The sequence below is a fragment of the Sphingobacterium sp. Mn56C genome, assembly GCF_049319645.1.
Classification (GTDB): Bacteria; Bacteroidota; Bacteroidia; order Sphingobacteriales; family Sphingobacteriaceae; genus Sphingobacterium.
Map to the genome: position 1 here is coordinate 115,343 of NZ_JBMOUC010000006.1, position 88,583 is coordinate 203,925.

83 protein-coding genes (1 of these 83 cut by a window edge) are annotated in these 88,583 nt (G+C 39.2%); 53 read left to right on the forward strand and 30 right to left on the reverse strand.

Annotated elements, in window-relative coordinates; all coding sequences use genetic code 11:
• From ACL9RF_RS14475 to ACL9RF_RS14495, 5 genes are all read right to left on the reverse strand, one after another.
• A protein-coding gene (locus ACL9RF_RS14475) for a carboxypeptidase-like regulatory domain-containing protein (protein ID WP_422801350.1) crosses the window boundary here: on the reverse strand, positions 1–2,614 show its 5' portion. The gene continues 59 nt to the left of window position 1, outside the view; only the first 2,614 of its 2,673 coding nucleotides appear in the window; its start codon is at positions 2,612–2,614; the stop codon falls past the left edge of the window.
• A gap of 1 nt (position 2,615) precedes the next feature.
• Positions 2,616–3,557, reverse strand: coding sequence for a GLPGLI family protein (locus tag ACL9RF_RS14480; RefSeq protein ID WP_422801351.1), 942 nt, complete (start codon positions 3,555–3,557; stop codon positions 2,616–2,618).
• Positions 3,558–3,659: 102 nt separating this feature from the next.
• Positions 3,660–4,562, reverse strand: a complete 903-nt coding sequence (gene miaA, locus ACL9RF_RS14485) for a tRNA (adenosine(37)-N6)-dimethylallyltransferase MiaA (RefSeq protein ID WP_422801352.1) — start codon at positions 4,560–4,562, stop codon at positions 3,660–3,662.
• Complete coding sequence (locus ACL9RF_RS14490) at positions 4,559–5,731, reverse strand: Gfo/Idh/MocA family protein (protein WP_422801353.1); 1,173 nt, start codon at positions 5,729–5,731, stop codon at positions 4,559–4,561. The genes miaA and ACL9RF_RS14490 overlap by 4 nt, the downstream gene beginning before the upstream one ends.
• A 54-nt stretch (positions 5,732–5,785) precedes the next feature.
• Complete coding sequence (locus ACL9RF_RS14495) at positions 5,786–6,529, reverse strand: hypothetical protein (RefSeq protein ID WP_422801354.1); 744 nt, start codon at positions 6,527–6,529, stop codon at positions 5,786–5,788.
• Between the two features lie 75 nt (positions 6,530–6,604).
• Here ACL9RF_RS14495 and def point away from each other — a divergent pair, with 75 nt between their 5' ends.
• Positions 6,605–7,192, forward strand: a complete 588-nt coding sequence (gene def, locus ACL9RF_RS14500; RefSeq protein WP_422801355.1) for a peptide deformylase — start codon at positions 6,605–6,607, stop codon at positions 7,190–7,192.
• Positions 7,193–7,304: 112 nt separating this feature from the next.
• Here the strand turns inward: def and ACL9RF_RS14505 are convergent, their stop codons facing one another.
• A complete protein-coding gene (locus ACL9RF_RS14505; RefSeq protein ID WP_422801356.1) occupies positions 7,305–8,012 on the reverse strand; it encodes a response regulator transcription factor in 708 nt (235 codons plus the stop codon).
• 5 nt (positions 8,013–8,017) lie between these two features.
• Entirely contained in the window at positions 8,018–9,268 is a 1,251-nt protein-coding gene (locus ACL9RF_RS14510; protein ID WP_422801357.1) for a sensor histidine kinase, read from the reverse strand.
• Between the two features lie 303 nt (positions 9,269–9,571).
• Here ACL9RF_RS14510 and ACL9RF_RS14515 point away from each other — a divergent pair, with 303 nt between their 5' ends.
• Positions 9,572–10,981, forward strand: coding sequence for an alpha-L-fucosidase (locus ACL9RF_RS14515; protein ID WP_422801358.1), 1,410 nt, complete (start codon positions 9,572–9,574; stop codon positions 10,979–10,981).
• A 70-nt stretch (positions 10,982–11,051) separates the two neighbouring features.
• Here the strand turns inward: ACL9RF_RS14515 and ACL9RF_RS14520 are convergent, their stop codons facing one another.
• Together ACL9RF_RS14520 and ACL9RF_RS14525 are read right to left on the reverse strand one after the other, a co-directional pair.
• Positions 11,052–12,104, reverse strand: coding sequence for a sugar phosphate isomerase/epimerase family protein (locus tag ACL9RF_RS14520; protein ID WP_422801359.1), 1,053 nt, complete (start codon positions 12,102–12,104; stop codon positions 11,052–11,054).
• Between the two features lie 75 nt (positions 12,105–12,179).
• A complete protein-coding gene (locus ACL9RF_RS14525) occupies positions 12,180–13,403 on the reverse strand; it encodes a glycosyltransferase (protein WP_422801360.1) in 1,224 nt (407 codons plus the stop codon).
• Between the two features lie 74 nt (positions 13,404–13,477).
• Here ACL9RF_RS14525 and ACL9RF_RS14530 point away from each other — a divergent pair, with 74 nt between their 5' ends.
• From ACL9RF_RS14530 to ACL9RF_RS14575, 10 genes are all read left to right on the forward strand, one after another.
• Positions 13,478–15,214, forward strand: coding sequence for a GMC family oxidoreductase (locus ACL9RF_RS14530; RefSeq protein WP_422801361.1), 1,737 nt, complete (start codon positions 13,478–13,480; stop codon positions 15,212–15,214).
• A gap of 3 nt (positions 15,215–15,217) precedes the next feature.
• Complete coding sequence (locus ACL9RF_RS14535) at positions 15,218–15,844, forward strand: gluconate 2-dehydrogenase subunit 3 family protein (RefSeq protein WP_422801362.1); 627 nt, start codon at positions 15,218–15,220, stop codon at positions 15,842–15,844.
• Positions 15,845–16,025: 181 nt separating this feature from the next.
• Positions 16,026–16,607 carry a tRNA-(ms[2]io[6]A)-hydroxylase gene (locus ACL9RF_RS14540; protein WP_422801363.1) on the forward strand — a complete coding sequence of 194 codons (582 nt, stop codon included), beginning with the start codon at positions 16,026–16,028 and terminating at the stop codon, positions 16,605–16,607.
• 73 nt (positions 16,608–16,680) lie between these two features.
• A complete protein-coding gene (locus tag ACL9RF_RS14545; protein WP_422801364.1) occupies positions 16,681–17,712 on the forward strand; it encodes an Atu2307/SP_0267 family LLM class monooxygenase in 1,032 nt (343 codons plus the stop codon).
• A gap of 97 nt (positions 17,713–17,809) precedes the next feature.
• Positions 17,810–18,691, forward strand: a complete 882-nt coding sequence (locus tag ACL9RF_RS14550) for a DUF4349 domain-containing protein (protein WP_422801365.1) — start codon at positions 17,810–17,812, stop codon at positions 18,689–18,691.
• A gap of 74 nt (positions 18,692–18,765) precedes the next feature.
• Positions 18,766–19,152 (forward strand): Co2+/Mg2+ efflux protein ApaG, encoded by a 387-nt coding sequence (gene apaG, locus ACL9RF_RS14555; RefSeq protein WP_422801366.1) that lies wholly within the window; start codon positions 18,766–18,768, stop codon positions 19,150–19,152.
• Between the two features lie 85 nt (positions 19,153–19,237).
• Positions 19,238–19,903 carry an NAD-dependent epimerase/dehydratase family protein gene (locus ACL9RF_RS14560; RefSeq protein ID WP_422801367.1) on the forward strand — a complete coding sequence of 222 codons (666 nt, stop codon included), beginning with the start codon at positions 19,238–19,240 and terminating at the stop codon, positions 19,901–19,903.
• Positions 19,900–21,768, forward strand: coding sequence for an ABC-F family ATP-binding cassette domain-containing protein (locus ACL9RF_RS14565; protein WP_422801368.1), 1,869 nt, complete (start codon positions 19,900–19,902; stop codon positions 21,766–21,768). The genes ACL9RF_RS14560 and ACL9RF_RS14565 overlap by 4 nt, the downstream gene beginning before the upstream one ends.
• 58 nt (positions 21,769–21,826) lie before the next feature.
• A complete protein-coding gene (gene mnmG, locus ACL9RF_RS14570; protein WP_422801369.1) occupies positions 21,827–23,686 on the forward strand; it encodes a tRNA uridine-5-carboxymethylaminomethyl(34) synthesis enzyme MnmG in 1,860 nt (619 codons plus the stop codon).
• Between the two features lie 42 nt (positions 23,687–23,728).
• Positions 23,729–25,402, forward strand: a complete 1,674-nt coding sequence (locus ACL9RF_RS14575) for an Ig-like domain-containing protein (protein ID WP_422801370.1) — start codon at positions 23,729–23,731, stop codon at positions 25,400–25,402.
• Between the two features lie 37 nt (positions 25,403–25,439).
• Here ACL9RF_RS14575 and ACL9RF_RS14580 read toward each other — a convergent pair whose 3' ends face one another.
• Complete coding sequence (locus ACL9RF_RS14580) at positions 25,440–25,949, reverse strand: gamma carbonic anhydrase family protein (protein WP_422801371.1); 510 nt, start codon at positions 25,947–25,949, stop codon at positions 25,440–25,442.
• A gap of 7 nt (positions 25,950–25,956) precedes the next feature.
• Positions 25,957–27,549 carry an L-aspartate oxidase gene (gene nadB / locus ACL9RF_RS14585; protein WP_422801372.1) on the reverse strand — a complete coding sequence of 531 codons (1,593 nt, stop codon included), beginning with the start codon at positions 27,547–27,549 and terminating at the stop codon, positions 25,957–25,959.
• A gap of 474 nt (positions 27,550–28,023) precedes the next feature.
• On the opposite strand from nadB, the gene nadA reads away from it, so the two are divergent.
• From nadA to ACL9RF_RS14600, 3 genes are all read left to right on the forward strand, one after another.
• Entirely contained in the window at positions 28,024–29,022 is a 999-nt protein-coding gene (gene nadA / locus ACL9RF_RS14590; RefSeq protein ID WP_422801373.1) for a quinolinate synthase NadA, read from the forward strand.
• A 45-nt stretch (positions 29,023–29,067) separates the two neighbouring features.
• Entirely contained in the window at positions 29,068–30,108 is a 1,041-nt protein-coding gene (gene thiL / locus ACL9RF_RS14595) for a thiamine-phosphate kinase (protein ID WP_422801374.1), read from the forward strand.
• A 181-nt stretch (positions 30,109–30,289) separates the two neighbouring features.
• Positions 30,290–32,212 (forward strand): acetoacetate--CoA ligase, encoded by a 1,923-nt coding sequence (locus tag ACL9RF_RS14600; RefSeq protein ID WP_422801375.1) that lies wholly within the window; start codon positions 30,290–30,292, stop codon positions 32,210–32,212.
• Positions 32,213–32,292: 80 nt separating this feature from the next.
• On the opposite strand, the gene ACL9RF_RS14605 is transcribed toward ACL9RF_RS14600, so the two are convergent.
• Positions 32,293–33,900: an acyl-CoA carboxylase subunit beta gene (locus ACL9RF_RS14605; protein WP_422801376.1), complete on the reverse strand. Its 1,608-nt coding sequence runs from the start codon at positions 33,898–33,900 to the stop codon at positions 32,293–32,295.
• Positions 33,901–34,038: 138 nt separating this feature from the next.
• Between ACL9RF_RS14605 and ACL9RF_RS14610 the strand changes: the two genes are divergently transcribed.
• The 3 genes from ACL9RF_RS14610 to ACL9RF_RS14620 are packed head-to-tail and all read left to right on the forward strand — an operon-like array spanning position 34,039 to position 36,725.
• Positions 34,039–35,190, forward strand: coding sequence for an acyl-CoA dehydrogenase family protein (locus tag ACL9RF_RS14610; protein ID WP_422801377.1), 1,152 nt, complete (start codon positions 34,039–34,041; stop codon positions 35,188–35,190).
• A complete protein-coding gene (locus ACL9RF_RS14615) occupies positions 35,180–36,037 on the forward strand; it encodes a hydroxymethylglutaryl-CoA lyase (protein ID WP_422801378.1) in 858 nt (285 codons plus the stop codon). The genes ACL9RF_RS14610 and ACL9RF_RS14615 overlap by 11 nt, the downstream gene beginning before the upstream one ends.
• Positions 36,027–36,725: an enoyl-CoA hydratase/isomerase family protein gene (locus tag ACL9RF_RS14620; RefSeq protein ID WP_422801379.1), complete on the forward strand. Its 699-nt coding sequence runs from the start codon at positions 36,027–36,029 to the stop codon at positions 36,723–36,725. Before ACL9RF_RS14615 ends, ACL9RF_RS14620 begins: the two co-directional genes overlap by 11 nt.
• Positions 36,726–37,207: 482 nt before the next feature.
• Here ACL9RF_RS14620 and ACL9RF_RS14625 read toward each other — a convergent pair whose 3' ends face one another.
• Positions 37,208–37,960, reverse strand: coding sequence for a segregation and condensation protein A (locus tag ACL9RF_RS14625; protein WP_422801380.1), 753 nt, complete (start codon positions 37,958–37,960; stop codon positions 37,208–37,210).
• Between the two features lie 145 nt (positions 37,961–38,105).
• Between ACL9RF_RS14625 and dxs the strand changes: the two genes are divergently transcribed.
• Positions 38,106–40,034, forward strand: coding sequence for a 1-deoxy-D-xylulose-5-phosphate synthase (gene dxs / locus ACL9RF_RS14630; protein ID WP_422801381.1), 1,929 nt, complete (start codon positions 38,106–38,108; stop codon positions 40,032–40,034).
• Between the two features lie 372 nt (positions 40,035–40,406).
• Entirely contained in the window at positions 40,407–41,834 is a 1,428-nt protein-coding gene (gene dnaA / locus ACL9RF_RS14635; protein WP_422801382.1) for a chromosomal replication initiator protein DnaA, read from the forward strand.
• 117 nt (positions 41,835–41,951) lie between these two features.
• On the opposite strand, the gene ACL9RF_RS14640 is transcribed toward dnaA, so the two are convergent.
• The 6 genes from ACL9RF_RS14640 to ACL9RF_RS14665 form a co-directional block, all read right to left on the reverse strand.
• Positions 41,952–42,305 carry a hypothetical protein gene (locus tag ACL9RF_RS14640; RefSeq protein WP_422801383.1) on the reverse strand — a complete coding sequence of 118 codons (354 nt, stop codon included), beginning with the start codon at positions 42,303–42,305 and terminating at the stop codon, positions 41,952–41,954.
• Between the two features lie 244 nt (positions 42,306–42,549).
• Positions 42,550–42,900, reverse strand: a complete 351-nt coding sequence (locus ACL9RF_RS14645) for a hypothetical protein (protein ID WP_422801384.1) — start codon at positions 42,898–42,900, stop codon at positions 42,550–42,552.
• A gap of 93 nt (positions 42,901–42,993) precedes the next feature.
• Positions 42,994–44,034 (reverse strand): tetraacyldisaccharide 4'-kinase, encoded by a 1,041-nt coding sequence (gene lpxK, locus ACL9RF_RS14650; protein ID WP_422801385.1) that lies wholly within the window; start codon positions 44,032–44,034, stop codon positions 42,994–42,996.
• Positions 44,031–44,525 (reverse strand): gliding motility lipoprotein GldH, encoded by a 495-nt coding sequence (locus tag ACL9RF_RS14655; protein WP_422801386.1) that lies wholly within the window; start codon positions 44,523–44,525, stop codon positions 44,031–44,033. The genes lpxK and ACL9RF_RS14655 overlap by 4 nt, the downstream gene beginning before the upstream one ends.
• On the reverse strand, positions 44,515–45,969 hold the full coding sequence (gene ricT / locus ACL9RF_RS14660; protein ID WP_422801387.1) for a regulatory iron-sulfur-containing complex subunit RicT: 1,455 nt from the start codon (positions 45,967–45,969) through the stop codon (positions 44,515–44,517). The genes ACL9RF_RS14655 and ricT overlap by 11 nt, the downstream gene beginning before the upstream one ends.
• A gap of 6 nt (positions 45,970–45,975) precedes the next feature.
• Positions 45,976–47,121 (reverse strand): ATP-binding protein, encoded by a 1,146-nt coding sequence (locus ACL9RF_RS14665; protein ID WP_422801388.1) that lies wholly within the window; start codon positions 47,119–47,121, stop codon positions 45,976–45,978.
• Between the two features lie 123 nt (positions 47,122–47,244).
• Here ACL9RF_RS14665 and dnaN point away from each other — a divergent pair, with 123 nt between their 5' ends.
• From dnaN to ACL9RF_RS14740, 15 genes are all read left to right on the forward strand, one after another.
• Entirely contained in the window at positions 47,245–48,369 is a 1,125-nt protein-coding gene (dnaN, locus tag ACL9RF_RS14670; protein ID WP_422801389.1) for a DNA polymerase III subunit beta, read from the forward strand.
• Between the two features lie 12 nt (positions 48,370–48,381).
• Positions 48,382–49,044, forward strand: a complete 663-nt coding sequence (locus ACL9RF_RS14675; RefSeq protein WP_422801390.1) for a DedA family protein — start codon at positions 48,382–48,384, stop codon at positions 49,042–49,044.
• Positions 49,045–49,131: 87 nt separating this feature from the next.
• Positions 49,132–50,007: a YicC/YloC family endoribonuclease gene (locus tag ACL9RF_RS14680; protein WP_422801391.1), complete on the forward strand. Its 876-nt coding sequence runs from the start codon at positions 49,132–49,134 to the stop codon at positions 50,005–50,007.
• Positions 50,008–50,018: 11 nt separating this feature from the next.
• Positions 50,019–50,588 (forward strand): guanylate kinase, encoded by a 570-nt coding sequence (gene gmk, locus ACL9RF_RS14685; protein WP_422801392.1) that lies wholly within the window; start codon positions 50,019–50,021, stop codon positions 50,586–50,588.
• 67 nt (positions 50,589–50,655) lie between these two features.
• Positions 50,656–51,231, forward strand: a complete 576-nt coding sequence (nadD, locus tag ACL9RF_RS14690) for a nicotinate (nicotinamide) nucleotide adenylyltransferase (protein WP_422801393.1) — start codon at positions 50,656–50,658, stop codon at positions 51,229–51,231.
• Positions 51,232–51,612: 381 nt separating this feature from the next.
• Positions 51,613–51,801, forward strand: coding sequence for a CsbD family protein (locus ACL9RF_RS14695; RefSeq protein ID WP_422801394.1), 189 nt, complete (start codon positions 51,613–51,615; stop codon positions 51,799–51,801).
• 79 nt (positions 51,802–51,880) lie between these two features.
• Positions 51,881–52,657, forward strand: a complete 777-nt coding sequence (gene surE, locus ACL9RF_RS14700) for a 5'/3'-nucleotidase SurE (protein ID WP_422801395.1) — start codon at positions 51,881–51,883, stop codon at positions 52,655–52,657.
• Between the two features lie 9 nt (positions 52,658–52,666).
• On the forward strand, positions 52,667–52,930 hold the full coding sequence (locus tag ACL9RF_RS14705; protein WP_422801396.1) for a hypothetical protein: 264 nt from the start codon (positions 52,667–52,669) through the stop codon (positions 52,928–52,930).
• Positions 52,931–53,024: 94 nt separating this feature from the next.
• The gene (locus tag ACL9RF_RS14710; RefSeq protein WP_422801397.1) at positions 53,025–53,891 is read left to right on the forward strand and encodes a 1,4-dihydroxy-6-naphthoate synthase; all 867 of its coding nucleotides are present in this window, start codon (positions 53,025–53,027) and stop codon (positions 53,889–53,891) included.
• A gap of 209 nt (positions 53,892–54,100) precedes the next feature.
• Positions 54,101–57,298 (forward strand): carboxypeptidase regulatory-like domain-containing protein, encoded by a 3,198-nt coding sequence (locus ACL9RF_RS14715; protein WP_422801398.1) that lies wholly within the window; start codon positions 54,101–54,103, stop codon positions 57,296–57,298.
• Between the two features lie 501 nt (positions 57,299–57,799).
• Positions 57,800–61,102 carry a preprotein translocase subunit SecA gene (gene secA / locus ACL9RF_RS14720; protein WP_422801399.1) on the forward strand — a complete coding sequence of 1,101 codons (3,303 nt, stop codon included), beginning with the start codon at positions 57,800–57,802 and terminating at the stop codon, positions 61,100–61,102.
• A gap of 17 nt (positions 61,103–61,119) precedes the next feature.
• A complete protein-coding gene (locus ACL9RF_RS14725) occupies positions 61,120–61,578 on the forward strand; it encodes an SPOR domain-containing protein (RefSeq protein WP_422801400.1) in 459 nt (152 codons plus the stop codon).
• Positions 61,579–61,592: 14 nt separating this feature from the next.
• Positions 61,593–62,783, forward strand: coding sequence for a M20 metallopeptidase family protein (locus ACL9RF_RS14730; RefSeq protein WP_422801401.1), 1,191 nt, complete (start codon positions 61,593–61,595; stop codon positions 62,781–62,783).
• 9 nt (positions 62,784–62,792) lie between these two features.
• Positions 62,793–63,356 (forward strand): thiamine diphosphokinase, encoded by a 564-nt coding sequence (locus ACL9RF_RS14735; protein WP_422801402.1) that lies wholly within the window; start codon positions 62,793–62,795, stop codon positions 63,354–63,356.
• A 9-nt stretch (positions 63,357–63,365) separates the two neighbouring features.
• Complete coding sequence (locus ACL9RF_RS14740; protein WP_422801403.1) at positions 63,366–63,857, forward strand: GNAT family N-acetyltransferase; 492 nt, start codon at positions 63,366–63,368, stop codon at positions 63,855–63,857.
• Between the two features lies 1 nt (position 63,858).
• Here ACL9RF_RS14740 and ACL9RF_RS14745 read toward each other — a convergent pair whose 3' ends face one another.
• On the reverse strand, positions 63,859–65,154 hold the full coding sequence (locus ACL9RF_RS14745; RefSeq protein ID WP_422801404.1) for a M20/M25/M40 family metallo-hydrolase: 1,296 nt from the start codon (positions 65,152–65,154) through the stop codon (positions 63,859–63,861).
• A gap of 106 nt (positions 65,155–65,260) precedes the next feature.
• On the opposite strand from ACL9RF_RS14745, the gene ACL9RF_RS14750 reads away from it, so the two are divergent.
• From ACL9RF_RS14750 to ACL9RF_RS14765, 4 genes are all read left to right on the forward strand, one after another.
• The gene (locus ACL9RF_RS14750) at positions 65,261–65,575 is read left to right on the forward strand and encodes a rhodanese-like domain-containing protein (protein ID WP_422801405.1); all 315 of its coding nucleotides are present in this window, start codon (positions 65,261–65,263) and stop codon (positions 65,573–65,575) included.
• Between the two features lie 363 nt (positions 65,576–65,938).
• Positions 65,939–67,357, forward strand: a complete 1,419-nt coding sequence (locus ACL9RF_RS14755) for a Glu/Leu/Phe/Val family dehydrogenase (RefSeq protein ID WP_422801406.1) — start codon at positions 65,939–65,941, stop codon at positions 67,355–67,357.
• 46 nt (positions 67,358–67,403) lie between these two features.
• Complete coding sequence (locus ACL9RF_RS14760) at positions 67,404–67,700, forward strand: hypothetical protein (RefSeq protein ID WP_422801407.1); 297 nt, start codon at positions 67,404–67,406, stop codon at positions 67,698–67,700.
• A 2-nt stretch (positions 67,701–67,702) separates the two neighbouring features.
• Positions 67,703–67,951: a DUF6358 family protein gene (locus ACL9RF_RS14765; protein WP_422801408.1), complete on the forward strand. Its 249-nt coding sequence runs from the start codon at positions 67,703–67,705 to the stop codon at positions 67,949–67,951.
• A gap of 73 nt (positions 67,952–68,024) precedes the next feature.
• On the opposite strand, the gene gcvT is transcribed toward ACL9RF_RS14765, so the two are convergent.
• From gcvT to ACL9RF_RS14790, 5 genes are all read right to left on the reverse strand, one after another.
• On the reverse strand, positions 68,025–69,104 hold the full coding sequence (gene gcvT / locus ACL9RF_RS14770) for a glycine cleavage system aminomethyltransferase GcvT (RefSeq protein ID WP_422801409.1): 1,080 nt from the start codon (positions 69,102–69,104) through the stop codon (positions 68,025–68,027).
• Positions 69,105–69,228: 124 nt separating this feature from the next.
• Positions 69,229–69,918, reverse strand: coding sequence for a pseudouridine synthase (locus tag ACL9RF_RS14775; protein ID WP_422801410.1), 690 nt, complete (start codon positions 69,916–69,918; stop codon positions 69,229–69,231).
• Positions 69,918–70,286 carry a hypothetical protein gene (locus tag ACL9RF_RS14780; RefSeq protein WP_422801411.1) on the reverse strand — a complete coding sequence of 123 codons (369 nt, stop codon included), beginning with the start codon at positions 70,284–70,286 and terminating at the stop codon, positions 69,918–69,920. The genes ACL9RF_RS14775 and ACL9RF_RS14780 overlap by 1 nt, the downstream gene beginning before the upstream one ends.
• A 49-nt stretch (positions 70,287–70,335) precedes the next feature.
• Complete coding sequence (locus ACL9RF_RS14785) at positions 70,336–70,803, reverse strand: DUF4112 domain-containing protein (RefSeq protein ID WP_422801412.1); 468 nt, start codon at positions 70,801–70,803, stop codon at positions 70,336–70,338.
• A gap of 28 nt (positions 70,804–70,831) precedes the next feature.
• A complete protein-coding gene (locus ACL9RF_RS14790; RefSeq protein ID WP_422801413.1) occupies positions 70,832–71,545 on the reverse strand; it encodes an SIMPL domain-containing protein in 714 nt (237 codons plus the stop codon).
• A gap of 148 nt (positions 71,546–71,693) precedes the next feature.
• Between ACL9RF_RS14790 and ACL9RF_RS14795 the strand changes: the two genes are divergently transcribed.
• On the forward strand, positions 71,694–71,885 hold the full coding sequence (locus ACL9RF_RS14795; protein ID WP_422801414.1) for a cold-shock protein: 192 nt from the start codon (positions 71,694–71,696) through the stop codon (positions 71,883–71,885).
• A 96-nt stretch (positions 71,886–71,981) separates the two neighbouring features.
• Here ACL9RF_RS14795 and ACL9RF_RS14800 read toward each other — a convergent pair whose 3' ends face one another.
• Both ACL9RF_RS14800 and recO read right to left on the reverse strand, forming a co-directional pair.
• On the reverse strand, positions 71,982–72,452 hold the full coding sequence (locus tag ACL9RF_RS14800; protein WP_422801415.1) for a DUF805 domain-containing protein: 471 nt from the start codon (positions 72,450–72,452) through the stop codon (positions 71,982–71,984).
• A 72-nt stretch (positions 72,453–72,524) separates the two neighbouring features.
• A complete protein-coding gene (recO, locus tag ACL9RF_RS14805) occupies positions 72,525–73,247 on the reverse strand; it encodes a DNA repair protein RecO (protein WP_422801416.1) in 723 nt (240 codons plus the stop codon).
• Positions 73,248–73,573: 326 nt separating this feature from the next.
• Here recO and rpmB point away from each other — a divergent pair, with 326 nt between their 5' ends.
• The 5 genes from rpmB (at position 73,574) to rimO (ending at position 76,820) form a co-directional block, all read left to right on the forward strand.
• Complete coding sequence (gene rpmB / locus ACL9RF_RS14810) at positions 73,574–73,807, forward strand: 50S ribosomal protein L28 (protein WP_021069554.1); 234 nt, start codon at positions 73,574–73,576, stop codon at positions 73,805–73,807.
• Between the two features lie 69 nt (positions 73,808–73,876).
• Complete coding sequence (rpmG, locus tag ACL9RF_RS14815) at positions 73,877–74,059, forward strand: 50S ribosomal protein L33 (protein ID WP_066755820.1); 183 nt, start codon at positions 73,877–73,879, stop codon at positions 74,057–74,059.
• A gap of 45 nt (positions 74,060–74,104) precedes the next feature.
• Positions 74,105–74,266 carry a DUF4295 domain-containing protein gene (locus tag ACL9RF_RS14820; RefSeq protein WP_422801417.1) on the forward strand — a complete coding sequence of 54 codons (162 nt, stop codon included), beginning with the start codon at positions 74,105–74,107 and terminating at the stop codon, positions 74,264–74,266.
• A 141-nt stretch (positions 74,267–74,407) separates the two neighbouring features.
• Complete coding sequence (gene ftsY, locus ACL9RF_RS14825; RefSeq protein WP_422801418.1) at positions 74,408–75,370, forward strand: signal recognition particle-docking protein FtsY; 963 nt, start codon at positions 74,408–74,410, stop codon at positions 75,368–75,370.
• A gap of 115 nt (positions 75,371–75,485) precedes the next feature.
• A complete protein-coding gene (gene rimO, locus ACL9RF_RS14830) occupies positions 75,486–76,820 on the forward strand; it encodes a 30S ribosomal protein S12 methylthiotransferase RimO (RefSeq protein ID WP_422801419.1) in 1,335 nt (444 codons plus the stop codon).
• Between the two features lie 80 nt (positions 76,821–76,900).
• On the opposite strand, the gene ACL9RF_RS14835 is transcribed toward rimO, so the two are convergent.
• Positions 76,901–77,728, reverse strand: a complete 828-nt coding sequence (locus ACL9RF_RS14835) for an N-acetylmuramoyl-L-alanine amidase (protein ID WP_422801420.1) — start codon at positions 77,726–77,728, stop codon at positions 76,901–76,903.
• Positions 77,729–77,805: 77 nt separating this feature from the next.
• Between ACL9RF_RS14835 and rlmN the strand changes: the two genes are divergently transcribed.
• Together rlmN and ACL9RF_RS14845 are read left to right on the forward strand one after the other, a co-directional pair.
• The gene (gene rlmN / locus ACL9RF_RS14840) at positions 77,806–78,900 is read left to right on the forward strand and encodes a 23S rRNA (adenine(2503)-C(2))-methyltransferase RlmN (protein ID WP_422801421.1); all 1,095 of its coding nucleotides are present in this window, start codon (positions 77,806–77,808) and stop codon (positions 78,898–78,900) included.
• Positions 78,901–79,095: 195 nt separating this feature from the next.
• A complete protein-coding gene (locus ACL9RF_RS14845; protein ID WP_422801422.1) occupies positions 79,096–79,629 on the forward strand; it encodes a ComF family protein in 534 nt (177 codons plus the stop codon).
• Here the strand turns inward: ACL9RF_RS14845 and ACL9RF_RS14850 are convergent.
• On the reverse strand, positions 79,626–80,012 hold the full coding sequence (locus ACL9RF_RS14850) for a VanZ family protein (RefSeq protein ID WP_422801423.1): 387 nt from the start codon (positions 80,010–80,012) through the stop codon (positions 79,626–79,628). The two genes, ACL9RF_RS14845 and ACL9RF_RS14850, sit on opposite strands and share 4 nt — an antisense overlap.
• A 167-nt stretch (positions 80,013–80,179) precedes the next feature.
• Here ACL9RF_RS14850 and ACL9RF_RS14855 point away from each other — a divergent pair, with 167 nt between their 5' ends.
• The 6 genes from ACL9RF_RS14855 to ACL9RF_RS14880 all read left to right on the forward strand — a co-directional run bounded on the left by ACL9RF_RS14855 (position 80,180) and on the right by ACL9RF_RS14880 (position 87,579).
• Complete coding sequence (locus ACL9RF_RS14855) at positions 80,180–80,527, forward strand: PadR family transcriptional regulator (protein ID WP_422801424.1); 348 nt, start codon at positions 80,180–80,182, stop codon at positions 80,525–80,527.
• A gap of 14 nt (positions 80,528–80,541) precedes the next feature.
• The gene (locus ACL9RF_RS14860) at positions 80,542–82,188 is read left to right on the forward strand and encodes a PspC domain-containing protein (RefSeq protein ID WP_422801425.1); all 1,647 of its coding nucleotides are present in this window, start codon (positions 80,542–80,544) and stop codon (positions 82,186–82,188) included.
• Between the two features lie 58 nt (positions 82,189–82,246).
• The gene (locus ACL9RF_RS14865; protein WP_422801426.1) at positions 82,247–84,685 is read left to right on the forward strand and encodes a TonB-dependent receptor domain-containing protein; all 2,439 of its coding nucleotides are present in this window, start codon (positions 82,247–82,249) and stop codon (positions 84,683–84,685) included.
• A 142-nt stretch (positions 84,686–84,827) separates the two neighbouring features.
• Positions 84,828–85,406, forward strand: a complete 579-nt coding sequence (locus tag ACL9RF_RS14870) for a TIGR00730 family Rossman fold protein (RefSeq protein ID WP_422801427.1) — start codon at positions 84,828–84,830, stop codon at positions 85,404–85,406.
• Positions 85,407–85,466: 60 nt separating this feature from the next.
• Entirely contained in the window at positions 85,467–86,210 is a 744-nt protein-coding gene (locus ACL9RF_RS14875) for an acyl-[acyl-carrier-protein] thioesterase (RefSeq protein ID WP_422801428.1), read from the forward strand.
• Positions 86,211–86,283: 73 nt separating this feature from the next.
• A complete protein-coding gene (locus ACL9RF_RS14880) occupies positions 86,284–87,579 on the forward strand; it encodes a UDP-N-acetylmuramoyl-tripeptide--D-alanyl-D-alanine ligase (RefSeq protein WP_422801429.1) in 1,296 nt (431 codons plus the stop codon).
• A 97-nt stretch (positions 87,580–87,676) separates the two neighbouring features.
• Here ACL9RF_RS14880 and ACL9RF_RS14885 read toward each other — a convergent pair whose 3' ends face one another.
• The gene (locus ACL9RF_RS14885) at positions 87,677–88,297 is read right to left on the reverse strand and encodes a trimeric intracellular cation channel family protein (RefSeq protein ID WP_422801430.1); all 621 of its coding nucleotides are present in this window, start codon (positions 88,295–88,297) and stop codon (positions 87,677–87,679) included.
• Positions 88,298–88,583: the final 286 nt, after the last annotated feature.

The following is an 88,583-nucleotide window of genomic DNA, read 5'->3' on the forward strand; positions in this document are numbered from 1 at the left end:
TCTGAGCCTGCATATTGGCAGATATGGTATAGGTTTCAAAGGTCTTTATATTGGCCATATTAGTAAGGTTCAACTCGAAATCGGTATTCCATTTTTTGTGCCTGTACCGCACAAAAGAGTCGAAAAATAGGTAGTTAATATCTTTCAACCCCGGTTGATGGGAGAATATATGGCGTGCAGCCATACGCACATGAAGCACTTTAAAAACATAAACCGGAAATGACAGGTGCTGCACTGTATTAAAAGTATTCCTATCTAACCCTGCAGTGCCACCACTTTGGCGCGCACTTGTCCAGGATAGGTTGCTGGTGTAATTTAGGTTTAGGTTGTTTACAATTTTAATATCCATCGACGGACTTAAACCGTAGGTTATGTTTTTAAAAGGCAACAGTTCATGGTTAAAAAGCTGGTTATAATCGACCAGGCTCCAGGAGGCATTTAGTTTAATACTACTCGCTAATGCGAATAGATACTTGTCGAAACCTACCGATGCTGCGTAGGTATTTACCCGGTTATCTTGCTTTAATAGTTCGGTTTCTGTTGTCGTATCGGATACTGTATTGGATACTATATTACTCGATGTAGATTGAACATAACGTATACCGAAATTTAAAAATAACAGCTGTAGGCTGCGCCCGAATTTATAGTTTACATCAAAATTATTATTTACATTTTCGTTTAGCGTTCCGCTATTACGGGCTATTGTTCGGTAGTTTTTAATCAGCAAGCCACGATACAGGTCTGCAATGTTACCAAATGAAGTATTCCGCTGGTACGAAAATGTCCACTCGTCTTCCATACCAACGCGATACTTGGCGTTAAAACTCGGGTTAAAAAGCAGCTTATTGCTCTTTTCGTGCAATTCGTAGCGTTGATCTTTATAGTCGGTATTTTGCAGGGCCAATGGAAGCACTAAGCGCGATGAAAACCGGTTTTTACGCCATTCATACTCCGCGTTAATATGCACTCTATACCGCAACCAGCGCATATCATTTACCGTAGAGTCTACTGCCGGAGATTGCCAAATATCCCCTTTCCGCAAGTCTATCGCGGATTTTAAATGCTGACTTTCCAGCATGGTTTCTACAGCATAGTACTGCCCTATACGACCATTAGGCAAACGGTAGCCCACCTGTCCGCGCGTAAAAAAGCTCGGTACTTCGACCTGTTGTAAACTTTCGTTGTAATTGACATTGTCGTTTAACAGATGCTCAAAAAGCCCGGGCTGCAGTGTCAACGACTGCGGTTTATTGCCATAGTTTACATACCACTTAGCCTGTATAATATGGCCATTAGCAAGTGCTGGCACATAGTCTATACTATTGGAGAAGCCGCGAACGCTATGCCTGCGATTAACCCCTATTACACGGTCGTTACCCTGAATATCCGCGCGAGCCTGTTCATTTTCATACTCCAGGGATAAGGTATTTTTAAAATACTGCTTATCCGCATTGCGCTCCAAATTAATATACCAGGCAGACAACCATTTTATCGCATCAGCGGCCTGCTGTTCATCAAATGAAATACTATTTTTACCGTCGTTATACGTCGTTGTAGTGGCAAAATCACGTTCATTTTTATCAAATACGGCCTGTAGATTCGTTTTTATCTGCCAGTTATTTTTCTTGTTTATAAGGTAGTTTGCAGATAAGGCGCCCGAGTTGTTCCTATAGTAAAGCTGCTTTGGCAGCATGGGTGCCGATACCGTACCTAGGGAGAGCATATTGTCTACAGGCGAAGCGCCCATTTTTGCTAAAATACTCTGACTGTTAAACCCGAAAAAATCGGCACTTAAATCGTGCCCCACATTATTGCCCTGCAAAGCATTGATCATTTTATGCTTCTTATTGAATAAAATACTGTTTACTTCTACATCGTATTGATGCGGTAAACCTGCGCCCAATTTTACCTGCCCTGTAAGGGCGAGTTTAGCCTCATCCTTTAGCACGAGATTTAGCGCTACATCATCGCTGTAGCGTTTGTTCTTCAATACCTTCATATGTTCATGGTTGTTCAATACCTGCACATCCTGAACCATTTTATGTGAAATGGTTTTAGAGCCTATCGTATAACGGTCGTCTAAAAGATCATCACCATCAATGTAAAAGTTCGAAATCGACTTCCCTTGGAACTTTATACGGCCATTTTCCGATACCTCCATCCCTGGCATACGGCGAATTACCTCTGCTATAGAGCGGTCTTCCTCCTTAGCAAAGGCACTTACATTATAAGATAAAGTATCGCCTTGCCTTTGTATAGCCGGTCGACTTTTAATGACGATAGAATCCAGCAGAATAGCCTGCTGTTCCATTTCAATTCGCAGGTCTACCAGCCTGGTCTCCACAGGGAACACCATTTTTTTATAGCCCAAATGATTAATTTCTAAAATAGCCCCTTTAATATCCTTGTCGGTAGTAAGCACAAAGGAGCCATTAGCATCGGTGGTTTTAAAGGCGATAACATGTCCCTCTTCCGATTTAAGCATGACGGTTATGGCTTTTAACTGAACCTTGGAACTCTTATCCAGCACGACGCCATTTATATGCTTTTGCTGTGCAGATATGGGGTTCGTAAATAGCCAAAAGAATAGTAATAGAATAGCCCTATTCCACATACTATTCGTCGATTTCGATTGGGTTGTTTGTCAGCTCAGAAGGTTTATAGCCCTCTTCGTTTTTTATCGTAATGGATGTTAATTTATTCATTTCCATAGCGCCAGCACTACTGCCACTTCTTCCTGTAACGGTAAAGGAATTTCCTCCCGCAGGCGTCCCCGCTGTCGAAGCTGTTCCGGATGAGGATAGAATTACGCTCGCTTTTCCTCCATTCGCAGCAGAGCTTTGCTTTGCCTGTATATAAGCCATAGGATTGGCCTTGAATGCCTTCTCTAGCTTCTCGACCTCTGCTGGGGTAGATTTTATGGCTGCATCCGAGGGGCCAAAAGCAACTTTACTGTCCGCCGAAACCTTATCAAAACCTAAATACGTAAACGACACTTCATTCTTATCATCATGCGCCGAAAGAATCAACCCTGGCAAGCCATGTAATTTCCAAGGGCCAAAGCTAAAGGGCAATTCGGTCGTAAACCAAGCCACGTAATTTCGTCCGCGAAAGTTTGTAGTTGCTTTTTGACAAGTATAACCTCCGATATCTGTGGTTTCGTCCTGAATTTCCCAATCTTGCACTGGATACGTGCTAGCTAAGATAAACTCGTCCCGCGATATACGCACCACTTCCACCAGGCTATGAGCGGCAGGTTCCAATAAATAACTCTCTTTTATAGCATTGGTATTTTTACTAAAAACCACACGCCCCCCAAAATCGGCAGCCTCCATCTGTCGTTTTGTTTCTTCTTGCATCCGCGTGAGCGAATAACTGGTATACCAACTTTGACCATTTTCTAAATAGGTTACAACCTCATCGCGCGTAAACTTTTCCCGCTGCGTGGTATCATTCATGTGCTTAAAGGTATAATGAACCTTGGCTATAGGCCTCTCCTGCCCATATAATCCAATAATCCCTGAAGTAAATAGTAGGGTTAACAAGTATCTTTTCATAGTACATTTGATTAGTAAAACTAAATTACGAAAATTTCGTAGAATACAAATGTTATTTTTGATTTACTAAAAAAAAGCTACAATCCCCCGATAAAAAGATTATTAAAACCAATGAATACGAATACCATCTTTTTCCATTTTCCGGAAATACGTCATTTGGCGTTTTGCATAACGATGAATTTCGGTTTCTAATTTCGCGACAAAATCGGTATAAGATAACCGACGCTGGAGGTAATAAGCCATATACTTATACTCCAAGCCATAATACTCCAACTCCTCAAAGCTTAACCCATTCGCATGCAAGCGTTCAACCTCAGCCAGCATCCCTTGATCTAAACGATTCTTCAGCCTATCGCTAATACGCTGTCTACGTAATGCTAATGGAGGTTGCAAACCAATAACTGTTGCCGAATATGTCGGCAACACCTGCAGCTCTGCCATAGGGTTTGCCTGCAGCCAGCGGCTAATCTCCAAGGCCCGTATCATCCGCTTTCGCGAAGAAAAATCTACTTTGAAGCCTAATGGTAAAACCGCATCCGCCAATACGGATTTGCAGTACTCCTTACCATAGCCCTCGAACTGTGCTCTAAACTGCGGGTCAATGGGCACTTGTGTGTATGGCTTTTCATCCAGTAAGGCCTGTATATAAAAACCCGTACCTCCACAAACAATTACCCGCTTACCCTTGGCTTTAATAGCAGTAAAAGCCTGTTCAAAATCTGTTAAAAAACGCGACACATTATATTGTTCGCCAGGGTCTAAAATATCAATTAAATAATAAGGTATGTCCGCGTACTCGTTTAGGTCCTTTCCGGTACCAATATCCATGTGTCGGTATACCTGCCTAGAATCGGCACTTATAATTTCGGCATCTAACATTTGGGCCAGTTCGACAGCAAGTTTGGTCTTGCCACTAGCAGTTGGGCCCAAAATAATTAACATATCTTCAGACAGGAAAGACGTTTCCGTCTGAAGATATGCATATATGGCTTGGCTGTTTATCACAGCACAAATTTAGTCCATTTTTCGTTACCCTCATTACTTTTTACAACGGTATCGATAAAGGCCATACCACGAACACCATCGTTGACATTCGGGAAATCTAATTCCTCTGCTGTCGGTGTCCTGCCTTCACTCTTTGCCGATACGGTAAAAGCAAAATTCCGGTAGATATTACCAAAAGATTCTAATAACCCCTCTGGATGTCCCGCAGGAATACGGGTATTATGTGTTGCAAAAGAGCTTAACGTATACGGTGCAGCATAGTTATTTCCGGTACGGTAGATCTGACGTGGCTGGTCCAACATCTTAATAATTAAATTATTCGGATCTTCGTTTGCCCATTCTAACCCACCTTTTTCACCATAAACACGAATGCGTACTGCATTCTCTTCACCGGCAGAAATCTGTGATGCCATTAACACACCTTTAGCACCATTTTCAAAACGTAACAATACCGAACCATCATCGTCCATTAAACGCCCTTCTACAAAGGTGGTAAGATCGGCACATAACTCGGTAATACGCTGCCCGGTAACATACTCCGCTAAATGCGCGGCATGCGTACCGATATCGCCCATTACCAACGATTTACCTGACCGCTTAGGGTCTGCACGCCAAGCTGCGCCAGCATTACCCTCGCGCTCCGACAAGCGGCTTAACCATCCTTGTGGATATTCTACCACGACTTTACGGATTTTACCAAAATGCCCTTCTTTCACCATAGCTTTAGCCTGTTTCACCATCGGATATCCCGAATAAGTATGCGTTAAGCATAGTGTACGGCCGGTACGCTCGGCAATCTCCTGCAGCGACAGCGCTTCTTCTAAAGAAACTGTTATAGGCTTTTCTACCACCACGTCAAAGCCATTTTCCATTGCTAATTTCGCTGGAGGGTAGTGCAAAAAGTTGGGCGTAACAATTGTTAAAAAGTCCATACGCTCGCCTTCAGGCAATAGCGCTTCTTTTTCGATCATAGTCTGGTAATCTGGATATACCCTATCCTCGGCAACGAAAAGTTCTCTTCCTGATTCTTTAGAGATCACTGGATCGATACTGAATGCCCCGCACACCAGCTCAATCTTTCCGTCCATGAAGGCCGCAATACGGTGAACGGCGCCAATAAAAGCATCTTTTCCGCCGCCTACCATACCCATACGTAATTTACGTTTCATATAATAGTATAATTAAGTTTATTGTTGATAAGAATCTAAAATACTAAAATTTCATTATAGAAGACGTTTTAATTTTAAACTGCCCTTATTTGAAACATAATAATCTACTATCGCTGGCGCTCGAGACAAAGCAAAACGCTCTCCCTGATAGACGGCAAATTGTTGTGGTCCAATTTCGCCAACAACATGAAAACCAATAGCTTCTAAAGAGGAATCTTTACACCAATCCCTATCGGCATAGGTCATAATATCTTGTGGAGCAAAGTCTTTTATAAATGCATTTAGAAGTTTTGATATCCCTCCTATAACCAATGTATCATTTTTATGGCAGAAACGGATAAGTTCGAAAGAGCGATGTGCAGGCCCTAAATTTCTAAGAATACGCGCCCCGCTAAATACCGCTATCGACACCAGTTCGCCATCCGCAAATAGGCCATACCTATACTTGCCGGGCATCGCCCCTTGCAAGTGATGCGCATCGAGGAAATCCATCGTGACATTTTTATCCAGCCGTGCGACCACCGTTTCGCGCGCATAGATACGCTCGCCTAAACCATGCATACCGCGAAGGCGGTTTATGATTTTAACGGCACTAGAACCTAGTAAATCTACGTCCAAATGGATGGTAGGTACAGTAGAATGATCGGCCTGTCGAGCAGCCGTCGGAGCGTAGATCCATAACCACATTTTCCCTGTATATACGGCAATCTTATCGGGGTAAACCTGCTCATCCTGAAGCCCTACCCTTTGACGCAAAAGCACCATAAATCTGGCTATTCTTTCATCCAATTCTAACATCGCATCAAAATTACAAATTATTCCTGCAGTTCCTTATCGTAAATTATTGGTAACTTTACCGCACAAATTTGCAAGATGAAATTACCTATAGTAGCATATGGCGATCCTGTATTAAGGAAAAAAGCCGAAGAAATTGACGAAAATTACCCCAATTTAAAAGAACTTATCGACGATATGTTCGAAACCATGTATAATGCAAGAGGCGTAGGATTGGCAGCACCGCAGGTTGGCTTACCGATTCGTATGTTTGTGGTAGACGGCTCTCCATTTGGGGAAGATGAGGAGGACGAACCTGGCGACCCTAGTGTTATCGGTTTTAAAAAAGTGTTTATCAATCCGATTATTATCGAAGAAACGGGTGAAAAATGGTCTTTTAACGAGGGCTGTCTTTCTATCCCTGATATTACCGAAGAGGTAATGCGGCCGGCAAATGTATTGATCAATTACTTAGACGAAAACTTCGAAGAGCAGGAGGTTGAATTAACAGGTCTTGCTGCGCGAATCGTACAGCATGAATACGATCATATCGAAGGGAAGCTGTTTGTGGATAAACTGGCTCCGCTAAAAAAAACAATGCTTAGAGGCCGCTTAGACGCTATAACAAAAGGAAATATCCGTGTTTCCTACAAAATGAAATTTCCACAGCAGAAAAAAGGAAGGTAGCTGTTTCCGTATTTCGATGCGGTATATATAAGCCCTATATGGTATAGCAAATTAAGGTTAATTAAACCTACAAGACTGCTATATATGTAGGGCTTATCTTTTCGGTTAGGCATTACGAGACGACAAAAATATAACCTGCACCATAGACACTTTCAATCCTGATTTTATCCGCAGACTGTAGCATTTTTCGCAATCGTGAAACAAAAACCTCCAGACTCTTGCCACTGAAATAGTCGGTATTGCCCCAAAAACGCTGAAGAATATCTTTCTTTTGTAACAATAAATTTTTATTTCGCATAAAAAACTCCAAAATCTCGGCTTCACGAACCGTTAACTTCTGTTGCTTACCATTAGCAAGCTCCAAGATTAACCGGTCCAGGTAAAGCACAACATTACCTATATTTAAAGGCTCCTTCACCGTTTCTTCTAAGGGTTTTTCTACCTGTAATTTTAGCACATTTTTCAACTTCAGCACCAATTCTTCCATTTCAAATGGCTTACCGATATAATCTATAGCGCCAAGCTCCAAACCTAAAAGCTTACTTTTATTTTCCTGCTGCGCCGTTAAGAAAAAGAAGGCTTGGTTCGGCTTTATTCGCTGTAGCTGTTTAGCCAAATCAAAACCATCCATATGAGGTAGCTGTACATCAATTACCACAACTTTAAATGCCGTTGATTTACACTCTTCCAAAGCCTGCTCTGCCGATGGGCTCCATACCACCGAAATCTCCTTGAAACGCAAATATCGCGATAATACAAGCCCCAAATCGGGCTCATCTTCAACAAGTAATATATCTATATTCTGTTTGTCTGTAACCATACATCTTACCCTTTAATTGTAATTGGAATTTTAAGCACAAAACGGGTGCCTTTGTTCAGGTCCGAAAATACTTCAATTTGCCATTTCATTAAATCTAGCGAAGCTTTTACATAATATAAACCTAACCCCAGACCTAACCCTTTACCCAAGTTTGGCGCATTTGACTTACTGCGGTAAAATTTACCGAAAATAGCGTCCAGCTCCTGTGGCGCGATACCGACACCATTATCCTGCACACACAGCGCTATACCGGTAGCATTACGCTCCCAGTAAAAATGAACCGCTGGTTCGCCGCTGGTATTGAATTTATGGGCATTGGAAATTAAGTTATCTAGAATTGTAAAATACACACTTTCATCCAGCCATACCTGCTCATCATTTTCCAACGCGGTATACTGCACTTTTATTAAACCTAAATACCGAATAGAAAGATCTTTAAGCAGCATGGCTGTAACCACAGATATAGCAACATTGGTTTTTTCTAACACCTGATCTTCCAGACGAACAGCATCCATTACCTGCTGCACATATCGGCTTAAACGTAAAGACTGCCTTTCAATAACGGCGCCCATACTACCGATATCTTCTTCATTTAATAGCTTCCTTTCATCTTTCAAACTTTGTGCACATACCAATATGGTCGTAATTGGCGTATTAAATTCATGCCTTATATGGTTTAAAAATTCGGTTTTAAGCTCTGACTCTTTACGCTGATCGACCCAATTTCTATAGGTTAAATAATTGATCATTATCGTGAGGCCTATGCACAACAAGGAAAAAATAAATACCGGTAGCATATCGATCCATATCCGCAGCAAGCGGTTAGGATAATCGACAAAAAGACTATAGGTAAACCGGTATATCGTCGTGCTCCCTGCAGTTACCGAAAGCTGTAAAACTTTGTTATTTGGATTACAAAAGCTTAGTGTTCCTGCAATTTCGCCATTTACAGCAGATTGCCCATTTAAATATAGGGGATAGTATTCGTTACTATGCTCAACATACAATTCTATCTGCTCGAAACGCAGTTTATACACTAAACGGCTATCCAAATTATTCTTGCGGATTATCTGCTGTATAATACTGTCCATAGGCTGCTGTTCCCGCATTTTAGCGAAAAAAGCCTGCAGCACCGAATCTCTTTTCGTTTCATATTGTGCTGAACCGGATAATTTTAATTGCTTTAAATCGGGAAGATTCGGCTCCAGGTACGCAACAAACAGGTTATTTCCGCCCGGAAATAATTTCTCGTTCATTACATAGGTACCGTATGCTTTCTCTATCCTACTGGCTTGAAAATTCTGGAAATTTCGCTCCTTATATTGATAGGTATTAAAGACCAAAAAACCGATTAACAAACATAGCAAAACAGATATGCTTAGTAAAACCCATCTATAATACTTTGGATTATTGCGCCATATCATGCTATAAAGCTATAACAATTCTATAAATACCAAACAGCATTAAGCTTTTGTTAAGCATTTTTTAGGCTTCCGTTAAACACATGTTAATACATTTACTACTAGCTTTGTTAGTGTAATTCAATTATCTATATTTTTATGAAAAAATTATTCTCTTTATTGGCTGCTGCCATTGCCTTGGGTTTAGCGTCGCCTACTCAAACGCAGGCGCAGGTAAAGCCAGAAGCATTACGCAAACAGCAACTAGACTTCGTAAATTTAGGCTTCGGTATGTTTATACACTATGGTATGCCTACATTTATGGATCAGGATTGGTCTGACCCAAATGCGTCATTAAAACTATTCAACTCGCCAAAATTGGATGCTAACCAATGGGCTACAGCTGCGAAATCAGCTAATATGACTTACGGCTGTTTAACAACAAAACACCATAGCGGTTTTCCAATTTGGAACACCAAAACCACAGACTACAATGTTATGAATACGCCTTTTGGTCGTGATGTGGTGAAAGAATTTGCTGATGCATTTCGTAAAAATGGTCTTAAAGTTATGTTGTACTACTCTATTTTAGATACACATCAAGAAATTAGACCTAATAATATTACAAAAAGCCACATTCAATTGATTAAAGATCAATTAACCGAGCTATTGACAAACTATGGAGAAATTCACTCTTTAGTTATCGATGGCTGGGACGCACCATGGTCGCGTATATCGTATGATGATATTCCTTTTGATGATATTTATTACCATATAAAATCCTTACAACCAAACTGCTTGGTTATGGAGTTAAACTCGGCTAAATATCCAGGCGAAGCTCTTTTCTACTCCGATATTAAATCTTATGAACAAGGAGCAGGACAGTTTATCTCTAAAGAGCACAACAAACTTCCGGCGATGGCATGTTTACCGTTGCAGCAGAACTGGTTTTGGAAAAAATCTTTCCCTACAACTGCGGTGAAGGATGTAAAACAATTGGTAAACGAGTTTGTAATCCCTTACAACGATGCTTATTGTAACTTTATGCTTAACGTTGCTCCAAATGCCGATGGTTTAATGGACGAAAATGCATTGGTAGCCTTGAAGGAAATTGGTAAACTATACAAGCAAACACCAAAATACACTCAATTGCCAGCATACGAAGCCCCTATTGTTAGTAGCAATATTGCCAAAAAGGTATATAGCAATAGTAGCTGGAGTGATGATATGAATATTATGGATTTTGCAAATGATGATAACTTCGGGTCAGCCTGGGTATCCAATGCGGCAGCATCAACGGCTCCTTGGTATGAGTTAACTTTTGATCGCACAAAATCTTTTAATACAATTGTTATTACTGAAGGTAAAAATAACCCTGCAACCTACACTGTAGAGTATTTTAAAGACGGTAAATGGTATAACCTAAACGCAGCAGCAAAAGAACAAGGAAGAATTAAGATTTTCCGCTTCGATGCTGTATTGGGATCTAAAATACGTCTAAACATTAAAACGAAAAATGCGGCACAGGCAGTCCTTAACGAGGTTGGTGTGTACAACGAAAGACGCTAATAGAATCATACATTCAGCTTATAGACAATTTTCAAAACAAAGCGGCCGGGTAGATACCCGGCTCTTTGTTTTATAAGCCTAAAATAGATCTATTGAAAGCCGCATCAGCACCTGTAGAAGCAAAGTCATCAAATGCTTTATCGGTAACACGGATAATATGATCTTGAATAAATTTTGCCCCTTCTGTAGCACCGTCGATCTGATTTTTAATGGCACACTCCCACTCCATTACTGCCCAGCCATCAAAGTCATACTGCGTAAGTTTACTGAAAATTGTTTTGAAGTCTACCTGCCCATCACCCGGCGAACGGTACCTGCCAGCGCGGTTTAACCAACTTTGGTAGCCACCAAAAGTCCCCTGCTTACCTGTAGGGTTAAATTCAGAGTCCTTAACATGGAAGGCTTTAATTCTTTCATGGTAGAAATCAATATATTGTATATAGTCCAGCTGCTGTAAAACAAAATGCGATGGGTCGTATAACAAACAAGCACGCGGGTGGTTATCTACTTTTTCTAAAAACATCTCATAGGTAATACCATCAAATAAATCCTCGCCGGGATGTATTTCATAACATACGTCTACACCACATTCATCAAATGTATCTAATATTGGTCTCCAGCGGCGGGCAAGCTCCGTAAATGCTTCATCCACCAACCCTTCCGGGCGCTGTGGCCATGGATGGAAATATTGCCATAATAAAGAACCGCTAAAAGTTGCATGGGCTTTAAGGCCCAAATTTTCAGAGGCTTTTGCTGCATATTTAAGCTGCTGTATTGCCCATTCGGTACGTGCCTTAGGGTTATTTTTAACCTGATCTGGAGCAAACGCATCGAAAAGCTTGTCGTAAGCCGGGTGAACGGCCACCAATTGCCCCTGTAAATGTGTAGATAACTCGGTAATCTCCAAGCCTAACTCCTGAAGTTTGCCTTTATATTCATCCGCATAGGTTTTACTCAATGCAGCTTGCTGTAAATCGAAATACTTCGCATCCCCTGTTGGAATCTGTAGACCTTTAAAGCCTAAAGATTTTGCCCATACAGCGATATTTTCTATCGTGTTAAAGGGCTCTTCTTCCGAAATAAATTGTGCTAAAAAAATGCCTGGTCCTTTAATTGTTTTCATAAAATGATTTAGTGATATCTATAAAGATAGAATTTTATTCCTTGATATGCTATTCATTCCTAGCAAATTATGGCACTAGTTTTCCTTATTTTTGGCTGCAATCCAGAGCGACATATACTTGTTGGCATAATACTGTTGCTGTTGTAACAGCGATCCCCAAAAATTTCGTGCCCTAAATTCGGAAAGATCTAACTGCCTGTCTACAACCCATTTTAACAACTGCTCTCTTGGCGTTGTTGCAGCAAACTGCGCATTAAAAAGGGCAAAACCTGTATCCCTGCAACGTTCCCATAGGCTTTGATTAGCATATAGCTCTACCGCCTTCGTAACAAAATCGGTATAATCGTTACAAACAAAACCATTCCATTGCTCCCCCTTTGCCATGCCTTCTACGCCGACAGACGTGCTTACTGTAGGGGTACCCGCATACATGGAATCTACAAATTTACCTTTTTGCCCTGCCCCAAAAGGAATCGGTGCCAGCATTACCTTATAGTTTGCCAAACATGCGCGTGCATCCTCGGCTCTACCTTTTATAAAAAACTTTTCTGCAGGCTTATGCAACTGCAGTACCTTTTCTGTGGCATAAGCTCCATAAATATGCAGCTCGGCATCGGGAAGCTGCTTTCGCAACAGTGGCCATATGTTGCGTTTCAATACCTCTACGGTGCGCCAATTCGGTTCGTGTATAAAATTGCCTATAAAAACAAAGTGCTTACGCCCATCAAAAGAAGGGCTGTTTTGCTGAAAATCTGCTGTCAGTTTATCTTCTTGAAAGGGGTAATATAATAAACGCTCCGTTTCCATAGAGAACTCCTTTTCCAATAGCGCCATCTCTGCCTCCGAAATAATTAAAGCTACATCTGAGCGCAATATAGCGGGTATTTCTCGCTTCGCAATTTCATTTTTATACGATATTGCCGTTCCCTTTTTATAGGCCTCTTGCCGGGCATGCCTTACAAAATGTAAATCTTCGGTATCTAAAATTCGTAAAGCCTGCGGACAATTTGCGATCACCCGGCCTGCATATTGCTCCTCCACCATAAAACGATCAAAGACTACGACATCAGGAGCTAAGTCACGAATGAAGGTATCAAATGTATCATCATTCAATAATATAGGGTGTTCTTCTACTCCCATAGCGCTAAGGTCATGCGAATGTGCCGATTTACTTGCCGCCGAAGCAAAATGAACCTCGTGCTCTTTCAGAAACAATTGTATCAGCTGCAACATACGCCAACCTGCTGCTGATGAGGTAGGTTCTGGCCAGATAAAACCTATTAGTAATATTTTTAACATAAAGAGACCGCAAATTAGTTTTTTATTATCTTTATCGGTAATCACAAAATTAGACAATTAAATAAACCAAATTGATGACTTCTTTTCAAATTATTGAGGACAGTACCGTATACGATGCAATTGTAGTCGGTTCGGGTGCTGGTGGAGGTATGGCGGGCTATATCCTTGCCAACGCCGGTCTCAAGGTATTGATGTTAGAGGCTGGACCCTTTTTTGATCCTGCCAAAGATGCCTTGCAATTAAGATGGCCTTGGGAATCTCCTCGTCGAGGCGCGAGTACTACACGACCTTTCGGTGATTTCGATGCCGCCTTTGGCGGATGGCAGTTGGAAGGTGAACCGTACCAAACAGTAAAAGGAACCGAATTTGATTGGTTCAGAGCACGTATGTTGGGTGGCCGTACTAACCACTGGGGTCGTATTTCATTGCGTATGGGACCCGATGATTTTAAACCTAAAGATGGGGTCACAGATGCTTGGCCGATTACTTACGATGAAATCAAGCCTTTTTATGACCGTGTTGATAAAATGATTGGTATCTATGGTACCAAAGAAAATTTACATAATGAACCGGATGGTATTTTCCTTAAACCTCCTAAGCCGAAATTAAACGAGCATTATATTATGCGAGGGGCAAAAAAAGCAGGCGTAACGGTTATCCCTGGTCGTGGCTCTGTATTGACTGAAGCACTGCCGGGTAATAAAGACCGTGGTACCTGTTTTTATTGTGGCCAATGCGGGCGGTCGTGTAAGGTTTATGGCGACTTCTCCTCCTCTTCTTGTCTGGTAATTCCTGCCATGAAAACAGGAAACCTTACCGTAATCGATTGGGCTATGGTACGCGAGGTGTTAACCAATGATGAGGGACAGGCTACGGGCGTTTCTTATGTTAATGTTCAAGATAAAAAAGAATATTCTGTAAAAGCTAAAACGATTATTCTTGGTGCCAGCGCTTGCGAAAGTGCCCGCTTGATGCTTAATTCTAAATCTGCAGCTCACCCTTCGGGTATCGGAAATAGCAGCGGTTTAGTAGGTAAATATTTACACGACTCTACCGGTGCCGACTTGGGTGGTTTCTTACCGCAGTTGTTAGACCGTAAGCGGTATAACGAGGATGGTGTAGGCTCGGTACATATTTATTCGCCTTGGTGGTTGGGCGACAAAAAACTAAGTTTTGCGCGTGGCTACCACATCGAGTATTGGGGGGGAATGGGTATGCCGATGTATGGCTCCATGAACGGTACACCGAGTTTAAACAATATGGTACCTCGTACGGATGGCTTACCGCAAGAGAGTGGCGGTTATGGTGCTTCATTAAAAAGAGATTATCGTAGATTTTATGGTTCTGGTGTAGGGATGAGTGGTCGTGGAACGGCAATCGCACGTAAAGAAAACTATTGTGAGATTGACCCTAATGTGGTAGATAAATTCGGGATTCCAACTTTAAAATTTAATTATACTTGGTCGAACGAGGAAATTCAACAGGCCAAACATATGATCGACACTTTCCAGGAAATTATGCACGGCATGGATGCTATTATAACATCAAAAATACCTGGTGCAGATACGTTGTATGGTTTAGCGACGCCTGGAAAAATTATTCATGAAGGGGGTACTACGCGTATGGGCGACGATCCTAAAACTTCAGTTTTAAATAAATGGTGTCAGGCACACGATTGTAAAAACCTTTTTGTCGTGGATGCTGGCCCTTTTGTTCAGCAGGGTGATAAAAACCTTACCTGGACAATACTCGCTTTATCTATGCGTACAGCGGAATATATTTTGGAACAGAAAAATAAACTTAATAGCTAAGCCATGAATAGAAGAGATTCACTAAAAGCCCTAGGTTTGTTGGCCGCTGGTACAACAGCGGTGCTGGCCACAAACTCTTGTGATAGTAAACCCAAGCAAAATACGGCGGCAGACGCCACGGATAAGCTTCCTGGAGTGCAGGAATTTGAATACGAACGTACAAAAAAACTTCAGGAAGAGGTGTTTTTCGATGCGCATGAGATGGCAACCATCACGCTGTTGGTGGATATTATTATCCCTAAAGATGATATCTCCCCGGCAGCATCGGAGGTTGGTGTGCCGGCATTTATCGAATTTATTGTGAAGGATATTCCCGATCACAAACTTCCTATGCGTGGCGGCCTGAAATGGTTGGATATTCATGCACAGAAGAGGTATGGTGATGTTTTTTTAAAGATTAAAAACGATCAGCAGATCGCTATAATAGACGAAATCGCTTACCCTTCAAAGGCCAAACCTGAAGTGGCTCAGGGGGTAAGTTTCTTCAGCAGATTGCGCAACCTGACATCTTCGGGTTTCTATACTACTGAAGCTGGTATTAAAGATATCGGTTATATGGGGAATAGACCCGGCGTTTGGAATGGTGTTCCAGCAGATATTCTGAAGGAACATGGTTTCTTAGATGCGTAATATTAAGGATTAAAAAAAAGGGTTTTTCTTAGCAGAAAAACCCTTTTTTTAGGTATCTGGCCAATAGGGTATGGCATTCGGTAGCCCTTTACAGGCTGATGCCTACTTCTTCGCTTTACATAGGCTGGTTAAAGCGTGTTTAATTTCGTATTTTTGAACTTTCAATACAAAGCTTTTATTTATGTTAGGTTTAAAACTATTAACAGACCCTAGGTGGGCAAATATTGCGGAAACCAATATGGAAGAAATTCTTACAGACCATGCTTGGTGTGAGCAGAAGGCTGCTTCTAATGCGATTATGCTTATTACGCAAAATCCGGAATTTGAAGACCTAGTTCACGAGCTTACCGCAATTGCTTTGGAGGAGATGGAGCATTTTAAGATGGTCATTGAAATTATTAAACAAAGGGGGTATAAACTGGGGCGGGAACGAAAGGATGATTATGTGGGGCAGCTCCTAAAATTCTCTAAAAAAGACGGTTCCCGAAACATGGCTTTTATCGATCGTCTGTTGTTTGCTGCCATGATTGAGGCACGAAGCTGTGAGCGCTTTAGGGTGCTTTCAAAAAATTTGGAAGATCAGGAACTTGCTCAATTTTACCATGATTTGATGGTTTCTGAAGCCAATCATTACACCACATTCTTAAACTTTGCACGTAAATATTCTATCGATGTTGATGTCGATAAACGTTGGAAGGAATGGCTGGAGTTTGAAGGTCAACTTATTCAATCTTATGGTAATAAGGAATATATTCATGGCTAATATTTCTTAAACTATATTAAGTATTTGGTAGCTGTACTGGTTTAACTTTGTTCTTAGAAAAAGGAGATATAAAATGTTAGAACTAGGAATAGGAATGTTTGGGGACTTACAGGTGGACCCTACAACCGGAAAAATACAACCGGCGCAACAACGCCTTAAAGAGATTATTGAAGAGATAAAGCTAATGGATGAGGTTGGCCTGGACTTCTTTGGTATGGGTGAACATCACCGGGCTGATTACGCGGTTGCTTCCCCGGAGATTATTCTGGCGGCAGCATCTACTGTTACTAAAAATATAAAACTGGGTTCTGCAGTGTCTGTTATAAGTTCTACAGACCCCGTTAAATTATTCCAGGATTTTGCTACGGTAGACTTATTGTCTAATGGTCGTGCGGAACTAATGGCTGGACGGGGATCTTTCACCGAATCTTTCCCCCTATTTGGCTACGATTTAAAAGATTATAGCCTGCTTTTTGAAGAAAAGTTGGATTTATTGCTTAAGCTTAAATCTAATGAAACAATTAACTGGACGGGTAAATTCCGTAAGCCTTTAATAAATCAAGAAGTTTATCCACGTCCGACTAAAGATGGTCTTCCCATTTGGGTCGCTGTGGGAGGAACGACTTCCTCTGTGGTACGGGCCGGAAAATTAGGCCTTCCCGTTATGTTTGCGATTATTGGTGGTGCTTGGCAGCAGTTTAAGCCTCTTTTCGAATTGTATAAACAGACGTATTTAGATCATGGCCATGATTTAGAGCAATTCCAAGTTGGGGTACATATGCACGCTTTATTTGGCGATAATAGCCAGGAAATTGCCGACAAACTGTACCCGCTTTATAGTAGACAGATGAATCGTGTTGGTGCTTCAAGGGGCTGGCCTCCTTATCAGAAATCGCAATTTGACTTCGGTAGATCTCCACATGGCCATCTTATTGTGGGTGATGTAAATGAATCTGTTGAAAAAATATTGCATATTAAAGAGGAATTTGGTTTAACGCGTTTCTCGGCTCATATGGATATGGGAAGCCCTGACCATAAGGATATGATGAAGTCTATCGAGGTTTTTGGAACTAAAATTGCTCCGAAAATAAAAAGTTACTCGTAAATACCTAAAATGGCGCTTAAAAAGCGCCATTTCTGTTTAACCTGTGTGCTGTTATGGAAAATCGGTATTATTTGCATCCTTAACCAAACGAGCTACAATGAGAAGATATATTTTAACCTTTGCTATAGCTACAGCCCTCCTGTTTTTAGGCTGTGGCAATCGGAGTGCAGATATGCTGTCGACAGAAAATGTTGCCTTAAGTGATATTCCTGGCGATGCTGCTTTTGCTAAAGTAGATGCATCCCAAAGCCCTGTACCTGCCAACGCGGAAGAGCTAAACAAGGCTGATCTTGAGAACGTCGATCCAAAAACAACGGTTCAGGATAAAAAAATAATTCGTACGGGTAATATTTCGCTGGAAGCGAAGGATATTAAAAATACAAAACGTAGTATAGATGCTATGGTAAAAAAATACCAGGCTTATTACGAACAGGATAATATTTCTGCGGGCAATAGCTATACGAATTATAGCTTAACTGTACGTATTCCTGCTGCTAATTTTGAAGGGTTTTTAAAAGAATTGGAAAATGGTTCGGATAAAATTACCGAGAAATCCATGCAGGCCAATGATGTTTCCATGCAATATTATGATCTATCTTCGAGATCAAAAAGCAAAAGGATTTATCTAGATCGTTACCAAAAGATGGCCGGTAGTGCTAAGTCGGTTAAAGAGCTACTGGAAATCGAAGAGCAAATACGAAAATTACAGGAGGATATTGATAGTAACGAATCGATGTTACGTAACCTCTCCGGACAGGTGTCGTATAGTACGTTAAGTATAAATATTTATTACTCTGTATCGGGCAATATCTCTTCTCCAAATTCATTTGGATCAAAACTCAAAGAAGCTATAGGAAGTGGCGCTGCACTTATCGTCGATATCGTTATAGGCTTACTAAGTATTTGGCCTATTGTTGTGCTGCTTATCACAGGCGCTGTCTTGTTTTTACGTTGGAAGAGAAAAAGATTAAAAAACTAGAATACATAGAGCTAGGCACTAAATATTGGTGCTTAGCTTTTTTAATTTTTACTTTTTAATTTTTATTTTTGAGTATGATAACACAATCCACATCTGGAATTAAGGTATCGGTAGCGTGTATTTATCAGCCCGAATACTCGAATGCTGAAAATATGCATTTTATGTTTGCCTATCGTATTATTATCGAAAATCAATCGGATTATACTGCGCAACTCATCAGCAGACATTGGGATATATTTGATGCTATTGGCGAACATAAACAAATAGATGGCGAAGGTGTAGTCGGCGAACAGCCTATTTTATCTCCTGGCGCTTCGCATCAATATGTATCTGGCTGCAATCTAAAAAGCGAAATTGGCTATATGGAGGGGCATTACACCATGATACGAGAATTCGATAATAAAATCTTCCATGTAGAAATACCTAGGTTTAATCTTATTGCCAACTTTAAGTTAAATTAACAGGTCTTTGTAAAAAACTTGTCCTCCCCTGATTTTTATCCACATACACAATAAATAAATTACTTATTTTTGTGCTTGGATAGCTATGTCTGATAAAAAATATACAGCTTTAATATTAGGTTCCACGGGTTTAATAGGGATGGAATTACTAGTATGCTTATTGAAAAATAAAGCATACAAAACCGTCTATGCTATTACGCGAAGGCCTCTCGGTATACAGCATCCTAAACTAAAAAATACAATAGCCGAAATAAACGATGTAAGTTTACAAATAGCTGATTTACAGGTCGATGTATTTTTTTCTTGTTTAGGTAGTACGAAAGCTAAAACGCCTGATCTGAAAGATTATTATGCCGTAGATCATGACTACCCTATCGAAGTTGCCAGGATTCTAAAAAAGAATGGTTGTAAGGCTATTGCTTTTGTTTCAAGCATCGGCGCTAATGTGCATGCAAAAAACTATTACCTTAAATTAAAAGGTGAAACTGAACGCGATATCGAACGCTTAGGCCTCGATAGTACGTATATATTTCGCCCTTCCCTGCTTATCGGTGACCGAAATGAAAAACGTTTCGGCGAGAAGATAGCCCAGGTTATAAGCCCCTTTCTAGATTTATTGTGCTTCGGTAAATTTAAAGATTATCGTAGTATTCATGCTAAAACAGTAGCTTCAGCCATGCTGAACGTTTCGCTAAAAGGAGAAAAGGGTACACATATTTATCAAACACAGCAAATAAAAAATCTAGCGTGAGTATAATTAGTACAGAACAAGTAGGCCATTCTTTCAACGATAGGTGGCTATTTAAAGACCTTCATTTTGGTGTACAAAAGGGAGACCGTATTGCATTGGTAGGGATAAATGGCACGGGAAAGTCTACCCTATTGAAGTTATTGGCGGAAGTATTCCCTCCACAAGCGGGGAAAATTGTAAAAGAAAAAGGTATCCGAATTGGTTATTTACCGCAGGAGCCTGATTTCACCGGATTAAATACCATCAACGATTTTATTTATAGTGCCGATAATGAGCAGCAACAGCTTATTAAGGAATATGAGGAATTATTGGAACAGGAAGAGGTAGATCAAAATAAATTGGCGCTGATCTCGGATAAGCTTACGGCTTTGGAGGCTTGGGAATATGAAAATAATATTAAAACTATTCTTAACCGTTTGTCTATTTCCAACTTTGATCAGAAAATCGATAGCCTTTCTGGTGGACAGAAAAAACGTTTGTCTCTAGCAAAATTACTGATCGATGAACCGGATGTTTATATCCTCGATGAGCCTACCAACCATTTGGATATTGAAACTATTGAGTGGCTGGAAAAAATCCTTACAACGGGTCAAAAGACTGTAATTATCGTATCGCACGATAGGTATTTCCTGGATAATATTTGTACCGAAATTAGAGAACTCGACAAGTCTAATATTTTTTCCTATAAAGGCAATTATGCCTACTTCCTGGAGAAAAAAGCAGAACGCGAATATAACGATGTATTATCTGCAGAAAAAGCCCGTAACCTACTCCGTAAAGAATTGGAATGGATGCGTAGGCAGCCGCAAGCTCGGGGTACAAAGTCGAAAGCCCGAATAGATGCTTTTTACGAGCTGGAAGAAAAATCTAAAGGCCCGCGCGCGGATGACAAGGTCCAACTTTCGGTTAAGGTTTCTAGACAGGGTTCTAAAATTGCGGAATTGGAAAATGTTGTTAAAGGTTTTAATGGGAAGACTATTATTAAGGACTTTTCCTATACGTTTAAAAAGGGTGACCGTATTGGTCTCGCTGGAAAAAATGGATCGGGTAAAAGTACATTCCTGAATTTAATTACGCAGGAAATCCTACCGGATGCGGGTACCATTGAAATCGGTGAAACGACAAAGTATGGTTACTATAAACAAGGGGGGCTCCAGTTTACCGATGGTGAAAGGGTTTTAGATGTGGTTAAAAATATAGCGGAGTATATTATGATGGCCAATGGCGATAACCTTACGGCTTCACAATTATTAACGCTATTCCTCTTCCCTCCTGAAAAACAATTTGGCCTCGTAAGTAAGCTTTCTGGTGGTGAAAAAAAACGCTTGCAGTTGATGCGTGTATTGATGGCTAACCCAAACTTCTTAATTCTGGATGAGCCTTCCAATGACTTGGACTTGGATACCTTGAATGTGTTGGAAGAGTTTTTGGTGAATTATCCGGGGGTCTTAATCTTAGTTTCTCACGACCGTTACCTTATTGATAAACTTACTGAACAGCTTTTTATTTTTGATGGCGTAGGTAATGTAACGTTGTATAATGGAAATTATGCCGACTTTAAACTTGAACAGGAGTTAAAAATTAAAGAAGAAAAACTTCAGAACAAAGGACAAAAGTCTACTGAAAAGAAAGAGGTTACCCCTATTGAGCCGAAGAAAAAACTAAGTTATAAAGAACAGAAAGAATATGAATCACTAGAATCTGAAATTGTTATTCTGGAAGATCGTATTGCTGAAATGTCAAATTCATTAAATGAATTAACGGATCATACTCGAATCTCAGCATTAGCAGAGGAAATACAAAACCTGCAGTATAGCTTGGATTCGAAATCTGAACGCTGGTTAGAATTAGCAGAATATATATAATGTTTCACGTGAAACACCTACTAAAAACAAATGTTCCACGTGAAACCAATCGAGAAATATGTTTAATAAATATAATGTAATTGTTGTTGGCGCTGGCCATGCGGGTTGTGAAGCCGCTGCTGCTGCCGCTAATTTAGGTTCAAGTACCCTCCTTATCACAATGAATATGGGGGTGATAGCTCAAATGAGTTGCAATCCTGCTATAGGTGGCGTTGCTAAAGGACAGATCGTTCGTGAGATTGACGCCATGGGCGGATATACGGGTATTATTGCCGATAAATCTACCCTACAGTTTCGCATGCTAAATAAGTCTAAGGGGCCTGCCATGTGGAGCCCTCGTACACAAAACGACCGTATGCGTTTTGCCGAAGAATGGCGTTTACAATTGGAGTCTATTCCAAACTTGGACTTATGGCAAGATACCGTAAAGGAAGTTATTGTAGAAAATGGTACCGCTAAAGGTGTAGTTACGGCGATGGGTATTCGTATTGAGGCCGATGCTGTAATTTTAACCAATGGTACTTTTTTAAATGGTGTAATACATATTGGAGAGAAAAAATTTGGCGGCGGAAGAACCGGAGAGAAATCTGCAACCGGACTTACAGAACAGTTGGTGTCCTTAGGTTTTGAATCGGGAAGAATGAAAACAGGAACGCCTCCACGCATTGACGGCCGAAGTTTAAACTATGCTTTAATGGAGGAACAATGGGGCGATACAGAACGTGGACGTTTTTCATTTACGGATGTAGACATCCCTACCGAACAACGTTGTTGCTGGATTACGTATACCAACGATAAGGTTCATGAAGTTTTAAAAACTGGATTCGAGAAATCACCTATGTTCACGGGTCGTATTAAAGGTCTTGGTCCAAGGTATTGCCCTTCTATTGAAGATAAGATAAACCGTTTTGCAGAAAGAGACCGTCATCAAATCTTTGTAGAACCGGAGGGTTTTAAAACAGTAGAAATATATGTAAATGGCTTTTCCACTTCCCTACCTGAGGATGTGCAACAGAAAGCAATTCGCCTGATTCCTGGTTTTGAAAATGCGAAAATGTTCAGACCTGGATATGCCATAGAATATGATTATTTTCCACCAATGCAGCTGGATCTTACCTTAGAGACTTTACGGGTTAAAAATCTATTCTTCGCCGGCCAGATTAATGGTACGACCGGATATGAGGAAGCTGCAGCTCAGGGATTCGTAGCTGGGGTAAATGCGCATCAAAAAATAAACGACCTTCACGAGCTTATTTTAAAACGCTCGGAATCTTATATTGGGGTTCTTATAGATGACTTGGTTACGAAGGGTACAGAAGAACCTTACCGCATGTTTACTTCCCGAGCAGAACATCGTTTGTTATTGCGCCAGGATAATGCAGATATTCGTTTAACACCTATGGCCCATAAAATTGGGTTGGTATCGGATGAACGTTTACAAAAGGTGCAGCAAAAAATTAAAAACGCAGACGATATTGTAAGCTATATGCAACAAAATTCGGTATCTGTAGAAAAAATGAATCCCATTTTGGAACGGGAAAATTCGAGTCCATTAACGCAAAAAGCACGCTTTTTTAATGTATTGAGCAGACCGCAAATTAATATTCAACAACTTGCTGAAGCCGACCAGGATTTTGCAGGTATGCTGTCTACCTTCGATCAAGAGACCATTGAACAAGCGGAAATAAAAGTGAAATACGACAGTTACTTCGAAAAGGAAATGGAGATTGTTAACAAAATGAAAAAAATGGAGGATAAAGAAATTAATCCTAATTTTGACTATTCATCCCTGACTTCCCTATCCATTGAAGCTAGAGAGAAATTGCTAAAGGTAAAACCGAGAACCTTAGGTCAGGCGTCCCGAATATCGGGCGTATCACCTTCGGATATCAGTGTTTTAATGGTACATATGAATTAAAAAATAAAATCCATTTAAGCGATATTAGAACGCCATAAAAATATGATAGAAAATCCTGAATTTAAAAATACCGATACGCATAAAACCTGGAAGGTTATTCCCCAGGTTTTCCTATTAACATTTATATTTTTAATATCGCTTACCCTATTGCGTTGTGCCAATATGCAACGCCCGACGGGTGGTCCTAAAGATTCAATTCCCCCAAAAGTGCTGAATGAATCGCCCACAAACTTTAGTAGAAATTTTAAGGATAAGGAGATCGTTATAACCTTCGACGAGTATATTAAATTGGCTAATCAGTTTAAAGAATTTAGTATCTCTCCGGACCTGGAAAAACAACCGGAGTATAAAATAAAGAAGAAAGATTTACGCATTATTCTTCCTGATTCTTTAGAGGAAAATACAACTTATACGATTAATTTTGGTAAAGGATTGGTGGATTTTAATGAGGGTAACCCCATCGTCAATTACAATTATGTCTTTGCTACTGGCCCGGAAATCGATTCTTTGACGATAAGCGGACAGGTGAAAAATGCTTATACCCAAACTTTCGATTATAAGGATGACAAGGAGGTTCGCGTTTTATTAATCCCTACCCGGCAAGATTCTATATTCGGTAAAAGGAAAGCTAATATTTTTACTTCTGTTGATTCCACGGGAAACTTTACTTTTAGAAATTTAAAAGAGGATACGTATAGAATATATGCACTTAAGGAAACGAATAACGATAGAATTTATAATAGCCCCGAAGAATTATTAGGTTTCTTAAAAGATAGCCTTGTTCTGAGGGAGAATATTAAGGAGGTTAAAATTGAATACTCAAAAGGAAAACCGAAAACTTATAGAACATTAGAAAAAAAGATTGAAAAAAATGGTACCCTTTTATTAACGTTTAACCAACCGCTAGATAGCCCTCAGGTAAATATTATAAGTCCTACAGGACTTAATGCTACAAAAATTGTACGCTATTCGGCACATCAGGATTCCGCATTTGTATTCGTTGAAAAATTAGATTTCGACTCGATAAAATTCCAAATCATGGAAGGTAAGGCGGCAATTGATACTGCGCTGATTCGAAGGGGAAAAAATGATAAATATGAACAGAATATCCTGCCCATACTTAACATTACGAATAAGGTAGACAAAATTAAACATATAACCTTAACCAGCTTCTTCCCTATTACCGCCGTGGACAAGAGTAAGTTGCTTATACATGAAGACTCTGTTTCTAGAAGAAATTTTCAGCTCCAACAGGATTCATTGAATAAAAATTTATACCATATTCGTTTTAATTGGCGGCCTAATAAAAATTACGAGTTAGTCATTCAGGAAAAGGCATTATCCGGACCTTTCGGCGAGTTTAACAAGGAATTTAAAAACAAATTTACCTTGGATGAATCGAATAATTATGGCGATATAAAATTTAAAATTACGGGGCTCGAAAAGGATATTCAGTATGTTGTCGAGCTTATTGATGATAAAAGAACGAAAATATTCGATACCCAAATACTTGAAAATATCGACGAGCTGAACTACTTAAAATTTCCTGGTGGAAAATATACGTTACGCATATTTAAGGACCTAAATCGCAACGGCCGATGGGATGGTGCTGATGTTTATACCTTAACCCAGGCTGAGCCGATATGGTATCTTGAAAAACCATTTACGATACGTGCCAATTGGGAACAAACAGAAAATATAACGGTTAGTTTTTAAATGCATAAAAAAAGGAGTCTTAATCAGACTCCTTTTTTTATGAAAACCAACTGGAATATAATACATAGTTATGGGGTAATTTCTCCAGTAGTTTTACCTGTTCCTCCGTTAAGGGTTTAATTTTTTTTGCTGGAACACCAGCGTATAAAAATCCGGATTCACAAATCATATTTTCCAATACCACAGCACCGGCGGCAATTATTACCTGGGACTCTATAACGGCCCTATCCATTACAATTGCACCCATACCCACCAATACATGATCGTGGATAGTACAACCATGTACAATAGCGTTATGTCCAATATTAACATAGCTGCCAATATCTGTACCATTACGCGCATAGGTGCCGTGTAGCGTTACGTTATCCTGAATATTGGTATAATCACCAATTTTTATATAATTTACATCACCACGCAGCACCGCATTAAACCAAACGGAACAATGTTTTCCAAGCGTAACATCCCCCACAATCGTACAGTTTGGAGCCAAAAATGTATGCGCATCAATAAAAGGAAAACTATCTTTAACAGGAAGTATTGTAGCCATAATATATTTAAACTATAGTATCCATCAAAACATCGGAATGACTGGGGTAATCGGTCGTATAATGAAGACCTCTACTCTCCTTTCGATTCGTAGCAGATTTTACAACCAAATATGCCACTTGTATAACATTCCTAAGCTCGCAAAGTTTGACGGATAATTTTGTACGCTTATAAAAAGATTCGGTTTCTTCATGCAATAAGCCTAACCTACGCCTTGCTCTTTCCAAACGAAAATCAGATCGCACAATACCGACATAGTCACTCATAAATTTTTGTGTTTCTCGTAAATTGTGGGTAACTAAAATATCCTCGTTCAACAGCTTTGTATTGGAATCGTCCCAATCGGGTATCCCCTCTTTAAAGGTTAATTGATCAATGTTCTTAACAGCATCCATAAATATTCTATGCGCATAAACAGCGGCCTCCAAAAGCGAATTAGAGGCGAGACGATTTGCACCATGCAAGCCCGTAAAGGAACATTCGCCGCAGGCATATAAATTCTTAATAGAACTCAATCCATACGCATTCACCACAATACCACCACACAAATAATGTGCTGCCGGCGTAACCGGAATATAATCATTAGCCATATCCAATCCTATGGAAAGGCATTTTTCATAAATATTTGGAAAATGGGCTAGCAAATCGGCCTTAGAACGGTGGGTAATATCCAAATAAACGTAATCTAAACCCGACTTCTTCATTTCTGCATCTATCGCCCGCGCCACAATATCACGTGGTGCCAGGGATGCCCTCTCGTCGTACTCCTCCATAAAAGATTCGCCATTTGCACGCCTCAAAATTCCGCCAAAGCCACGTACAGCTTCGGAAATAAGAAAGGCAGGGTATTCGGATGGATTATACAACGATGTAGGATGAAATTGAATAAATTCCATATTACCCACTTTTCCTTTGGCACGATACACCATTGCAATACCATCGCCTGTAGCAATAGTCGGATTTGTTGTACTCGCGTATACATGACCGGCTCCACCCGTTGCCATAAGCGTAACCTTGGATAAAATCTTCTCCACAACACCGGTATGTGTATTTAGAGCATAAATTCCATAACATTCTATATCGGTAGATTTTTTATCTACGCGCAGCCCCAAATGATGCTGCGTAATCAGGTCTACTGAGAAATAATGAGTAAGTATATCAATGTTCGGATTTTCATGAATTTTGGCCAGTAAAGCACGTTCAATTTCATAACCTGTTATGTCTTTATAGTGCAAGATACGATGCGCAGAGTGGCCACCTTCTTTGGCAAGATCGTACGTACCATTGGATTCCTTATCAAAGGAGGTTCCATAGGCTATTAACTCGGCAATACGGTCCGGACCTTCCTTTACAACGTTTTCCACAACCTGTGGATTACATAATCCATCACCTGCAATCAGGGTGTCTTGTATGTGTTTTTCAAAGCTATCAGCGTGATCGGTAACCACCGCTACCCCACCCTGTGCATATTTTGTATTCGATTCATCCTCATTGGATTTGGTAACTATTAACACTTTTCCACATGCAGCGGCTTTTAGTGCAAAACTTAATCCGGCAATCCCGGAACCAACAACTAAAAAATCAACTTTTCTTCCTGACATATCCTAATTCTAGACGATAAACGTGAAACAAATTAACAAAATATGTGGAAAACGTGTAAATAATAAGTGAATTAAATTTTAAAACTATTTATTATTCCACAATTCACAGTTTATTAACATAACTTTTCAGAATTTACCAAGGTAAAAAGCGATAGATATTAACAAAATGTGAACAGCTATTACTCCACAAAAAAATATGGATAAAATAATCGACCAAAAATTAAGACCCTGATAATCAAAAACAAAATCGTGGAAAACTGTGTATAAATTGTGAATAAACTACTAATATCCCAAAACCAAAATTTAAAACTCCCAGGTTATCCCCATTTTCCACACACTAATAAACAATAAGAAGATCCTTTATTTAAAAAATTATTATTTATTGAAAAAAAGGAATGTGGAATTCGTTTGATTTTCTTTGATTACTTTTGTAGCGTTGATTTACCTCGAGTTATTAACATTAAAGCAGAGAGAATGAGTATAACTTTCCAAAAAGACTTGGAAGCCAAAGGTTTTATTGATGTGCCTATAGATCCAACGGTAGATTTGGTACAAGAAATCAAAAGGCTCAAGCACGAAAAAAATGCGGTTATTCTGGCGCACTATTACCAGGATGCAGAAATTCAAGATTTAGCCGACTATATTGGAGACAGTTTAGGGCTTTCTCAACAAGCCGCCAAAACGGATGCCGACGTTATTGTTTTTGCCGGCGTTCATTTTATGGCTGAAACGGCGAAAATTCTTTCGCCAACAAAGAAGGTTTTATTACCCGATTTGAAAGCGGGCTGTTCCTTATCCGACAGTTGTCCGCCACATTTGTTTGCTAAATTTAAAGAATTATACCCTGATCATCTGGTAATTACCTATGTAAATTGTACGGCCGAGTTGAAAGCTTTATCGGATATTGTCTGTACTTCGAGTAATGCCGTCGAGATTGTCGAAAGTCTGCCTCTAGAGCAAAAAATAATTTTTGGCCCGGATAGAAATTTAGGCGATTACGTTAAGAAAAAAACAGGCCGTGATTTAGTGTTATGGAATGGTGCTTGTATGGTTCATGAAATTTTTTCGCAGGAAAAAATCGATGCGTTACGTGAAACATACCCTGGCGCCAAATTTATTGCCCATCCGGAGTGTGAAGATCATATTTTGGCATCGGCAGATTATATAGGTTCTACATCAGGAATGCTTAAGTATACCATTGAAAACGAGAGTAATACCTTTATTGTAGCCACAGAATCTGGAATTTTACATCAAATGCAGAAGGCTAATCCCGGAAAAACTTTTATTCCGGCTCCGCCAAATAATGCTTGCGCATGTAACGATTGTCCGCATATGAAATTAAACACCTTAGAGAAATTGTATACCTGTTTAAAATATGAATCTCCGGAAATTACACTCCCTGAGGATGTTATAAATAGAGCACAACGTCCTATTGCGCGTATGTTGGAAATATCTGAAAAGCTTGGATTATAGTTTTTTAGCTTTTTTATTTTAAATATTAATCTTTGAATTGAAATTATGTTCGATAATAGGGAAAAAACCGACCTTAATAAGCTCGGAGAATTCGGTTTAATTCAACATCTTACCCAGAGCGTTGAAATATCGCAACCTACAACGGTTAAAGGAATTGGTGATGATGCCGCAGTTTTGGATTTTTCTGGAAAAAAAACACTTATTTCAACAGATTTACTCTTAGAGGGTATTCATTTTGACCTTCGGTATGTACCATTGAAGCATTTAGGATACAAGGCGGTTCAGGTAAATCTGTCTGATATTTACGCGATGAACGGAATTGCCTCACAAATAACGTTTTCCATCGGATTATCTTCAAAATTTCCGCTTGAAGCGGTCGAAGAAATTTATGAAGGTGCATTAATTGCTTGCAAAAAATTCAATGTAGATCTAATTGGTGGCGACACTTCTGCTTCTGCCCAGGGTCTGGTTCTTTCGGTAACCAGTATTGGTTATGCCGATGAACAAAATATTACGTATAGATCTACAGCCCGTGAAGGTGATTTGCTCTGTGTATCAGGAGATTTAGGTGGCGCTTATGTGGGCCTGCAATTGTTGGAACGTGAAAAACAGATTTTTTTAGAAAATCCTAATATTCAGCCTGATTTAGAAGGTAAAGATTATATTGTTGAAAGACAACTTAAACCTGAAGCACGTAAAGATATTATCGAACTTTTGGAAGCGTTGCACGTGAAACCTACCGCCATGATTGATGTTTCGGATGGTTTAGCATCCGAAATTTTACATATTTGTAAAGATTCCAATGTGGGCTGTAAGCTTTATGAAGAGAAAATTCCTATTGATCCGATGACTTACGAAACGGCGCGTGACTTTGGTTTGGATCCTACAGTTTGTGCTTTAAGTGGTGGCGAAGATTATGAATTGTTATTCACTATTCCGCAATCCGATTACGATAAGATAAAAGGTCAACTTGATATTACCGTTATCGGCCATATCACGGAACCGGAGGCGGGGAGACTGATGATTTCAAAATCTGGAAATGTACATGAAATAACGGCACAGGGCTGGAACGCCTTTAAAAAATAGGCGTATAAAACTTTATTAAGTAAAAGTAAAAACTGCAAGGGAAAAAAACTAATTTTGCTTTAGATTATAAATCCCAAAGGAATAGCGACTTGTCAATCGGTTTTAAAATTAAAGTTAACTTTAATTAAACTATAAGTTTATATTTCTTTATTCTTTCATGTTTTTACTTTTACTTAATAGTATGATGAAGCCCTTGTGGATACCTACGGAGGATTATATAAAGTCTTCCCATTTATTTGATTATAAGCGCTTTGTGAACGAAATTTATATTTCTTCTCACGAAACATATGCGCAGCTCCATAAATGGTCTGTAGATCATCTGGATGACTTTTGGTACAGTATACTACGGTATTTTAAGATAAGCTATTCGGGGAGTTTTGAGAACGTTTTAAATTGGAACGAAAAGGAGGCTGATTTTACGCAAACAAAATGGTTTGAGGGTATTTCTCTAAGTTATGCAGAGCATATTTTTAAATCGACTACGACCGACAGGCCTGCAATTAAATATACCAATGAAAAGGAAGCTTACAGGGAGGTATCTTGGTTGGAGCTTTCTGAAATGGTAAGTAAAATACAACAATTTCTAATCGATAAAGGGCTGCAAAAAGGCGATCGTGTCGCAGCTGTATTGAACAATACCGTAGAAACTGTTGCTATATTTTTAGCCGTTAATGCTATAGGTGCCATATGGTCCTGCTGCTCTCCAGATTTTGGTGATGTCAGTATTTTGGACCGCTTTGCTCAGATCGAACCTAAAGTATTGTTTATCGATACGGCTTATCAATATAACAACAAACTATTTTCTAAACAAGATACTTTACACCTTTTAATGCAGGGATTACCTTCCTTAACTACTGTTGTAGAGCTTTTTTCTGCTCCATGGGAACAGATTTTTAACGATTATAAAGCCAAAATAGTAACCTTTGAAAGGGTGCCTTTCTCCCATCCCATTTGGATATTATATTCTTCGGGTACCACCGGGAAACCAAAGGCTATTACACATAGTACCGGCGGTAATCTTCTAGAACACTTTAAAGCTTTGGCTTTACACCAGAACGTCAAAAGCGGGGAAAATTTCCTCTGGTATACAACGACTGGCTGGATGATGTGGAATTATGCCTTATCTGCACTCTTATGTGGTGCAACCTTATGTATTTTCGATGGTATCATCAATCATAATGCGCATCAAACGTTTTGGAATTTCCTCAAATTGGCTAAGGTCGACCACCTGGGCGCTGGTGCTGTATATTTTACCGCTATTAACAATCTTAAAATTGAAAACTATGCTCCTAAGGTAATTGGTTCTACGGGCTCTCCACTGCCTGCTGCAACATTTGAAAATCTACAACAGAAATTCCCAGATGTACATATTATATCCCTCAGTGGTGGTACCGATGTTTGTTCTGCTTTCCTTTCGGGCTCGACTTTGCTACCCGTATATGCAGGTACATTGCAGTGTCGAACTTTAGGTGCTGCAATTGCGGCATATAATGATGCTGGGGTTCCTGTATATCAGGAGCTGGGTGAATTGGTGATTGAAAAACCTATGCCTTCCATGCCTATTTTCTTTTGGAAGGATACCGATAGGGTGAAGTACAAAGAAAGCTACTTCCAAAAATTTCCGGCTGTATGGAGTCATGGGGATTGGATTAGTATACATGATAATGAAAGTGTTACCATTTTCGGGCGTTCTGATGCTACATTAAATCGGGCTGGTGTACGTATTGGCACGGCAGAGATCTATAATGCCGTAAATTCCTTACCTCAAATAGTCGATTCTTTAGTAATTACTAAAGATTATAGCGACGGTACCTCGCAGATGTTGTTATTTGTTAAATTGACTGCTGGAAATAAATTGTCGGAAGATATGATGCAATCCATAAAAAATTCCTTAAGAAAACAATATAGTCCTAGGCATGTGCCTGATTATGTTTTTGCTGTTGATGATATTCCTTACACTTTAAGTGGTAAAAAGCTTGAATTACCGATTAAAAAGTTGTTCGCCGGAACTGCCCTGGAGTTGGTTGTATCGAAGGATATTATGCGTAATCCGGAGGCTTTAGATGGCTTTCGTGAAATTTTTGAATCGAATTGGTCGTCTTAATTTGATTCCATACCATACCCTAATAGGCCATAGGTATAGCAGGGCTATAGTATGGCCTGTTGTGCTGTATATGCGCAAAATTATGTTTGTATCACTCCTACATTATAGCGGGGTATATCTGCATTATTATTGGCCGCAGCTATGCCTAAGCTTATAATTTTTCGGGTCTCCGCAGGATCTATAACTCCATCTACCCATAATCTGCCTGCTGCATAGTACGGGCTTAATTGTGCCGTATATTGGCTTGCTATATCTTTTAGTAAAATTTCTTTTTCTACCTCCGATAGGCTTACGTTTTTGACTTTTAAAGCGGCTTCTTGAATTTGTAATAATGTTTTACCTGCCGATGCCCCACTCATAACAGCCATTTGCGCTGTGGGCCAGGCGTATATTAAACGGGGGTCATAGGCTTTGCCACACATCGCATAATTGCCTGCACCGTAACTATTGCCAATAATAAAGGTAAATTTTGGAACGACCGAATTGGCCATGGCGTTTACCATTTTGGCGCCATCTTTAATAATTCCGCCCTGCTCGGACCTTGATCCTACCATAAAACCGGTCACATCTTGTAAGAATACTAAGGGGATTTTTTGCTGGTTGCAGTTCATAATAAATCGTGCTGCCTTATCTGCAGAATCTGAATAGATTACACCTCCCATCTGCATTTCCTGGGTACCACCGGCCTTCTTGGCTTTTACTACTTCGCGTTGATTGGCCACAATACCGACTGCCCAGCCATCCACCCGCGCTAATGCACAGATTATCGTCTTGCCGTAATCTTTTTTATATTCTTCCATGGACCCTTCGTCGACTATTCCCAACAATATATGGCGCATATTATAGGGGGTTACCCGATCCTCGGGCAGTGTGGTATATAAAGAGGATGCGGGTAGTTGGGGTGCGATGCTCGTTATTCTGGAGAAGCCTGCCTTGGGGGAATCCCCGAATTTGTCAATTATATTTTTAATGGCATCCAGGCAACTGGGGTCGTCGGGATATTTATTATCCGTGACGCCAGATATTTCGGTGTGCGTTGTTGCTCCTCCTAAGGTTTCATTGTCAATAACTTCGCCAATCGAAGATTTTACCAGATAGGAGCCGGCTAAAAATACAGAACCTGTACCTTCTACAATTAACGCATAATCGGACATGATGGGCAGGTACGCACCGCCAGCAACACAAGAGCCCATAATAGCGGCAATTTGTGGAATTCCCAAAGCCGACATTTTTGCATTATTTCTGAAAATACGACCAAAATGTTCTTTATCAGGAAAAATTTCGTCTTGCATAGGCAAATAAACACCCGCCGAATCTACCAGGTAAATTATAGGTAGCCTATTTTCTAGGGCAATTTCTTGTGCACGAAGATTTTTTTTGCCTGTGATGGGAAACCAGGCTCCAGCTTTTACCGTTGCGTCGTTGGATACTACAATGCAAAGACGTTTTTTTACATATCCCATAACGACAACGACACCGCCATTTGGACAGCCTCCGTGTTCCGCATACATACCGTCGCCAGCAAAGATGCCGATTTCTTGGTACGGCATATCTGCATCTAAAAGGTATTTTATACGCTCCCAAGCCGTTAATTTTCCTTTTTCTTTATGTTTTTGAATTTTGGATATCCCACCACCTTGTTGTAATTTTTCGGTTTTCTCTTTTAGAAGTAAAAGCAGCTTTTCCATACGTAGGGATTTATAATTTTAATGTTTATAAAGGTAAAAAAGAATATTTTTTTATAAATATCATAAAATATTATTTGTTTTTTGTAATATTTGTAATAATAATTATAAACTAAAAATAGACTTAAGTAAAATTTCATTATGTATACTGCCATTGAAACCGAAAACATGGCAATGATACGTGCGAGTGCACGTGAATTTGCCCGACTTGAAATAAAACCCTATATAATGGAATGGGATGAGAAACAATATTTTCCGGTAGAGCTCTTTAAAAAAATGGGCAATTATGGATTTATGGGGATTTTAGTGCCCGAAGAATATAAGGGCGCTGGTTTAGGTTACCAGGAATATATTACTATATTGGATGAAATTTCAAAGGTCTGTGGTTCAATAGGATTATCGGTTGCCGCACACAATTCTTTATGTACGAATCATATTCTTTCTTTTGCCAATGAGGCTCAAAAACAGAAATACTTGCCTAAACTGGCTACAGCAGAATGGATAGGTGCTTGGGGACTTACCGAAACGGGGTCTGGGTCGGATGCCGGTGGTTTAGCTACAACCGCTGTTCAGGAGGGCGACTTTTGGATTATTAATGGTAGCAAAACCTTTATAACGCATGCTATTAGTGCTGATGTGTTTGTGGTAATGGTGCGCACGGGTGATAAGGGTGATAAACATGGTGTTACAGCATTTATTGTTGAAAAGGGTACAGCAGGTTTTACTGCTGGCATGAAAATCGATAAATTAGGGATGCGCGCATCTGAAACAGCGAGTTTATTTTTTGATAACTGTAGGCTGCATAAGGATCAGATTATTGGCGATGTAGGTAATGGATTTGTACAGGCATTGAAGCTTTTGGATGGGGGCCGGATTTCTATTGCTGCCTTATCTTTAGGTATTGCCCGTGGGGCATATGAATGTGCCTTGAGATATGCGAATGAACGGGAGCAGTTTAACCAGAAAATATATGATTTTCAGGATGTTTCCTTTACCATAGCAGAAATGGCAACAAAAATTGAGGCCGCAGAATTATTGGTCCGTAAAGCCGGTGATTTAAAAGATAGGCACGAGAAGGTAACGAAAGCTGGCGCTATGGCCAAATTATATGCTTCAGAGGTTGCTGTAGAGGTTTCCAATCAGTCGGTACAGATTCATGGTGGTTATGGATTTACCAAGGATTTTCCAGCTGAGAAATTTTTTAGAGATGCTAAATTATGTACCATTGGCGAAGGCACTTCGGCAATACAAAAAATGGTGATATCCCGTGAAATTAAAAAAGATGTCTTATAACCCTAATATACAGCTGGTAGAATGCCCGAGGGATGCTATACAGGGCATTACACATTTTATTGATACCGAAAAAAAGGTCGCGTATATCAATCAATTGGTACGCAGTAACCTGTTTGAGTATATAGATTGTGGTAGTTTTGTATCGCCAAAAGCGGTACCTCAAATGCAGGATACGGCAGCAGTATTGGCAGATATTGAATTGATAAATGAAACGAGGTTATTAGCTATCGTTGCTAATGAAAGGGGAGCTGAAGCGGGTTTAAAATCAAATAATCTGGCGTTTCTGGGTTATCCTTTTTCCATCTCAGAGACCTTTCAACAGCGGAATGCAAATTCCAATATAACGGAATCTTTTCAACGGGTGAAGCATATACAACAGCTGCTGGCTGGCGGATCCAAAGAATTGATTGTATATATATCCATGGCTTTTGGTAATCCCTATGGCGATATGTGGAGTTTGGAGCTGGTCGTGGATTGGATTAGTAAATTAAGTGCGTTAGGTGTTAAGCGATTTTCTATTGCAGATACTACTGCCGAGGCTATTCCCGAACAGATAAATGAACTTTTTACCGCAATTTACAACATCTTTCCTAGGCTGGATTTTAGTATTCACCTGCATTCGTCCAGACCTATGGCTGCGCTAAAGATTGAAGCGGCATATGCCGCCGGCTGCAGACGTTTCGAAGGTGCTTTTTTAGGCTATGGTGGCTGTCCTTTTGCCAAGGACGAATTGGTAGGTAATATTCCAATGGAGATGCTGATCGATAGATTTCAATCTGCTCCTCCAGCGGCGGTTTTCCCTTTAATGGACGGTTTTCAAAATATGATCACGCCTTATGGAGTATAAGTATATAAAGGTTGCTATTGCTGCTGGGCGAATGAATCTCACCCTGGCACGCCCGGAGAAAAGAAATGCCTTTACCCCTACTATGGTTAATGAAATCGCGCATGCATTAGAGTTTGCGCATAACGAAAACGACGTGCGTGTCGTTGTTTTAAGGGCTGAAGGACCAGTGTTTTGTGCGGGAATGGATTTAAAGGTATTCGAAAATCCGGACCTTGATGACCGCAATCCGGCAATTGAAAATAGGAATATTTCTTTAGGCGAAGTATTCGATAATTTCCATAAGCCGATTTTCGCCATAGTAAAGGGTAATGTTATCGCTGGTGCCTTTTTAATGATTTGTGGCTGTACTTATGTTTATTGTGATAGATCGGTGCAATTTAAACTACCGGAATTGGCATTAGGGATTTTTCCTTTTCAGGTATTAGCCAGTTTGTTAAAAATACTTCCCGAAAAAAAAGTATTGCAGTTATGTTTGGAAACAGATTATTTTGATGCGCAAAAGGCTAAAGATCTTAGTATTGTCGATGGCTTTTTGGAGGATACGGATGTGGAGGCTAAAATTCAAAGCTTGGTTACATCTAATCCAATAGCGCTAATGGCGGGTATACAGGCTTTGCGTAAGCTGTCTGCTGTTCCTAGGGATAAACAGTACGAATACTTAAAAACCGTATTGGATACTTTGCGTTAGTTTATGGCAGTGTTCGCAATGTTTGACCACTATTTAATGGGGTTATTTTTGTGTTACAATAGCCTTATGTCTTGTTTTTTTTCTTATGAAGGGTTTTTATTGTTTTTAAATTGCCCTATTATTTCTTTATAAATGGTGTTTTTTATTAAAAATTAAAAAACTACCAAAATCAAATATTGCTATTTTTTGATTTTCAATAAATTTAAGAGCTGGATTTCTTAATTTTCTACGGTGCATAAGCATGCAGCAGTATACAATAACCTAGGCTTTTTTGGGACTATACGGGTCGCTAAAGCACAGATATTTTGTTTTTTTGGAATGAAGATTTAGTAGGCTTTATCGTAATCAATAGGGTGTAGCATGGGAATGCCACATCTTGATTGCGGATGCAGGTATAGCTTTCTAAAAATACGAGGTAGCTGGTATATGTTGGGAAATTAAGGGCTAATTACATTAAATAGCTGAAAACTACGGTATTCAAATTATGCTGTATATGGATTTGATTTTTCGATCGCAAAATTATTATAACCCATACCGACTTCAATTTCTAATAATTTCTGCTGTAACATTTCTAAAATTGCCAAGAAATTAAATACAAATTGTACCTTATTTTCAGAATGTCGAAGTATGTGTTGGAAATCTAACTTCTTATTTAACGCAATAAGCTCTGTTATTGCTTTTTTCTGTTGCTCAATGGTGTATGGATATTTTACAACGGTATGTTTTACGGGTAAAACACGGTGTGTAAAGTGGTACATCATCTTCTCGTAGACAATCATAAGTTTATAGAGGTCAAACGACGCAAGCTCTTCTTCGGTGAATTGTCTTTTGGTATGTTTTAGATCGTAGGCAATATTAGCTCGATGGTGTAATTTCTCCCTGTTATCTTCAAAAACTTTTAATTTTTCGCAGACATCTTTAAACTGCTTGTAGAGGATAAGTTTTTGTACAAGCTGCTCCTTTAGATCTATTTCATTTTCGTTTTCATCCAATTCCGGACGCGGTAATAGCATCTTGGCTTTTATACGCATTAGCGTTGAAGCGACAAATATAAACTCCGAAGCCAATTCAATGTTTAAGGATTGCATTTGCTGTATATAGGATAGGAAATCATCCGTAATTTTGGAAATCGGAATATCGTGGATATTTAATTCGTCTCGCTCTATAAAGAACAATAATAAATCAAATGGTCCTTCGAATTGCTCGAGCTTAATTTCGTAATTTGTTGCTTCCATAAACTAATTCAAAAGTAGAAATTTAAAAGGAAAAAATGACAAGTCTATCTTTTTTAGGTGTTTTCCATATTTTATTTGGAGATATATAGTTATAGTTTATAGAATTAATTGTTACTTTGTATCTTATTTCTAAACTTTTTTAGGTATGCAAATAGAAGCTGAGGCACTTTTGAAGAATATACAATTTCCTTCGGATTTAAGGAAATTAAAAGAGTCTGATTTAGAGGAAGTTTGTAGAGATCTTAGGCAATATATTATCGATGTTGTATCGGTGCATGGGGGCCATTTTGCAGCAAGCTTAGGTGTGGTGGAACTAACGGTAGCCTTGCATTATGCATTGAATACACCCTACGATCAAATTATTTTTGATGTAGGCCATCAAGCTTATGGGCATAAGATTTTAACGGGGCGTAGAGCGCAGTTTCATACGAATCGGATTTTTGGCGGTATATCGGGTTTTCCAAAGCGCGATGAGAGTGAATATGATGCCTTCGGTGTAGGGCACTCCTCTACTTCTATTTCTGCTGCATTAGGTATGGCCGTTGCTTCTGCTTATAAGGGGGAAACGGACCGTCAACATGTTGCTATTATTGGCGACGGGGCTTTGACCGGAGGTATGGCATTTGAAGCCTTAAATCATGCGGGGATCGAAAAATCCAATCTCCTGGTAATATTAAACGATAACTGTATGTCTATCGACCCTAATGTTGGGGCAATGAAGGAATACTTAACCAGTATAACGACATCAAAAAGTTATAATAAATTTCGGGATGAATTAATTGCCGTATTGGCGAAAATATCTAAAAATGGCCCGGACGCTTACGGTTGGGCAAAAAAATTAGAGCAGAGCATTAAAGGAACACTGCTAAAGAATGCCAACCTATTCGAATCTTTAAATTTCCGCTATTTCGGCCCTGTGGATGGGCACGACGTCAATAAATTGACTAAAACATTAGAGCATTTAAAAGACCTTCCTGGTCCTAAATTATTGCATGTAGTAACCGTAAAAGGTAAAGGTTATGCCTTAGCAGAGAAAGATCAAACAAAATGGCATGCGCCTGGCTTATTTGATAAAATTACAGGCGAAATAAAAAAATCTACTTACGATAAACCGCAACCTCCAAAATATCAGGATGTTTTTGGCCATACTTTGGTAGAGCTGGCGGAAACGAACCCTAATATAATGGGTATAACCCCGGCTATGCCGAGCGGTTCGTCGATGAATATTATGATGAAGGCCATGCCAGATCGTGCCTTCGATGTGGGTATTGCGGAGCAGCATGCTGTAACGTTTAGTGCTGGTTTAGCAACTCAGGGCTTAATACCTTTCTGTAATATTTACTCTACTTTTATGCAAAGGGCCTATGATCAGGTGATTCATGATGTGGCTTTGCAGAAATTAAACGTTGTATTTTGCCTCGATAGGGCTGGCTTGGTGGGTGCTGATGGGCCTACGCATCACGGTGCTTATGATATCGCTTATATGCGCTGCATTCCGAACCTTACTATTGCTGCGCCTATGAACGAGGAGGAGTTGCGTAATATGATGTACACGGCACAGTTAGCAAATAAAGGTGCTTTTGTTATACGTTACCCTAGAGGTAATGGCGTGATGCCCGACTGGAAAAGGCCGTTTAAAGAGTTGCCTATTGGTAAAGGCCGTAAATTGGTAGATGGTGATCAGGTGGCTATCTTAAGTCTAGGCCATACCGGAAATGAGGTGGCTAAAGCGCTTACAACATTAAATTCTGAGGGTATATATCCGGCACATTACGATATTCGCTTCGTGAAACCATTAGATGAAAATTTACTGCATGAGGTATTTAAAAAATTCGATCGTGTAATAACGATTGAAGATGGTTGTCTGCCGGGTGGTTTTGGTGCGGCAGTATTGGAATTTATGGCCGATAATGGCTATAATGCTCAGGTTGTACGTCTGGGTATCCCGGATGTTATTGTTGAACATGGTGAACAGGATGAGCTGTGGCGTGTTTGTCATTACGATGCCGAGGCTGTAATAACAGAGTGTAGAAAATTAGCCAATTCGCAACCTACGCATACTATGGTAGGTTAAAAGCTACGCCAAGAAAAAATAGTAAATGCCACAAGAAATTGTGGCTTTTTTTTTGTGCTATACTTATCCGTTATGCATAACCGTATTTCCGTTTTTAAGTTTTCCACAGCAGCATCTAAACACCGGGGTTTTCCGTAGAAAAATGAAAAGAAATGAACGCTTCTGGGGCTTTGTGGAAAAGTATTATTGGGGGGTGATTTTTTAAATTAAAAGACGTTAAAAATTGAATTAAATCGCTGACTTACTGCAAGTTGTCTTTTTTTTGGCTTTTCATTTTTTTAGCTCAAAAAAAATTGTCATCTTCGTTGTGAGCGAAAGTTATAAACAATTAATGTGTCATTAATTGGTTTTCAAGTTATTAACAATTTTAGAATGGAAAAAACGCATTTAGGCGTATGGAATAATTGTCTTCAAATCATAAAAGATAATATTCCAGCGCAAAGTTTTAAGACATGGTTTGAGCCGGTGAAAGCGGTTCGTCTGGAGGGAAACGTTTTAACTATTCAGGTACCAAGTTTATTTTTTTACGAATGGTTGGAGGAGCATTACGTAGGTATACTCCGCAAGACTGTGAAGAAGTTTTTAGGCGAACAAGGCCGGTTAGAGTATAATATTGTTGTAGAGAAGTCGTCCGCAAATACGCCTTATACAACAAATTTGCCTTCTAATGGTAATGGAGCGGAAGCAAAAAAACAATCTATTCCTGTTCCGGTTGCGTTAAATAAAAACATAAAAAATCCATTTGTTATTCCTGGATTGAAAAAGTTGCAGGTTGACCCTCAATTAAATCAAAATTACACGTTCGACAATTTTGTGGAAGGTGAATGTAATCGTTTGGCACGTTCAGCGGGTTATGCGGTAGCCAATAAACCGGGGGGTACTTCCTTTAACCCTTTAATGTTGTATGGTGATGTGGGTTTAGGGAAAACGCATTTAGCACAAGCTATCGGTAATGAAATTAAGAAAAACTTGTCCGATAAGTTGGTGATTTATGTGTCTTGTGAAAAATTCTGCCAGCAATTTGTTGACTCTTTAAAAAATAATACAATCAATGACTTCGTAAATTTTTACCAAGCTATGGATGTTATTATTATGGATGATGTACACAATTTTGCTGGAAAAGAGAAAACACAGGATATTTTCTTCCATATCTTTAATCACTTACACCAATCGGGGAAACAGATTATTTTAACATCAGATAAAGCGCCTAAAGACTTGTCGGGTTTAGAAGAACGTCTGTTGAGTAGATTTAAGTGGGGCTTATCTGCTGATATTCAAATTCCAGATTTGGAAACTAGAATGGCCATCTTAAAGAAAAAAATGTATTCCGATGGTATTGAGCTTCCAGAAAATGTGGTGGAGTATGTGGCTACGCAGATTGATAATAGTGTGCGCGAACTGGAAGGGGCTATGGTTTCTTTATTGGCCCAATCTACGTTGAATAAAAAAGAAATCGATTTAAACTTAGCAAAATCAATGTTAAAGAATTTTGTTAAGAATACGCATAAAGAAATTTCTATGGAATATATTCAGAAATTAGTATGCGAATATTTCGAAGTACCTGTAGAAATGGTAAAGTCTAAAGTGCGGAAACGTGAGATTGTGCAAGCCCGCCAGATCTCGATGTACCTAGCTAAGAACCATACCAAATCATCATTAAAGTCTATTGGTAGCTTCTTTGGTGGTAGAGACCACTCTACCGTAATTTATGCCTGTCAAACTGTTGAAGATCTTATTGAAACAGATAAGAAATTTAAAACCTATGTTCAGGATATTCAAAAGAAATTAAAAGCTTCTTAAATAATCTTAAGGCTATATTATAGCATAGCCTAAGTTATTTTTTTGTCTTAAGAAATAATAAAAAAGGCTGTTCAAACTATTTGAACAGCCTTTTGTTAAAGATCTAATACCAGCCAATTACTTAACTTTAGCAGCTTCTTTTTCTTCCAGGTATTTTATGAAAAGTGCTTTTTGCTCATCTGTTAAGTTTTCAGAAATTTTGGAGTTAGCTGTAACTTTAACACCCCTAATCTGTTCCTTTTTAGTTGTGTCATCCAAGTCTGCATTCGCTTTGATCGCTTGAACAGCCGTAATTTTTTCTAGTTCAATGGCGTATATCACCTTTTGCTGCTCCTCTTTAAGGGTAAGCTTTTGTGTTAGCTCCGTAACAATTTCTTGGGCTTTCGTCTCGGGGTTTACTTGTTGTCCTTGTGCAAATGTCAATGTTATTGCAAATAAGAAACTCAATCCAGTTAAAATTAATTTTTTCATACTATTTAAATTTTAGTGTCCAACATGAATTTATAAACGATTTACACGATAATAACTCCGATTGTACTCCTTTTATTGCCTTTTTGTATCTTTAATGTTACAATTTAACATCACTTAACATTTTACATTTTTTCATTTTATTAAAAAATTACCTTTCTTGTATAGTGGCAAGATCTTATTAAATAAACAGATAAGGCGCTTTTTAAGCGTGTCTTACCTGTTTATTTATGACCTAGCGGATACTTTATTTGCGTCTATTTGTTTGTTGTTGCAGCAGCTCGTCGTACTTTACTGCTTGCTCCTTTGTTAAGAATGATTTAATTTTTTGATTTTGCTTATCAAATATTTCACGCCATTTACCTGGGTCTTGATTTCCACCTTTTCCTTTAAAATCTTGTTGGATTTTTAATACCGATTTATAAATAGAGTCCTGCTGTGGTTTATCTAGTCCTAGAGATTGTGTTAAACGTTCTGTTTGCACTTTTGCAATTTCTTCAGGGCTTCTTTTTTGTTCAGACCTGGGACCACGTTCCTGTGCAGTTGATACCGCAATGCTAAGTATAGCTGCAAAAATAAAGGCTGTTAAATTTTTCATAAAATCTATATTTTTTTGTAATAGATTAAATGTCAGGAATTTATTTTAGTTAAACGAGCAGGGAAAGTAAAGTTTAGGGAAGTTTAACCTTCCTTAATACTCCTTAACACTTTTAAGGTAGTTTTCGATGAAGGTATCGAAGGTATGCTGCTGCTGATCTACGGTTTTTAAGTGAATAGGAATATAATACAACGGCAACGTTTCAAAAGTATGTACGGGTATACGTTGTATATCCTTTTCTGTGGTAATAATAATTTTTTTGTCGCTAGTGATGGAATGGTATCGCGTTATTATCTTTTCAAAATCTGTATCGTTGTAATTGTAATGATCTGAAAACTGAAGTAATTCTACCCTATTCCCTGTTTTTAGCAAATATTGCACTAAGGGTGTTGGGTTGGCAATGCCACAGAATAAAAGGATGTCATAGTCCGTTAAAGCATCCGGTAATGGTTGTTTAGTAATGGACAAAGGGAGCTGATAAAATATTCCAGTATAAAATATTGGCGAGCGTGTATACTTGCGTAAAATATGTTCGATATGTGCCTTTTGTTCTTCAGTTATTACTTCGGGGCACTTCGTAATAACAAGTAAGTCTGCGCGTCTACTGGCCGATAGATTATCCCGAAAATCACCTGTAGGTAGGGGCAAAAGCGGCTTAAACAGGGAATAAAAATCGAATAGCAGTATACTGTATCCAGGCTTAAGTTTTCTGTGCTGATAGGCATCATCCAAAATTACCAAATCAAACTTATCCTGCAGTTTTTTTATTCCAGTTACCCTATCCTCACTTACCACTACGGTAATCTCGGGAAATTTACGCTTAAATTGTAAGGGTTCATCGCCTACCTGCGCTGCGGTAGAATCGATAGTTACGGTTCTATATCCTTTGGTTTTGCGGCCATAACCTCTACTTAAGGTAGCCAAGGTGTATCTGTCTTTTAGCAAACGTACCAGATACTCGGTCATCGGGCTCTTTCCTGTGCCTCCAACCGCCAAATTACCAATAACAAGGGTAGGAATTGTTGCCGTGTAGCTTTTAAATATATTTTTGTCGTAAAGACGGTTCCTAAGCCATACTATAGCTTGGTAAAGCAAACTAAAAGGCAAAAGTAGCCATCGAAACACCTTTATCATTTTTTTACAACCTTTAAGCCAACATCAACGATTCCTTTTAAAGGGCTTTCATTCATATTTTGTGCTATTTTAAAGGAATATAAGCCTGTATCCGGAAAGACTATATTTTTTAGTGCCAAATACTGGTATTCATATAATCCAGCTACGGTTTTGCCTAACCACTGGCCATCGGGTTTTGCTAATATTATTTCCTTGCTATAGGAAGTATCCTGTAAATTATTTCCTTTTTCTTGTAGCTGAAGATAAATATTCGAAAACTCATACTTATGCGTATGCCGTAGGTTTATATAGACATCGTAAGCTTTACTTTTATTTGATATATAAATATCAAACTGCGGTTTATTTTCATAAGACCAGCTTCGATTTTCTATAGGTTTATTCACCTCATAATACGCATTATCGCTGCAAGAGGATAGGCTGCAAAGGGTAATAATGCTATAGAAAAAAAACTTGTTCATACGTGAAAAAGGGCGACGAGTATTACTCGCCACCTTTATTTTGTTTTTCGTTATTTCTGTTTCTGTTCCGGTTATTGTTATAACGACGACGTTTTTGCGTATCGGGTTTATTATTGCCGGTCTCCGAATCTGCTCCCTTATTTTCAACTGTAACCTTTGCCTCTTTTTGAGCTTGAGGTTGCGGTTTTTGGTCTCTATGTTGCCTTGGCTCTCTTGGCTCCCGTTGTGGTTGCTGTTGCCTTGCAGGATTAGGTTTTCTGTTTTCTTTGGTTTCACGTGCCTCAGTAACCGTGCCTTCTTTTTTATTTACAGGGCTTACTGAAGATTTCGGTTTCACCTTTTTCTTTTTACGTTTTTTATTCTTTTCGTCCAGACGTGTTAAGCTATCTTGACCGACAACATTTTCGTAATCCAAGATTACCGGTTTTTTAGATTCCGTTTGCTGTGGAACATGGCCTAATGATTCGGGCTTTTGTCCTTTTTTGTTCATTTCAGCAAGCTCCTTCACCTTTGCTATAGGCAATGGAATCCAACTTTCAGCACCAGGAAACGAAAACCACATCGTTTTTTTGAAGATATCTGTTTTCTGTAAATAGGCCATACCATTTTGAGTTTCTATACGATCAACGTCATTTGGTATATCGCGCAAGGCATCCATATAACTGTCTAACTCAAAATTTAAACAACATTTTAACTTACCACACTGTCCAGCAAGTTTAAGGGTGTTTAAGGACAAATTCTGGTATCGGGCCGCAGAGGTAGATACTGTTTTAAAGTCTGTAAGCCAGGTGGAGCAGCATAACTCCCGCCCGCAGGAGCCTATCCCCCCCAAACGGCTAGCTTCCTGCCGCATACCGATTTGCCGCATCTCAATACGGATACGGAAAGATTCGGCCATTTTTTTTATAAGTTCTCGAAAATCAACTCGCCCTTCTGCGGTATAGTAAAAGGTAGCTTTCGTTTTATCACCCTGATAATCTACATCCGAAATTTTCATGGATAAACCCAGATCTAACGCCAACTTTCGAGCCTTGTGCATGGTTTCCCATTCCAGATCTTTTGCCGCATTATATTTGCTAACGTCTCCTTCGTTGGCTTTACGATATAATTTCTTCGCAACAGATTCTAACGTTATGTTATTTTTCTTCAGCTGCAACCGAACCAATTCCCCGGTTAGGGAAACGTGCCCAATATCATAGCCTCCCGTTGCGGGCTCTACAGCGACCATCTCCCCCATTTCTAGGTAAATATTGTCGGCATTTATAAAGTAATCCTTTCGAGATCCTTTAAAGCGTACTTCAACAATGTCGAAGGGTTTATAGTTAGATGGCAGGTCCATATCAGACAGCCAGTCATATACATCTAATTTATTACATCCGCTGGTCATGCAAGAACCGTTGTTATTACAACCTGCCGGAACGGTACCTAATTTACCTGAACCACAGCCACCACCGGATGAGCAACTACCACATCCCATATTTATTTATATATATTGAGTCCCACTTGGGAACGTTTGATACTTAAACAATAAAACCAATTGCAAAGATAAATCTAAAAATAATATTTTAGGATTACCATTTCTTTCAATACCATAATGAGCCTTTTCCAGTAAGTTTATCGCTTCTTCAAGCTGCTCAAACTGAAATAACCCACTGAATTTTTCTACAAAACCTAATTCTTCCTCCTGTAGAAACACCAATTTACGCATACCTTGCTGATATAGAATAATCTGCCGCAGCATATTTATGGCATAAAGTAAGAAACTTTTTTGATTTTCCCTACCCCATTTGGCTAGGTTTTCTTCTGTTATAGAAATAATATCCTTACCACTATCCGTAACAATATAACGTAACCACTGCACTAAAGTGTCGAAAGATGCCTTTTCGCCTTTATGGCGGATTAAATCTAAAGCCTCCTGTAAATTACCATCGGCTATAAATGCAATTTCATTGGCTTGATTTTTATCGATTTTTTTTTCCTCCATAAGATAACCTGTTATCTCCTCATGTTGAAGCTTATGGATTTTCACTAATTGTGTTCGAGAGATTATCGTATTAATTATTTTGTCTTGGTTTTCGGCGACCAAAAGGAAAAGTGTTTTCTCTGGGGGTTCTTCAATAAGTTTTAACAGCGCATTTCCTTGGCTGTCTAAATACTCGGGAAGCCACATGATTAGTACCTTGTACTCCGCTTCAAAAGATTTTAAACTTAATTTTTTAAGGATTGCATGCGCCTCCGCGATGTTGATGTTGGCTTGTTTATTGCCCGCATCTAAATGCTCTCGCCAATAGGAAAGCCCTAAATAGGGGTTTTCTAAGAAACATTTGCGCCATTCTTCGATATAAGCGCTTGCCGTTTCTTCTTTGGACTTCGCATAAAATGGATAAGAAAAGTGAAGATCGGGATGTATAAGCCGGCTATATTTACGGCATGACGCACAGGTTCCACAACTATCGTCTGCTTGTTTCTCGGTGCAGTTGATATATTGTGCATAGGCTAAAGCAAGCGCTAAGGAGCCAGATCCCTCAGGGCCTAGAAACAATTGTGCATGACTAACTCGGTTGGTTTTTACCGTATTGATTAAGTGTTGCTTAATACTTTTGTGGCCTATTACTTCCTTAAATTGCATATCGATATCTGTACAAATGTACTAAAATTTAAACGGAACATTTTAAAAAGGTTATGTGGGTTTATATGGTAAAACTTAATTCTTTTATGTATTATTGCATATAAAAAAATACTTACGTTAGCAATGAGATTTATAGTATCCACATCAGTATTATTGAAGCAACTACAAGCAATTAGTGGTGCATCTAGTAGTAGTACCGTTTTACCCATCTTGGAAAATTTCTTATTTGAAATCAAAGATAATATCTTAACGATTTCAGCAACAGATTTGCAAACCAGCATGGTTACATCCTTGCCTATTGAGGCTAAAGAAGAAGGTCGTGTGGCTATGCCTTCAAAGATTCTTATTGATACGTTAAAAACTCTTCCCGATCAGCCTGTAGCATTTTCAGTGGATACCGCTACGTTGGCTATTGAAATTTCTGCTGGAGATGGAAAATATAAGTTAAGTGGTGAAAACGCCGAAGACTTCCCAAAAATTCCCGTTGTGGATAATGTTTCTACCTTGAAATTTCCAGCCTCTATCTTAGCGGAAGCAATTAATAAAACCATATTTGCCGTAAGTAACGATGAACTTCGCCCTGCAATGTCGGGTGTGTTTGTGCAGTTGGGTGAACAGAATATTACTTTCGTTGCTACGGATGCTCATCGATTAGTGCGCTATCGCCGTACGGATGTGAGCACCGATAAATCTACTTCGATTATCCTTCCGAAGAAAGCATTGACGTTATTAAAATCTTCTCTGCCATCCGACGAAACGACGGTATCTTTAGAATATAATGCTACAAATGCTTTTTTTCAGTTTGGAAGCATCAACCTTATTTGTCGCTTAGTAGACGAGCGTTACCCGGATTATGAGGCCGTAATTCCGCAATTAACGCCTAATAAATTAACTGTTGATCGTTCTTTATTCTTAAATACTTTACGTCGTGTAGTTATTTTCGCCAATAAAACTACCCATCAGGTTAGATTAAAAATTAGTGGTAGCGAGTTGCATATTTCTGCGGAAGATCTTGACTTTGCCAATGAAGCACATGAGCGTTTAAATTGCCAGTTTGAAGGTGAAGACTTAGAGATTGGCTTCAATGCCAAATTCTTGGTGGAGATGTTAAATAACCTAAACTGTGAGGAGGTGGTTCTGGAAATGAGTACACCAAACCGTGCTGGACTTCTATTCCCTGCAGTAAAACAAGATAATGAAGATATTCTAATGTTGGTTATGCCAGTAATGTTGAACAATTACAATTAATCGAAAACGACATTGGAACTGATAACTTCACTTATTGATTTTATTCTGCATATTGATAATCATTTGGTAGAAATTGTTAATAATTACCAAATGTGGACTTACCTTATTCTGTTTCTGATAATTTTTGTGGAAACAGGCGTAGTGGTTATGCCGTTTTTACCGGGCGATTCTTTATTATTTGCTGCTGGTATGTTGGCTGCACAGCCTAACGATTTAAATATTTGGATATTGATTGTGCTGTTGCTTATTGCTGCTATAACTGGTGATTCCTTAAACTATGCCATCGGTAAACGCTTTGGAATGGGCATTACGCGCTTTAAATTGTTTGGTAAGCAGGTGGTGAAAGAAGAGCAGATTGCGAAAACGCATGCCTTTTATGAAAAATACGGTAGCAAAACAATTGTTATTGCCCGCTTTGTGCCCATTGTTCGTACCCTTGCTCCTTTTGTTGGCGGCATTGGAAAAATGAACTACGGTACCTTTATTACCTATAATGTTGTAGGTGCTATACTTTGGGTAGTGGGCTTAACCTTAGCAGGCTACTTTTTAGGTAATATTCCTTTTATACGGGATAATTTTTCAAAGGTAGTGCTGGCCATCATATTTTTATCCGTTTTACCGATTATATTCGAGGTATTGCGGGATAAGTTTTCAAGCAAAAAGGAAGTCCAATAAGACTTCCTTTTTGTTTTTCTACTGTATACCTTTATTTCCAAGGGGAATATCCCTCGTATTACACAAAATTTTTCCCTACTTTTGCATATGATAAAATCAATGACCGGATATGGTGTAGGTACGCAGGAAAATGCGAAGGTTAAATACACTGTTGAGATAAAATCGCTAAATTCAAAATTTTTAGAATTAGGCATACGTTTACCTAAGGCGGTGTCTGATAAAGAATTGACCCTTCGTGGTGAATGTGGTAAGCTTATCGAACGTGGGAAAGTTAATGTCTTGATTTCTTCTGAATACGCCGACCAAACGGCAAAAGCTTCTTCCATAAATGGAGAGCTCCTTAAAAAATATTATCAGCAACTTAAAGATATTGCCACCGAACTTGGCGAGCCTAACGAGAGCTTGTTTCAAGCAGCTCTAAATATGCCTGAAGTAATTTCTAATTCCGATGATGCAGTGGATGAGGATGAGGGTAAAGTGTTAATGGATGCGTTTTATGCCGCTGTAAAACATTTTAATACCTTTAGACAGGATGAAGGGATGGTGCTTAAAACGGATCTTGAAAACCGTGTAGGCCTTATCTTAACTTATCTTTCTGAAGTGGAGGCTGTGGAAGGCGACCGTATCCCTTTGATTCGTGAACGTATCCATCAGTATATGGAAAAAACTGTAGGTAAAGAAAATATCGATCAAAATAGATTTGAACAGGAGATTATCTATTATATTGATAAATTAGATATTACCGAAGAAAAGGTACGCTTAAGAAGCCATTGTGATTACTTCTTAAAGGCCTTATTAGCATCGGATTCTAATGGTAAAAAATTGGGATTTATTTCTCAAGAAATGGGACGTGAGATTAATACTTTAGGTTCTAAAGCGAATAATGCAAACATACAGCAGATCGTAGTGCGTATGAAAGAAGAATTGGAAAAAGTTAAAGAACAGCTTTTAAACGTACTTTAAGAAATAGTATAATGACGGGTAAATTAATTATATTTTCTGCTCCTTCTGGTGCAGGAAAAACAACAATTGTAAAACATCTATTAACAAAACATAGCGATAAAATAGCCTTCTCAATTTCTGCTAGTACGCGTGAACCCCGCGGTACTGAAGTCGATGGCAAGGATTATTATTTTATATCCAAGGAAGAATTTTTGCATAAGATTGCCAAACAAGAGTTTATCGAGTTTGAAGAAGTGTATTCCGGTACTTTTTACGGTACACTACGTGCTGAAGTGGAACGTATTTGGGCACTGGGCAAGAGTGTGATCTTTGATATCGATGTAGTAGGTGGATTGCGCTTAAAATCTAAATTTCCCGATGAGGCTTTAGCAATTTTTGTTAATCCCCCATCTTTGGAAGTCTTGAAGCAGCGTTTGTCGGGCAGAGGAACAGATTCTGAAGAGAAGCTGCAGGAACGTTTTGCTAAGGCGGAGCATGAATTAAGCTTTGCCGATAAATTTGATGTTATCTTAAATAATTTTGATTTAGATACCGCTTGCAATGAAGCGGAAAAGTTGGTGTTAGACTTTTTAGAAAATTAACGGATCAATCTACCGTCCGGAACAGGTGCTTTGTGCTGTGGACGGTAGCTTAAAAAATGTGCCAGCTATGAAGTTAACCGGTCTTTTTTTTGGGTCTTTTAACCCTATTCATGTAGGGCATTTGATTATAGCCAACTATATGGCCAATTATACCATGCTTGATGAGGTGTGGTTTGTCGTATCTCCACAAAATCCTTTTAAAGAAAAAAAGAGTCTTGGAAATATGTACGATCGTTTAGAAATGGTAAATCTTGCCATTGCGGGTAGTGAGAAATTAAAAGCTTCTGATATAGAATTTTCTTTGCCTCAGCCCTCGTATACGATTGACACGTTAATACATCTACATGAAAAATACCCCAATAGGGAATTTGTTCTTATTATGGGTGAGGATAATTTGGTAGGTTTTACCAAATGGAAAAATGCCGATATTATTCTACGCGATTATAAATTAATGGTATACCCGCGCCCTGGTTATGATGCCGGCGTTTTAAGACAGCATCCCGCAGTTACGATGACGGATACTCCGGTTATGGAACTATCCTCCACTTTCATTCGTAAGGCTATTCAAGCTAAGCAGAGTATTCAGTTTTTTACGCCCGAAAAGGTTATCGAATTTATCGATAAAAAAGGCATGTATTCTTAGCCAAACGCAGTTTCTGCTTTTTAGGCTGTTCCACGGGAAATCTTTCCTGAGGCTTGTTGTATCCGGATGGTTCTGTAAAACGCTAAGCTGGAGCAGAAGTGGATTCGTAAATGCCCTGCCCAGGGCTTATTTCGGCTCCTGTCTTTAAGTTGGCTTGGGCAAGGTATGTCAAGATATGCCGCGGGATATGGGGCGTAGTGTAGGGAACATATTAAGGCCTTTTTTTGCAGCAACGTTTTTTATGCCCTCCCAAAGAGTAATAATTATAAACCAGCCTTAAGTATAGCTTTTGGTTGTAGGATCTTGAGATTTAAAATTTTTAAAACCTTATTACTTAGCGCTTGTTCTATTGATAGAAACTTTTAAAAAACGGAGGAAAAAATGGACAAACTAGATTTAAAGGGAAAATGGAACGAAATGAAGGGTAAAATTAAACAAGAGTATGCAGATTGGACCGATGATGATTTAAAATATGAGGAGGGCAAGGATGATGAATTATTGGGGCGTTTGCAGCAGAAATTAGGTAAAGCACGAGAAGAAGTTGTCGATTGGTTGAAAGGCTTAGGCTAGACCCAAAAAACAAATTGTTAGATAAGTTGCTCAGTTTTCTCGGAAGACTGGGCTTCTTTTTTTTTATTACCTTAGTGCCATGGCAGAATTAAAACCTACAATATTGGTGGTTAACGATGATGGTATCACCGCTCCAGGTATAAAAGTACTTTTGGAAGAAATGCAAAAAATTGGCCATGTAATCGTGGTCGCTCCGGATGGCCCGCAGTCTGGAATGGGCCATGCTATTACAATTGGTAAACCCTTACGCTTGGATAAAATTGATCTTTATGAGGGTGTTGAAATGTATAAATGCTCGGGCACACCTGTAGACTGTGTAAAGTTGGCTGTGGATAAAATCTTTAAAGGTAGAAAACCAGATTTGTGCGTTTCGGGGATTAATCATGGTCTTAATTATTCGATTAATGTGCTTTACTCTGGTACCATGTCTGCTGCGGTGGAAGGCGCCATTGAGGATATACCTTCTATTGGTTTTTCGCTCGATGATTTTTCGCACCATGCGGATTTCTCCCATTGCCGCTCTTATATTTTGGGAATAGCCAAGCAGGTCATGCAAAATGGCTTGCCCAAAGGTACTTTGCTGAATGTTAATTTTCCGCATATCGATACAGGTATTAAGGGGGTTAAAATCTGTAGACAGGCTACTGCCAACTGGGTAGAGGAGTTTGATCACCGTATTGACCCTAATAATAGAGAATATTTTTGGATGACGGGTAAATTTCAGTGGAATGACAGAGGTGAGGATACCGATGTTTTTGCTATTAATAATGGTTATGTATCCGTAGTACCTACACAGTTTGATATGACGGCTCACCATGCTATTCCGGAGTTGAACTCCTGGAGTTTTGATGTTTAAGACAAACAGATGAAAGATTCTCTTTTTTTTGGCACAATTATCGGCAGTATCGCCCCTTTGCTGGCTTTTGCCCTTAACAGCTATACAGCCTTGCAGGCCTTATATTTTGCCGATAAGCCCATAGCGTTGTTTGTTGTGGCTGCTGGTATTAATTTAGTGATCATGCGATTTACCTATCGGGCGGGTAAGGAAAACCTGGCCAAGGGTATTATGCTGATTACATTTTTAGCCATGTTGGTTTTAATACTTGGCCAGCGTTTTAAAATTTACTAGATCTTGATCTTTTGGTCATATTATTATTATATTTTGAAAGGACAGTGGTATCCCTTGTTGCGATCCTTAAATTTGTATAATTAAAAGATAAAAAATGAAGTTAAGTTTAGGTTTCTCCCCCTGTCCAAATGACACGTTTATATTTGATGCTTTAATACATCATAAAATTGATACGCTAAATCTAACGTTTGATGTGCAGTATCATGATGTAGAAACCTTGAATCATAAGGCTTTTCAGCAGGAGCTCGATATTACCAAATTGAGTTATCATGCTTTCGCGTATGCACAGGAGCATTATGAGCTACTGGATGCGGGCTCTGCACTGGGTTTTGGTGTTGGCCCCTTGTTAATTACTAAGGATAAGGATTTGGCTGCTGCATTGGCACAATATGCTGGAACAGAACTTCCTGAAGAATATAAAAATTTACGTATCGGTATTCCCGGTAAATTTACAACAGCGAATTTTTTAATGGGTCTGGCGTTTCCTACGCTGCTGAATAAGCAGCAACTGGTGTTTTCGGATATTGAAAATGCACTGCTACAGGAACAGATAGATATCGGCTTGATTATTCATGAAAATAGATTTACCTATGCCAGTAAGGGGCTTCATAAAATTGTGGATCTCGGCGATTTTTGGGAAAAAACAACACAGAGTCCCATTCCTTTGGGCGGTATTGTTATTAAAAGAGATTTGCCTGATAGCCTCAAGCAGCAGGTAAACAATTTAATTCGGGAGAGTGTAGAATTTGCCTTCCAAAATCCAAAATCAGGATTCGCCTATATCCGCTCGCATGCTCAGGAGATGGATGAGGAGGTGATGTATAAACATATTGAACTTTATGTAAACCAGTACACTAAAGATTTGGGCGATAAGGGGCGGGCGGCAATACGGCAGATGTTCGATCGCGCTAGGGCGTTAAAACTAATACCCGAAAGCACTAAAAATATTTTTCTTACCTAAAAAAATTAGGAGTGCCGTTGCGTAGGCAGGCACTCCGTTTTCCATCGCCTTTAGGGCAGCTCTTCCCGCCTGTATGCTACTGTAACTCGTTTATAGTATGGCACTAATCCGTATTTACTAGGGTGAAAACCTAACAGCAAATTAATGTTGAGTTACTAATTAGTTTATATGCTACCTATAGTTTTGTGCAATATTAATCACAACTATATATGCAATTTATAAAATCTACTAATCGAAGTATTTTATGCTTACAATCCTTGTTTGTATTGCTGGCCATCTTATGTGGCGCTACAGTATTTGCGCAAGGAAATTTAGCCTCCCTAACTGGGCATGTTGCGAATGCAAATCGTGCTGCCGTAAAAGGGGTGACCGTACATGTACGCAATGAATCTACAGGTTTTACAACCAAGTCTGTGACCAATGAAAGGGGAAATTTTGATATTAAACAGTTACCACTGGGTGGCCCGTATACGGTTGTGGTAGAAGATATGGAGTTTGGTAAGGGTACCGTTTCGGGCATTAACCTTAACCAGGGGGATGTAGCACGGGTAAATATAGATTTGGTTGCATCTACGGCTTATTTAGATGCGGTGGAGGTAAAGGCGTCGGCATTGAAAAATACAAAGGATTACTTGGGTGCGGCGACCGCATTTTCTTCGCAAACTATTCGTTCCTTACCCGTTAATGGACGTAATTTTACCTCATTGACAGATTTGTCTCCTTTGGCAAAGGGGGGCAGTATTTCTGGACAATTGGGCTCGTCTACAAATTTTACCATCGATGGTATGAATGCTAAAAACCCGACCTCTGCCGGGTCAACCACAAGTCGTAGTGGTGCACCCTACTCTATTTCTATGGAGGCTGTGCGCGAGTTTAAGGTGGTAACCAACCAATATGATGTTACTTTTGGACGCAGTGGTGGTGGTACAATTAGTGCGGCAACAAAATCGGGTACCAATACCTTAACGGGTTCGGCTTTTGTTTATGGCCGTGCAGATTGGCTAACAAGTCCATACGATATTCGTGGTAATAAGCGTATCGGTAATTATTCAACTTACCAGTATGGTTTCTCCTTGGGAGGGCCTATCCTTAAAGATAAACTTCATTTCTTTGCCGTTTGGGATAGACAACAGGATAACCGCTCTTTGTTGATAGCGGATGTGCGTTCGTCGGCAAATGAGGCTTTGTATAAAATTAACCAGACGACCTTAGATCGTTATTTGGGCATTGCCCGTTCTAAATATGGTGTTTCAAACCAAGCGCAGGTTGGTGCCATTCCAAAGAAAAGAACTTCCGATGCGGTTTTTTTACGCTTAGATTGGCAAATTGATGAAAAGAACTTGTTAACGGTTCGTAATAACCTTACCTACGATTATAACCCTATGGGCTTGTCAGATAATACGAGTATCAATATCTTAGAATCTTATGGTAATGACAAAAACTTTGACAATAGTTTATTAGCGACCTTACGTACATCGCTATCTTCCCGCTTAACAAATGAACTGAAGGTACAGCATTTATATGTGTATCAGAATAGTACACAAGGGGATCAGATCGGTAAGAATTATATCCCTCGTGCTATTGTGGAGAATGTTGCTTCGTCTATCGATGGTAAAACCTTGACGACAAATATTCAGTTGGGGGGGCATCGTTTTGCGCAGGAAGGGTTTAAAAATAATGTTTTCCAGTTTACAGATAATCTATACTATGACACGGATTGGGCCAAGTATACCTTTGGTGTAGATGTTATGGCCTCTAAATCTATTTCGCGTTATGGCTCGGAGGTGAATGGCAGATTTCACTTTACGTCAAGTGAAAACAAAAGTGCCTTGGATAATTTTGAAGACCTTAAGCCGTATCGCTATTATAGAGAGGTGCCTTTGAAGGATGATATCTCTGTGCGTGGTACTATTGTCAATGTTGGCCTTTACGGACAGATGAAAAAGAACCTTGCTCCTGGTCTAGAAATGACAACGGGTTTGCGTTTTGATTATGCTTCGTATCCCACAGCCACGTATAATGACTTAGTTTTTAAGGAACTTGGCATTCGTACAGATAATAAATTAAAGTCTTTCATTGCGCAGCCTCGTGTACAGTTTACTTGGGATATCAATGAAAACCAACGGGATATTATTCGTTTAGGTGGTGGTATTTTTGCCTCGGATATTAACAATTATGTTATTATCAATAACCTTACTTTCGATGGTAGTAATTTAGCGACTGTGGATGTACGGGGTAACGATGTGCCTACACCTGACTTTATAAAATACCGGCAGGATCAAAGTGCTATTCCTGCTTTGGATAGTAAGTTCCAAACAAAAACAATTAATTATACTGGTGATGACGCTAAAGTGCCTACAATTTATAAGGCTAATTTATCGTATACGCGTTTCATTACCGATAAATTTAAAGTGGGTGTTACGGGTTATATGACCTTAGCGCGTAATAATTATACCTATGTAGATCGCAATATGGTTAAGGATCCTTTCTTCAGATTGGAAAATGAGGGTAACAGAGGGGTGTTTGTTCCTAAAAACTCTATCCCTGCCAATGGGCAGCCGGATTGGCAGAAAGGCCGTATTTCTGATAAATTAGGCCGTGTACTGGAGTTAACGAGCCAGGGGAAAGTGAATCAATTTGCCGTGGTGGTCGATGGTACGTATAATTACTTTAAGGATGGTATACTGAACGTAAGTTATACTTGGAATGATACCAAAGATAATACCTCTTTTAATGGGAATGTGGCCAACTCCGCAACGCTTTCACAACCGGTAGCGGACGACCCTCGTGATTTACGTGCGATCACTTATTCTGATAATCAGTTTAGACATAAAGTTGTAGTATATGGTACGTTACCGACGTTTTATGGTGTTAACATTGGCGTAAGGTATACGGGTATTGGCGGTACACGTTATAGCTTATTGGCTGGAGCGAATGTGAATGGTGATTTCGTTACCTCGTCGAATGATTTAGCTTATATTTTTGATTATAAAAATGCAGCAACACCTGAACATTTAAGAAAGGGCCTACAGGCGATATTAGATAATCCTGAAGCAAGCCAAAGTATGAAGGATTATATCGTGAAGTACGCCGGTAAAATTGCCGAAAGAAACGGTGGCGAAAATGATTTCTTCGGTACTGTGGATCTACGGGTTAGTAAAAACTTTAGGTTCTATAAAACGCATGCTGTTGAAATTTCTGCTGAGGTTTTTAACTTCGGTAATATGTTGAAGAAAACCTGGGGAGTAAATAAATCTTTAGGCAACCAGGCTATTTATCGCTTACAGGATAAAAATGGTTTTGATCAATCTACAGGTCAGTTTAATTATAATGTGAACAGTATTGGTCTGGCGAGCCCTTCTGGTAATCCTTATCAGGTGCAGTTGGGTGTGCGATATGCTTTCTAAATTGTATCAAAATTTTATTTGTAAGGGGCCCTTTATGGTGCCCCCAAATGTTTAGACACATTTAGTTCGTAGAATTTGTTATTATAATGAGCTCGATATTACATCGGGCTCATTCCGTTTACATGGTGTTTTATCTTTTTGGGTGGTAATTGCGGGCTTAGCGCTCTTTGGGGTTACTGCACTCCGTAAAGAAGGGCTATGTCGGGTAGGCTGACTTAAAATATCCGCTACTTAAGCGGGTCGATAGCAATAATCTATGGATTTATTTTGGTAGATTTGGTACATGAAAAACGACAATATTTAAGGCTTTGAAGCTAATTTTTGCCTTAAAAACGCTTTCTTTTGATACCTTTATTCATATAGACAGGAATTTGAAAAAAAATCGCTGTTATTGTGAAAGTTATCAGTTCGAATAATTAAATTTGCCCGGTCGGTGCCAAAATGTCTTGATTTTGTTTTTGGAGTCAATTTTGTGCATGAAGTAAGAGATAAAAATATATTATGTTAAAATTCTTAAGTAAATTATTTGGTAGCAAGTCAGAACGTGATATCAAAGCTATTCAACCTATCGTTAACAAGATTAAGGAGGAATATAGTAAACTTACCAACTTGTCGCATGATGAGCTACGTGCTAAAACGACAGAATTTAAAAGTCGTATACAAGAATATTTAAAAGATATAGATAGCGAAATTGCTGACCTTAAACTTAAGGCAGATGCCGACGATACTGATATGTCCGTAAAAACGGATATCTATGAAAAGGTTGATAAATTAAATAAAGAAAGAGATAAAAAGCTTGAAGAGGTTTTATTAGAGCTCTTACCTGAGGCTTTTGCGGTGGTAAAAGATACGGCACGCCGTTTAACAGAAAATTCGGTGTTGGAGGTTACAGCTACTGAATTTGACAGAAATATTGCCGCTCGCAAAGCGAATGTTACTATTCAAGGGGATAAGGCTTTATGGAGCAATAGCTGGAGTGCCGCGGGTACGCAGGTTACCTGGAATATGGTGCATTATGACGTTCAGCTTATTGGTGGTATTGTATTACACCAAGGTAAAATTGCCGAAATGTCTACGGGTGAGGGTAAAACATTAGTGGGTACTTTACCGACTTACTTAAATGCCTTATCTGGTCAGGGAATTCATATCATTACGGTGAATGATTACTTGGCAAAACGTGACTCTGAATGGAATGGACCTTTGTTTGAATTCCATGGTTTAAGTGTTGATTGTATCGATAAACATCAGCCTAACTCGCCTCAACGTCGCGACGCTTATAAAGCGGATATTGTCTATGGTACGAACAATGAATTTGGCTTCGACTACCTGCGTGACAATATGACACAAACACCTGATGCAATGGTGCAGCGTAAGTTGCATTTTGCGATGATTGATGAGGTGGATTCGGTATTAATCGATGACGCACGTACGCCATTAATTATTTCTGGCCCTATTCCTATGGGGGATCAACATGAGTTCTATCAGTTGAAACCTAGGATTGAGAAATTGGTAAATGCACAAAAAGCGTATATTAATACGGTCTTTAATGAAGCTAAAAAGGCAATTGCCAATGGCGACACGGATGCTGAAGGTGGTGGCTTAGCTTTATTCCGCTCTTTCCGTGGTCTTCCTAAAAATAAAGCCTTAATTAAGTTTTTAAGTGAAGGAAACCACCGCCAGATTTTGCAGAAGGTAGAAAACTACTACATGGCGGAGCAGAATCGTAATATGCCGAAGGCGGATAAAGATCTGTTCTTTGTTATTGATGAAAAGAATAATCAGGTAGAGCTTACGGAAAAAGGTATTGAATTGATTACCGCTTCGGGTGAAGATCCTAGCTTCTTTATCTTACCGGATGTAGGTACTGAGATTGCAGAAATCGAAAAATCTGATGTTGCTTTAGAGGAAAAGGCTGCACGTAAGGAAACGTTATTGCGTGATTACTCGGTTAAGGCGGAACGTATTCACTCCATAAACCAGTTGTTGAAAGCGTATACCTTATTTGAAATCGACGATCAGTATATCGTTGACGAGGGTAAAGTGAAAATCGTTGACGAGCAGACGGGCCGTATTATGGATGGCCGTCGTTACTCGGATGGCTTACACCAGGCGATTGAAGCGAAAGAAAACGTGAAGGTTGAGGATGCTACGCAAACTTATGCTACGATTACTTTACAAAACTACTTCCGTATGTATCACAAGCTTTCGGGCATGACGGGTACGGCATCTACTGAAGCGGGTGAGTTGTGGGAAATTTATAAATTGGATGTTGTAGAGATCCCTTCGAACAGGGGTATTCAGCGCCACGATAGAGAGGATTTAATCTACCGTACAGCACGTGAAAAATATAATGCGGTAGCGCAGGAAATTCAAACCTTAACCGAGCAAGGTCGCCCGGTGTTGGTGGGTACTACATCGGTGGAGATTTCGGAATTGTTAAGCCGTATGTTGAAGTTGAGAGGCATTAAACACAATGTGTTAAATGCGAAACTTCACCAAAAAGAAGCGGATATTGTGGCTGAAGCTGGTCGCCCAGGGCAGGTAACCATTGCGACAAACATGGCTGGTCGTGGTACGGATATTAAGTTGTCTGAGGAGGTTATTAAGGCGGGTGGTTTAGCAATTATCGGTACGGAGCGCCATGAGTCTCGCCGTGTTGACCGTCAGTTAAGAGGTCGTGCCGGTCGTCAGGGAGATCCCGGATCGTCGCAGTTCTTTGTATCCTTAGAAGATCAGCTAATGCGTTTATTTGCCTCGGAACGTATCTCCAATATTATGGTGAAAATGGGCGTTGAAGAGGGCGAGGTTATGCAACATAGTATGTTGACTAAATCTATCGAACGTGCACAACGTAAGGTGGAGGAAAATAACTTCGGTATCCGTAAGCGTTTATTGGAGTATGATGATGTGATGAACTCGCAGCGTACTGTAATTTATTCTAAACGTAAAAATGCACTTTTCGGTGAACGTTTGGATGTGGATTTGAATAATACCATCTATGATGTGGTGGAGGATGTGATAACGGAAGCGAAAGAAGGGGGATCTTATGAAGAATTCCAAATCGAAGTTATTCGAATATTTGCCGTAGATCCTGCGATTACTGCAGCAGATTTTGCGTCTAATTCCATCGCGCAGTTGTCGGATAAATTGTTCCATCAGATCATAACGCATTATGAACATAAAGCGAAAGCACTAGGCGAGCAGACTTTACCTGTTTTAGAGGGAGTATTGGCCGAGCGGGGTGATATGGTAGAAAATATCGTTGTTCCTTTTAGTGATGGTATCCGTGGTATTCAGGTTTCTACGAATCTTAGAAAAGCGGTGGAGACTAAAGGCGCGGAAGTTTTCAAATCTTTCGAAAAAGGTATAGTTCTTGCTTTGATTGATGAGGCATGGAAAGAGCACCTTCGCGAAATGGATGATTTGAAACAGTCTGTGCAGAATGCGGTTTATGAACAAAAAGATCCTATTATTATTTATAAAATGGAGGCTTTTGAATTGTTCAAGTCCATGTTAGCTTCGATGAATAAGGAGATTGTAAGCTTCTTATTTAAAGGGGAGATTCCTGGACAGCAACAGCCGGAAAACGTGCAGGAAGCAAAGCCTGTTCCTGCTCAGCCTCTGCATGTTAAAGCAACAAAAGAGGAGTTGACATCACCTACAGGGGTGTCTGAGGAGGATTTGGATACGCAAGCAGCTCCGGTTACTCAGCCTATCCGTAAGGAACAGACGGTCGGTAGAAACGATGAATGTCCTTGTGGTTCGGGCTTGAAGTACAAGAACTGTCACGGCAAAAATGGATAATAATAAATAATTTAATAATGTTGAATAAAGGATTGATTTTAGGTTTCGTACTTTTGGTTTCACAGTTGTCGGTTAAAGCACAGCAGCATTCGGCTGTTGAGGTGGCGAAAGACTCCCTGATTGCTTTGCTGCAGACCTTCAGAGCGGAAAATGAAATCAATCCTACTTCAGCACGTAACACGATAAGTTTAGGGACAAAGCCTGTAAATAAAACCAGGACTACGCGCACCCGTAAAAAGGGCTTTCGTGTGCAAATATACCTGGGCTCCAATCGTAATGATGCCTATGCCACACAAAGTAGGTTTAGAGGGCAGCATGCGGATATGGATAGTTATATTAACTATGACGAGCCCAACTATAGGGTAAAAGTCGGCGACTTTACGAGCCGTACTGAAGCTAATAACTTTATGCGTACTTTACGCAACCAATATTCGAATGTCTTTGTGGTTCAAGAAGACATTTGGGTTTGGGAATAATTAACCACATAACCATGGCCAATCTTAAGAATCAGATTCAACAGTTGGCGAAAGACTTCTTCGCTGAAACGGTTGATTTACGCCGTCACTTGCATAGCAATCCTGAACTTTCCTTTGTGGAGTTTCAAACTTCTGCTTTTGTAAAACAATTTTTAGATACTTTAGGGATACCTTACCAATCGATGGCGAATACGGGCGTCGTTGGAATTATTAAAGGTGATTTACCTTCGGATAAGGTTATCGCTTTACGTGCGGATATGGATGCGTTGCCGATCACAGAGGTGGAGGGCAGAACCTACGGATCTAAAAATCCGGGTGTTATGCATGCCTGTGGCCATGATGTGCACACTTCCTCGCTACTGGGGGTTGCCAAAATTTTAATGGCATTGAAGCCTTCCTTTGCGGGTACAGTGAAACTGATTTTTCAGCCTGGAGAAGAGCGTCTACCGGGAGGTGCTTCGTTAATGATTAAGGAGGGGGTATTATCAAACCCAAGTCCTTCCGCAATTATCGGACAGCATGTGATGCCTTTTATTGAAGCGGGTAAAGTGGGCTTCCGTGCGGGAAAGTATATGGCATCCTGCGACGAATTGTTTCTTACCATCCGTGGTAAAGGTGGGCATGGGGCTCAGCCTCATCAGAATATTGATCCTATCGCTATCTCTGCTCAGGTTATTACCGCCTTGCAGCAGTTGGTAAGTAGGGTTGCCGACCCTCGTATTCCGACGGTTCTTTCCTGGGGTAAAATTATTGGTAATGGTGCAACTAATATCATTCCTGATTCGGTGTATCTGGAAGGTACCTTTCGTACTTTTGATGAGAAATGGCGTACAGTGGCGCATCAGAAAATGAGAAATATGGTGACCGGTATTGTAGAGGGTATGGGGGCGACCTGCGATTTTGATATACAGAAAGGGTACCCATTTTTGGTGAATGAACCAAAACTTACTGAGGAGGCACGTTCCTTTGCTATCGATTACCTTGGTGCAGAAAATGTGGTAGAGTTAGAATTGTGGCCTGCAGCCGAGGATTTTGCTTATTATTCGCAAGAAACGAATGCATGTTTCTATCGCTTAGGTACGGGTAATCCGGCAAAAGGCATTACTTCTGCCGTGCATACGCCGTCTTTTGATATCGATGAAAAGGCTTTGGAGCTGAGCATTGGCCTAATGGCTTATATCACGGTTTCGCAGTTAGGAAATTAAGTCTTTCTTATGTCGTCGCATCATATTGTTCGTGAAAACCAAGAGCCAGCTTTACTTGTAGCGAACTTTCAGGCTTTATCTGCTGAAGATTTAGGGCAGTTGCTGGAATGGTCACCAACCGTGGTAACAAACGAGGCTACTATCGACTTTTTACTTGCCCAGGCTATTAAAGTTGATGTTTTGTTTACCAATTCCAAACCTGTCTTAGGGCAGGAAAAAATAAAGTTGGTGCCTATTGAAGGCGAGTTTATGGAAGACGCGTTGAAATACCTTATTTTAAACCGTTATAGCGCAGTAAATATTATGGCCTCACAATTGTACCCTAACCTATTAAAGTATGCTGAGGGCCTCAATATGGTGCTTTTCTGCCAGGATATCCGTTACGTTTGTGTTAAAAATGTTTTTGAAAAATGGAAACCTGCTGCTGAACGTGTTTTTGTGGATGCGGATCTTCTGAAAGCGAGCGACGGACTTCGTATGTTGGCACCTGGAGTTTTCGAAACCTTGGCTACGGGGTTCTATAAGCTGGAGTTTAATACGCCGGATTTTGTGTGGGTGGGCGAATCTTTCTAATTTCCTTTTATGTGTACAATAATACAGGCTACAAAACAAGATGCAATTGTTATTCATCAGTTGGTTCATCAAATATATTATCCAACTTATAAAGATATATTAAGTGTTGAACAGATCAATTTTATGTTGCATAAAAGCTATACTGAGGAGGCTTTAAAAGATGCTATGGCATCTGGACAGGATTTTTTTATCCTTTGGGCGGATATAAATTTGCCCATTGGTTTTATGTCGGTCGCCCAAACGACAACCGACATCCTCCGCATTGAAAAATTGTATCTTCTGCCCTCAACGCAAGGTAAGGGCTATGGCCTTCGGTTTATTAATTTCGCCCTTGAGGAGGCAAAAAAAAGAAATTTAACTACCCTTGAACTTAATGTAAACCGAGGAAATAAAGCCTATCATTTTTATCTTAAACAGGGTTTTACCGTTTCCCGGGAAGTCGATATTCCTTATTATGGTTATGTGCTTGATGATTATGTTATGCAAAAACCGGTGACCTAGGTTATGGGGTTAACTTTTCTACGCGTGTTGGCGTTTGGCTTCCATCCACAATTCCCTTTGCCCCTATCGCAATTGCTTCTATACTGGATATAATATTACCTATATCTAAGGTGCTAATTTCGTCTTTTACAGTATGGTAATAGATGTCTTTATCGATTTGTGAGGTAGAAAATGTATGTGCCGGAACTCCTAAGGCCGCTAACACAGCATTATCACTTCTATAAAACAGGTTTTGTTTCGTATAGGGATCTGCATGAAAAGTGAAGTCTGATCCTTTTAGATTTTCTTGCATTAAAGCGCCTAAATTAGATCTATCGTATCCTGTAATGTACAGTGTATTAGGGCCGAATTTGGAGTCTTTTCCTATCATTTCTATATTTATCATGGCTGTTACTTGATCAGGATTGATATGGTTTGAAAAATATTTCGATCCAAACATTCCTATTTCCTCAGCAGTAAAGGCTACAAAAATTAAGGTTCTCGCATTGGCATTTTCATTTTTATAGTACTTCGCTAAGCTAATCATTGCCGTAATTCCTGATGCATCATCATCTGCCCCATTGGCAATAGAATCCTGCCCTTCAGCAGCGATAATACCGATATGATCGTAATGTCCGGAGAAAATTACGTATTCCTCGGGTTTTGTTTTTCCGGGAATTATTCCTGCTACATTGGAAAGATTAACGTCTTTTACTGTGTTTTCATGGGTTACTTCGTATTTCTTTGGTCGTTTATCACTTACCACAAATACCTTGCTGCTTTGGTCAATAGCTTGGCTGTTTACTACATTTTGCCGGTCATATATTTTTGCATATCGGCTGATGTAGGAGGCAAAGCTTGGGTCAATAATAACAAGCGCATCACCTTCTGATAGGGCGATTTCGCGGAATCGCTGTGCAAAATTATCTCCTTTATCAATATTTAAGGTCCTTATGCTGGATTTGTTATTCCAGCTGATTTTAGGCGCATTGCTCAGAATTATATAACTATCGGGGTTTAGCACACTATTGTTCCACGTGATACGCTGGCTTTTCCGCGTTATGCTTGTCATGGTAAAAGTTTGTCTATAGCCTGTTTCGGTATAGGGTGTTAAGCCAATTTCTGTGAAGGCTTCTGCAATAACATCGGCCGCTTTATCGGCGTCTGCACTCAGGGCATGTCTGCCGCGCATATCATCGTTTGCTAAGCTATACAACATCTTTTCTACAAAAGAGCGTTCGACAATAGGCTTAGTTTGTGCTTGTGCAACGTGGAGTAATAAATAGGCAATAAAGAGGGCAAGGTAAGATTGTCTCATGGTCAAAAATTTGTTTAAGATAATAAAAATTAATAATTCTTAAGGCTATATGTCATCGTGATTTCGAGGTGAAACACTTATATTTGATTGAATTAAATTTAAAACTATGAAAGAAGTAACTGTTCAAGAACTAAAATCATTTTTAGATACTCATGCAGATTTTCAATTAATTGATGTACGTGAACCCTTTGAATATGAAGTCTCGAATCTTAACGGCTTAAATATTCCATTAGCCGGCATATTGATTGAGGCAGACAAAATTGCCAAAGATATTCCGGTTATCATTCAATGTCGATCGGGTAAACGCTCTGCTCAAGCTGTTTTATTATTGGAACAACAGGGCTTTGATAATCTTTCAAATTTAAAAGGTGGTATTTTAGCGTGGAAAGAGGAAATAGACCCTGAAATTGAGGTGTATTAAGCCTTATCTCAGGACGCTTTAGCAAGGCCCAAATGTATACATACCCTAGCAAATTGCTACTTTATAGGTAAACTTTTGGGTTTTGTTTTTTTCTGCACCTATCGTTCGTAAATTTTTTACGCCTTCCCTTTCGAATACTTATCTTTTCCTGGGCCACTTGCCTCGCCTGATGCTATATCAACACAACTATTAAGGTTTTGCTACTTTGTTTTAGGTAAAACTAATAGTTTCCTCTTTTTCGTTTAGAGTTTATAACAAAAGATAATTACTGTTGTAAATATCTTAAAAATGAAGGCCTTACAGGTTTTACTGTTTAAAGTTGCTTACCTTTAGAGCTAATTATAAATTCTAAAATCGACAGCTATGTCAACAAATCAGGAATATAGCTTTTTCAAAGGTGTAGAAATTAACTTTGATAAAGCGGCTAAATTTACCCGCTTCTCTGGCGGTGTTCTGGAACAAATAAAGGCTTGTAACGCTATCTTACGTGTAAGATTTCCCGTGCGTATTGGTCATGAGATTGAGGTTATTGAGGCCTACCGTGTACAGCATTCACATCATAAATTGCCATGTAAGGGTGGTATCCGTTTTAGCATGGAAGTGAATCAGGATGAAGTTATGGCCTTAGCGGCTTTAATGACCTACAAATGTGCTATTGTGAACGTACCTTTTGGTGGTGGTAAGGGTGGAATTAAAATTGATACCTCCAAATACAGTGTTTCAGATTTAGAACGTATAACCCGACGTTATACCTCCGAATTATGCAAAAAGAATTTTATTGGACCTGGCATCGATGTACCGGCACCGGATTATGGTACCAGCAGTAGAGAGATGAGCTGGATTGTAGATACCTACGCTACCTTATACCCAAATGATTTAAATGCTATGGCCAGCGTTACAGGTAAGCCCATTTCCCAAGGTGGGGTACGTGGACGTGTTGAGGCTACAGGTTTGGGGGTGTTTTTCGGTATTCGTGAAGCTTGTTCCATCGAGGAGGACATGAAAAAGTTGGGCCTTACTACGGGTATTCAAGGGAAAAAAATTATTGTTCAGGGGCTAGGGAATGTGGGCTACCATGCAGCAAAATTTTGCCAAAATGCGGGCGCTATAATTGTAGGCGTTATCGAATATAATGGCGCTATTTATAAGGAAAGTGGCATTGATGTCGATGAAGCGCAGGCACATCGTAAGCAGCATGGCGCTTTACTGGATTTCCCTGGAGCGTTAAATTTGCCTGACCCTGCCACGGGCTTAGAGCAAGCTTGCGATATCTTGATTCCTGCAGCATTAGAGAGTGTAATCCATAAGGGCAATGCGGCTAAAATCCAAGCCAAGATTGTTGCAGAGGCAGCAAATGGACCTGTAACTGCGGAGGCAGATGCAATTTTGATTGCGAAAGGCATTATGGTTATTCCGGACATTTATTTAAATGCGGGTGGAGTTACGGTTTCTTACTTTGAATGGCTTAAAAATCTAAGTCATGTTAAGTATGGACGTCTGGAAAAACGCTTTAGTGAAAATCGGTATTCCGATATTATGGATGCCGTAGAGCGTATGACCGATAAAGTGATGTCGCCTACCGAGCGTAAACTCGTGCAAAAAGGGCCTGAAGAGATTGATTTGGTGCATTCCGGCTTAGAGGATACTATGATGGGGAGCTACCAGGAAATCCGTGAAATATGGGCCGGTACCACTGGTGTCGACGATTTACGTACCGCTGCTTTTATATGCGCGATAAATAAAATTGGCGTGGCTTATGAAGAACTGGGTATATTCCCTTAAACATTAGTTTTACGTGTATGCACAAAGAAATACGTATTTTTGGGCGATGAAGAATTTATTTTACCAGACTAAGCAGGCTTTCTATTTTAGTCTGGCATTTTACAGTATCGCATTTATTTTTATGGTACTACAGGTTTCTATTGCACCTATATTGTTCTCCATATCCTTGTTAGTATCCTTGATATGGGTGTTTCTGGTGCTTCGTGAACTTATGCTATCACGGTTTATTAGCAATAGCGAACGTTTGTTAGTGGTACTGTTTATAATCCTTTTTAATATTGTGGCTGGTATTGTCTATTTTTACTTTTTGCGCGAGCGCGTTATTGGAAAACAGAATTCTTAAGGATGAAAAAACAATTTTTTTTGAGCTTATTGCTTAATTTGGGTATTATATTTTTAATATTAAGTGGGGTAACGGCCTATCAAAAGGGTAACCCTTTGATTGTTGGAGCCTCTATCGCCTTGATTGTGGTGCTGATTTACTTAAAAATAGTACTATTAAAACATGTAAAATTAGATTTTAATGCCAAAAAGGCCGAGAGTCAGAAAAAGCCGGTTGCCAAGAAAGAAACGAAAAAACAACTTAGAAAATAAGCTATAAACGCCATACATCTCTTACAGAAATCATGGTAAGAGATGTACGGCGTTAAACCAAAGTGGTGCCTGTTTATTTTACAAAGGGTGGTTTGCGAACTACAGCCTTTATTTTTTGGTTACGGATGTGTATATATATTTCCGTGCCTTCTTTGGCAAATGCATTGTTAATATAACCTAATCCTACCGATATTTTTAAGCTTGGCGACTGTGTACCCGAGGTTACACGACCTATATTATTACCGTCGATATCTACGATTTCATAGCCATGGCGTGGAATTCCACGATCTATCATTTCAAAACCTACCAACTTCTGGGTAACCCCTCTTTCCTTTTCTGCTTTTAAATTATCCGCGTTTACAAAGTCTTTCGTGAATTTTGTAACCCATCCTAATCCTGCCGCTAAGGGAGATGTACTATCGTCGATATCGTTTCCATACAAACAGAAACCCATCTCTAAACGTAAGGTATCGCGCGCACCTAAACCGATTGGTTTAATGCCAAATGCTGCCCCAGCTTCAAATACAGCATTCCAAATCGTTAAAGCATCTTCGTTTGCCACATAGATTTCAAAACCTCCGGCACCCGTATATCCTGTGGCGGATACAATAACATTTTCTACACCCGCAAATGTTCCTTTACGGAAGGTGTAATACTCCATAGAGGCTAGCTCAATATCTGTAAGTGCTTGTAATGCCTCCGCAGCTTTCGGGCCTTGGATAGCTAAAAGAGCCGTCTTGTCAGATATATCCTTCATCTCTACTCCATAGCTATTATATTTGCTAATCCAATTCCAATCTTTCTCAATATTTGATGCGTTAACCACTAACATGTAGGTTTGATCATCAATCTTATAGGTCAAAAAATCGTCTACAATACCACCTTCTTCATTCGGAATATAGCCATATTGAACTTTACCCTCATACAATTTTGACGCATCATTGGAAGATATTTTTTGAATTAAATCTAAAGCTTTCTCCCCTTTTAAGATAAATTCTCCCATATGACTTACGTCAAACACTCCTACTCCTGTACGTACAGTTTCGTGCTCGTCATTAATTCCTGAGTATTGTACCGGCATGTTGAAACCTGCAAAAGGAACCATCTTTGCCCCTAATGAAATATGTAGTTCCGTTAAAGCTGTATTTTTCATTTTTTAGCTATATAATGTTTGATTACAAAATTAATTATTATGTTCATATATGGGGCTTATATTTTGCAACATTCAAAATTATTGCTAAATACAGGCCCATAAGGTAAAGATTGATCGGTATAGCTTACAGGCTTATTGTTAGGTCTAGAATTTTTAATACCCGCTCGAATTCCGATTGTATGGGCGCGCTAATATCCACCTGTGCTGATGTATGTGGATGAATAAAAGAAAGCCTGCTTGCATGCAACATCATGGTGTCCATTTCAAATTGCTCTTTCCACAGCTTATTTTGTTTGTTACAGCCGTGCGGCCTGTCGCCAAGTATGGGATGGAAGATATGCGCAAAATGGCGCCTTAGTTGGTGCATTCTGCCCGTTTCTGGGTTTGCTTCTACCAAAGTGTAACGCGAAGTTGCAAACTTGCCTTGGGGCAAATCAATTTCCGCCGTTGCCAAACGCTTATAATGCGTTACTGCATTTTGCATGCTGCCATTTTCTTTTTTTAATGGATAATCTATTATCCCTTCTTCCGGACAATGCCCCCGTAATATCGCTAAATAATGTTTATCCATTTTCTTTTCTGCAAATAGGGTTTGCAATAGCTTATCGGTATGTTTATCTAAAGAAAAAAGCAGAATTCCGCCTGTTTTACGATCTAAACGATGTGCCGGATAAACGGGCTGCCCAATTTGGTCCCGTAATAATTGCAGGGCAAATGTGGAGGTGTCTGCAGCGATAGAAGAACGATGAACAAGCAATCCGTGCGGTTTATTGATGGCAATAATATGCTCATCTTGAAAAAGAATATCCAGCATTATAGATTTTTTAAAACGCCAATAATCTCTTCTGCCTTTTCATCAATCTTCGGACTTAACCATACTTTTTTAAAGGCCCCACCACCGATAGGTGTTTCATCCCCTTGCCATTTGATACGTATTAACGTAAAAAGATAATAATTCGTAATCTGGATATTTTTATCTACAAAATCTTTCAAAATTTTGTCACCAAATAGTAGCATACCCATCTCCATCGCATCTTTATGTGCATAGTTAAGCTTCTGTTGGAGGATGGTTTTCGCTTTTTCCTTTATGGCAGTTTCGACCTGCTCCTTGGATGGGTTCGTTAATATGCTGCCTAGCATTATAGCAACCAACAATAGGGCAAAAATTCTTGTTTTCGACATACAACAAAAATAGCTATTATATCAGTTGGCTGTGCATACTATTTTACAGCTAGAACAGGTTGCTAAAGAGCTGTATGGTCCATTGTGCAAAGATGGCTATTACATAAATAATACCAATACACAGCAGGATTAAAACACTGAATAAGCTGATGAGAATTCCTTTTGCACTGCCCTGGTGTTTTCCCTCGAAATAGTGCTCCTGGAGTAAGCGCACATTTTTTTTATTGGCTTTATAGAAAAAGTCAAATACCTGCCCAAAGATTGGGATTGCACCTATCAGCGCATCGAACATTACATTTAACAGCATTTTTACCGCTAGCTTGGAACTTGCTCCGTTGCGAATCATAACCAAAACCAAGACGATTGAGGTGCCAAATGCTGCCACTTGTCCGACGAAGGGTATTAAATTTAATAAGGGGTCCAGACCAAAACTGAACCCCCCAATAGTAAATTTACTGTCCATTACGTTGGACACCTTTTGTATCCAAACAAACTCCCGTTGGCGTTTTTCCAACATGTTTTTATTTGGTAAGGAATTGTGCATATTATTTTATCTCAAAAACAGTATCGATATAATAGTTAAGCTTTATCGGGCGGATATCAATATTTAATTCTTCCGTACCCCCATCTGCTGAATCCATAACGGCAGCACGTGCAAACATGCGTGGTGCAGGTATAAAGTCGTTAAAATTAATGCTTGTATTGTCATTGATTATTAACAAACGACCGATAGCCTGCCCATCAGCACCGGCTAAGATTTCAGCATTTGAACGCGCATCTTTTACAGCAGCTGTTTTAAGCTCTTTTTCGATTTCACGTCTTTTGCTGTGGTCGTAACCACTAATGGAGGTGTTCTGTAAACCTTTAGCGTCAACCTTCTCCATCATGGTGTTTAGGTTATTCAGGTTTGTAACCTTAATTCTGTACTGGCGTGACTGTAAAAGCTCGGTATTTTTCTTTTTATTTTCGTAATTAAAGCTATAGATATTTTGGATTGTAAAATCCTCTTTTTTAACCCCTGCGGCCATAGCACCATCAAACAACTGTTTTTCTAGGACCTCAATACCAACTTTCTTTTTAGGATTATTGTCTGGACAATATTCTTTTAGACTGATAGAAAGGTATATAATGTCTGGGGTTACTTCTCTTTCGGCGTACCCTTTTGTAGCAACTTTACGGCTGTTTTCAATATTCATCGTTTGTGCGTTTGCGAAGGCAATACTGCCCATAATTAACATTAAACTTAAGAATCGTTTCATAGAACTTATTTGTATTTATATAATATTTTAATTTGCTAATACTGCATAGACAGTTCAAACGCTACAATGTTTAATCCTTTTTTGTTTTTTTTATCTAAAAAAAAGATTTATAAATGTTATCTTTAAACAAATTAATACAATAAACATAATGCAAGAAGGTAAAGTAAAATTTTTTAATGAGACCAAAGGTTTCGGTTTCATCATTCCATCTACAGGAGAGAGCGAAATTTTCGTTCATGTTTCTGGCTTAGTAGACAAAGTTCGTGAGGGCGATAATGTTTCTTACGAAATCGAACAAGGTCGTAAAGGTCTTAACGCGGTAAATGTAAAAGTTATCTAATTAGATTCTAGATATATTTATTGTGAAAAAGCCCAGTTACAAAAGATTAACTGGGCTTTTTTAGTTGTTATATTTCTAGCATGTATTTTAGTTACTTTAGTTATTTGGGTTACGAAAGGGATTATTGTCGTTCGCAAATGGATTGTTAGGTCCCGAGAATGGGTTGTTTACGTTGCTTTGCCCATCAAATGGGTTTGCTGTATCCTCCCCTTTCGGATCGGCGCCATATTCATTCTGTCCAAAGTCTCCTTCTTTAATTAATAGGTACAACACATAAAATGCGCCGATAATGGTAAAAATCCATAGGTAGTTCCATCCAGATTTTCCAGTGTCATGTAAACGGCGTATGGTGACAGCCAGCGACGGAATAAAAAGTGCTAAACCATAAATGCTACTTAAAACTCCTGTATCTAAATCTCCATAATTCAGTGAAAAGATACGGTCTGCTGAACTTACCACTAAATTGAAAATAAAATAAAAAAGGGTAAACATCCAATACTCTTTACGTCTGGCGCGACCATTGAAATTTGCATAGTTATCGCGTACTACTTTTAAAAACCATTTCATATTTTTGATTATTAAGGTTAAACAGATATTTTGTTAGTATCAAATATAAACTAATTTAATAATTATGAAAATTTAATGAAAAATTTCTTCCAGAATTTGTAAAGAATGGATTACCCCAAAGTTCTCCGTATGTAGCTTATAAAAATTTATAATCTGCGTAAGTAGGTACTTCCGTTCTTCTTGTTTCATGTGGAATTGGGGGCTATCTTCGTAGGTGCTACTTAAAATGGCATGAAATAAGGCGGTGTGTGGGGCTTGTAAAATGTAACTGTGGCTGGGCAGGTTTTTAGTGAAAATGCCTTCTACAAGGTCGAAGTAAGGTTGAGGCTCTGCCGGAATTGTCGGTAAATAACCTAAAAACCTACTTAATTTCATTAAAAAGCATAAATGAAAATTGTAAATGGGAGCTTGCGTGGCATCCATCCACAATATAGACTGGTAGATAAACTGAAATAATTGCCTGTCTGTCTCCGCATGTTTTAATACCTTGAAGATTACCTCATTTAAAAACATGGCTACGGAAGATTTTACAATATCAATAGGTATATGATAGAGCGTCGGACTTGCCTGGGCTTCCTTAATACGCTGCAAACCATCTCCCTCTTTTAGGTAAACGACCATATCCAAAAGATGCAGCGGTTGCAACATATTTGTACGAATCTTGGCCTTGGGTTTGCGTGCCCCATTTATTATATAAGGCTGCAACCCCAATTCTTCCGTGAAAATTTGTGCTACAACACTACTTTCCGAGTAGTTTGTAACTTTTAGGACTATACCCCTTGTTTTTTGTAACATCGCTTAGGCCTGAAAATATGCTGCTTTTTTGCCTTAAAGGTACGAAGTATTCCGCTATTTGAGGGGCTGTCTTTAGGCATTATCCCCTGCCCCAATCAGGCCTAATTCTGGGTTTGTGAATTGTTGAAAACTATTTTGGTGCCTTTAAGAACGGATTATCTTACAAAACCTATACATTTGCAGCTCACAGCATTCCATGATTATTATTTTTTAAAATAATTCTCCCCCTATTGTTGTAAATCCAAAAAGAAATTTAGATATTTGCAAACTCTTTGCAGGGAATGCAAAGGGGATTTTGTAATTAGACAACATTAAAAATAAATATCATGTCAAGAATTTGTGATTTAACAGGCAAAACGGCATTAAAAGGTAATAACGTATCGCACTCGAACGTTAAAACTAAACGTAAATTTTACCCGAATTTACAAACTAAACGTTTCTACATTCCTGAAGAAGATCGTTGGATTACTTTGAAGGTGTCTACGTCTGCAATTAAAACGATTAACAAAAACGGAATTACTTCGGTTATCAGTAAATTTATCAAAAAAGGATACGTTTAGTAGATAATCGCCTGTTAATTAAAGATATTCATGAACATTAGTCTTTAGAGATTATAATAAAGTAAAACAATGGCTAAAAAAGGAAATAGAGTACAAGTTATCTTAGAGTGTACTGAACACAAAGAAACTGGTCTTCCAGGTATGTCTCGTTACATTACAACGAAGAACAAGAAAAATACTACAGAACGTTTAGAGTTGAAAAAATTCAACCCTGTTTTGAGAAAAGTAACTGTTCATAAAGAAATTAAATAATCCACTTTTGGGAGCCTTGTGTTTCCCAGTTAAACATATTATACCATGGCAAAGAAAGCGGTAGCATCATTACAAAAAGGTGGTGGTAAAGAATATACAAAAGTAATTATCACGACTAAATCTGCTAAAACTGGCGCGTATACTTTCAAAGAGAGTATGGTGCACAATGACAACGTAAAAGAAGTTGTTGCAACAGCTAGCAAATAAGCAGTAGATATTCCTTTTTTAAAGTTTTTCTTTAAAAAATTGAAAGCCGTTTTGGTCTAGTCGCCGAAAGGGCTTTTTTAGTATGGTTCATTTCTGTATATTTGGGCAGATTTTTTTCGTATTACGTTAAGGTAATCATAAATGGGTTTATTCGATTTTTTTAAAAAGAAACAAGAAACTCCTGAAGCCCAAGAGGCGCTGGATAAAGGCTTGGAAAAAACTAAGGAGGGTTTTTTCTCCAAAATCACTAAAGCGGTAGTGGGGAAATCTACTATAGACGACGATGTCTTGGATAACCTTGAAGAGGTATTGGTGACATCGGATGTGGGCGTAACAACGACCTTAAAAATTGTAGATCGTATTCAGCAACGGGTAGCCAAAGATAAGTACGTAGGTACTGACGAATTGAACAGATTGCTAAAGGAAGAAATTCAAGGTTTACTAGCCGAAAATAATAGTACCGACTTTGATAGCTTTGAATATGGCAACCATAAACCGTATGTTATTATGGTGGTTGGTGTCAATGGTGTCGGTAAAACAACAACAATAGGAAAGTTAGCACATCAACTTAAAGAGGCCGGAAATAAGGTCGTTCTTGGCGCTGCTGATACGTTTAGAGCGGCAGCCGTAGATCAGATTAAACTTTGGGGAGAGCGTGTAGGTGTGCGCGTTGTAGCGCAGGCTATGGGCTCCGATCCGGCATCGGTGGCTTTCGATACCATAAAATCTGCCGTTTCCAATGGCGATGATGTCGCAATTATTGATACGGCTGGCCGCTTGCATAATAAGGTGGGATTAATGAACGAGCTGGGGAAAATTAAAAATGTTATGCAGAAGGTAATTCCGGGTGCACCGCATGAAATCTTGTTGGTGCTCGACGCTTCTACCGGGCAAAATGCTATTGAACAATGTACCCAGTTTACGCAAGCTACGGATGTAAATGCCTTGGCTTTGACGAAGCTGGATGGAACCGCAAAAGGTGGCGTTGTTATCGGGATATCGGATCAGTTTAAAATTCCGGTTAAGTATATTGGTGTGGGAGAGAAGATTGGTGACTTGCAGTTGTTCAATAAAAAGGATTTTGTCGACTCTTTATTTAATTAATAATTCGATAGTTTAAAATATAGGGCTCCTCTGGCTGTTCTTAACAGGAGAGGAGTTCTTTTATATACTCCCTTGCAATCCTTTGGGATATGCTGTAGGGCGAAATAAGTAATACATGAAAACAAAAAAAAGTGCCCTTCGTACCGTAAGCCATAAACCTCGTGTAAACGTGGTTACGCTTGGTTGTTCTAAAAATATTCACGATAGTGAGGTTTTAATGGGCCAGTTAAAAGGTAATCAGATCGAGGTGGTGCACGAATCTACAAATATTCAGGCCAACGATATTGTGGTTATTAATACCTGTGGTTTTATTGATAACGCTAAGCAGGAGTCTATCGATACTATTCTCCAGTTTTCGGAATTAAAAGATCAGGGCAAAGTAAATAAAGTTATTGTTACAGGATGCCTTTCTGAGCGTTATAAGCCTGAATTGCAAAGTGAAATATCGAATGTTGATGCCTATTTTGGGACAAATGATCTCCCTGATTTATTGTCGTCAATAGGTGCAGATTACCGACATGAATTACTTGGCGAACGTTTGTTGACTACGCCTTCGCATTACTCGTATTTTAAAATTGCAGAGGGTTGTAACCGCCCTTGTTCTTTCTGTGCAATCCCTTTAATGCGGGGAAAACATGTGTCTAAATCTATCGACGACTTAGTGAAAGAAGCTAAATTTTTAGCATCCAATGGCACGAAAGAGCTTATTTTAATTGCTCAGGATTTAACGTATTATGGTTTAGATATCTATGGTAAACGTAATTTATCTGACTTGTTAAGACATCTTTCAGACGTGGATGGTATCGAATGGATCCGTTTACAATATGCTTATCCATCGGGATTCCCTATGGATATTTTAGATGCCATGAACGAACGCAGCAATATTTGTAATTACCTGGATATGCCACTACAGCATATTACCGATAATATGCTTACCTCCATGCGCCGTGGTACGAGTAAACAAAAGCAGATCGATTTGGTCAATAAAATTCGGGATAAGGTGCCAGATATTGCCTTGCGTACAACGTTAATCTGTGGATACCCTGGCGAAACGGAACAGGATTTCCAAGAGATGTTAAGCTGGGTTGAGGATACTCGTTTTGATCGTTTAGGCTGTTTTACGTATTCGCATGAAGAAAAAACTCATGCGCATACTTTAATAGATGATGTGCCTGAAGAGGTGAAACAAGAACGTGTTGATGCAATCATGGAAGTACAACAGGGAATATCGTACGAGATTAATCAAACAAAAGTAGGAAATACATATAAGGTGCTGGTAGATCGTGTCGATGGCGACTATTTTATCGGCCGTACTGAATTTGACTCGCCAGAGGTAGACAACGAAGTGGTATTAAATGCCAAAGAAAACTACGCTAGAATTGGCGATTTTGTTCATGTTACCGTGGATCGAGCAGAGGATTTCGACCTTTACGGTTCTATCGTAAAATAAGCATACTTCAAGAGTTCTTATGCGATAGGTTTCGACATTTTCTTTAGCCGTTAACCTATCGCTTATGCTTAGTTTATATCTTATAAATACTGCTTAAAGATTGCATATAAAATCTTTAAGTCTTCATCCGTTAAATTTCCTGAATTTATATCTTTTTGAATATAGTGTCTTTTGAAGGCTTTTATAGCTGCTTCCGTATTTTTTACATCATATCCTATTATCCGTAAAGCCAGCTTCGGATCAAAATTTTCTGGTGCTGCCTCTAAATTCGTTCCGTACCAATACCCGAAACCATTTTCTGCCAATTTTTTCCACGGAAACCTACTTGGATCATTTTTTCGTGCCGGAGCAAAGTCCATATGTCCAATAAAATTAGCTTGTGGTATTTTGTAGGTATTTTTTAAGTATGTCAATACTTGGATAAGGGCGTCGATTTGCGCGTCTGTCCATGGATCTGTAGTGCCGTTGTTGTCTAGTTCAATACCGATAGAAGATGAGTTTAAATCTGTATCGTTGCCCCACTTGCCAGCGCCGGCATGGTGTGATCTAAACAGGTCGTTGATCATCTGAACTACTTTTCCATCTCTTCCGATAACATAATGGGCGCTAACCTCTAGTTTGGCATTTTGAAAAGTTTTTATAGTCTGGGCTAAGGAGTCTTGGGCCGTATGGTGTATCATCACAAAATTTGGCTTCCGTGTACCAAAATTTATACTGGCAATCCATTCCTTATTGGCCGTGTTAACCTTTTCTAATTGCCCTATACTGGGGGTTGCGGCATATGTTTTGGAAAACTCTTTGGCTTTGGCTTTGTAGATTTTTTCCGTTGTTGCATACTTACCTTGCTTGCAAGAAGCGAATAGGGTTAAGGAAAGCAGTGCGGTAATAATCGTTCTTTTTGTCATCATTTTTCTCCTTAAATTAGCTGCAATTTAGCTATTTATAATTATAATATTTTCGTAATTATATGGAAAGCCAATAGGTAATGGTTTTAGCTAACAAAATTTCATGTATCTTTGCAGCCGTGATAAAAACAAATAAAATAATCGATATCCGTAGTCTTTCGTTGGAACAATTGAAAGAGAAACTTGTTGAAATGGGCGAGAAGGGGTTTCGTGCGAAACAGATCTACGAGTGGTTATGGCAAAAGTCGATTACCGACTTTGATCAGATGACAAATCTAAGTAAGGAGTTGAGAGATACGCTTAAAGCTAATTTTCAGATTAATTACGTACAGGTAAAACAATCGCAAATTAGTTCGGATAAAACCATCAAGAGTAGTTTTGTTCTTTATGATGGCAATATCATTGAGGGCGTTTTAATTCCTGCTCCCGAACGCATGACGGCCTGTGTTTCCTCACAAGTGGGCTGTAGTTTAACCTGTAAGTTTTGTGCCACAGGTTATATGGATCGTAAGCGTAATCTTAATGCCGATGAAATTTACGACCAGGTGGTGCTAATTGCAAAACAAGCGCAGGAGAACTATAATATTCCGCTTTCAAATATTGTTTATATGGGTATGGGAGAGCCATTGCTTAATTATGCCAATATGATGAAGTCTATCGAGCGTATTACCGCCGAAGATGGGCTTAATATGGCGGCGAAGCGTATTACAGTTTCTACCGCCGGTATCGCAAAGATGATTAAGAAGTTAGGTGATGATCAGGTGCGCTTTAATTTAGCCTTGTCATTGCATGCTGCAAACGACCAAAAGCGGAATGAAATTATGCCTATCAATGAGCAGAATTCATTGAAAGCATTGGCCGAAGCATTGCGTTATTACTATTCAAAAACAAAAAATGCAGTTACCTTCGAATATATTGTTTTTCATAATTTTAACGATGAAATACAGGATGCGAAAGAGCTCGCAGATTTTTGTAAACATATCCCGTGTAAGGTAAATATCATTGAATATAACCCTATTGCATTGGCTGATTTTGTAAATGCAGAGGCTGATAAAATTGACGCATTTGCCGAGTATTTACGGAGTAGGGGGATAGTGACCAATGTACGTAGGTCCAGAGGTAAGGATATTGACGCTGCCTGTGGCCAATTGGCCATTAAAGAAAAAACAAATTAAAATGGTATCTTTAACAGATACCATTTTTTGTTTGATGTGGTGCTTAACCAATTTATAAAAGACTTATTGTATGTATTGCTGCCGGATGTATGTCTAGCCTGCGCTAACGTTCTACGTACAAAAGAAAGGTTCATCTGTATTTCCTGTCGGTACCATTTACCTATTACAGACTACCATACAAGTGCAAATAATCCTATGCGCAGGAAATTGTGGGGTAGATTGAACGTAAATTTTGCTGCAGCCATGTTGTATCTTTCTAAATCATCCCGAGTGGAATCTTTGGTGCATCAATTAAAATATAAAAAGAAACCCCAGGTCGGAATATTTTTAGGCGAAATCTATGCCCCTTATCTGGAGGCTTATCTTCTGCAGTATCCTGTAGATTTAATTGTGCCTATTCCGGTGCATTCTTCTACATTAAAAAAACGCGGGTATAATCAGGCTGAAAAGTTTGCCCAGGGCCTTGGGCTTATGCTACATGTCCCGGTAGATCGGCACATTCTTATCCGCCCCAAAAGAGCGGCAAGTCAAGTAACGTTAAAAAAAATAGCCCGTTTAGATAATCTTGAAGGTGCTTTTGCGCTCCATCCAAAGGCAGTATTACGGCGTAATATGCATATCTTATTGGTTGATGATGTGTTTACTACGGGGGCAACAATATGTGAAGCCGGAAGGTTACTTGTTGCTGCGGGGGTATCCGTTAGCGTGGTTACCTTGGCAACCGCTTAAGTTCTACTTTTTCTACGTTTATAAAATAATACAAAGGCAAAGCTCGACATGCCTAAACCTACAGCATCTGCAAAAATATCCCATACATCTGCCGACCGTGTAGGGGATAGGTACTTTTGTGCCAACTCGGTTAAAATGGCAAAACCTACCGTAACAGTTACTATAGTAAATAGGGTGATCCACTTATTGGCTTTCCGATCGGTACTGTGTATAACGGCCCAATATAGTAGGGTCGTTAAAACAAAAAATATTCCGCAGTGAACAAGTTTATCAAAACCTTCAAATACGGGATATCCGCTAAACTCTTTAGCCGGAAGAAGCATTATAGTTAGCATAAATGCTGCCCATAATATGGCCCATAGATAACTTATTATGTATTTCATTGATTCAAATCTCGGATAAAATTATGACAATATTATTATTTATTAATAAAAATTGTTTCGGACTTAAAATTATTTAATTGATATACAGTGTTTTAGTTGTTTCTTTTGTTTTTTTATAGTACTATGTATTGCAAAGTACCATCTAAAGGATATATCTTTGTATTATTATGATAGCAGAAAATACAATTACCCAAATGCGGAAGGGGATACTGGAATACTGTATCCTATCGATTATTTCGAAGGGGGAAATTTATGCATCTGATATTATTGCCGAACTAAAGCGCTCTCAGTTATTGGTCGTTGAAGGAACCTTGTATCCTTTGTTAACACGGTTAAAAAACAATGGGCTTTTAAGTTATAGCTGGCAAGAATCTACATCAGGCCCACCCCGAAAGTATTATCAAATAACCCCTGAAGGCGTCCAGGTGCTCCATAAATTGGACATTACCTGGAAAGAATTGGTTTTTGCGGTAGAAACTGCATTAACAGAACGTAAACCTAATATTGACGAATAAACCTTAACAGCGTTATGAACAAGACAATCATTATAAATATAAATAGCATTGTATTTCACATTGAAGAGGATGCTTATGAGACATTAAGAAGCTACATGATCGAAATTAAACGGCATTTTAGTGGCTCTACAGATAGTGGCGAGATTCTGCAGGATATAGAAAATCGAATTGCAGAGATGTTTAATGAGCGCATTCATCAGGGTAAAAAAGAGGTTATTTCCATGTCTGATGTGAAGGAGGTTATCACGCAAATGGGGCGCGTTAGTGATTTTGAAACCGACGACGATGCTGCTGCTGAGCCAATTGCACCTGCCGATGAACCTATTCGGGAAGAGACTCGATTTGCCTACTTGGAAAAAAAATTGATGCGTAACCCGGATGATAAAGTAGTGGGTGGGGTATGTAGTGGTTTGGCTTATTATTTTGATATTCATGTTAGATGGGTGCGTGTGTTATTTGTTCTTTTCTTTTTATTGGGCGGTTCATCGGTGTTACTATATGTGGTATTATGGGCGGTTATGCCTTTGGCTACAAGCCGTGCAGATCGCATGTCTATGCGTGGGGAGGAGCCCAACTTGCAAAACTTTAAAAAGAGCTTTGAGGAGGAGATTGACCCTTATAGGGATGATTTTTCTTCGGCTAAAACCCATTTAGCGAAGAATAGTAAAGCTTTCGGAGGCGCTCTATCTGATTTTTTTCGCCTACTTGGTAAGGGTATAGCTTTGTGTATGCTGATTTTTTGCGGCATGGCAATTTTTGGTTTACTGTTTGTTTGGGTGGGTTTTTGTACGGGCATTTTAGGCTATCAGGATGGAATGGTTTTTCCACCTACAGAGTATTTGCCTAAGGGGCATGCTTTAATCGCGATTACGGCAGGTGTGTTGGCCAATGCGATTCCTTTTATCGCTTTATTCTATATTTTCTTACGTATTGTTTTTCAGACGAAACCAATGAATACTTACCTGTCGCTTAGTTTATGGGCGGGATGGATAGTTTCTGTTATTACTATTTTATTTTATATTTTTTGGTCTTTGCAGGACTTTAAACAGTCGACCGTTATAAAAGTGGACAAACCGTTGGCGGTGCAGAATGTTTATCATTTATCGGAAAAGGATATTCATGTTATTGAAGCTTCTATGATGGATGATGGAGAGAAGAAATATTCTTTAGATGGTACGAGTAAACTTGGTTCTGGCTATTTCCGTGATAATATCGATATTAAGTTTCAATACCTAGACTCGCTTGAGAAACCTTTTATACAATACAGTTATTTTGCCAAAGGAAAAACAGCTGCATTAGCCGCAGAGAGAGCTTCAAAAATAAATTATCTCGCAAAACAGACGAAGGGTAAAATTTTGTTTGATAGCCATTTTGTGCTGCCTTCGAAACAATCGTATAGGGAGCAATCGGTTTCCGTGGTGATGTTTTTACCCATCGGTTCGAAGGTTACCATCGACGAATCGCTTCAATATAAGGTGTGGGATCTGCCTTATCTAAATTGTTTAAATGAGTATGCTAATCTGAATAGCGTTAAACAAACGGAATGGATTATGAAAAAATCGGGCTTAAGCTGTGCCCCTGCACACGTGGAACAGTCCAAGAAGGAAAAAAATAAAGGATATGAGGCAACCGACAACGATGAGGAGGCGTCTGATGATTAGGGTTTACTCTTCATTACATTAATAATTCTTATAAATAATATAATCAACCTAAACTAACATGAATAGTATGAAATATTTCTCCTTGCTTATTATCTGTATGCTGGGCTTTGTCTCATTTGGCCGGGCAAAATCGGATCCTACAATAACCGGGAGGATAATAAACCAAAAGCAAGAGGCTATACCTGGGGCATCGGTATATTTACTTACAGCAAATGCAAAAGGCCTTATTAAGGCTGCTATTACAAACGACGCTGGTGTATTTACACTTTCTGGTTATCCGAAAGGTCGTTTTATTGTTGAAGTTTCTGCCATAGGTTACACCAAAGCTGTCTCTGATGCTTTTGATGCAGGAGATAGTGCACTTCAAATTCCTACACTTACTTTAAACGCTATAAATACAGAAATTGCTGCTGTAACAGTTACCGGAGACCTGCCGCAAATTCAAAGTAAAAACGGCAAACTGGTCATGAACGTAGAAAATTCTTCTCTTGCAGCGGGTAATAATGCACTTGATATTCTAAAAAGGGCACCTGGCGTTGATGTGGATAAGGATAATAATATTAGTTTAATGGGGCAACAGGGCGTGAATGTTACCATCGATGGACGGCAGACGTATATGACTGCGGAACAATTGGCGACTTTATTGAAAAGTACCGATGGTAGTCAGATTAAAAGTATTGAAGTGTCTACAACGCGCTCTGCAAAGGAGGATGCCGAAGGTGCTGGCGGTGTTATAAATATCAGCATGAAGAAAAATCGTATGGAGGGCTTTAATGGTAATTTTTTGGCTAGTGCTGCTGCAGGTAAACATTTTCGTGGCAACTCTAGTGTAAACCTGAATTACCGCAAAAATAATACGACGGTTTTTGGTAATTATTCCTATATGGATAATGAACTGGCTATGGATATCGGTGTAAAAAGGATTTTGCCCGATGGTGTTAGTCAAACGGCATTTGATCAATTTACCCTTTTAAAAGAGCGTGATAAAACGCATAACTATAAGTTCGGAATTGAACAGAAAACTTCGGATCGTAATACCTTGGTATGGCAGTTTACCGGAAATAATAACTTGGAAAAACAAGATAGCCGCAGTGAAACTTTGATGGGTGCTCAGCTTGGGGGGATTGTCGACTCTACTTTATTTTCAACGAGTTATGGCAAGAAGTTTTTTGATCGTTATTCCTTTAACTTAAATAATGAATTTAAAATAGATACCTTGGGTAGAAAAATTACGGCTGATGTGGATTATAGCTCCTTTAAAACCAATAACGGTGTTAATTATGGTTATATGACCGAATTTCTTAATCCTGTACGCCCTAATCCTGAAGACCAACGTCGTCTGGAGCAGGAGCGTAGCTTCTCGGATGCTACTATTAAAATCATTGTCGCTAAGGTTGATTATACGCAGCCTCTGGGTAAAGGAACCTTGGAGGCGGGGGCGAAGTATAGCCGTGTAGCATCGGATAATAGCATTAAATTCGAGTATTTGAAGCTGGAGGAGTGGAATAATTTTACCAACCGTACAAATAATTTTGATTATGTAGAGCAGATTACTGCTGGATATATTGACTATGCGCAGCAACTTAAAAAATGGGGCTATAAGATTGGGCTTCGTTTAGAGCATACCAATTCGGATGGCGTTTCTGTAACCATAAATAAACAGGTGAATAGAGACTATTTAGATTATTTTCCATCGGCTTCATTGAGCTACAATCTAAACCCTAATCATGTGTTTAGCTTAAGTTACGCGCGTAAGGTAATGCGACCGAATTACCGTTTCCTGAATCCTTTTGAAGAGTACCTGGATAAACGTACGTTTATGAAAGGGAATCCCAATTTGAAACCTCAGTACACCGATGGGTTTATGCTAAATTATACCTTATATAAAATGTTTAACGTAGCCCTTGGGTTCGACCATGCCTCTGGTGCTATCGTCGAAAGTATAGGGCAGGATACTATTGCAAAGACGACTTGGGTAATACGTGAAAACTTGGCTACACAGAATACGGCTTACTTGAATTTAACCATACCCGCTCGTATTGGTAAGCGATGGACTATATTTAATAACTTAACGGGTATTTATATGAACTTTAAGGGGCCTATTGCTGGCGATGTGGTCAACCAGGGGTCTCTATTTTTCCAAGGTAACTCCACCCATAATTTTAAGTTTAGCAAACAGTTCACATCAGAGGTCGCCATTCGGTATTACTCTCCATTTATATATAATGTTTACCGAATAGAAGGCCGTTTTAACACCGATATCGGACTGTCGTATAATGTAAAGGATCAGCGGAGCTCTTTTAAGCTTGCCGTAACGGATGTGTTCCACTCTAACCATAATAACTTAAAAACTAATTATGGTAAGTTTAATTCCAGCATTGCTCAGTATAACGATAATCAAACCATAAGGTTGACCTTTACCTACAAGTTTGGTAACCTTAAACAGGTCATTAGTAAACGGGATAGCGGTAGTGACGAAAAGGATCGTGCCCTGTAGCTTTACATATTTTATAGGTTTTGTTTAGTCAGAAGGTGCGCGTTATAGCACCTTCTGCTGTTTTCATGGGTCTTGCATTTTTGTGCTTATCTTTTCCTGTGTTTTGGCTGGTATTTTATAGATTACTTCTTAGTTTTGTTTTATGAAATTAAAGAGCATTGCAGTGTTTTGTGCCTCTAGTGAAGGTAACGATAGGGTTTATGTAACGGCAGCAAAACAGGTTGGTGCGTTTTTTGCCCAAAATAATATTAGACTGATATATGGTGGTGGAAATGTTGGGTTGATGGGGGCTGTAGCAGATGCTGTTATGGAAAACCAGGGTACCGTGATTGGTGTAATACCGTACTTTTTAAGCGACAAAGAGGTTGGCCATACGGGTATTACCGAGCTTATTAACGTCGATAGTATGCATCAACGTAAACAGAAAATGAGTGACCTCGCGGAAGGTTTTATTGCCTTGCCAGGAGGTTTTGGAACCTTGGAAGAGCTTTTTGAAATCATTACTTGGGCGCAGTTGGGTTTACATAATAAGCCTGTAGGTATTTTAAATACAAATGGCTTCTATACCACACTTATTGCCTTTATCGATCAGATGGTGGAATCTGGTCTTTTAAAAAAAGAAAATAGAGCGATGCTTTTGGTGGCCGATACGTTGGATGAACTCCTCTCTATGATGGAAAGCTATATCCCCGTGTATGTCCCTAAATGGATCGAAAAGTAAGTATGTTTAGGTTAATCGGGCAGTTGGACTTCCTGCTCGTGTGATGCAAAAATTTTTAGTATGCCTATAGCGAAAGATTTTACCGCCGTTTTTAAAAAAGATTGGGCTATTGATTTTTCCCAATGTTACCCGAATAGGGGGTTGAAAATTCCGGAACTCGCAAACTTGCTGCAGTTAACGGCGGCAAAGCACGCGGAAATGGGTGGTCTAGGTTTTTTTGACCTCCAAGAGGATAACCAGGTTTGGGTGATGAATAGAATGCGTATCGAATTTTATAAATGGCCCGAATGGTTAAATAAGATTGAAATTAAAACCTGGATAACGGAACTTAAGGGCGCCAAGTCTAATCGAAACTTTGTGGTTTCCTCGGGTGGTATGCCTTATATTGGAGTATCTTCACTATGGGCAATCTTTAATACGACAACGCGTAGACCTGATGTTTTGCTGAAGGATAAAAGTCATATTGATGTTTTTCCAGAATTGCAGGCTACAAAGGAGCTCAATCAGCGGCTTAATTTGGATTTTGAACCTGTAGACGCGCTTCTTTATCGGGTGCAATTTTCAGATTTAGATATTGTTAACCATGTGAATAATACCAAATACTTGGAATGGTGCCTTAATGTGGTTGACCCTTGTTATATTTTGGATAAAAAAATTAGGGCTATTGATGTCAATTTTTTAAAAGAGCTCAGCTTAGGAGACCATATCCAAATTGCTAAAGTCATGGATGCTAATCAAATTAAGTTTAAAATCCTGAAGGATGGACAGCTTTGTTTTGGTTGTGTGATTACCTTAAACCTGTGAAAATTTTTAATTTATTCCTGCTGTAATTGAGGTATCTGTTTGTTATTTTTGTTCCACTAAATACTCGTTCGTTATGCAGATAGAAGCCTTATATGAAATCTTTTTACAGCACCCGGTAATTTCTACCGATACACGTAGTATAAAAAAGGATAGTCTATTTTTTGCCTTAAAAGGCGACAACTTTAATGGTAATGCGTTTGCTGCCCAGGCTTTGGCGAATGGTGCGAAGTATGTTGTGGTGGATGAGGAGCATATGGCTGTGGATGATCGTTATATTTATGTAAATGATGTGTTAACGGCTTTGCAGGACTTGGCACGTTTCCATCGCCAACAGCTGAATATTCCTGTAGTAGGAATTACCGGAACGAATGGTAAAACTACTTCTAAGGAGCTGTTGTATGCTGTACTTTCACAACGGTATAAAACGTTTGCGACTCAAGGGAACTTAAATAATCACATCGGCGTTCCGCTGACTTTATTGGCGATTGATAGTAGTATAGAAATTGCTATTATAGAAATGGGTGCCAATCATGTCGGTGAAATTGCTTTGCTTGCCCGTATTGCACAACCTACTTGTGGTCTAATTACAAATGTCGGTAAGGCGCACCTAGAGGGGTTTGGTTCTTTCGATGGGGTAAAAAGGGCTAAAGGTGAACTTTATGATTACCTCCAGGATCATAAGGGGACTTTATTTCTGCAAGGCGATAATCCTTATTTGATCGAGATGTTTAACCAGCGTTCCATAAATAAGGTGTTGCGTTATGGCTTTTCAGAAGATAATGATATTATAGGTAGTTTGCTTATTGCCGATCCATATTTGTCAATTTCATGGCACCAGAAGGATAGCGCTACCGCGTATACGGTGCGAACAAATTTAACGGGTTCCTATAATATAGAAAATTTCCTGGCCGCCATTGCTGTAGGGTTATTTTTTGATATCGATCCAGAGCGGATAAATAAGGGGATTGCGGCTTACATTCCGCAAAACAACAGATCGCAGATTACGCATACTAGTCGTAATACGGTTGTAGCCGATTTTTATAATGCGAACGCTAGTAGTATGGCAGCGGCATTAGATAATATTCGGGTGCTGACGGCTGATCATAAAGTAGTTGTTCTGGGTGATATGTTTGAAATGGGCGACGAGGCTTTTATTGAACATCAGCGCATAATTGAATTGGCTACAACTATACCGCTCGATAGATTGATATTTGTGGGTAGAGAATTTTTTAAACAGCGGTCTGAGAAGGCTGAGTTTTATGAAACGACCGACGATGCTTTAATACAGCTAAAGGATATTAATAATGCTTTTATTTTATTGAAAGCTTCCAGGGGTATGGCGTTTGAAAAGATCTTAGAAATCCTTTAACGGCATCGTTAATGGATTTCTAAGGCTGTAGTAAATATTAGTAATTAGTAACTAGTAATTAATCATTAATTACTTTTTAGTCTTTAGTCTTTAGTCTTTAGTCGTCCTTCTTGGTTATGGGTTTCACCGCCGGTAACGATAGGTTATATTTTACGGATATAAGTCGGATAAGAACCACCAAACTGGCACTAATAAAGGCATTCCAGGCATTGTCTAATCCGAAATGATTAAGTACAACAAATAATGAGGCACCAGATAAACAGGCAGAGGCATAGATTTCTTTACGTAGTATAAGCGGTGTTTCATTCATTAAGGTATCGCGAATCACTCCCCCCATTGCTGCTGAAAACATACCCAACATTATGGCAGCAATATTACTGCTTCCATAATCTAATGATTTCTGTGTGCCCACCACTGTAAAAAAGCCAATACCAATGGCGTCAAATAATGTTAACGTCTTGGCTAGGGTATAAAGTTGTTTGTTGGCGATAGCAGAAATAAATACGCCGATAAAAATGGCGATTAAGTAATTGCCATCTTCCACCCATACCGGGCGAATATTTAAGAATACATCCCGAAGTGATCCTCCACCAATTGCGGTAACAAAACCTATAAAGGTAGCGCCGAAAATATCTATGCCTTGACGATGTGCAGCCATAGCACCAGAAATGGCAAATACCATTGTCCCTAATAAATCAATTCCGTAAATTATGTTCATAATGAAATTTCTGCCAACAATAATACGTAAAATGATGGGTTTCATAAAAAATCAAACCTTAATCTGCTGCGGTATTATATAATAATTGCTCCGAAAACACTGCTTTTTGAATTGTTTAGTTTAATGTTTCTATTTTACATCGCTTGGTTTGTTAATTATTTATCGATAAATGAGTGGGTTACGCGGTTGTGTGGTTTTTTTTCTACAATAGGCTTGGAAGTAATATAAAAATGTCGCTATCTTTGCACCACTCCGCAAGGGAGGGACGGTCGAAAGATTATTGAAA

What these genes read in the sequence shown, in the direction of transcription:
- ACL9RF_RS14480 (WP_422801351.1), bottom strand. Translation starts at nt 3,557, where the DNA reads ATGAAAAGATACTTGTTAACCCTACTATTTACTTCAGGGATTATTGGA.
- ACL9RF_RS14490 (WP_422801353.1), bottom strand. Translation starts at nt 5,731, where the DNA reads ATGAAACGTAAATTACGTATGGGTATGGTAGGCGGCGGAAAAGATGCT.
- ACL9RF_RS14495 (WP_422801354.1), bottom strand. Translation starts at nt 6,529, where the DNA reads ATGTTAGAATTGGATGAAAGAATAGCCAGATTTATGGTGCTTTTGCGT.
- def (WP_422801355.1), top strand. Translation starts at nt 6,605, where the DNA reads ATGAAATTACCTATAGTAGCATATGGCGATCCTGTATTAAGGAAAAAA.
- ACL9RF_RS14505 (WP_422801356.1), bottom strand. Translation starts at nt 8,012, where the DNA reads ATGGTTACAGACAAACAGAATATAGATATATTACTTGTTGAAGATGAG.
- ACL9RF_RS14510 (WP_422801357.1), bottom strand. Translation starts at nt 9,268, where the DNA reads ATGAACGAGAAATTATTTCCGGGCGGAAATAACCTGTTTGTTGCGTAC.
- ACL9RF_RS14515 (WP_422801358.1), top strand. Translation starts at nt 9,572, where the DNA reads ATGAAAAAATTATTCTCTTTATTGGCTGCTGCCATTGCCTTGGGTTTA.
- ACL9RF_RS14520 (WP_422801359.1), bottom strand. Translation starts at nt 12,104, where the DNA reads ATGAAAACAATTAAAGGACCAGGCATTTTTTTAGCACAATTTATTTCG.
- ACL9RF_RS14525 (WP_422801360.1), bottom strand. Translation starts at nt 13,403, where the DNA reads ATGTTAAAAATATTACTAATAGGTTTTATCTGGCCAGAACCTACCTCA.
- ACL9RF_RS14530 (WP_422801361.1), top strand. Translation starts at nt 13,478, where the DNA reads ATGACTTCTTTTCAAATTATTGAGGACAGTACCGTATACGATGCAATT.
- ACL9RF_RS14535 (WP_422801362.1), top strand. Translation starts at nt 15,218, where the DNA reads ATGAATAGAAGAGATTCACTAAAAGCCCTAGGTTTGTTGGCCGCTGGT.
- ACL9RF_RS14540 (WP_422801363.1), top strand. Translation starts at nt 16,026, where the DNA reads ATGTTAGGTTTAAAACTATTAACAGACCCTAGGTGGGCAAATATTGCG.
- ACL9RF_RS14545 (WP_422801364.1), top strand. Translation starts at nt 16,681, where the DNA reads ATGTTAGAACTAGGAATAGGAATGTTTGGGGACTTACAGGTGGACCCT.
- ACL9RF_RS14550 (WP_422801365.1), top strand. Translation starts at nt 17,810, where the DNA reads ATGAGAAGATATATTTTAACCTTTGCTATAGCTACAGCCCTCCTGTTT.
- apaG (WP_422801366.1), top strand. Translation starts at nt 18,766, where the DNA reads ATGATAACACAATCCACATCTGGAATTAAGGTATCGGTAGCGTGTATT.
- ACL9RF_RS14560 (WP_422801367.1), top strand. Translation starts at nt 19,238, where the DNA reads ATGTCTGATAAAAAATATACAGCTTTAATATTAGGTTCCACGGGTTTA.
- mnmG (WP_422801369.1), top strand. Translation starts at nt 21,827, where the DNA reads ATGTTTAATAAATATAATGTAATTGTTGTTGGCGCTGGCCATGCGGGT.
- ACL9RF_RS14575 (WP_422801370.1), top strand. Translation starts at nt 23,729, where the DNA reads ATGATAGAAAATCCTGAATTTAAAAATACCGATACGCATAAAACCTGG.
- ACL9RF_RS14580 (WP_422801371.1), bottom strand. Translation starts at nt 25,949, where the DNA reads ATGGCTACAATACTTCCTGTTAAAGATAGTTTTCCTTTTATTGATGCG.
- nadB (WP_422801372.1), bottom strand. Translation starts at nt 27,549, where the DNA reads ATGTCAGGAAGAAAAGTTGATTTTTTAGTTGTTGGTTCCGGGATTGCC.
- nadA (WP_422801373.1), top strand. Translation starts at nt 28,024, where the DNA reads ATGAGTATAACTTTCCAAAAAGACTTGGAAGCCAAAGGTTTTATTGAT.
- thiL (WP_422801374.1), top strand. Translation starts at nt 29,068, where the DNA reads ATGTTCGATAATAGGGAAAAAACCGACCTTAATAAGCTCGGAGAATTC.
- ACL9RF_RS14600 (WP_422801375.1), top strand. Translation starts at nt 30,290, where the DNA reads ATGATGAAGCCCTTGTGGATACCTACGGAGGATTATATAAAGTCTTCC.
- ACL9RF_RS14605 (WP_422801376.1), bottom strand. Translation starts at nt 33,900, where the DNA reads ATGGAAAAGCTGCTTTTACTTCTAAAAGAGAAAACCGAAAAATTACAA.
- ACL9RF_RS14610 (WP_422801377.1), top strand. Translation starts at nt 34,039, where the DNA reads ATGTATACTGCCATTGAAACCGAAAACATGGCAATGATACGTGCGAGT.
- ACL9RF_RS14615 (WP_422801378.1), top strand. Translation starts at nt 35,180, where the DNA reads ATGTCTTATAACCCTAATATACAGCTGGTAGAATGCCCGAGGGATGCT.
- ACL9RF_RS14620 (WP_422801379.1), top strand. Translation starts at nt 36,027, where the DNA reads ATGGAGTATAAGTATATAAAGGTTGCTATTGCTGCTGGGCGAATGAAT.
- ACL9RF_RS14625 (WP_422801380.1), bottom strand. Translation starts at nt 37,960, where the DNA reads ATGGAAGCAACAAATTACGAAATTAAGCTCGAGCAATTCGAAGGACCA.
- dxs (WP_422801381.1), top strand. Translation starts at nt 38,106, where the DNA reads ATGCAAATAGAAGCTGAGGCACTTTTGAAGAATATACAATTTCCTTCG.
- dnaA (WP_422801382.1), top strand. Translation starts at nt 40,407, where the DNA reads ATGGAAAAAACGCATTTAGGCGTATGGAATAATTGTCTTCAAATCATA.
- ACL9RF_RS14640 (WP_422801383.1), bottom strand. Translation starts at nt 42,305, where the DNA reads ATGAAAAAATTAATTTTAACTGGATTGAGTTTCTTATTTGCAATAACA.
- ACL9RF_RS14645 (WP_422801384.1), bottom strand. Translation starts at nt 42,900, where the DNA reads ATGAAAAATTTAACAGCCTTTATTTTTGCAGCTATACTTAGCATTGCG.
- lpxK (WP_422801385.1), bottom strand. Translation starts at nt 44,034, where the DNA reads ATGATAAAGGTGTTTCGATGGCTACTTTTGCCTTTTAGTTTGCTTTAC.
- ricT (WP_422801387.1), bottom strand. Translation starts at nt 45,969, where the DNA reads ATGGGATGTGGTAGTTGCTCATCCGGTGGTGGCTGTGGTTCAGGTAAA.
- ACL9RF_RS14665 (WP_422801388.1), bottom strand. Translation starts at nt 47,121, where the DNA reads ATGCAATTTAAGGAAGTAATAGGCCACAAAAGTATTAAGCAACACTTA.
- dnaN (WP_422801389.1), top strand. Translation starts at nt 47,245, where the DNA reads ATGAGATTTATAGTATCCACATCAGTATTATTGAAGCAACTACAAGCA.
- ACL9RF_RS14680 (WP_422801391.1), top strand. Translation starts at nt 49,132, where the DNA reads ATGATAAAATCAATGACCGGATATGGTGTAGGTACGCAGGAAAATGCG.
- gmk (WP_422801392.1), top strand. Translation starts at nt 50,019, where the DNA reads ATGACGGGTAAATTAATTATATTTTCTGCTCCTTCTGGTGCAGGAAAA.
- nadD (WP_422801393.1), top strand. Translation starts at nt 50,656, where the DNA reads ATGAAGTTAACCGGTCTTTTTTTTGGGTCTTTTAACCCTATTCATGTA.
- ACL9RF_RS14695 (WP_422801394.1), top strand. Translation starts at nt 51,613, where the DNA reads ATGGACAAACTAGATTTAAAGGGAAAATGGAACGAAATGAAGGGTAAA.
- surE (WP_422801395.1), top strand. Translation starts at nt 51,881, where the DNA reads ATGGCAGAATTAAAACCTACAATATTGGTGGTTAACGATGATGGTATC.
- ACL9RF_RS14705 (WP_422801396.1), top strand. Translation starts at nt 52,667, where the DNA reads ATGAAAGATTCTCTTTTTTTTGGCACAATTATCGGCAGTATCGCCCCT.
- ACL9RF_RS14710 (WP_422801397.1), top strand. Translation starts at nt 53,025, where the DNA reads ATGAAGTTAAGTTTAGGTTTCTCCCCCTGTCCAAATGACACGTTTATA.
- ACL9RF_RS14715 (WP_422801398.1), top strand. Translation starts at nt 54,101, where the DNA reads ATGCAATTTATAAAATCTACTAATCGAAGTATTTTATGCTTACAATCC.
- secA (WP_422801399.1), top strand. Translation starts at nt 57,800, where the DNA reads ATGTTAAAATTCTTAAGTAAATTATTTGGTAGCAAGTCAGAACGTGAT.
- ACL9RF_RS14725 (WP_422801400.1), top strand. Translation starts at nt 61,120, where the DNA reads ATGTTGAATAAAGGATTGATTTTAGGTTTCGTACTTTTGGTTTCACAG.
- ACL9RF_RS14730 (WP_422801401.1), top strand. Translation starts at nt 61,593, where the DNA reads ATGGCCAATCTTAAGAATCAGATTCAACAGTTGGCGAAAGACTTCTTC.
- ACL9RF_RS14735 (WP_422801402.1), top strand. Translation starts at nt 62,793, where the DNA reads ATGTCGTCGCATCATATTGTTCGTGAAAACCAAGAGCCAGCTTTACTT.
- ACL9RF_RS14740 (WP_422801403.1), top strand. Translation starts at nt 63,366, where the DNA reads ATGTGTACAATAATACAGGCTACAAAACAAGATGCAATTGTTATTCAT.
- ACL9RF_RS14745 (WP_422801404.1), bottom strand. Translation starts at nt 65,154, where the DNA reads ATGAGACAATCTTACCTTGCCCTCTTTATTGCCTATTTATTACTCCAC.
- ACL9RF_RS14750 (WP_422801405.1), top strand. Translation starts at nt 65,261, where the DNA reads ATGAAAGAAGTAACTGTTCAAGAACTAAAATCATTTTTAGATACTCAT.
- ACL9RF_RS14755 (WP_422801406.1), top strand. Translation starts at nt 65,939, where the DNA reads ATGTCAACAAATCAGGAATATAGCTTTTTCAAAGGTGTAGAAATTAAC.
- ACL9RF_RS14760 (WP_422801407.1), top strand. Translation starts at nt 67,404, where the DNA reads ATGAAGAATTTATTTTACCAGACTAAGCAGGCTTTCTATTTTAGTCTG.
- ACL9RF_RS14765 (WP_422801408.1), top strand. Translation starts at nt 67,703, where the DNA reads ATGAAAAAACAATTTTTTTTGAGCTTATTGCTTAATTTGGGTATTATA.
- gcvT (WP_422801409.1), bottom strand. Translation starts at nt 69,104, where the DNA reads ATGAAAAATACAGCTTTAACGGAACTACATATTTCATTAGGGGCAAAG.
- ACL9RF_RS14775 (WP_422801410.1), bottom strand. Translation starts at nt 69,918, where the DNA reads ATGCTGGATATTCTTTTTCAAGATGAGCATATTATTGCCATCAATAAA.
- ACL9RF_RS14780 (WP_422801411.1), bottom strand. Translation starts at nt 70,286, where the DNA reads ATGTCGAAAACAAGAATTTTTGCCCTATTGTTGGTTGCTATAATGCTA.
- ACL9RF_RS14785 (WP_422801412.1), bottom strand. Translation starts at nt 70,803, where the DNA reads ATGTTGGAAAAACGCCAACGGGAGTTTGTTTGGATACAAAAGGTGTCC.
- ACL9RF_RS14790 (WP_422801413.1), bottom strand. Translation starts at nt 71,545, where the DNA reads ATGAAACGATTCTTAAGTTTAATGTTAATTATGGGCAGTATTGCCTTC.
- ACL9RF_RS14795 (WP_422801414.1), top strand. Translation starts at nt 71,694, where the DNA reads ATGCAAGAAGGTAAAGTAAAATTTTTTAATGAGACCAAAGGTTTCGGT.
- ACL9RF_RS14800 (WP_422801415.1), bottom strand. Translation starts at nt 72,452, where the DNA reads ATGAAATGGTTTTTAAAAGTAGTACGCGATAACTATGCAAATTTCAAT.
- recO (WP_422801416.1), bottom strand. Translation starts at nt 73,247, where the DNA reads ATGTTACAAAAAACAAGGGGTATAGTCCTAAAAGTTACAAACTACTCG.
- rpmB (WP_021069554.1), top strand. Translation starts at nt 73,574, where the DNA reads ATGTCAAGAATTTGTGATTTAACAGGCAAAACGGCATTAAAAGGTAAT.
- rpmG (WP_066755820.1), top strand. Translation starts at nt 73,877, where the DNA reads ATGGCTAAAAAAGGAAATAGAGTACAAGTTATCTTAGAGTGTACTGAA.
- ACL9RF_RS14820 (WP_422801417.1), top strand. Translation starts at nt 74,105, where the DNA reads ATGGCAAAGAAAGCGGTAGCATCATTACAAAAAGGTGGTGGTAAAGAA.
- ftsY (WP_422801418.1), top strand. Translation starts at nt 74,408, where the DNA reads ATGGGTTTATTCGATTTTTTTAAAAAGAAACAAGAAACTCCTGAAGCC.
- rimO (WP_422801419.1), top strand. Translation starts at nt 75,486, where the DNA reads ATGAAAACAAAAAAAAGTGCCCTTCGTACCGTAAGCCATAAACCTCGT.
- ACL9RF_RS14835 (WP_422801420.1), bottom strand. Translation starts at nt 77,728, where the DNA reads ATGATGACAAAAAGAACGATTATTACCGCACTGCTTTCCTTAACCCTA.
- rlmN (WP_422801421.1), top strand. Translation starts at nt 77,806, where the DNA reads ATGGTTTTAGCTAACAAAATTTCATGTATCTTTGCAGCCGTGATAAAA.
- ACL9RF_RS14845 (WP_422801422.1), top strand. Translation starts at nt 79,096, where the DNA reads ATGCGCAGGAAATTGTGGGGTAGATTGAACGTAAATTTTGCTGCAGCC.
- ACL9RF_RS14850 (WP_422801423.1), bottom strand. Translation starts at nt 80,012, where the DNA reads ATGAAATACATAATAAGTTATCTATGGGCCATATTATGGGCAGCATTT.
- ACL9RF_RS14855 (WP_422801424.1), top strand. Translation starts at nt 80,180, where the DNA reads ATGATAGCAGAAAATACAATTACCCAAATGCGGAAGGGGATACTGGAA.
- ACL9RF_RS14860 (WP_422801425.1), top strand. Translation starts at nt 80,542, where the DNA reads ATGAACAAGACAATCATTATAAATATAAATAGCATTGTATTTCACATT.
- ACL9RF_RS14865 (WP_422801426.1), top strand. Translation starts at nt 82,247, where the DNA reads ATGAATAGTATGAAATATTTCTCCTTGCTTATTATCTGTATGCTGGGC.
- ACL9RF_RS14870 (WP_422801427.1), top strand. Translation starts at nt 84,828, where the DNA reads ATGAAATTAAAGAGCATTGCAGTGTTTTGTGCCTCTAGTGAAGGTAAC.
- ACL9RF_RS14875 (WP_422801428.1), top strand. Translation starts at nt 85,467, where the DNA reads ATGCCTATAGCGAAAGATTTTACCGCCGTTTTTAAAAAAGATTGGGCT.
- ACL9RF_RS14880 (WP_422801429.1), top strand. Translation starts at nt 86,284, where the DNA reads ATGCAGATAGAAGCCTTATATGAAATCTTTTTACAGCACCCGGTAATT.
- ACL9RF_RS14885 (WP_422801430.1), bottom strand. Translation starts at nt 88,297, where the DNA reads ATGAACATAATTTACGGAATTGATTTATTAGGGACAATGGTATTTGCC.